At 44.7% G+C, this 115,343-nt stretch carries 98 protein-coding genes (2 of these 98 running past the window's edge); 43 read left to right on the top strand and 55 right to left on the bottom strand.

Translation table 11 applies throughout. The features are described from left to right. Window positions 1-100, bottom strand: the beginning of a protein-coding gene (locus tag ELZ11_RS05645) for a DUF4344 domain-containing metallopeptidase (protein ID WP_244291613.1). 689 nt of this gene lie to the left of the window's left edge; only the first 100 of its 789 coding nucleotides appear in the window; it begins with the start codon at window positions 98-100; its stop codon lies off the left edge, out of view. Window positions 101-322: 222 nt separating this feature from the next. Here ELZ11_RS05645 and ELZ11_RS05640 point away from each other — a divergent pair, with 222 nt between their 5' ends. From ELZ11_RS05640 to ELZ11_RS05625, 4 genes are all read left to right on the top strand, one after another. Then, window positions 323-961 (top strand): CatB-related O-acetyltransferase, encoded by a 639-nt coding sequence (locus ELZ11_RS05640; RefSeq protein ID WP_137356408.1) that lies wholly within the window; start codon window positions 323-325, stop codon window positions 959-961. 100 nt (window positions 962-1,061) lie between these two features. Then, a complete protein-coding gene (locus tag ELZ11_RS05635) occupies window positions 1,062-1,418 on the top strand; it encodes a YibL family ribosome-associated protein (protein WP_137356407.1) in 357 nt (118 codons plus the stop codon). A 312-nt stretch (window positions 1,419-1,730) separates the two neighbouring features. Further along, the gene (gltS, locus tag ELZ11_RS05630; protein WP_137356406.1) at window positions 1,731-2,957 is read left to right on the top strand and encodes a sodium/glutamate symporter; all 1,227 of its coding nucleotides are present in this window, start codon (window positions 1,731-1,733) and stop codon (window positions 2,955-2,957) included. 207 nt (window positions 2,958-3,164) lie between these two features. Beyond that, entirely contained in the window at window positions 3,165-3,584 is a 420-nt protein-coding gene (locus tag ELZ11_RS05625) for a hypothetical protein (RefSeq protein ID WP_244291612.1), read from the top strand. A gap of 102 nt (window positions 3,585-3,686) precedes the next feature. Here ELZ11_RS05625 and ELZ11_RS05620 read toward each other — a convergent pair whose 3' ends face one another. The 9 genes from ELZ11_RS05620 to nagB all read right to left on the bottom strand — a co-directional run bounded on the left by ELZ11_RS05620 (window position 3,687) and on the right by nagB (window position 15,083). Continuing rightward, window positions 3,687-4,553 carry a glycerol kinase gene (locus tag ELZ11_RS05620; RefSeq protein ID WP_137356405.1) on the bottom strand — a complete coding sequence of 289 codons (867 nt, stop codon included), beginning with the start codon at window positions 4,551-4,553 and terminating at the stop codon, window positions 3,687-3,689. A gap of 133 nt (window positions 4,554-4,686) precedes the next feature. Continuing rightward, entirely contained in the window at window positions 4,687-5,619 is a 933-nt protein-coding gene (locus ELZ11_RS05615) for a Gfo/Idh/MocA family protein (protein ID WP_137356404.1), read from the bottom strand. A 123-nt stretch (window positions 5,620-5,742) separates the two neighbouring features. Then, entirely contained in the window at window positions 5,743-6,273 is a 531-nt protein-coding gene (locus tag ELZ11_RS05610) for an MltR family transcriptional regulator (protein WP_137356403.1), read from the bottom strand. A 59-nt stretch (window positions 6,274-6,332) separates the two neighbouring features. Then, complete coding sequence (locus ELZ11_RS05605; RefSeq protein ID WP_137356402.1) at window positions 6,333-7,481, bottom strand: mannitol-1-phosphate 5-dehydrogenase; 1,149 nt, start codon at window positions 7,479-7,481, stop codon at window positions 6,333-6,335. A 144-nt stretch (window positions 7,482-7,625) separates the two neighbouring features. Further along, entirely contained in the window at window positions 7,626-9,578 is a 1,953-nt protein-coding gene (locus tag ELZ11_RS05600) for a PTS mannitol transporter subunit IICBA (protein WP_137356401.1), read from the bottom strand. A gap of 520 nt (window positions 9,579-10,098) precedes the next feature. Next, window positions 10,099-11,232, bottom strand: coding sequence for a glycerate kinase (locus ELZ11_RS05595; protein WP_137356400.1), 1,134 nt, complete (start codon window positions 11,230-11,232; stop codon window positions 10,099-10,101). A 191-nt stretch (window positions 11,233-11,423) separates the two neighbouring features. Beyond that, entirely contained in the window at window positions 11,424-12,776 is a 1,353-nt protein-coding gene (locus tag ELZ11_RS05590; protein ID WP_137356399.1) for a GntP family permease, read from the bottom strand. A gap of 162 nt (window positions 12,777-12,938) precedes the next feature. Continuing rightward, window positions 12,939-14,078, bottom strand: a complete 1,140-nt coding sequence (locus ELZ11_RS05585; RefSeq protein ID WP_137356398.1) for a PucR family transcriptional regulator — start codon at window positions 14,076-14,078, stop codon at window positions 12,939-12,941. A 204-nt stretch (window positions 14,079-14,282) separates the two neighbouring features. After that, window positions 14,283-15,083: a glucosamine-6-phosphate deaminase gene (gene nagB, locus ELZ11_RS05580; RefSeq protein WP_137356397.1), complete on the bottom strand. Its 801-nt coding sequence runs from the start codon at window positions 15,081-15,083 to the stop codon at window positions 14,283-14,285. Window positions 15,084-15,356: 273 nt separating this feature from the next. Between nagB and ELZ11_RS05575 the strand changes: the two genes are divergently transcribed. After that, window positions 15,357-15,608: a DUF3081 family protein gene (locus ELZ11_RS05575; protein WP_137356396.1), complete on the top strand. Its 252-nt coding sequence runs from the start codon at window positions 15,357-15,359 to the stop codon at window positions 15,606-15,608. A 64-nt stretch (window positions 15,609-15,672) separates the two neighbouring features. Here ELZ11_RS05575 and ELZ11_RS05570 read toward each other — a convergent pair whose 3' ends face one another. Continuing rightward, window positions 15,673-16,029, bottom strand: a complete 357-nt coding sequence (locus tag ELZ11_RS05570) for a MaoP family protein (RefSeq protein ID WP_137356395.1) — start codon at window positions 16,027-16,029, stop codon at window positions 15,673-15,675. Between the two features lie 156 nt (window positions 16,030-16,185). Here ELZ11_RS05570 and ELZ11_RS05565 point away from each other — a divergent pair, with 156 nt between their 5' ends. After that, window positions 16,186-17,076 carry a LysR family transcriptional regulator gene (locus tag ELZ11_RS05565; protein WP_137356394.1) on the top strand — a complete coding sequence of 297 codons (891 nt, stop codon included), beginning with the start codon at window positions 16,186-16,188 and terminating at the stop codon, window positions 17,074-17,076. A gap of 74 nt (window positions 17,077-17,150) precedes the next feature. On the opposite strand, the gene fecE is transcribed toward ELZ11_RS05565, so the two are convergent. From fecE to ELZ11_RS05535, 6 genes are all read right to left on the bottom strand, one after another. After that, window positions 17,151-17,915 (bottom strand): Fe(3+) dicitrate ABC transporter ATP-binding protein FecE, encoded by a 765-nt coding sequence (gene fecE, locus ELZ11_RS05560; RefSeq protein ID WP_137356393.1) that lies wholly within the window; start codon window positions 17,913-17,915, stop codon window positions 17,151-17,153. Beyond that, window positions 17,915-18,886 carry an iron chelate uptake ABC transporter family permease subunit gene (locus ELZ11_RS05555; RefSeq protein WP_167494652.1) on the bottom strand — a complete coding sequence of 324 codons (972 nt, stop codon included), beginning with the start codon at window positions 18,884-18,886 and terminating at the stop codon, window positions 17,915-17,917. The genes fecE and ELZ11_RS05555 overlap by 1 nt, the downstream gene beginning before the upstream one ends. Beyond that, on the bottom strand, window positions 18,883-19,881 hold the full coding sequence (locus tag ELZ11_RS05550; RefSeq protein WP_137356391.1) for a FecCD family ABC transporter permease: 999 nt from the start codon (window positions 19,879-19,881) through the stop codon (window positions 18,883-18,885). Before ELZ11_RS05550 ends, ELZ11_RS05555 begins: the two co-directional genes overlap by 4 nt. 103 nt (window positions 19,882-19,984) lie before the next feature. Beyond that, a complete protein-coding gene (locus tag ELZ11_RS05545; protein ID WP_137356390.1) occupies window positions 19,985-20,884 on the bottom strand; it encodes a Fe(3+) dicitrate ABC transporter substrate-binding protein in 900 nt (299 codons plus the stop codon). Window positions 20,885-21,090: 206 nt separating this feature from the next. Further along, window positions 21,091-24,099: an efflux RND transporter permease subunit gene (locus ELZ11_RS05540; RefSeq protein WP_137356389.1), complete on the bottom strand. Its 3,009-nt coding sequence runs from the start codon at window positions 24,097-24,099 to the stop codon at window positions 21,091-21,093. 12 nt (window positions 24,100-24,111) lie between these two features. Next, a complete protein-coding gene (locus ELZ11_RS05535) occupies window positions 24,112-24,921 on the bottom strand; it encodes an efflux RND transporter periplasmic adaptor subunit (RefSeq protein ID WP_137356388.1) in 810 nt (269 codons plus the stop codon). Window positions 24,922-25,142: 221 nt separating this feature from the next. On the opposite strand from ELZ11_RS05535, the gene ELZ11_RS05530 reads away from it, so the two are divergent. Continuing rightward, a complete protein-coding gene (locus tag ELZ11_RS05530) occupies window positions 25,143-25,826 on the top strand; it encodes a response regulator transcription factor (RefSeq protein ID WP_137356387.1) in 684 nt (227 codons plus the stop codon). Then, a complete protein-coding gene (locus tag ELZ11_RS05525; protein WP_244291611.1) occupies window positions 25,823-27,091 on the top strand; it encodes an ATP-binding protein in 1,269 nt (422 codons plus the stop codon). The genes ELZ11_RS05530 and ELZ11_RS05525 overlap by 4 nt, the downstream gene beginning before the upstream one ends. Before the next feature lie 67 nt (window positions 27,092-27,158). Here ELZ11_RS05525 and ELZ11_RS05520 read toward each other — a convergent pair whose 3' ends face one another. After that, complete coding sequence (locus tag ELZ11_RS05520) at window positions 27,159-27,362, bottom strand: hypothetical protein (protein ID WP_137356386.1); 204 nt, start codon at window positions 27,360-27,362, stop codon at window positions 27,159-27,161. 227 nt (window positions 27,363-27,589) lie between these two features. Here ELZ11_RS05520 and ELZ11_RS05515 point away from each other — a divergent pair, with 227 nt between their 5' ends. From ELZ11_RS05515 to ELZ11_RS05505, 3 genes are all read left to right on the top strand, one after another. After that, complete coding sequence (locus ELZ11_RS05515; protein ID WP_137356385.1) at window positions 27,590-28,957, top strand: DNA-3-methyladenine glycosylase 2 family protein; 1,368 nt, start codon at window positions 27,590-27,592, stop codon at window positions 28,955-28,957. Beyond that, complete coding sequence (locus ELZ11_RS05510; RefSeq protein WP_137356384.1) at window positions 28,954-29,427, top strand: methylated-DNA--[protein]-cysteine S-methyltransferase; 474 nt, start codon at window positions 28,954-28,956, stop codon at window positions 29,425-29,427. The genes ELZ11_RS05515 and ELZ11_RS05510 overlap by 4 nt, the downstream gene beginning before the upstream one ends. A gap of 101 nt (window positions 29,428-29,528) precedes the next feature. Continuing rightward, on the top strand, window positions 29,529-29,900 hold the full coding sequence (locus ELZ11_RS05505) for a hypothetical protein (protein WP_137356383.1): 372 nt from the start codon (window positions 29,529-29,531) through the stop codon (window positions 29,898-29,900). Window positions 29,901-29,922: 22 nt separating this feature from the next. On the opposite strand, the gene nhaD is transcribed toward ELZ11_RS05505, so the two are convergent. Next, window positions 29,923-31,335: a sodium:proton antiporter NhaD gene (gene nhaD / locus ELZ11_RS05500; protein ID WP_374939806.1), complete on the bottom strand. Its 1,413-nt coding sequence runs from the start codon at window positions 31,333-31,335 to the stop codon at window positions 29,923-29,925. A 196-nt stretch (window positions 31,336-31,531) separates the two neighbouring features. Then, window positions 31,532-31,702, bottom strand: coding sequence for a hypothetical protein (locus tag ELZ11_RS23750; protein WP_167494634.1), 171 nt, complete (start codon window positions 31,700-31,702; stop codon window positions 31,532-31,534). A 529-nt stretch (window positions 31,703-32,231) separates the two neighbouring features. Between ELZ11_RS23750 and ELZ11_RS05495 the strand changes: the two genes are divergently transcribed. The 5 genes from ELZ11_RS05495 (at window position 32,232) to ELZ11_RS05475 (ending at window position 36,280) form a co-directional block, all read left to right on the top strand. Next, window positions 32,232-32,969: a nucleoside recognition domain-containing protein gene (locus tag ELZ11_RS05495; RefSeq protein WP_137356381.1), complete on the top strand. Its 738-nt coding sequence runs from the start codon at window positions 32,232-32,234 to the stop codon at window positions 32,967-32,969. After that, window positions 32,969-33,436: a YjiG family protein gene (locus ELZ11_RS05490; protein WP_137356380.1), complete on the top strand. Its 468-nt coding sequence runs from the start codon at window positions 32,969-32,971 to the stop codon at window positions 33,434-33,436. Before ELZ11_RS05495 ends, ELZ11_RS05490 begins: the two co-directional genes overlap by 1 nt. A 639-nt stretch (window positions 33,437-34,075) precedes the next feature. Continuing rightward, window positions 34,076-35,251 carry a lytic polysaccharide monooxygenase gene (locus ELZ11_RS05485; RefSeq protein ID WP_244291628.1) on the top strand — a complete coding sequence of 392 codons (1,176 nt, stop codon included), beginning with the start codon at window positions 34,076-34,078 and terminating at the stop codon, window positions 35,249-35,251. A 117-nt stretch (window positions 35,252-35,368) separates the two neighbouring features. After that, window positions 35,369-35,755 carry an MAPEG family protein gene (locus ELZ11_RS05480; protein ID WP_137356378.1) on the top strand — a complete coding sequence of 129 codons (387 nt, stop codon included), beginning with the start codon at window positions 35,369-35,371 and terminating at the stop codon, window positions 35,753-35,755. A gap of 9 nt (window positions 35,756-35,764) precedes the next feature. Further along, window positions 35,765-36,280 carry a DNA mismatch repair protein gene (locus ELZ11_RS05475; RefSeq protein WP_137356377.1) on the top strand — a complete coding sequence of 172 codons (516 nt, stop codon included), beginning with the start codon at window positions 35,765-35,767 and terminating at the stop codon, window positions 36,278-36,280. Between the two features lie 46 nt (window positions 36,281-36,326). Here ELZ11_RS05475 and ELZ11_RS05470 read toward each other — a convergent pair whose 3' ends face one another. From ELZ11_RS05470 to ELZ11_RS05460, 3 genes are all read right to left on the bottom strand, one after another. Continuing rightward, the gene (locus ELZ11_RS05470; protein WP_137356376.1) at window positions 36,327-36,962 is read right to left on the bottom strand and encodes an START domain-containing protein; all 636 of its coding nucleotides are present in this window, start codon (window positions 36,960-36,962) and stop codon (window positions 36,327-36,329) included. 98 nt (window positions 36,963-37,060) lie between these two features. Further along, on the bottom strand, window positions 37,061-38,107 hold the full coding sequence (locus tag ELZ11_RS05465; protein ID WP_137356375.1) for an acyltransferase: 1,047 nt from the start codon (window positions 38,105-38,107) through the stop codon (window positions 37,061-37,063). Between the two features lie 125 nt (window positions 38,108-38,232). After that, window positions 38,233-39,189, bottom strand: a complete 957-nt coding sequence (locus ELZ11_RS05460; RefSeq protein WP_137356374.1) for an AEC family transporter — start codon at window positions 39,187-39,189, stop codon at window positions 38,233-38,235. A 163-nt stretch (window positions 39,190-39,352) separates the two neighbouring features. Between ELZ11_RS05460 and ELZ11_RS05455 the strand changes: the two genes are divergently transcribed. Next, entirely contained in the window at window positions 39,353-39,937 is a 585-nt protein-coding gene (locus tag ELZ11_RS05455; RefSeq protein ID WP_137356373.1) for a TetR/AcrR family transcriptional regulator, read from the top strand. 90 nt (window positions 39,938-40,027) lie between these two features. Next, window positions 40,028-40,879, top strand: coding sequence for an alpha/beta hydrolase (locus tag ELZ11_RS05450; protein ID WP_137356372.1), 852 nt, complete (start codon window positions 40,028-40,030; stop codon window positions 40,877-40,879). A 114-nt stretch (window positions 40,880-40,993) separates the two neighbouring features. Here ELZ11_RS05450 and ELZ11_RS05445 read toward each other — a convergent pair whose 3' ends face one another. The 3 genes from ELZ11_RS05445 to ELZ11_RS05435 form a co-directional block, all read right to left on the bottom strand. After that, window positions 40,994-43,534 (bottom strand): glycosyl hydrolase family 18 protein, encoded by a 2,541-nt coding sequence (locus ELZ11_RS05445; RefSeq protein WP_137356371.1) that lies wholly within the window; start codon window positions 43,532-43,534, stop codon window positions 40,994-40,996. Window positions 43,535-43,824: 290 nt separating this feature from the next. Further along, the gene (locus ELZ11_RS05440) at window positions 43,825-44,304 is read right to left on the bottom strand and encodes a DUF2850 domain-containing protein (RefSeq protein WP_167494633.1); all 480 of its coding nucleotides are present in this window, start codon (window positions 44,302-44,304) and stop codon (window positions 43,825-43,827) included. A 67-nt stretch (window positions 44,305-44,371) separates the two neighbouring features. Beyond that, entirely contained in the window at window positions 44,372-44,887 is a 516-nt protein-coding gene (locus ELZ11_RS05435) for a DUF2850 domain-containing protein (protein WP_244291610.1), read from the bottom strand. A 332-nt stretch (window positions 44,888-45,219) separates the two neighbouring features. Between ELZ11_RS05435 and ppnP the strand changes: the two genes are divergently transcribed. Beyond that, window positions 45,220-45,501 (top strand): pyrimidine/purine nucleoside phosphorylase, encoded by a 282-nt coding sequence (gene ppnP / locus ELZ11_RS05430; protein ID WP_167494632.1) that lies wholly within the window; start codon window positions 45,220-45,222, stop codon window positions 45,499-45,501. A gap of 132 nt (window positions 45,502-45,633) precedes the next feature. On the opposite strand, the gene ELZ11_RS05425 is transcribed toward ppnP, so the two are convergent. Then, window positions 45,634-46,482: a pirin family protein gene (locus ELZ11_RS05425; protein WP_137356368.1), complete on the bottom strand. Its 849-nt coding sequence runs from the start codon at window positions 46,480-46,482 to the stop codon at window positions 45,634-45,636. A gap of 156 nt (window positions 46,483-46,638) precedes the next feature. Between ELZ11_RS05425 and ELZ11_RS05420 the strand changes: the two genes are divergently transcribed. Further along, a complete protein-coding gene (locus tag ELZ11_RS05420; protein ID WP_137356367.1) occupies window positions 46,639-46,920 on the top strand; it encodes a hypothetical protein in 282 nt (93 codons plus the stop codon). Here the strand turns inward: ELZ11_RS05420 and ELZ11_RS05415 are convergent. After that, the gene (locus ELZ11_RS05415) at window positions 46,917-48,095 is read right to left on the bottom strand and encodes a GGDEF domain-containing protein (RefSeq protein ID WP_137356366.1); all 1,179 of its coding nucleotides are present in this window, start codon (window positions 48,093-48,095) and stop codon (window positions 46,917-46,919) included. The two genes, ELZ11_RS05420 and ELZ11_RS05415, sit on opposite strands and share 4 nt — an antisense overlap. A gap of 273 nt (window positions 48,096-48,368) precedes the next feature. Between ELZ11_RS05415 and ELZ11_RS05410 the strand changes: the two genes are divergently transcribed. Further along, window positions 48,369-51,287, top strand: coding sequence for an alkaline phosphatase family protein (locus ELZ11_RS05410; protein ID WP_137356365.1), 2,919 nt, complete (start codon window positions 48,369-48,371; stop codon window positions 51,285-51,287). A gap of 244 nt (window positions 51,288-51,531) precedes the next feature. Here ELZ11_RS05410 and ELZ11_RS05405 read toward each other — a convergent pair whose 3' ends face one another. The 3 genes from ELZ11_RS05405 to trhO all read right to left on the bottom strand — a co-directional run bounded on the left by ELZ11_RS05405 (window position 51,532) and on the right by trhO (window position 53,912). Continuing rightward, window positions 51,532-52,302 carry a hypothetical protein gene (locus ELZ11_RS05405; protein ID WP_137356364.1) on the bottom strand — a complete coding sequence of 257 codons (771 nt, stop codon included), beginning with the start codon at window positions 52,300-52,302 and terminating at the stop codon, window positions 51,532-51,534. 232 nt (window positions 52,303-52,534) lie between these two features. Beyond that, on the bottom strand, window positions 52,535-52,792 hold the full coding sequence (locus ELZ11_RS05400; RefSeq protein WP_137356363.1) for an HP1242/YdcH family protein: 258 nt from the start codon (window positions 52,790-52,792) through the stop codon (window positions 52,535-52,537). 130 nt (window positions 52,793-52,922) lie between these two features. Further along, window positions 52,923-53,912, bottom strand: a complete 990-nt coding sequence (gene trhO / locus ELZ11_RS05395; RefSeq protein ID WP_137356362.1) for an oxygen-dependent tRNA uridine(34) hydroxylase TrhO — start codon at window positions 53,910-53,912, stop codon at window positions 52,923-52,925. A gap of 313 nt (window positions 53,913-54,225) precedes the next feature. On the opposite strand from trhO, the gene ELZ11_RS05390 reads away from it, so the two are divergent. Then, on the top strand, window positions 54,226-54,471 hold the full coding sequence (locus ELZ11_RS05390) for a hypothetical protein (protein WP_137356361.1): 246 nt from the start codon (window positions 54,226-54,228) through the stop codon (window positions 54,469-54,471). 101 nt (window positions 54,472-54,572) lie between these two features. Here the strand turns inward: ELZ11_RS05390 and ELZ11_RS05385 are convergent, their stop codons facing one another. The 3 genes from ELZ11_RS05385 to ELZ11_RS05375 form a co-directional block, all read right to left on the bottom strand. Next, on the bottom strand, window positions 54,573-57,425 hold the full coding sequence (locus tag ELZ11_RS05385; protein WP_137357014.1) for an FAD-binding and (Fe-S)-binding domain-containing protein: 2,853 nt from the start codon (window positions 57,423-57,425) through the stop codon (window positions 54,573-54,575). 167 nt (window positions 57,426-57,592) lie between these two features. After that, a complete protein-coding gene (lldD, locus tag ELZ11_RS05380) occupies window positions 57,593-58,732 on the bottom strand; it encodes an FMN-dependent L-lactate dehydrogenase LldD (protein WP_137356360.1) in 1,140 nt (379 codons plus the stop codon). 189 nt (window positions 58,733-58,921) lie between these two features. Beyond that, window positions 58,922-60,625, bottom strand: a complete 1,704-nt coding sequence (locus tag ELZ11_RS05375) for an L-lactate permease (protein ID WP_137356359.1) — start codon at window positions 60,623-60,625, stop codon at window positions 58,922-58,924. 192 nt (window positions 60,626-60,817) lie between these two features. Here ELZ11_RS05375 and ELZ11_RS05370 point away from each other — a divergent pair, with 192 nt between their 5' ends. Both ELZ11_RS05370 and ELZ11_RS05365 read left to right on the top strand, forming a co-directional pair. Further along, window positions 60,818-61,726, top strand: a complete 909-nt coding sequence (locus ELZ11_RS05370; protein WP_137356358.1) for a LysR family transcriptional regulator — start codon at window positions 60,818-60,820, stop codon at window positions 61,724-61,726. Window positions 61,727-61,878: 152 nt separating this feature from the next. Beyond that, window positions 61,879-63,930, top strand: coding sequence for a prolyl oligopeptidase family serine peptidase (locus ELZ11_RS05365; RefSeq protein ID WP_137356357.1), 2,052 nt, complete (start codon window positions 61,879-61,881; stop codon window positions 63,928-63,930). Between the two features lie 70 nt (window positions 63,931-64,000). On the opposite strand, the gene ELZ11_RS05360 is transcribed toward ELZ11_RS05365, so the two are convergent. The 3 genes from ELZ11_RS05360 to ELZ11_RS05350 form a co-directional block, all read right to left on the bottom strand. After that, window positions 64,001-64,696, bottom strand: a complete 696-nt coding sequence (locus ELZ11_RS05360; protein ID WP_137356356.1) for a VC0807 family protein — start codon at window positions 64,694-64,696, stop codon at window positions 64,001-64,003. A 369-nt stretch (window positions 64,697-65,065) separates the two neighbouring features. Continuing rightward, entirely contained in the window at window positions 65,066-66,694 is a 1,629-nt protein-coding gene (locus tag ELZ11_RS05355; protein ID WP_137356355.1) for an ABC transporter ATP-binding protein, read from the bottom strand. 12 nt (window positions 66,695-66,706) lie between these two features. Beyond that, window positions 66,707-67,201, bottom strand: coding sequence for a hypothetical protein (locus tag ELZ11_RS05350; RefSeq protein ID WP_137356354.1), 495 nt, complete (start codon window positions 67,199-67,201; stop codon window positions 66,707-66,709). 226 nt (window positions 67,202-67,427) lie between these two features. Between ELZ11_RS05350 and ELZ11_RS05345 the strand changes: the two genes are divergently transcribed. From ELZ11_RS05345 to ELZ11_RS05335, 3 genes are all read left to right on the top strand, one after another. Continuing rightward, window positions 67,428-69,788, top strand: coding sequence for a Lon protease family protein (locus ELZ11_RS05345; protein ID WP_137356353.1), 2,361 nt, complete (start codon window positions 67,428-67,430; stop codon window positions 69,786-69,788). Between the two features lie 248 nt (window positions 69,789-70,036). Next, entirely contained in the window at window positions 70,037-70,684 is a 648-nt protein-coding gene (locus tag ELZ11_RS05340) for a TetR/AcrR family transcriptional regulator (protein ID WP_137356352.1), read from the top strand. 67 nt (window positions 70,685-70,751) lie between these two features. After that, complete coding sequence (locus tag ELZ11_RS05335; RefSeq protein WP_137356351.1) at window positions 70,752-71,258, top strand: SRPBCC family protein; 507 nt, start codon at window positions 70,752-70,754, stop codon at window positions 71,256-71,258. Between the two features lie 111 nt (window positions 71,259-71,369). On the opposite strand, the gene ELZ11_RS05330 is transcribed toward ELZ11_RS05335, so the two are convergent. The 4 genes from ELZ11_RS05330 to ELZ11_RS05315 form a co-directional block, all read right to left on the bottom strand. Then, the gene (locus ELZ11_RS05330; protein WP_137356350.1) at window positions 71,370-71,531 is read right to left on the bottom strand and encodes a hypothetical protein; all 162 of its coding nucleotides are present in this window, start codon (window positions 71,529-71,531) and stop codon (window positions 71,370-71,372) included. Window positions 71,532-71,698: 167 nt separating this feature from the next. Further along, the gene (locus tag ELZ11_RS05325) at window positions 71,699-71,947 is read right to left on the bottom strand and encodes a DUF3297 family protein (protein ID WP_137356349.1); all 249 of its coding nucleotides are present in this window, start codon (window positions 71,945-71,947) and stop codon (window positions 71,699-71,701) included. Window positions 71,948-72,040: 93 nt separating this feature from the next. Next, the gene (locus tag ELZ11_RS05320; protein WP_167494631.1) at window positions 72,041-72,799 is read right to left on the bottom strand and encodes a PilZ domain-containing protein; all 759 of its coding nucleotides are present in this window, start codon (window positions 72,797-72,799) and stop codon (window positions 72,041-72,043) included. Window positions 72,800-72,986: 187 nt separating this feature from the next. Then, on the bottom strand, window positions 72,987-73,730 hold the full coding sequence (locus ELZ11_RS05315) for a flagellar brake protein (RefSeq protein WP_137356347.1): 744 nt from the start codon (window positions 73,728-73,730) through the stop codon (window positions 72,987-72,989). 162 nt (window positions 73,731-73,892) lie between these two features. Here ELZ11_RS05315 and ELZ11_RS05310 point away from each other — a divergent pair, with 162 nt between their 5' ends. Together ELZ11_RS05310 and ELZ11_RS05305 are read left to right on the top strand one after the other, a co-directional pair. After that, window positions 73,893-74,180, top strand: a complete 288-nt coding sequence (locus ELZ11_RS05310) for a GNAT family N-acetyltransferase (protein ID WP_137356346.1) — start codon at window positions 73,893-73,895, stop codon at window positions 74,178-74,180. Beyond that, on the top strand, window positions 74,181-75,146 hold the full coding sequence (locus ELZ11_RS05305; RefSeq protein ID WP_137356345.1) for a phosphotransferase: 966 nt from the start codon (window positions 74,181-74,183) through the stop codon (window positions 75,144-75,146). Window positions 75,147-75,199: 53 nt separating this feature from the next. Here the strand turns inward: ELZ11_RS05305 and ELZ11_RS05300 are convergent, their stop codons facing one another. Beyond that, a complete protein-coding gene (locus tag ELZ11_RS05300; protein WP_137356344.1) occupies window positions 75,200-75,700 on the bottom strand; it encodes a GNAT family N-acetyltransferase in 501 nt (166 codons plus the stop codon). 155 nt (window positions 75,701-75,855) lie between these two features. Between ELZ11_RS05300 and ELZ11_RS05295 the strand changes: the two genes are divergently transcribed. The 4 genes from ELZ11_RS05295 (at window position 75,856) to ELZ11_RS05280 (ending at window position 85,256) form a co-directional block, all read left to right on the top strand. After that, entirely contained in the window at window positions 75,856-77,037 is a 1,182-nt protein-coding gene (locus ELZ11_RS05295) for an MFS transporter (RefSeq protein WP_137356343.1), read from the top strand. A gap of 429 nt (window positions 77,038-77,466) precedes the next feature. Beyond that, window positions 77,467-77,694, top strand: a complete 228-nt coding sequence (locus ELZ11_RS05290; protein ID WP_137356342.1) for a hypothetical protein — start codon at window positions 77,467-77,469, stop codon at window positions 77,692-77,694. A gap of 59 nt (window positions 77,695-77,753) precedes the next feature. Further along, the gene (locus tag ELZ11_RS05285; RefSeq protein WP_137356341.1) at window positions 77,754-84,635 is read left to right on the top strand and encodes an RHS repeat-associated core domain-containing protein; all 6,882 of its coding nucleotides are present in this window, start codon (window positions 77,754-77,756) and stop codon (window positions 84,633-84,635) included. A gap of 12 nt (window positions 84,636-84,647) precedes the next feature. Further along, window positions 84,648-85,256: a DUF4272 domain-containing protein gene (locus ELZ11_RS05280; protein ID WP_137356340.1), complete on the top strand. Its 609-nt coding sequence runs from the start codon at window positions 84,648-84,650 to the stop codon at window positions 85,254-85,256. 144 nt (window positions 85,257-85,400) lie between these two features. Here ELZ11_RS05280 and ELZ11_RS05275 read toward each other — a convergent pair whose 3' ends face one another. The 3 genes from ELZ11_RS05275 to ELZ11_RS05265 all read right to left on the bottom strand — a co-directional run bounded on the left by ELZ11_RS05275 (window position 85,401) and on the right by ELZ11_RS05265 (window position 88,299). Next, window positions 85,401-85,622, bottom strand: coding sequence for a hypothetical protein (locus ELZ11_RS05275; RefSeq protein ID WP_137356339.1), 222 nt, complete (start codon window positions 85,620-85,622; stop codon window positions 85,401-85,403). Between the two features lie 258 nt (window positions 85,623-85,880). Continuing rightward, window positions 85,881-86,243 (bottom strand): hypothetical protein, encoded by a 363-nt coding sequence (locus tag ELZ11_RS05270; protein WP_137356338.1) that lies wholly within the window; start codon window positions 86,241-86,243, stop codon window positions 85,881-85,883. Between the two features lie 319 nt (window positions 86,244-86,562). After that, window positions 86,563-88,299 (bottom strand): SgrR family transcriptional regulator, encoded by a 1,737-nt coding sequence (locus ELZ11_RS05265; RefSeq protein WP_137356337.1) that lies wholly within the window; start codon window positions 88,297-88,299, stop codon window positions 86,563-86,565. Window positions 88,300-88,390: 91 nt separating this feature from the next. On the opposite strand from ELZ11_RS05265, the gene ELZ11_RS05260 reads away from it, so the two are divergent. The 3 genes from ELZ11_RS05260 (at window position 88,391) to ELZ11_RS05250 (ending at window position 94,837) form a co-directional block, all read left to right on the top strand. Next, window positions 88,391-89,608, top strand: coding sequence for an MFS transporter (locus ELZ11_RS05260; RefSeq protein ID WP_137356336.1), 1,218 nt, complete (start codon window positions 88,391-88,393; stop codon window positions 89,606-89,608). A 214-nt stretch (window positions 89,609-89,822) separates the two neighbouring features. After that, window positions 89,823-93,698 (top strand): ImpA family metalloprotease, encoded by a 3,876-nt coding sequence (locus ELZ11_RS05255; RefSeq protein ID WP_137356335.1) that lies wholly within the window; start codon window positions 89,823-89,825, stop codon window positions 93,696-93,698. A 227-nt stretch (window positions 93,699-93,925) separates the two neighbouring features. After that, entirely contained in the window at window positions 93,926-94,837 is a 912-nt protein-coding gene (locus ELZ11_RS05250) for a LysR family transcriptional regulator (protein WP_137356334.1), read from the top strand. 174 nt (window positions 94,838-95,011) lie between these two features. Here ELZ11_RS05250 and ELZ11_RS05245 read toward each other — a convergent pair whose 3' ends face one another. From ELZ11_RS05245 to ELZ11_RS05230, 4 genes are all read right to left on the bottom strand, one after another. Beyond that, window positions 95,012-96,529: a DUF1254 domain-containing protein gene (locus ELZ11_RS05245; protein ID WP_137356333.1), complete on the bottom strand. Its 1,518-nt coding sequence runs from the start codon at window positions 96,527-96,529 to the stop codon at window positions 95,012-95,014. A 157-nt stretch (window positions 96,530-96,686) separates the two neighbouring features. Next, window positions 96,687-97,202: a hypothetical protein gene (locus ELZ11_RS05240; RefSeq protein ID WP_137356332.1), complete on the bottom strand. Its 516-nt coding sequence runs from the start codon at window positions 97,200-97,202 to the stop codon at window positions 96,687-96,689. Window positions 97,203-97,398: 196 nt separating this feature from the next. Beyond that, complete coding sequence (locus ELZ11_RS05235; protein WP_137356331.1) at window positions 97,399-98,793, bottom strand: MATE family efflux transporter; 1,395 nt, start codon at window positions 98,791-98,793, stop codon at window positions 97,399-97,401. A 77-nt stretch (window positions 98,794-98,870) separates the two neighbouring features. Next, window positions 98,871-99,281 (bottom strand): VOC family protein, encoded by a 411-nt coding sequence (locus ELZ11_RS05230; protein WP_137356330.1) that lies wholly within the window; start codon window positions 99,279-99,281, stop codon window positions 98,871-98,873. Window positions 99,282-99,445: 164 nt separating this feature from the next. Between ELZ11_RS05230 and ELZ11_RS05225 the strand changes: the two genes are divergently transcribed. Then, window positions 99,446-99,826 carry an MmcQ/YjbR family DNA-binding protein gene (locus ELZ11_RS05225; RefSeq protein WP_137357013.1) on the top strand — a complete coding sequence of 127 codons (381 nt, stop codon included), beginning with the start codon at window positions 99,446-99,448 and terminating at the stop codon, window positions 99,824-99,826. Window positions 99,827-99,847: 21 nt separating this feature from the next. Here ELZ11_RS05225 and ELZ11_RS05220 read toward each other — a convergent pair whose 3' ends face one another. Next, window positions 99,848-100,534 carry a DNA-3-methyladenine glycosylase I gene (locus ELZ11_RS05220; protein WP_137356329.1) on the bottom strand — a complete coding sequence of 229 codons (687 nt, stop codon included), beginning with the start codon at window positions 100,532-100,534 and terminating at the stop codon, window positions 99,848-99,850. A gap of 156 nt (window positions 100,535-100,690) precedes the next feature. Here ELZ11_RS05220 and ELZ11_RS05215 point away from each other — a divergent pair, with 156 nt between their 5' ends. Further along, on the top strand, window positions 100,691-101,317 hold the full coding sequence (locus ELZ11_RS05215) for a YgjV family protein (RefSeq protein WP_137356328.1): 627 nt from the start codon (window positions 100,691-100,693) through the stop codon (window positions 101,315-101,317). A 68-nt stretch (window positions 101,318-101,385) separates the two neighbouring features. Here ELZ11_RS05215 and ELZ11_RS05210 read toward each other — a convergent pair whose 3' ends face one another. Continuing rightward, window positions 101,386-102,579 (bottom strand): EAL domain-containing response regulator, encoded by a 1,194-nt coding sequence (locus tag ELZ11_RS05210; RefSeq protein WP_137356327.1) that lies wholly within the window; start codon window positions 102,577-102,579, stop codon window positions 101,386-101,388. A gap of 197 nt (window positions 102,580-102,776) precedes the next feature. Then, window positions 102,777-103,547: an AraC family transcriptional regulator gene (locus ELZ11_RS05205; RefSeq protein WP_137356326.1), complete on the bottom strand. Its 771-nt coding sequence runs from the start codon at window positions 103,545-103,547 to the stop codon at window positions 102,777-102,779. Window positions 103,548-103,642: 95 nt separating this feature from the next. Here ELZ11_RS05205 and ELZ11_RS05200 point away from each other — a divergent pair, with 95 nt between their 5' ends. After that, window positions 103,643-104,809 (top strand): multidrug effflux MFS transporter, encoded by a 1,167-nt coding sequence (locus ELZ11_RS05200; protein WP_137356325.1) that lies wholly within the window; start codon window positions 103,643-103,645, stop codon window positions 104,807-104,809. 102 nt (window positions 104,810-104,911) lie between these two features. Here ELZ11_RS05200 and ELZ11_RS05195 read toward each other — a convergent pair whose 3' ends face one another. Then, window positions 104,912-105,811 (bottom strand): LysR family transcriptional regulator, encoded by a 900-nt coding sequence (locus ELZ11_RS05195; protein WP_137356324.1) that lies wholly within the window; start codon window positions 105,809-105,811, stop codon window positions 104,912-104,914. 107 nt (window positions 105,812-105,918) lie between these two features. Here ELZ11_RS05195 and ELZ11_RS05190 point away from each other — a divergent pair, with 107 nt between their 5' ends. After that, window positions 105,919-107,349 carry a YfcC family protein gene (locus ELZ11_RS05190; RefSeq protein ID WP_244291609.1) on the top strand — a complete coding sequence of 477 codons (1,431 nt, stop codon included), beginning with the start codon at window positions 105,919-105,921 and terminating at the stop codon, window positions 107,347-107,349. Between the two features lie 9 nt (window positions 107,350-107,358). Continuing rightward, entirely contained in the window at window positions 107,359-109,257 is a 1,899-nt protein-coding gene (locus ELZ11_RS05185) for a CocE/NonD family hydrolase (RefSeq protein ID WP_137356323.1), read from the top strand. Window positions 109,258-109,366: 109 nt separating this feature from the next. On the opposite strand, the gene ELZ11_RS05180 is transcribed toward ELZ11_RS05185, so the two are convergent. Beyond that, window positions 109,367-111,646: a bifunctional diguanylate cyclase/phosphodiesterase gene (locus tag ELZ11_RS05180; RefSeq protein ID WP_137356322.1), complete on the bottom strand. Its 2,280-nt coding sequence runs from the start codon at window positions 111,644-111,646 to the stop codon at window positions 109,367-109,369. Next, a complete protein-coding gene (locus ELZ11_RS05175; RefSeq protein ID WP_137356321.1) occupies window positions 111,630-114,359 on the bottom strand; it encodes an ATP-binding protein in 2,730 nt (909 codons plus the stop codon). Before ELZ11_RS05175 ends, ELZ11_RS05180 begins: the two co-directional genes overlap by 17 nt. Window positions 114,360-114,729: 370 nt before the next feature. Between ELZ11_RS05175 and ELZ11_RS05170 the strand changes: the two genes are divergently transcribed. Together ELZ11_RS05170 and ELZ11_RS05165 are read left to right on the top strand one after the other, a co-directional pair. Then, complete coding sequence (locus ELZ11_RS05170; protein ID WP_137356320.1) at window positions 114,730-115,068, top strand: hypothetical protein; 339 nt, start codon at window positions 114,730-114,732, stop codon at window positions 115,066-115,068. A 26-nt stretch (window positions 115,069-115,094) separates the two neighbouring features. Then, on the top strand, window positions 115,095-115,343 hold the 5' portion of the coding sequence (locus ELZ11_RS05165; RefSeq protein WP_137356319.1) for a hypothetical protein. Its footprint extends 129 nt past the window's final position; only the first 249 of its 378 coding nucleotides appear in the window; it begins with the start codon at window positions 115,095-115,097; the stop codon falls past the right edge of the window.

The following is a 115,343-nucleotide window of genomic DNA, read 5'->3' as shown; positions in this document are numbered from 1 at the left end:
GAAACTTAAAGGTGATGTTCTGTTCCGCAAGGTTTTTGGCCGCGATACTCGGCAGAGTAATGAGCAGGCTACTGAGCCCCATAATGAGCAATGGTTTCATTGAGATCCTCTTATTATATTTATTGGTACACTTTATAACTTTACTGGATATTGACATGTGAGCAATACACATTAGTTATAGTTGAGAAAACCGAGGGATTTCAATGTTACTTATCGCATATCTACTTCAACCATGGATTCATTAGGCGCTGTTTTTACACATAAAACAGTGCTGCGGATTTCTCTGTAGCGCATTCTTTATAGCTATCTAAGAGAACAGAAAATGACTCAAAAACACTGGTCTAAATATCAACTGCTGCATCAAGTGGTGCAAAACAAAAACATCCATATTAAAGGCACTTATAGTTATTACAGCGATTGTTGGGATAATGGGTTTGAAGATTCCGTCGTTCGTTATTTACATGGAGATGCGGTTAGCAAAGTCTGGGAGTCTCGCTGGCCTGTCGATCAACTGTATATCGGTAACTATGTGTGCATTGGCGCTGAGGCCGTGATTCTGATGGGCGGGAATCATACTCACCGCGCGGATTGGTTTACTTTATATCCTTTTATGGATTTCATCGATGAAGCGTACCAAAGTAAAGGTGATACTCAGATTCATGATGGGGCTTGGATTGGAATGCGAGCGATGATAATGCCGGGTGTCACGCTCGGTGAAGGAGCGATTGTTGCGGCAAACAGTGTGGTAACGCGAGATGTTCCGCCATACGCTGTTGTAGGTGGTTCTCCAGCAACCATTATTAAGTATCGATTTGATGAAGAGACAATCGAAACGCTTTTAGCATTAGAGATTTATGAATGGCCTGAAGCCAAATTTAATGCATTGAAAAGGCATTTGTGTAGCTCGGATCTTGATGGGTTAAAACAGGCGCTCAGAGATTATGAATTGGGCGAACAATAATGGGAAAACACCGCCAATAAGATAAATTTCGGTCAAGGCTAACCCTGTGCTATACTCCGCGCCCCAATCCGCATTGGCTTGCTTAATTTAGGAAATTATTATGAGTGGTAAAAACGAACTTCAACAAATTAACAATCGTCTAGATAAGTGTCGCCATAAGCTTGCGGCTGCGAAATCTCGTAACGACGGTCCTGTTATTCGTCAATTCGAAGACGAAATTAAAAAGTTGAATAAGAAAATTGCTCAGCTTAAACATAAGCAAAGCTACGACATCAACCAAGAACGCAAATCACTTATTGATATGCCATTTAGTCGTGCGATTACCAAAGCAGAACAAGCGGATATGGGCAAACTGAAGAAGTCAGTTAAGGGCTTAATTGTTGTTCACCCAATGACAAAAATTGGCAAAGAACTTCGTTTGGAAGTGATGACAGGGTACGCCCCGAAAAAATTCTAATTACCTGAAAGGTAATAAAAAAGGAGCTAGTAATAGCTCCTTTTTGCATTTCTTAGGGGTAGAAAAAGTGAACTGTGATTGAAAATGACTATCGTTATTTGTTAATAGCAAATTTGATAGTAATCACAAAAGCTTGGCTTATTTATAAAACTTAACTTGCCGCTAACATAACCCCCCTTTAGTTCGGTAAGTTGGGGCGCTTTTTCAACCATGTACTAACATGAGTAAACAAATGAATAGGACGACATAAGCAGTTATTGACCAGTAATCAATCTCATTAGGGAAGATGAGAGACAAATAATTAGAGGTTATATGAATCATTTAATTTCAGTAGGGCCACTAGAATCTTTCCTAATCGCGATTAGTGTGTTGTTTCTAGGCCATTTTGTTAACACTAAGCTACCTGTACTAAAGAAATACAATATCCCCGAGCCAATCGTCGGTGGTCTTATTGTTGCCTGTGCCATCACAGCACTGCATTTTAACGGTGTGGATCTAGAGTTCTCTCTGCCATTACAAAACACCTTCATGCTGATGTTCTTTGCGACCGTAGGTCTTGCCGCGAACTATACTCAGTTGATGAAAGGCGGCGCCAAGGTATTCCTATTCTTAGGGGTGGCTTCTGTCTATATCATCATTCAAAACGGTGTGGGTGTAACGCTTGCCACTGCTTTAGGCTTAGAGCCTTTAATGGGCCTAATTGCTGGCTCAATCACGCTGTCGGGCGGTCATGGTACCGGTGCGGCTTGGTCACAAACCTTCTCTGAAAACTACGGCATTGCTAATACGTTAGAGATCGCGATGGCCTCGGCAACGTTTGGCTTAATCATTGGTGGCATCATCGGTAGCCCTGTGGCGCAGAAGCTTATCGATAAGAATCAGATTGAATCGGACTATGGCACAGGCACCACAACCCATGAACGCTTCCCTGAGTTGGTTACATACAACGAGTACGAAGAAGACAAAGTGACGGCCAAGAAAGTTATCGAAGTCCTGTTTATTCTGTTGATTTGTGTAACCGGTGCTCAATACTTAGAAGCTTGGGTAAGTACCTTTGAAATCAAATGGTTAATGATTCCTGACTTCGTTTATGCGCTGTTTATCGGTGTGTTCATCACGAACGTAATGGAAGTGACTAAAGTACATAAGATTGATACCGAAACGGTCGATATTCTAGGTACGGTGTCATTGTCATTGTTCCTAGCCATGGCGTTAATGAGCTTAAAACTGTGGAATATCTTCGATCTAGCGATTCCATTCTTAGTGATATTGGCAGTTCAAGCGGTGGTGTTAGGTATCTTTGCTTACTTTGTGACGTTCAAAGTCATGGGGTCTAACTATGACGCAGCCGTGATGGCTGGTGGCCACTGCGGCTTTGGTTTAGGGGCAACGCCTACCGCGGTTATGAACATGGGTTCTTTGGTCAACCGATTTGGCCCGTCCCCACAAGCCTTTATGGTCGTACCGATCGTTGGAGCCTTTTTCATCGATATCGTGAACCTGATTATCCTTCAAGGCTATATTTCTTTTATCGGATAATTTGGGTTGTTCTACGCTTAAAAAGCTCTGCCATATGGCGGAGCTTTTTTGTATCCATCGCATGAGATTCGGCTCTAATAGCTTCACAGTTCGTGTTTTAAAGTATGACAGCCTTACCCCTTACAAATCTTACTTACAGGCGCTTACAACGGTGTACAGTGGCTCGTGATACCTTGTGCGTCATCATCAGGACCTGAGGGGGACGTTATGTTGCGAGCTTTTCTATTATGCAGTGCGCTGGTTACTGGCACCGGCTACGCACAGTCAAATGTGTATTTGGGGGCCGACTATTTATCAAATGACGCTAACTACGCGCTTCAGTATGGTTTCTATTTTGATGCGAACCCAGAACTCGATTTTGGCTATGAGCTTGAGTACGCTAAATACAGCCAACAAGTCCACTCATTTGGTATCAATATCAAGCCTGCTTTTAGGCAGCAGAACTTCTATTTAGCCCCCATTGGTGGTGCGCACTATTTCAGTGATGATGTGGATTTTGGCTTTATCTATGGAGTGGAAGTCGGATACATCACAGGGCCGATCACAGTGCGTGCTGGCTATAAGGAATCTTCTGAAGCATTTAAGTACAACGATAATCTGTACCTAGGTGCAGCCTTAGTTTTTTAACTTGTCGTAAGCCCCAAGTTAATTTTTGGCTGTACTCGCTAGGCTCTTGACTATTCGGCGGGTACAGCCTTCTTTTTAAAAAGGGGCGAACGGTTAAGTGTTTTAGTAGGCCTTGATGCCAAATGGGCGAAGTAGGGCGGGTAATACCGAGTCTAGCTGCGCAATGTCTTCAGGGTGTATTTCGATAAGTGGGAAGCCATGCTTTTTGTATACCGCCAGCTTGGCTCGCTTCACTTTCTCATCTGTTGCGCCATTATCCGATCCCCAATACTGCAAATACACCTTGCCACTTGGTAAGTAGAAGTCACTAATGACATCTTCTTCAATTGGCAATTGCCTTTCGTAGGCATGAACCACACCCGCCATGTAAAGCCAGTTATCTATGATCAGTTCTCCTTTGGAGCGAACATAGTGACCATCAAGAGTGCGGTGCTTTGCTTCAAACTTTTGGCGAAAGCTCGAAATGGAAACGTCGGTGGAGTGGGTTTCAGCATCTTGCCCTAAGAACTCAACAACGGATTGTCTAAGGCGTTTGTTTTTCGTAAGGGTGTCATGCCATACCACGAACTGATTCTGGGAGGTTTTGTCTTCTCGCTGCTCACCACCAGCTCGTAAACCTGACTCAGTGATCAGCCAGCTTTGATCGTCGCGGTGAATCCATCCTAATTCACTCAAGAGTAGGTTTATCTTTTTAGCACTGAGGTTGAAGCTTTCGCCAAGCTGGGTCGCGGTGAGCGTTTTGCCTGCCGTTGCAGCAAGATCGATCAATAAGTTTTCAGGCCAGACGATGAAAGTCCCAAACTTAGGGTGATTGACGTATTCCCCGCCAAAACGTTCCCCAATTTCAGTGAGTATCCATTTGTTTTCTGAACGCACGATGTAGCCCGCTGTTTTGAGTTCGCTAAACAGCTGTTTGGCATCTTGTTCGCGGAGCTTTGCGAGTGCGGAAGTGGATAGTTTGTCTGACATAACCGGCCTGCATGATTTGTTGTCAACGGTGAGTGTGAGTGTACCTCAACTCGCGGCGCTTGCTAAACCGCTAAGGCCGCGGTGAGCAAGCGCTCTAAGTGTGTTTCTTTGCCTGGTGAAGCGAGTGCTATGTTTACGGCTGTACTTGCTGTTTAATGCGCTCGAATAAGGCTTCTGCTAATTGGTGAGAGGCAAGGTTTCGCTCGACCACCTTATCGCTTATCGCCCCTTTTGATACCACGGAAACCCAATCATCCAGCATCGCTTCGAAGCCTTTACTCGCGAGCATAGGCGTCCAATCTTTTAGCGTGAGTTTAGTATGCTGATTGTTTTTCCAACCGTTGCCTTCAACAAAGGATCCAAACTCGTACGCTTCATTCACAAAACTGGCTGATACCGTTTCAGAAGTAATACCGAATTGACGATTCATCGAAGCGTGCAGCAAAGTATCGTTATGCTGCCACTGAATATCGACACGCGCTAGCTGAGAGCCTGCCATTTGGTGTGTGATATACGCATCTTTAATATCGGCTTTGGCATATAAGTTGACACTGTCTAGTGGGTGGATGAAGTCGTCGAAGATGAAGGTGCGTAGGTCACCAGGTAAATCATGACGGTTCTTTTCCCAGCGGAGTGAACGGAGATCGGTACGTTCTCCAGTTTGGACGCCAGTTAGGTGTTGGTTATACAGCGGAATATGGCGGCGATTGAAGCCGACATAAAGCGGCGTGTTGTGCTTGCTAGCCAGTTCGTAGAGTTTTTCGCACTCCGCCGCGGTATCAGCGAGTGGCTTATCAACGAACGTGGGAATGCCACGAGTGAGAAAATGGGAAGCGACTTTGAAGTGCGCTGACGTCGCGGCGTGAATCATCACAGCATCGACGTGTTTAGAAGGAAGCTCGCGATAATCTTGGCAATATTCAGCGACGCGATGCGTGTCCGCTAATTGCTTTAACAATTCGTAGTTTCGGGTGCAAAAAATAGGCTCTACTTCAGGGAGTTGGGTAATGATAGGGAGGTACGCTTTGCAGGCGATATCACCCAAGCCAATGATGCCGATTCTCATAGTTAATGTCCGTAACAGGTTGTTTTATTGACATTAACATAGTCTAGCGTGAAGTGGTGTTAGTTGCGCGGCAAGTTATGAGAAAGCTAAAGCCTAGAGTGACTTTAGCTTAGGAGTGAAGCATTAGAATGGGCTGTCTTTTGCGAGTTCGTTGCAGATTTCGACAATCGCAAGAGACAAGCCAGAACGAATGATTTGTTGCTGACGCATCAGCTGAAGTTCATAGAATTCGATATCAATGTCGTCGTCAGGCTCGCTGACTTCCAGTTGCACCATTCCCATGCTTTTGACCAAGTTTAATTCTTTAATTGGTATTAAGATTTGTGGGGCCGTGAATTCGTACTCTGCACCATCGCTGTTGAGTTTATTGCGCAGCTTAATAATCGCTTCGATATCGTGGTAAATGTTGTTAGGTAATACGCCAAGTCCAAATAACAATTTGAGCCTGACGGAAAGATCGCCGAGTGGGCCAGTGTCTTGTAGCAAGGGGCCGACAACGGACTGCACCGCAAAATCATCTTTAAGAAAAATGCGCTGAATTAATGCATCAATCGAGCTTTCAAACACTTCGACGGACGCGATAAAGAACCCTCGTACAGAAGAGGTCGCATTCAGTTTTTCGATGATATCGGTTTCGTTAATCGTGTTTGCCATATACTGATCTAATAATTATTGAGGGAGAAGTACTCTCCCTCTTTTAATGTGTGCTTTGGTTATATTTGGTTAAACAGCACTTCAATCTTTTCGACTTCGGTACTCTGCTCGTCTAAGCCTGTGTACTTCGCGAGAGTTTTCTTTATTCCGTTGTCTGCAATGGATTGTTGTAGCTCTATTGCTTGCGGATCGGATTCATTGGTGTACTTCAGTGCAGCGGCGATGCCTTTCAATAGAGTATCGTTTTTCACGCCGTACTCTATTGTACCGAGTAATGGCTTGATTAATCTATCGTTTACGCCAAGTTTGCGAATTGGCTGGCGGCCTACACGGTCGACTTCATCGACCAAGTAAGGGTTTGCAAATCGGCCCAAAATTTTTTCGATGTACGCGTTGTGTAGCTCTCGATCAAAACCGTAGCGTTGAATTAAGACTTCACCGCTTTCTTGCATGGCTTGTTTTACTTGATCGTGGATGTCTTTATCTTCAATGGCTTCACGAATGGTGCGATGGCCTTTTAAACAACCTAAGTAAGCCGTAATGCAGTGGCCTGTGTTGAGTGTGAACAGTTTACGCTCGACAAATGCCATTAGATTGTCGGTTTTTTCCATGCCTTCAATCGACGGAATGTCACCTTTGAATTGCTGTTCATCGACAATCCATTCACTAAAACTTTCAACAGTGACTTCCAGTGGGTCGTCATTGGCAGCTTCTGCTGGTGGGACAATACGGTCAACTGCTGAATCGACAAAGCCGACAAGTTCGTCGGTTTTACCGTGTAAAGAAGAATCTAAGTGTTTGTATACTTCACCTTTAAGGTGAGTGGTGCCGCGAACCATGTTCTCGCACGCGATGATATTTAAAGCTTGTTCATTGCCTGATTCGAATCGCTTAGTGATACCCGTTGCGATGGTTTTGGCAATGATGTCTAGAACGTTGGGACCTACCGCTGTCGTGACCAAATCAGTATGGATAATGCGATCAATCACATCTTCGCTGGCTGAGTTGACTGCGGTGACGTGGGTGACGGTATCGATTTGGCATTGAGAGCCTACGACTTTTACTTTGTATTGCTGGTCATGGCTTAACTGGTCGATTAGTGGGGCATCCACGTCTGCAAAGGTTACTGCGACGTCCGCGTCCGCGAGCAACTTACCGATGAAACCACGACCAATGTTACCTGCGCCAAAATGAACTGCTTTTTTCATAACTATTACCTACTCAAAAATAAAACCAAAAAATTTGCTTAAAAAGTGCCGAGAAAATCAAAGTTACTTAAGGGTGAGGCCTGCCGCATAGGGGGTGACAGCAAGACCTCATATTGCTCAGGAGCAATAAACCTCAGGTATGAACTAAGCGGCTTGGCTACCAGATAGAATGTTTAAAATTTCATTCACATCTGTCGTCGACGTTAAGCGCTCGATTGCGTTTGGCTCATCTAGAGCATTGGTAATAGAAGTAATAACTTGAATGTGTTCATCGTTTTTCGCTGCGATGCCGATAACCAGTTTTGCTTGGTCTTCTTCATCTTCACCGAACTGGATACCCGATGGGTATTGGCAAATAACAATACCGGTTTTGAGTACGCGGTCTTTGGCTTCTACAGTGCCATGTGGAACGGCGATAGATTCGCCAAGGTATGTTGAAACCAGCTTTTCACGTTCAAACATGGCATCAACGTATTCAGGTTCTGCATAGCCCAATTCAACCAGTTGGTTTCCAGCAAAACGGATAGCTTCATCTTTGTTGGCTGCTTGCAGGCCAATATGAATGTTCTTTTGTTCAATCTGGAAAACTGAGTTTGGTTGAGGCTCGTAAAAATCATCGTTGGCCGCGACCGCTGATACTTTTACTGCTTGGCTGTCGTTAGCTGCTGGCGCATTCTTTGCTGCCATTAAGCGTAGAACAAGCTGGCTGTACATTTCGCTGTCTAGGAAGTTAGTTAGCGAGATGTGTTCTGCGTGCGCTGCGTGTTTGCGTGCACGGTCAGTTAAGTCTTTGTGAGTGATTACAATGTCTACCGATTCAGGCAGGCTGTTAATTGCACAGTTTTCAACGCTGATGTTAAGACCTGATTCTTGTACTTTTTTGCGAAGTAGACTTGCACCCATCGCACTTGAGCCCATGCCTGCATCACACGCAACAATAATGCTCTGCACATTTGCTAGGTCGATGTCGCCTTTCGCTTGAGTCGTAGTGCCAGCTTGGCCTTTAGAAGACGCTTTCATGCCTTTCATTTGTGACGTTGCTTTTTCTAGTGATGCACCATCACCATCTTCTTCAGTGGTTTTCTGTGTTTTTAGCAATAGTGATGCAACAGCGAAAGATACTGCAGTTGCCGACACGATTGACGCTACAACACCGATGATTGACGCTTTTTGCGTTAGAAGCAAGATAGCGAAGATAGAACCAGGTGATGCTGGAGATACGATACCCGCATCAAATACAGTAAGAACGAAGACACCAGTCATGCCACCTGCGATAGCCGCTAGGATCAAACGTGGGTTCATCAAAATGTATGGGAAGTAAATTTCGTGGATACCACCGAAGAAGTGGATGATCGACGCGCCGCCAGCCGTTTGTTTTGCAGTACCTTTACCAAACACCATGTAAGCTAAAAGAATACCTAGGCCAGGACCTGGGTTCGCTTCGATAAGGAAGAAGATTGATTTGCCAGCGTCTGCTGCTTGTTGAATACCAAGTGGTGAGAAAATTCCGTGGTTGATTGCGTTGTTCAGGAATAGAATCTTCGCAGGTTCAACAAAAATGGAAGTAAGAGGTAATAGACCTGCTTCGACTAAGAAGTTTACGCCACCTGCTAATCCGCCAGACAATACCTTCACAAAAGGGCCAATCAGAAGGAAAGCGATGATCGCACAGATCATACCGATGATGCCTGCAGAGAAGTTGTTAACCAACATCTCAAAGCCGCTTTTCACTTTGCCTTGAACTTTGGCATCAAAGGTCTTAATCGCCCAGCCACCCATAGGGCCAACAATCATTGCACCCATGAACATTGGAATATCAGTACCAACGATAACACCCATAGTCGTAATAGCACCAACGACTGCACCGCGCTCGCCACCTACAATTTTACCACCAGTGTAGCCAATCAGTAATGGCAGTAGGTAAGTGATCATTGGGCCTACCATTGACGCCAATGTTTCATTTGGTAGCCAACCAGTAGGGATAAAGAGTGCGGTTATAAAGCCCCACGCGATAAACGCGCCAATGTTAGGCATAACCATGTTAGATAAAAATCGACCAAAATTTTGTACCTTGATCTTTGCATCTGGTGATATCATGAGGATTCCCCGTTTGATGTTCTTTTGAATATTGTGGATAACGGTTCGCCAAAACCGTTGATTGCTTAGTACCCAATCAATTTACCACATGATTTCAGTTTAGAACTGACAACGGGTTTTTTGTGACCCAAGCCTCGCTATTGATTCCTTCCTACTCTTTTTATCGTGATCTAATTCTCGTATTGACAGTGTAATTTCATTACAAATACCTATATATCGAATAGTCAATAATTATTTATCGATCAAGATCTCATTTTTGCGTTGATCGATAACTAAACATATAGTGATCATTGTCACGTTATTTGTATATCCTGACATTGCTCTAAATTACAGAGTGATCAAGATCACTAGTGCTTAATTATTTTGCGTGTTGAAATAAATTGTTGCTCGCATTTATCGCGGAATTGTAATTGAGTAACATGTTAATAGTGTGTGAAGGTGAGAGGCGCTGGTTGGGTGTGGTGGTATAAAAAAGCCCTCTAGCGAAGAACTAAAGGGCTATTTGGGAATCGGTTGTTGCTTATCGATTAATATTCCAAAGGCGCGCAACATTTTCCGCTAAGTCAGCAACATTAAAGTCGGCTTCTTTTATAGCGATGTCTAACTCCATAGCGCGTGGTACGGCGGAAAAAACCGCATCAATGCCATGTTCATAGACGGCTTGATAGCCTTCTCCGGTACAACCTGCCAATGCTATCACGGGGAGATCGAAACGTTTGGCGACTTTAGCTACGCCTACTGGAGTTTTACCGTGGATGGTTTGGCTATCGATACGCCCTTCACCTGTGATGACGATATCCGCTTTAGCGACTGTTTCACTGAGTCGAACAGTCTCTAGCACAATTTCAATACCAGGCTTTAGTGTGGCGTTGGTGTAAGCCAATAATGCAGCTCCCATGCCCCCAGCGGCACCTGCACCCGCGATATTCAATACCGACACACCAGTCACTTGCTCAGTGAGCTGACCAAATTGGTGTAATGCATTGTCGAGCAAAAGGATATCTTGTTTTGTCGCGCCTTTTTGAGGGCCGAATATTGCGGTGGAGCCTTTGTCACCACACAAAGGGTTGTCTACATCGCAGGCCACTAGTAGCTCGCAGCTCGCCAGTCTAGGATCGAGATCGCTGGTATCAATGGCATTGAGTGAAATTAAGCTGCCACCTGTGCCGTCAATTAGCTCGCCATTTTCGTTGGTGCACTTTGCCCCTAACGCCATCAACATTCCAATGCCAGCGTCGTTAGTCGCACTACCGCCTAAGCCAATAATTAGACGCTTCATGCCTTGATTTAAAGCGTGCTGAATCAGCTGGCCGGTTCCGTAGCTGCTAGTCGTTTTTGGATCGCGTTGATTCGCAGGGACATGATGTAATCCACTTGCGGCAGCCATTTCGATGACCGCAGTTTGGTTATCTCCCAAGATGCCGTAAAAGGCTTCAACCGGTTTGCCTTGTGGGCCTTGAACTTGTAAGTGAACTAAGCGTCCCTTTGTAGCATCAACCAGGGATTGTACTGTGCCTTCACCACCATCTGCGACTGGCACAGAAATGAATTCCGCATCGTGCCACACTCGTTGTAAGCCAGCTTGTATGGCGTCGCTGACCTGCTTTGCACTTAGGCTTTCTTTAAATGAATCTGGGGCGATAACCACTTTCATATCACTATCCTGTTATTGGTTTTTGTGTCCGCTTTTATCCAGTTGGAATGAAGTGGACTTTCTTTTTATTCAAAGAAGATTTTCAAAATCGAGACTAAGTAAAAACGAGTGTTCAGTAATTTAGTTAGGCCTCTGTTTTTAACTTAACCATTTTTGCTAGTTGGCAGAGGCCTATTCACTCGTATAGCTAACTAAAGAAGCACTAAGCTTAGGATGTAAACTAATGCCATGGCGGTAACACCTTGTACCAAAGTCGCCATAGTTTGCGCTCGGTACGCTAGGCCAACCGACATACGGCTGAATTGAGATACCACCCAGAAGAAGCTGTCATTGGCATGGGAAACGGTCATTGCACCAGCACCAATCGCCATTACCGTCAGTACACGACCCATTTCAGAATCTAAACCTAATTGGCTTAGCATAGGTGCCACTAATGCGGAGGTCGTAACCAAAGCAACCGTCGATGAGCCTTGAGCTGATTTAAGTGCGGCCGCGACGATGAATGGCATAAAGATACCCACGCCAAGTGCCGATAATGTCATTCCAAGGTAATCACCCAGTGGCGTGGCTTTCAGTACCGCACCGAATGCACCACCCGCACCTGTAATCAGTAGGATTGGCGCAGCAGAGGTAATGCCTTGGCTAATGCGCTCGCCAAATTCTTCCACTTTATTGTCTGATTTCAGTAAACGGGTAGACAAGAATAGGCCGATAATAAGGGCAGTAAGTGGCTGACCTAAGAAAGACAACACATCAAATAGAGCGCCATCGCCTAGCGGTAAGCTTGGGAACTTAGCAATGGAGCCAAAACAGATAAGTAGAATAGGGACGAAAATAGGCGCGAATGCTTGGCTAGCGGTTGGTAGTTCACCGTAAGAGGCTTTTAGTGCTTTCCAATCTTGTTGGATTTCTTCTTGTTGCGCTTCACCATCTGGCTCAACATTTTTAAAGCGATTTGCCCAAAGCATACCTGCCATAGCTGCAGTTGCGGCAATAAAGACACCGATACCGATAACGAGACCCAAGTTAGACTCTAATCCTAAGTTACCAGCGGCAGCAATTGGGCCTGGTGTTGGTGGTACGAAAGTATGAGTCGCGTACAAACCAGTGGCTAATGCAACGCTCATTGCAACGCTTGAAGTGCGTAGGCGTTTCGATAACGATTCTTTAAGAGAGTTCAGAATTACAAACCCTGAGTCACAGAATACCGGCACAGACACAATGTAACCGATGATGCTCATGGTTAGAGTTGGGAAGCGTTCGCCCAGTACTTTGATCACCGTGTCGGCCATGGTGATGGCAGCGCCACTTTTCTCTAGAATTACACCAATGATGGTACCTAGAACAATGACCAGACCTATGTAGCCAAGGATGCCGCCAAAGCCAGATGCGATGGTTTTCGCGATGCTGTCTGCTGGTAAACCGTAAGCGAATGCCGCTAAAAAGGCCGCTACGATCAATGCCAAAAATGGGTGCAGTTTAAATTTGGTGGTGGCGAGGACGATAAAGGCTATCACCCCCAAAAGAATAAAGATAAGACTCATGATAACTCCGTTTATTATAGTGTTCTCTTCAGTAAACGATGGGTGGTTTACGAGAGGTCTGTAGGGACGAGGTTATTATCCAACCAATCAACAATGCTTCCTTTAGGCAACTCACCAAATAACTCGCGCATATTGGGTAGATAATTGTGCATATGCACAAAATTAGCGAAGTTTTGAGATCTGATACGCAATGTATAATTCTGCGAGGCCAATAAAATCTGATGTTGATAATCCAGTGATTTCGCTGATCTTGTCTAACCGATACCTAAGTGTATTTCTATGAATATACAGATGCTTAGCGCATTCATTGGCATTTCCGTTACATAAGAATAAGGCCTCCAAAGTTTTAAGCAGTTGCCCCGATTTGTCCTTAGTCTTGAGAGTAACAATCGGTTCACAAAGTTGTTCACCTTGCCAATAATCATTGAGTGGAGAAAGCAACACTGGCAGTCGCAAATCTTCGTACAGAAACTTATGTTGCTGTGGGCGGTGCTGTTTGCCTATATGAAGTACTTGTTTGGCGCTTTGGTAGGACAGGTGCACGTTCAAAGAGTCGGGGAATGGTTGCCCTAGTGCGATGTTGAATCCAGAGATATGGTGCTCGTCTAACCGTTTTAATAGCGTGTCAATACGTTGGCTTTCATGTTCACTGTCCCATTGGCTGATGGAGGTACAGGGTTTTAGTACCACGATCTCGTTCATTGAGATCACCGCCACTAAGTTGTCTCGTTCTGGGTATTCCAGTAAATCGACCACTTTTCTAATGCTTTGTAAGCTTTTCGGAGTATTTTGCTGCTTGAATTCGATAATGACCGCGACTCTAGGCTTTGAAAGGTCTATTGATAAGCGAGCAGCCCAGTCGGCTAGCTCCTCTTGAGTCAGATTATTGCCGATCCACGCGGAAATAAACTCTTCGCGATGACGCCTATCCCACTGCAGCTGTTCGACTAATGCAGCTTGGTCGATGATCATCTCAGCGGTCATTTTTACCAAGTTGGCAAAATCTCGGATTTCTTCTGGGTTTCCAGTGATCCCCACAATTCCCACGACTTGCAGGTTGCTGCGTAGAATCATGTTGATTCCGGGTTTAACCCCTTTTAACGAAGCGCAACTTTGTTCGTTGAGCTCGATAGAGTCTCCATGCTTAAGCGCTAGGATCGCGCCATCATGAATTTGGCCAAGTCGACTGGGTTCGCCGCTTCCAATAATGATTCCAGCGTGGTTCATGACGTTAATGTTGTAGCCAATAATGGCCATGGTTCTATCGACAATCTGCTGGGCAAGTTGGTGGTCTAAAATCACTGGCGAACTCCTTTTGTGTATTGGCGTTTATAGGCGGGTGCACAAATGAAGTCGAACTGGAGTGGGCTAATTTAAGAATCGAATCACACAAATAGGGCTGGGCTTGGTCAATTGCACAATAAGACGGTACAGAGAAGTGGATGTGACCGACACAAAAAAGCCACCTATAAAAGGTGGCTTTGTAATGATTAGCTAAAAGGCAACTTAGAAGCCTTTGATGTTCTCAGCTTCTAACTCAGAGAAGTACTTAACTGTTTTCACTTTAAGTTCTTGAGTTGCTGGCTCGTCACAAACGATCACTGATTTCGGGTGAAGTTGTAGAGCAGACACAGTCCATAGGTGGTTAACAGAACCTTCTACAGCAGCTTCTAGTGCTAGCGCTTTGTTGTGGCCAGTAACTAGGATCATGATTTCTTCTGAATCTAAAAGTGTACCCACACCGATAGTGAGTGCGTATTTTGGCACTTGGCTGATGTCGCCATCGAAGAAACGAGAGTTCGCGATACGAGTATCTTCAGTCAATGTCTTGATACGAGTACGTGAAGACAGAGAAGAGGCTGGCTCGTTGAATGCGATGTGACCGTCGTTGCCTACGCCACCCATGAACAGGTTGATTTTACCGTAAGACTTGATTTTGTCTTCGTAACGTTTGCACTCAACTTCGTTGCTTTCAGCGTTACCGTCAAGAAGGTTGATGTTTTCTTCTTGGATATCGATGTGGTTGAAGAAGTTTGTGTACATGAACGTACGGTATGATTCTGGGTGATCAGCTGGGATACCGATGTACTCATCCATGTTAAATGTAACTACGTGCTTGAAGCTTACTTCACCAGCTTTGTGTAGCTCGATAAGTGCTTTGTAAGTAGTTAGCGGAGTACCACCAGTTGGTAGACCAAGTACAAAAGGACGTTCTGCAGTTGGGTTGAAATCGTTAATACGTTTAACGATGTGTGCTGCTGCCCATTTGCCTACTTGCGCTGCTTGATTTAACGGGATAAGTCTCATTAATTTGCCCCTAGATATTAGAATTTATAGTGTGCTGAAACATTAATTCGCATTATAAAATAAGTTTTTGCGATCTGCTATTGTTTTAGGTCAATTTTTCGCTTTTTCTTTAACCAAATCCGTATTGTGGAGAGTAAGTCTTTGATTGTTCGATACTAGAGATTAAAAAATAATCAGCGCAAAATTGGAATGCTGTTTTTTTCATCAAAATGTTGTTTGGCGGAGATAAAAATCTATACTTAAACTAAAGTACCAAGGATGGTAGGGACAGGTATGAGTTATAAAATTGACCCAAGTGATATCATGCATGCATATGATTTGGTCATGGAGCGTGGTACACCTACTGAAAGCGGCAAAGTCTATGATGGGGTTGAAGCCCGACTCGACTGCGGCGACTATGAAGTCTACCTAAGGGGATATGGCGCGCAGGTGAAAATGCGCGGGCACCATTCCTATCATGTCGACTTTTCGGAGCAAGCGTTACGTGACGAGTTTTTGCGAAAGGTCGCTTGTATAGCGAAATGAAAGAAACGTTAATCCAAATTTTAAGGAACAAGCCCAGTAATCGTTGGTTACTGGGCTTGTTTTGTTAATCGTCTTCTAACACTAACTCGGCATCGAATTCTTCTTTAGTTGAGTCGCCACGTTTACCGCCATTTAATGTATGGAAACGTCTGCGCCCTCTCGATAACTGGACGTACTTTAGCCACACGCGCTCAAGCTTAGTTTTGGCTTTATGTGGGTGACTGAGTACTTTAATAAAGTGTTTTTCTTCCGAGTTTTCAGGCAACAGTTCTCCAGTTTCGAGACCTAGCATAGTGTCTCCAAACAAGGTTAGGATTTCTTCATCGGCGAGAGTAAAATCACCAGACTTAGCAAACCCTCGTGGGAATTTTCTAGCGTCATAAAAACGTTTTTTTCCATGGCGGAATTCGGTCTCAGACATGTTAACCTCGGTATGTGGTTAGATTAATTGTGGCGTTGTTTGTCTACGCGAAAAATATTGTTAAAAGACTAAAATGAAAAACAAAACCTTTTTGTCTTTACGATAAACCAATCCTAAATCGGCTTTTTGGCGGATTTATTACAGAGATGTATTTAGATGGATGTGAAAGTATTCAGAACCTTTCTAGAGGTTGCACGGGTTCGTCACTTTGGACGAGCAGCGGAGAACTTGTATCTAACGCAGGCGGCAGTGAGTGCTCGTATTAAGCAGCTGGAAAGCTATTTTGATACTCAGCTTTTCATTCGTGATCGCAACAACATCAAGCTGACTTCTTCTGGTGAGCGGCTGATTGGTTACGCGGAAGTCATGGTTAGCACTTTGCAGCAAGCTAAATTCGAATTGTCTTTGGAGAGCGGTAAAGCGTTGCAACTCACGTTAGGCGGAACGCCGAATATCTGGGATGCCTACCTACAAAACTGTTTAAGTGTGGTGACCGATTCCTTTGGTGGCTATGGCTTTATGGCGGAAGTCATGGGGCGCGAACAGTTAAATCGTAACTTGCTAGAGCGCACGCTAGACATGGCATTTGCCTTTGACCAAATTAAAGCAGAAGAACTGAATTGTAAGAAAGTGGCGGATTTAGTCTTGGTACTTGTGTCTACTGAGCCGAGTGGTCTTAGTGAAGCTTTCGAACAAAAATATGTCTACGTCGATTGGGGAACTCGCTTTGGTTCAGAACACGCCGAGCGTCACCCGAAAGTGCCCGCACCATATTTAAGAACATCGACTGCGCGAATCGCTTTAGACTTCATCTTAGAGAAAGGTGGCAGCGCATATTTGCCGGCTTCTTTGGTTGAGCCTTTCATTAGTGCTGGTCAGTTACATAAAGTGCAAGGGGTAGAAGATTGGTATCGCCCTATCTATTTAAGTTACCGAAAAAGCAGTACTTCAGTGGATGCCATTATGCAGGTGGAGGAGTTGGTTAAAGAGATTGACCCTTCCACGGCGTACACCTTGCAACAAGCGGCAGACGCCCCAAATGAATAAAACAACGCCTTCCATATGGAAGGCGTTTTTTGATGCTTAGGTCTGTTGGCGTTTAGCGTGATAAATACGTATATCTACAGAGCAATACACATAGGTGTGTTGGCGATTGGATCGTCTATCACTTTCGCTTCAAGGTTAAACACATCTTGTAAAAGCGATTCTGTGAATACCGACTTCGGCTCCCCTTGAGTAACCAAGGCGCCATCTTTGAGTACCACCAAATGATCGCAGTAACGACATGCTTGATTTAAATCGTGGAGAACGACAATGACGGTTTTACCTTTGTCGTTCATCGCTCGCATCAGTTTCATTAACTCGATTTGGTGTGACAAATCCAGATAAGTGGTCGGCTCATCCAGCATCACTATATCGGCGTCTTGAGCAATGATCATCGCAATCCAGACGCGCTGACGTTGCCCTCCAGATAATGACTCCACTGGCTTGTCTGCAAACTCTAAAACACCGGTTTCAGACATCGCATTCTGCACGTGTTCTTTATCCGTTTCGCTCAGTTTTCCCCAGTGTGACATGTAAGGTGAGCGGCCATACTCCACCAATTTTTGTACCGTAATGCCTTCTGGGCTAACGAGTACTTGGGGAAGCAATGAAATCCGCTGTGCGAGCAATTTGTCTTTCCATTGCTTTAACGGTTTGTTGTCTAGCAGGACATTCCCTGATTTGATCGCATTGATACGTGAAAGGGTTTTAAGCAAAGTGGATTTACCGCAGCCGTTTGGGCCAATCAGCGCGGTAATCTTTCCCTCAGGTAAAGTGAGAGAAAGATCTTCGATAATGGTGTTATCGCCATAAGCGACAGATAAGTTCTCGGTGATTAGCATTACCAGCCCTTATAGCGTTGAAGTAAGAAAATAAAATAGGGTGCGCCGATGAGTGACGTTAGAACGCCAGCAGGCAGCTCGACAGGCGGTTGTAAGCCACGAGCCAATATATCGGAGATCAGCACTAACAACGCGCCAATAATAGCGGTCGCAGGCAACAGCCATTTATGATTGTGTCCAAATAAGAGCCTCGCTAAATGCGGAGCCAATAATCCGACAAAACTGATGGTGCCGCAAATCGATACGCTGATGCTGGCCAGAACCACGGCACTGATTAACGCTAGCAGTTGCACTTTTTGTGGGTTGATGCCGAGTGACGTCGCTGATTCTTCACCCAGCCCCATCACGTCTAATCGCCATGCTAGCCAGAACGAAAACGGCACCAGTAGCGCTAAGGTCGCCCAAATAAATGGCACCTGATCCCAGTTTCTCCCCCATAAACTGCCCGTAAGCCAAACCATCGCGGTGTTAATTTCAATTGGGTTGACGATCATTAAGAAGTCGATACCGCTAGAAAGAAACGCGCTTATCGCGATACCGATTAACGCTAAACGAGCAGGTGTTGGTTGGGTAAAGTACGCCATGATGAAAATGATGGCAGCGGCACTGATACCGCCGACTATCGCAGCCACAGGCAACAAATATAATGGCGCTTGCGGGTAAAAGATCAGTAGTGAAGTAGCCGCAAGCCCGGCTCCAGCGCTGATTCCCATTAAATCTGGAGAAGCAAGTGGATTACGAATCACCCCTTGTACTAGCGCGCCCGATAAGCCTAAGCCCGCTCCGACGCCAATCGCGAGGATCAGGCGTGGTAAACGATATTGGTTGACGATGAAATCAAACTCACCACCAGTTCTGAGCGTGGTCACAACTTGGCTTATGGTGAGATCTGCCGCGCCGATGAACATGCTAATCACGGCGGTGATCAGCACAATGACACTGAGCGAAAGAATCTTTAATTGATTCATTATAATTTGCTCCTTAGTGCGATGAAGATGAAGCAAGGTGTGCCCAATAAAGCGGTAATCACCCCGACTGGTGTTTCAGCTGGGAATGCAATGGCACGTGACAAGCCGTCAGACCAAGTGATTAGACTCGCTCCTAGCAGCGCAGAAGCTGGCAACACTAAAAAGAAGTTAGTGCCGACCAATTTTTTCGCGATGTGTGGGATCAATAAGCCAACAAAGCCAATTGGTCCTGCGATGGCGACACTAGAAGAAGTCAGTAAAACAATCGCAACGCAAGAAAGTACGCGGGTGGTTTTGACGTTAAGCCCTAATCCTGTCGCGACATCATCACCTAACGCCAGCAAGTTCATGTTGCGAGCGATAAGCAAAGATAAAACGAGTCCTGAGACACTGAATGGCCATAAGGTATGCCATTGATCCCAGTCGATAGTAGAAATCGAACCTGCTAACCAGTTAATTACGCTGTATGCCATGTCATCGGCAAGGATGACTGATGCTCGGGTTAGCCCAATCAAAAGTGCGTTAACGGCAATTCCGGCCAAAACTAACTTTAGAGGGTGAGGTCGGTTTGAGAAAAAGCCCCCTAATATCATGACGAGCGCACCACTTAAGGTGCCTCCTAGTGCAGCAACCGCAATGCTTGGCATGGTACTTAGCCCGACAACACCTATGCTGCTTAGGGCCATGAAACATGCGGCTCCAGCGTTGATTCCTAATATAGATGGCGACGCTAGCGGGTTGCGAGTTAAGCCTTGCATCAAGGCGCCCGCGACAGCCAGGTTTGCCCCTATAAGTAGGCCGCTGTATACCCGAGGAGCACGTAAGGTCGCAATGATTTGCTGCTCCATACTTTGCTCATCAAAGTGAGTGAGGTAACCAAATAAATGAGATAGGGATAATTCGAAGCTTGACCACGAGATCATAGAAAACGAAAAACCGGCCAATAGAAGGCCGGTAAGTGAAATCCATGTGAAACAAAATTTTAGATTGTTGGACATGAGAATCCGATAGTTATAGGTCTATTCGTAGTTCTAAATACATGAACACTGAATTCCGGCTACGGTATCGCAGGCGAGAGACGCAGCATTCATGTGAGTTAGGCTAGTTGATTAGCAGTGATTCTAGATCTTTTGCGATACCTTCCGCTGCCATCATGCCACGATTTAGTGACCAAAGAGCTGGAGATACTTCAACGGCTTGTTCTTGCTTAGCAACAGTTAGCATTTTAAATAGCGGGTTTTTCTTCCAGTCATCAACAACAGTGTGATCTTTATAAGGACCAAGTAGCAACCAGTCTGGATTGACTTTCAATAATTGTTCAAAGCTTGTCTCTATGTAAGCTTGCTCTGTGATGTCTGGGATAGGGCTGCTTAAACCTAGCTCGTTAATCACGCCGCCAGCGTAAGACGCAGGGCCGTGCATCCACATGCCTTTATCTGTCACAACTGCAAATTGTATTGTCTCTTGGTTCGAGAATTTGTCTTTGTAAGTCGACATAATCGCTTTGTGGTCGTTGATACGAGCCTGCATTAGTTTTTCTTTATTCAATGCAGTGCCGATCTTCTGTGCTGCTTCTAAGTTCTCTTGGTAAGTTTCACCGCGGCTTTTTAGCAGTAATGTTGGCGCAATGCGCGACAAGTCTTGGTAAACGGCGCTGTGACGCTGTGCATCTGCGATGATCAGATCTGGCTTAAGTTCGGCAATCGCTTCTAGGCTTGGTTGAGAACGCATGCCAACCGATGTCCAAGGCTTGATGGTTGCTCTAACCGCTGGGATCACACGCTCGATATTTTTGTCGTCGGCGATACCAACAGGTGAAACTTGCACTGAAGCGAGCGCATCAACAAATGAAAACTCCAATACCACGACACGCTGAGGTGTGCCGTCGATGGTGAAGGTACCTTGTTCATCTTGAATGCTTCGTTCTGCAAGAGCTTGATTTGAAAGTAGCAATGACAGGCCAATCGTCATTGCGGAAAGGAATTTCTTAAGCATATCCATATCCAATTTTAATTAGTTGACAGTATGGTAATTAATGCTCAAATGACAATCAATATCATTATTGTTTATTTTTCATTAAGTGGTCAGTTGTTTTGAATAAAGGTCTCTAATGTGCTGTTTAAAACGCAAGCAAAGCAGGAAAAGCGCCCCGCCAACCGGCACTAAAAGTGAGCCGATTGGCGAGGCATGAACGCTGGGATCAGCCGTTATGAAGACTTCACTCGGCTAAAGCAGCAGTGATAGAGACAAGGGATAACAATTAACACAACAGGTAAGGAAAACAGCAATCCATAACCCAAAGTCAATGACATCGGGCCCATGTACACATCCGTGCCACCAATACCGTAAGCCAGTGGCAACAAGCCAACGACAGTCGTGATCGATGTGAGTAGAATCGGGCGTAATCGACTGGCAGCGGCAGCAATCACGGCATTGTGCGCATCGACGCCTTCACGCCTTAATTCGTTGATACGATTGATCAGAACCAGAGAGTTGTTGACGACAACGCCTGTCATTCCTAACACGCCAATGAGCGCAAATAACGATAATGGCTGGAAGTGAACAAACAGCGCCATTAGTGCTGCGACGACGGCAAATGGAATCACAGCCATGATGAGCAGAGGCTGAACTAACGAACCAAACATGATGGCGAGCACAAAGTAGATGCCAACCATTGCCGCAGGAAAGGCCACAAGGAATCCTGCCATGGTTTCGTTGGTGTTCTCGGCTTCTCCACCTATGTCTAGTCGCACGTTACTGCCTACTTTATGAGATAAAGCGTCTGTCAGTTGTTGGCTCAAAGCACTCGAACTCAGATTCTCATCGGTGATTTGCGCACTCACTAACACTTGACGATCGCCGTTGTAGTGCAGAATTTCTCGCGGCGCTTGCACTTCTTGCACTTTGGCTAAGCGGCTTAAAGGCACTTGTGCTCCATTAGGTGTCGCAATTTTGGTGGTTTTTAGTTTGTCGATGTTGCGGTAGTTTTCATCAAGCAACACACGTAAGTTCACCTCTTGATCGCCAATCCAAGTCGAAGTCACACTCTCACCATCAAACGCAATGCGTAGTGTCGTCGCCAAATCTTGTACGGTGAGTCCATAGCGTGCTAGCCATTCATATTGTGGAAGGATCTGTAGCTGCGGGTCGGTCAGAGCTTCATTATGAGTCACTTTATCCAATCCACTTTGCTGATTCATCCAGTCCATAACCAAAGCTAAGGCTTGATTGCGTTCGGCTTCATTATTACTGATGACTCGTATTTCAACGGGCTCTCCCGGTGGTGGGCCTCCAGCATCCACGGTGAATTTGACGAAATCAATGCCGCTTGCGGATTTTAGTGTGGCGTTTAGGCTGTCGGCAATTTCATTGGCATTGCGCTCGCGTTGCTCAGAATTGGTCAGTGTCATCAATCCATTACTTGCGGGGCTACCATAGGTCATCTGATAAGCGACCAATTCATTGTCAGGCAATTGTGCGATGGCTTGTTCGAGCTCTGCATGCGCCTGGCGGATTTTGTCGAGCGGAGTGCCAGGTGCGACTTCAGTGTATACCTGTACGTATTTCGCGGTTTCACTCGGGAAGATGTCCAATTTGAGTGTTGTTAATAGTGCAGTGCTTCCCAGTAACGTTACCACAGCGAGTGCTAGCACGCTTTTTCTCCATGCTAGGCATCGCTCTAGTAAGGATTGGTATTGATTTATTAACCCAGCAAAACGATCGTCATTTTGCTGCTTTTTCGATTCCTTCGCCAGCGAGTTGGCTAAGTGGGCAGGTAAGGTGAATGTGCATTCTGCAAGAGAGAACAACAGTGCTGCGATCACTGTAATAGGGATCACGATAACTGCTTTGCCCATCGTTCCTGGAATAAAGAACATTGGGATAAACACCAGCGCTGTGGTCGTTAAGCTAGCAATGATAGGGCGGATGACATTTTGTACTCCGGATGTCGCTGCCTCTAGTGCCGTTTTTCCTTTCTCTTTTTCTTGGTAAATACTCTCTGCCACGATGACTGAGTCGTCCACTATGATGCCAATCACCAGTAGTAGCGCAGCGAGTGTAATGCTGTCTAAATTCATGCCAAGGGCTGGCAGTACCGCCATCACGCCAAGTACGCAAAATGGGATGGATACGGATACCCAGAACGCCACCTGACGCTTTAAGATCATACTCAATACAATCAATACTAAGATGAGGCCAACACCGCCATTTGTCGTGACAATCGAGAATTTGTCGCTCATGTCATCGGCTAGGTTCAGTGAAATTGGGAATGAAAACTGGCCATCAAGTCGAACGTTTTCCTTCTCAAGCAAAGCTTTGATGCGATCTATGGTGGAAATGATGTCGGCATTCGCACTTTTCGCGACCGAAAATACGATGGCATTTTGCCCATCGACCACGCCTAACGCGGTAGCCTTTTCAAAGGTATCGACAACTTGCGCTACATCGCCTAAACGCACGGTTTCACCTGTTGCGAGTACCTTAACTATGGTGTTTTCGAGTTCTTGCGTTGAATGAATTTGGGTTAAGGTCACGATGCGTTGTTCGCTATTCCATGACTCCACCATGCCTCCAGAAAGAGACAAGTTGCGCGTGTTGATCGCGGAAGTCACATCGTCAAACGTCAGCTGATACCGTGACACTTTGCTTGGGTCGACTTCTATCCAAAACTCTCGCTCGGTAAAGCCTGATATAGTGACCGTGCCGACTCCCACGACGCCGCGAAGTTGCTTTTCTAGATCTCGGGCGTAGTTTTGTAGCGCGGTGTTATCCAAAGTGGTGGTAATACCAAAGGTGAGCACTTCAAACGATGAAGTACTTTTCTGTTCAACCAGCGGCGGGTTAGAAATATCTTTAGGTAGCCCCTGAACGCGATCGACCGCTTGCTGGATGTCGCGCACGGTTTTATCGATATCGTTGCTTTCGTCGAGTTCGATGTTGATATAAGACTGGCCGTCGACCGATTGCGAATCGTACTTAGTGATACCTTGTACTGATTTCAATTCCTTTTCGATTTTGTTGGTGATGTTGAGTTCAATATCTTGCGCTGACGCTCCTGGGTATTGAGTGGTCACGGATACTTCCGCAAAGGCAACATCCGGTAGTTCTTGAAGCTTCAAGATGCTCATGGCACCTGCGCCAATCAGCAATACCATGATGGTCATGATTCTAGCTAAGAAGCTACGCTGGGCAAAGTATGCGAGAAAATGGTTCATAGTGGAGCCTTGTTAATTAGCATTGCTGATAAGTGAAACGCGAGCTGGCGTAGCGCTTGAGTCGAATTCGGTGGTTGCGTGAATCGACATACCTGGTTTCAAGGTGTGCTCGGCATTGTTGATTTCAATTTCAACTGGGTAGGCGTAGCTGGTTGGACCAAGCTCGACACCGATTCGATTAATGGTGGCCGTTAACTTTTGGTTTGGTGCGGCTTCAGACCAAACTTGAATCGGCTGACCGATGCTCAAATCTTTCAAATCAAACTCACTGGCTAGCAAGCGAATGTTGAGCTGGTCGATGTTGACGATTTGATACAGCAAATCCCCTTGGTTAACCCAAGCGCCATCTTCGACATTACGAGAGACTACATAGCCATCGATATCTGATTGGATCTGAGTATTGGCTAAATCGAGTTGGGCAGTTTCAAGTTCTATTTTGGCTAGAGTTAAACTCGCTTTAGCGGCTGAATAGTTCGCTTTGGCAACATCTAGCTCATGCTGGGAGAGGCTGTTTTTCTGTCGAAGTTCTTGATAACGCTGATAAATAGAGTGTTTTATGTCTAAATCCGCGGTCACTAGTGCAACATTGGCTTGTTGTTTACTAACCGCTAATTGGAAATCTTGATTTTTTAGGGTGGCTAACGAAGCACCTTGATAAACCACATCGCCCGTTTGCCAGTTGGCTTGGCTAATCACCCCGCTGATCTCAGACACGACATTGACAGGGCTCTTTGCGGTTGTCTTGCCGATCAAATCGATAGCTAAGGCGTTAGACGCTACGATCGGTAGGCATAGGGCTGAGGCTAGTACTAATTTTTTCATGGTGGGCTCCCAATTTTGAATTGGGCTTAGTGTGAATTCTGTGATGTCGAGTTTTTGTCAAATTGAAATCGACACGAAGGAATGAAGTGGCTGGCGAGCGTTTAACCTCCCGCAATCAAACGACTAAATTATTGAATATACTTTGTGAATGAGTGACCACTTCGACATTAATTCGACAGCGTCGCCATACAATAAACCGATCCCCATTTTAAGGAACGAGCATGTTAGCTGGCAGACAAATTTTAGTTGTTGAAGACAATGAAGAGCTTCAAGGTATTCTCGCTGACTTTCTGGAAGTGAAAGGAGCGGAAGTCGACTTTGCTGACAATGGCTTACTTGGGCTGCAACTTGCTTTGGATAATGAATTTGATGCCATTATTCTTGATGTGATGATGCCAAAGAAAGATGGCATGCAAGTCGCGCGTGAGCTTCGGGAAAGCGGCTGTACCACGCCCATACTCATGCTAACCGCATTAAATGGCCAAGACGATTTAGTAACAGGCTTTGAGCATGGTGTGGATGATTTTGTTAGTAAGCCCTTTCAATTTCCTGAATTGGAAGCAAGATTGTCGGCTTTGATAAAACGTTATCGAGGCAGTGTTGCTCAAGCGGCTTTGGCGTTTGGTGGGTTAAGTATTGATCAAAAAACGCATCGAGTGGCTAGAGATGGGCATACTCTAGAAGTTACGCCTGCGATGTATCAGATTCTACTGATGTTAGTGAAAGCACAAGGAGAGGTAGTGTCTCGTGATGCGCTTATTCATCAACTTTGGGGCGATGATTTGCCAGATAAAGATGTGCTGCGCAGTCACATCTATTTATTAAGGAACGTGTTAGACAAGCCTTTCTCATTTCCCATGTTAGTCACTGTACCTAAATTTGGTTTTAAACTGGTGGCGGCGTGAACCTTATTCAACGAATCAAGCAGCAACGCGCGGGGAACTCTATCGAACAGGTGAAAAATCGCCTGCTAAAAACCTATGCGATCATCGCTCTTGCTTCATCGTTTCTTGTGTTTTTGTCTTTCTCTATTTATTTGGTACTCAATGAAGATGCGCAGATTCAGCGGCATCTAAAGTCATTTGAAAATGTGGCTATTCAATATTATCAGTTGGATAAAAGCGGTGCCGCTCAGCTTAGTCCTTACGTATCGGCTTTCTATAGTGAAGAAGCGTTAACGGACAAATTAAAGGCACAGCTGCCTTATGAGAAGGGCGTGGTCACTCGTTTTCGCTCCTTTGAGCAAAAAGGCTTCATGGTGTATCACATTCAATTTAAAGATGAATTGGGCGAAGAGCGTCCGCTGTATTTGAGCGTTGATGCCAGAGCGATGGAATTTGGTGATGACAGCTGGGACGCATTAATGCTGATTTCAATGGGATTGATGCTGTTTCTGATTGGCTTCTTACGTTATGCACTTAAGCGAGTGTTTGATGGGTTAATGTCGCCAATTTCAGAATTGAGTCAGCAGTTGAAGTCGGAAGAAGATAGTGAATTTTCGGTCAATGAGCGTTCAATCGACGAGGTGCAGCAACTTACGCGTCATTTGAATCGTTATAAGCACATGAAAGAGCGAGTATCAAAGCAGGAGTTGATGTTTGCTAAATACGCCAGCCATGAGCTGAAAACGCCGATTTCAATTGTGCTGGGCGCTGCAAATTTACAGGGAATGAAAGACGATCCAAGCTTTCAAAATCGTCAACGCGAACGGATTTTAACGGCTGCGACGAATATGCAAAATACCGTTGAAGTCTTGTTGAGTATCGTGAAGCAAGAGAACGTCAGTGATAGCAGTCAGCCATGGACAATCACAGAATCTGACTTACAGTTAGACGATTACCGCAAAAAAGTTGCAGAGGGTGTGGTGATAACCAGCCGCATTGAAACGGACTGCGCGATTAACTTTCCTCAGCCTGTCATTCGCATGATTGTCAAAAATCTAGTGGAGAATGCGATTCGCTTTACTCAGGTCGGTGAGATTCAAGTTGTCATACAAGCTGACCAAATACAGGTGATTGATTCTGGAGTTGGGTTAACGGATTCGGCAGAAACAGAGCATGGATTGGGTTTATTGATCGTTAAGCGTTTATGCCAATCTTACGGGTGGAAGTTTGAGCTCAAGAATCGTGAATCTGGAATGGGTTGTGTGGCAGAATTACGTAAGCAATAACTAAAAAAGCAGCCGTTGAGCTGCTTTTTTATTACCGAATGAAGCTGGTGGTTACCAGTAAATGAACTTACAGATTCATTAGGTTTTCGATGGATTCCTCCAAACTACTACATTGGTATGAGTGGATTTTTCGTCCATCGGTGGCATCAATCTGGATCATCGAAATCCCCCCTTCATTTTGTGATTCTAGGTAGCCGAGGGATTGTTCAACAGATTGGCAAGTAAGTACTTGGTGGTTTTTCAAAACAATACGACAGGTGTGCAAATCCATAGCCATCTTCCTTGTATTTGGTGGTTCAAGCTTTATAGATTGCCCGATACCAACCAGTTTGACGTTGTTGTATTCGAATTTGTATCTAATAACTTTAGGTGAGATTTTAGAAAATGCGAGCAATTGTTTTTATAGAATTCATCATTCACTTCCGAAAATGGCTAGTCTTCCATTCGAGCCGAGGTACACTTGTTTTATAAATCGAGTGTATTTAGGGATAGCCTCAAATGAACGCTTTGGAACCACAACTCACTGCCGAGCAATGCCAGCAAGCTCGCTTAGCTCGTGATAGCCGATTCGATGGGCAGTTTTATACGGCAGTAAAAACGACAGGGATTTTTTGCCGGCCGATTTGTCCGGCATCACCGCCAAAAGAAGAAAATGTTGAATACTTTGCTAACCAAGCATTAGCCTTGCAAGCAGGATATCGCCCATGTTTACGTTGTCGCCCAGACAGCGCGCCGAGCTCTTGGGCATGGAAAGGAGTTGAAACGACGTTTATCCGAGCGGTGACTTTAATTGAGCAAGGTGAGCTTCATCAAAGTTCACTCTCCGAGTTGGCAAATCGGCTAGGCGTGTCGGACCGATATTTACGGATGCTGTTTGACAAGTATGTTGGGGTATCACCTAAGCAATACGCTCAATACCACCAATTGATGTTTGCCAAACAATTACTGCATACCAGTAAAATGAGTATCGGTGACATAGGCTTCGCGTGTGGGTTTAATAGCACACGCCGGTTTAATGATGCGTTTCAAAAGGTATTACAGTTAACTCCTACTCAAATTCGTAAATCTAAGCCGACCCAAACGGTGAGTAATACGATTCAACTGCCTTTCACTGGTGCTTTCGATTGGCAGCACACGCTGGATTTTTATCGCCTAAGAGCGATTGAAGGGCTAGAAGTGATCACTGAAACGAGCTATCAAAGAAATGTCTGCATTAATGGCAGTCGAGGCTGGTTTAAGGCGAGCTTGAATAGTAACCAAAGCTTAGAAATAGAGTTTGAATTGGATGACTTTCATCAGCTTAGAAAGCTGGTGGCTGAGGTAAGGCGTGTATTTGATTTGGACGTTAACTTACACCAAGTGGAACAGCACTTGGAGTCGGTAGCGTCCGGTTTAGTTAAGAAGTCGGGCATTCGTATCCCTGGGGTATGGAGTGCTTGGGAGGCAGGGGTTCGTGCCATATTAGGCCAGCAAGTGTCGGTGAAGGCAGCGATAGGTCAACTTAACTTACTGGCTTCTCGGACTAGCGACGAGGGAGAGTTAAAGCTCTTCCCAACGCCTGAACAAGTGGCCGATCTTGACTTGAGTTTTTTGCGAATGCCACAAAGCCGTAAAGATACGCTTAAGCGGTTTGCAGAATATATGGTGACGAGCTCTGATGCACACCCGTCAGAGTGGATTACCTTGAAAGGGATCGGGCCGTGGACGATCCAATATGCGTTGCTCCGTGGAGTAAGCGAGCCGAATTGTTTTTTAAGTGGCGATCTCGTTGTGAAGAAAGCGCTCTCTGAATTTCCGGAGTTAGATGCCGAGAGTGCTTCACCATGGGGGAGCTATGCCACTTTTCATTGTTGGAGTTCTCTATGAATCGATTTAGTTATTTTCAAAGCCCACTAGGTGCGGTGACCTTACAAGCAAATGAGCACGGCTTGCTCGGGGCGTGGTTTGAAATTCACACCACTCAGCCTGAACAGCTTGGTACTCAAGATGATGGGTATCCCATTCTTGTGGAGGCAAAAAAGCAGCTGAGCGATTATTTCAATGGACGCATTGCTACTTTTTCTTTGCCTTTAGCCGCTCAAGGGACGCCTTTTCAAATGTCAGTTTGGCAAGCGCTGACTACGATCCCATATGGTGAAACTTGGAGCTATCAGCAGCTGGCCAATGCAATTGGTAATCCAAAGGCTGTGAGAGCTGTCGGGTTGGCGAACGGTAAAAATCCTATTTCGATTATTGTGCCGTGTCACCGAGTGATAGGAAAGAGTGGAAAATTAACAGGTTACGCAGGGGGTGTAGAACGCAAGCAAAAATTGTTAGAATTGGAAGGAGTGTTGTAGGTCACTAAAGTAAAGTGAGACAGGTGTTAATGTTACATTTCGCATTGCATTCTGTAAGTTTTCTGTTAGATTGAGGATACCCAGAAAGGAGGATAGAACGGATGATTCGACAATTTTTAATCGCTAGTGCGTCTATGCTGCTATCTGGTTGTTTTGCAGAAACAGAGACTCCGTTTGAAGTGCCGACTATCGTTTTGTTTTCGGGTGTGTATGAAAACACTCAAAACGATAGTGCCCTTATTTTCCAAAAAGGTTTAGTTGAATACCGAACGATTGAAGGTAGCGTTACGCGTTCTTATCGTGTTGAAGACGATCTGATCAATATTGAGTTGGCAGCAAGTAGCCGAGAGACTCGTGATGATCTTGTGATGCGAATTCAGCAAGATGGCGAATTTCTTACCTGTAATATGTGTCCTGCCTACCTGATGAGCAACATTTGGAAAAAGGCACCAGACCAGTCAGCGATGAACTAGCCTGATACCCTACAATTCTCATTTAACTAAATAAACTCGCATTGAGATACAGATGTACTGCGATACTTGCTGCGTACCCTAGCGAGATAACGGGCATCCACTTTAAATGACCAAAGAAGGTGTATTTTCCGTGCGCCGCTCCCATTAAAGCGACTCCAGCTGCGCTCCCTATTGATAGTAAGCTTCCGCCGACTCCCGCTGTGAGCGTGATCAGTAACCAGTTACCCATCGACATGCTCGGTTCCATCGATAACACTGCAAACATGACTGGAATATTATCGACAATGGCTGATAGTACGCCCACCATAATATTCGCCCAAACTGGGTTCCATTGGCTGTACATGATCTCAGACGCCATCCCTAAATAGCCAAGTAAGCTTAATCCACCGACACACATTACGACACCGTAGAAAAACAATAATGTATCCCACTCGGCATGCGAAACACGTCTGAATACATCGAATGGCACGACAGAACCTAAGCGCTTGAGCGCGTGCTCATCATTATTAGCGATCGCAATAGCAGTCTTTTTCGCGAGAGAATTAGGCAGTGTTTTACGCAGGAAATAACCGAAGAACTGTAAGTAGGCGAGCCCCATCATCATCCCCATTACGGGAGGGAAATGTAAGACGGCGTGAAATGCCACGGCAGTCGCGATGGTCAGAATAAATAACCCGACAATGCGTCGTGCGCCGCGCTTTAATTCAACTTCTTGATGCACGGTGTCGGGCATTTCCTTTGGAAGAAAGAATGACATGATCAGTGCGGGTACTAAGTAGTTAACGACAGACGGGACAAAGAGCGGAAGAAATTGAGCGAAATTGACGTGGCCAGCTTGCCAAACCATTAATGTGGTGATGTCCCCAAATGGGCTAAACGCGCCGCCAGCGTTGGCTGCTACGACAATATTCACGCAGGCAATATTCACAAAACGTATGTTGCTCCCCGCGACTTTAAGTACGACAGCACACATTAGAAGTGCTGTCGTGAGGTTGTCTGCGATAGGGGAGATAAAAAAAGCCAGGAAGCCGGTGAGCCAGAATAAGGTTTTGAAATTGAAACCTTTGCTCACCATCCAAGCTTGCAGCGCATCAAACAGTCGACGCTCTTCCATTGCGCTAATATAGGTCATTGCGACGAGCAAGAATAAGAGCAATTCTGCGTATTCTAATAGATTATGTTCAAGTGCCTGTTTGGCGATATCAACCATATTATGCTGCTGGTAGATAATTCCAATGATGATCCAAATAAGCCCAGCGGCGAGCAATACAGGTTTCGATTTTCGTAGTTGTAGATACTCCTCCATCATCACTATTACATACGCAAAGCAGAAAATGGCTAGCGCTGCATAACCGGGAAAGGAGTTGGTTAGATTTAAGGGCTCTAAGGCAGAGTTTTCAGATGCCAAACTCAGGGAAGGTATGGTCGTTACCAGTATAAAAATTAGTAGCCCTGTCCAGTTCATTCGTCACGTCCTTGATCGAGATTAAATTGAATCGCGTAAAAATAGTAGACGTAAATCAAAGAGCTAAGTGTGAGTCATATCGAATTCCCTAAGAGACAATACAACTTATAAGGATATAAAATTAAAAAAGCTCTATTGACCCCCCGTCAATAGAGCTTTAAGCCGGTTAAGATACTTTGCGATTAAATTGAGCCTTATCTTCAATCGAATGTATTTCTACTGGCCAGCCATAAGATTTATATTCGGCAGCAAGTTGTGTTGCGACAATTTTAGATACTGTTGCAGTAATCCACGTGCCATTCCCCATCACTTGATACTTAAGCGTTTTCAATTCCATGTTAATCACCACTCTCCTCATCTGTTGGCTTGTGCATATGGTATAGAATGCGGGGTGGGTTAACATTTCGTTTAAGGCTCATATCCTTTATGTATAAGCTCACTGAATGAAGTGTAGGCTAATATGCCATTTACCGTATATCTATTTCACTGTAATAAAAGTGTAATAAAACTCTAACTCATTGTTTGGTATTGATAAAAATAACACCATATTTTATAAGCTTTATATTTTTGTAAGAGATGTCGCACAAGGATTTAGGAAAGCTCTTACATTATGGGATATTGTAAATTTAAAATGGATTATTTTAGGATGAAAATTAGTCAAACTGAGATTGGTTTTTAATCTGGTATTTTTGTAAGTAATTATTTATTAGTGCTGGGTTGTGCGTAGTTTCACAGTTATTTGTCCCGTTATATACATGTTCTGCGATTCGGAATTTTGATTGATTTTGGTCATGAACTCAGCGGCGAAATTTTTGCACTATCTATACGTGTTCTGTTCCACACAAACTATATGTATAGAGGCAAGTATGACTAATCCTGCAAAGACTGATCGTAAAGTAACGATTGGCTGCTACATCGCATTAGCATTCGCTATTGTGTTTTTTTCTGGGTTGATGCAATCCAATGAATGGTATGGCGTATTCGATTTCACGACGTTAAATGGCTCATTTGGGCAAGTGGCTGCTGGCGTAACTGAAACCGCGGATGGAGTTCAAGCGACGACAACTACTTTACGTGGTCAAGGTGGCAGTGGAGCTCGAGATGGCTTTATCTTCGCTGTGACTCTCATTCCTACGGTCATGTTCGCATTGGGCATGATCAATGTTCTGGAGCATTACGGAGCGTTAGAAGCTGCGCGTAAGTTGTTAACACCACTACTTCGCCCTTTGATGGGTATCCCTGGAAACTCTGGCTTGGCGTTAATCGCGTCGCTGCAAAGTACCGATGCTGGTGCAGCTATGACGCGCCAACTTAAAGACGAAGGCCATTTGACTAAGCGTGAAACTGATGTTTTCACTATGTTCCAATTCACTGCGGGTGCGACCATTGTTAACTTTTTCTCGTCTGGCGCCGTGTTATTTACCCTAACTATGGCTGATGGCTCGCTTGCGGTGAGCTCATCAATTGGATTGGCGGTCGCGATTATGTTTGTTTTCAAATTTGTTGGCGCCAACTTATTTAGGATCTACCTCAACCTGACTGAAGGCAAAGAAGATAAAGACAACGACAACAAACCGGCACAGTTAAAAGAGGAGACGGCATAATGTCTGATGTAAAAGCGAAAAAGCCAATGGTCACCGATATTTTTGTTGAAGGCGCTAAAAAGGGCTGGGTGATTGCGACTACTTCGACGTTGCCAAATGTTCTTATGGCCTTTGTGATCATTAAAGCTCTGCAAATTACCGGCGCGTTGGAAATGATGGGCAGTGTGTTTTCTCCATTGATGGCGATATTTGGCCTACCTGGTGAGGCTGCAGCTGTGTTGATTGGTGCGTGGATGTCGATGGGAGGAGCTGTGGGGGTTGTAATTACTTTGTTTGACCAAGGTATCCTAAATGGCACTCACATTGCGATTTTGGCACCCGCGATTTATCTAATGGGTTCTCAAGTTCAGTACATGGGCCGCATCATGGGGCCGATAGGGACGGAAGGACGCTACATTCCCGTGATGATTGCTATTTCGGTGCTGAACGCATTTGGCGCGATGTTTGTGATGAATCTACTTCTGTAGTTACCTATAGAATTGAAAAGCCCGCTCAGTGTTTGCTGAGCGGGCTTTTTATTTTTGATGAATGATGAGCCAATAATTTTTGTCACCCTTTTAAAACCGAGACGGTCGCTAAACAGCAAAACCCAATGGTGAGATAAAAAAAGTTGCGCATCCAAGTTCCGAATTCAACAAACGGAATGAGTTCTTCAACTGCCCACATAACTCCTCCAGATTCGTTGACTATGTTTTGAATGATTACTCTATATTTGTTTGGCGATGGATTTTGTGAGTGACAGCGAAGTTATCAATTTGTTGAAGGTATGAATCAATTGGGCTGTGAGTGGCTTCTCATTTTAACTTTACAAGCAAACGTTTGTATAAAATTCATTAAGTTAGTGAGGAGTATTAGCGTGACTTGAAAGGTGAGCATGAATTTTATTTGAAGTGACTCGAATGGAAGTAGAAACATTGCAGAGGTTACTTATGGCAGTGGAATGCACATTGCAGAACGTTCTTGTTGTTTGAATTTAGGTGTGCGAATGCACTGCAACTCTCAGATTTCTTGCTAGCTTGATAGGTGAAATTTTGTGCGATAAGCCAACGTGGTGGAAGTAGGAGTGGCGTAAGCAAATCATCAACTTGTAAGGGAAAATCATGAAGATGAGAGTGATTCCAGCTTCAATAGCGGTGGGGCTATTGTCAATTGGGAATATCAGCCAAGTAAATGCACATGGGTGGGTCGAATACCCTAGTGCTAGGCAAAACACGTGTTATTTGGACGGCGGTTTTTGGGACAATAATATTCCTAACCAAGCTTGCCAAGCTGCATTCGACATTTCAGGTGCCTATCCATTTGTGCAACGTAATGAAGTTGCCGCGAACGTTCCAAACCATCAAGACATGGCGCATGTACAAGCGATTGTTCCTGATGGCACCTTATGTGCCGCCGGCTCAAATGCAAAAGCGGGTTTAGACGTTGGTTCTAGTCACTGGCAGCGCACCGCGATTACGTTAGATGCGAATAACCAGATTGACTTAGTGTTTAATGCTACAGCCCCTCACAATCCTTCCTACTGGCAGTTTTACTTGTCTAAACCTAGTTATGATGTCAGTGCTCCATTAACGTGGGGAGATCTTGATTTGGTTGATACATCGGGCAATGTCGCGGTAGGAGAGGACAAAAAATATCGAATTAAAGTGACTTTGCCTGCCGATCGTAGTGGTGATGCAGTTCTCTATACGCGCTGGCAACGAGAAGATCCTGTTGGGGAAGGTTTCTACAATTGTAGTGATATTACATTCTCAGGCTCGGGTACCACGCCGCCACCTGATCCTATTGAACCGCCTCCTCCAGCTGATAATTTAACGGACCTTGGTTATTTTGTTTCGCCTGAATTTGGCGCAGTAGAACCGGGCGATACTGTGAGGTTTAGAACCTTTGATGCCAATGGTAGTGAAACCACTGATATTCAGTTGAGCATCTCGGCCAATAATACTGAGACATGGGCTGCCGAATTAGCTGGCCAGTTTAATGACCAGAAGAAAGGGGAGTGGTTCATTGGCATTTGGCATGAAGCGATGAATCACTATATGTTCGATACCACTAACATCTATGCAAATCGAGTGTTTGCTCCGGATGCAGTACCTAGCTACCAACTTTCGTTGATTAAAGCGGTTGATCCTATTCCGCCTATCCCACCGAGCAATGGTTGGATCTCTGAACAAGTTTATTTGACCGGAGATGTAGTGAATCACAATGGGCGAGACTGGACGGCCCAATGGTGGACCAAAGGTGATGAACCGGGTACGACTGGTGAGTGGGGAGTATGGCGTTAATCACTTTATAAAGTGACCAAGTCGACACTGTTGAGATAACGAGAAGCATGAAGTTTGCTGATATTATTCTAGGGTGGTTAGATGCATCAATAGCTTTTGATGTTGGGATAACCACTTATGATTACTGCACTTTATGCTTCTTTGCTCACTATTTTGATGATTGGGTTGTCGATCCAAGTCATCAAACAGAGGCGAAAGAACCGCGTCGCGTACGCCGATGGGGATGTTGAGCCTTTAAAGATTGCTCGTTCTGCACAAAGTAACGCTGTCGAATACATTCCAATCACATTGATGTTAATGGGCTTCGCTGAGTTCAATGGTTTGCCTATGTGGCTTGTCCATGTGATTGGCGTGAGTTTTGTTATCGGCCGCCTTATCCATGCCAAAGGCATATTAGGTGGTTGGTTTAGAGGGCGAATACTAGGGATGCAAATCACCTTACTCTGCATGTTAAGCCTTATCGTTCTAAACTTAGTCTATCTTCCTTTCGATAAAATTTTCTAAGGGGTATCAATGCCGATTCGCTTACCGCCTGCTTGGGTGATTGTTTTTTCGGGGTTGGTGCTCAATATACTGGCGATCGTGGTTTCTAGCTTTGTGATAGATAAACTATCGGCTGAGCAGAGTGAGTATTATGAACAGAAAAGTGCAAATCTGTACTCCATTCAGTTAGCGTGGAACAGCGTAGAAACTTTGGAACGCAAGAGAGAGGCGCTCTTACTGCATTTAAACCGCCAGCAGCCCGCCCCAGCGTTAGATGATGTACTGCGTGGTCAATTGTCTGTGTGGGTGGGGGAGCCGATACCTGTTATCAACATCGAATCCATGCCTGCAATCATGATGTTGATTAATTCTGCTCAACAAGTTCAGCGTGACAGAATTGATGACCATTACCTTGAAAACATTTCACTATCAGAATCGATGCAAGTACTCGAAGAGCAAATGGCTTTCTATAAAAATATTGCCCTGTTTTTGCAAATATTTGGTTTAGCATTAATTCTTGCGCGAGATCTAGCGAGAAAACCATAAGGTGTGGTGGCGAGTTTAGCTGCTGGTGATTTAATGTAATAGGCGACTAATGCTCTGCTGGCAAATCAGGGTGTTGGCGGTTTTGGTATTTAGGCAGCTGTGCTCTCAGCCCCTGAAAAGTGGAAAGAGCACCAGAGACCGACAGTTTGTTGGATAACCAATCTGGAAGAATCCCTCCTGGGTCAGCAAAGGCAGTGTAAGTAATGTGCGTTTTTCCCGAATCTAATGGCTGCAAGACCCAGAGAGCGTCAACTTTAGTTATTCGTAGGTAGTTGTCATTTTCAGCTAGGTAAGTTGAAGCATCTTTAATGGTCAACTCGAATTGCCCGTTGCCCACTTCATATTTCGAATACGTCACCATATCTCTATCTCGTGCTGGCCAAGGCGCAGAAAACTGGGTGTAGACAATATTCTCGTTACTCGAAATTTGAGTCAGTACCTGGCTCATCGATACGTTATCAATCCAGTTTGGGACGTTGGCACTGTCTTCTAGCAGCAACAAAAAGCCTGAGTAGCTAGTACTTACTTGCATTTGAGCTTTGATTTCTACAAGGCCATCACTGTGGGGACGCTTATGGACAATAATACCATCGTCATTTTGTACAAACAGCCAAGGAGAAGATGGCGCGGCAAACAGTAAGTGACTCGACAGCAGGCCAAGCAATGCGAAAATCCTATTCATGTATCTTCCCGTACCAGTAAAAGAAAAGGTCATAACCATTGTTAATAGTTATAACCTTTACCTAGAGTAATGCGAGTTTTTTGTCGTTCGCTAGAAGGCTAACGCAATAGCCACGCTTTCATCGGTGTACGCTCAATCCCTATGACTAAAGCGAAAGTGAGCACGAGCGTAGCAGGGTACACCAACATATCTTTTGCTAAGCCATCTAGGCCAAGTATACCCGTGGTATTGAACATGATGATCACCACCAATAAATGGCTCACGTAAATGCCGAGCATTCGTTTCGAGATCATCGACACCCACTTCATGTTCCCCAATTTAGGTTTCGCAAGTAACAGCATGAATACGCCAAGTGCCCACAGCGCAGTCCCAAATAAGAAGTCGTGTAGATTAAAGGCCATTTCATGATTGGTAAGCCAGTAAGCTTCGGCAAAATGAATCGCCATGCCTAGGAGCATTAATTTGAGCGCTTTTGCCGCTGACAGTTGCCATTGGTTATGGCGTATTAAAAAACCGACTGCGACCATTAAAGTGCTAAAAAATGGGCCGTTACGCGTAAAAAACGGTGATTCTAATTCAGTAAGGTTGGCATAGCTGCCCGCTAAAACGCCATACAGATATAAGCCAAGAGCGATAGGTAGTATGTATTTTTCTAAACTCATATCGATAAGTGTGGCGAGAATAAAGACCGCACAGATCAATGCAGGGATAAACCATAAATGGACAAGCCCCCCTTCCAAAAAGGAGTTGAGAGGGTTAGACATTAAATATCCCCAGTACCCTTCTCGTTCTGCTAAGTAACCATTTTCCATGAGTTTGCCGATGTTGAAAGGCATTGCCAAACTGATGACACTCCAAGCCAACCAGACTTTCAATAAAGGTTTCGAGTAGTTGGTTAAGGTTTCCCATGGTGTTTGAATGAGTTTAGGGTGAATCAAATAGCCTGAAATCAAAAAGAATAGGGGGACGGCGAAGCGAGCACTTTGATTTAGCAGGTAACCTACCCAAGGGGTTTCATCGATCTGCCAATAAGTCAGTGCCATCTGGCAGTGTAGACCAATGATGGCGAGTATGGCGATGACACGACCAAACTCAAGGCTAGCAATATGTGGATTGGCTCTAGGCGAGCGCTGTGTTGATGTCATTTTCGAAATCTCAGAGAAGCAATATCTGAAATTTATCAGCCTTTATGCATATTCAGTTAGTTCTAAATCAAAGATCACAGCGTAAAAAAAACAGTCTAACTCTGATTATTTGAAGCGGGTCGCAGCTATATCAAACCTGATGCTTTGAGGATGAAAATACCTAAAGTACAAGTGATAAGCGAAAGTACAGTGGTCAGTGCAATGATATTGGCGGCCAAAGTTGAATTACTTCCCATTGCTCTTGCCATTACATAACTGGCTGCCGCGGTAGGCGCGGCGCTCATCAGAAAGATCAAGCCTAAGTCTAAGCCTCGGAATCCTAGTCCGAAACCCGCTAAGGTGATCATTAGAGGGGCAACAATTAACTTATAACTGGAAGAGAACCATGTCGACAGTCTCTCTTGTTTGAGCGAGCTGATATCTAACGACCCACCAGTACACAACAGTGCCAAGGGAAGCGTCATGTTGGCAAAATATTGGCCGGCATCAGTGACCATTTTAGGAATCGGAATCGACAGTGCATAAAAGAAAACCGCTAAGAAAATAGCGATGATTAATGGGTTTTTGGTGAGTGACTTGGCGATGACTGTGACTGCCTTAGAACCAGTATCTTCACCTTTTGGAGTCAGTGCTATCACCGCCTGTATGTTATAGAGCACAGTCATGGAGGCGACATAAATAGCCGCTAAAGCAACACCTTCGTTGCCATAAATATTAGCCACATACGCTAAGCCGATGATCGCAGTATTGGCTCGGAATCCGCCTTGAATGATGACGCCCTGATCTTTGGGGTCTTTGAACATCCATTTGGTAGAAAGCACAGTGAATAAGAAGAAAGCGAAATTGGCAGTAAGGCCAAAAGCGACCAAGGCGCTACTCGCGGAGAAATTATGATTCGACTGAACAATACTCAAGAACAGCATCGCAGGCAGAGTGATTTGAAAGACCACTTTAGAAGCGACATCAATAAAATTATCGTTAATTAACCCGATACGCTTGAGAAATACACCAAGAAACAACATCAAACAAATCGGCCCAGTAACCGAAGCCGAAAACGTAAACTGTTCCCAAAGTGTGTTCATTTTGTCCCCTCAATAATTGATTCAATATCCTTTTGAATACAGTCGCATTTTTTCATACTTTACTTGTAATCTAAAATGGTTATTTGCTGAGCAATGAAAAATATATTGCAAAAAAGAACGAACGTGCTAAAAATAACAAGGTTAAAGATTGAATTGGTAAATGATGAGCAAAGGAAGAATAACCAAAGAGCATATTTTGAGTTGTGCGTTCGAGCTAGCGAGCGAAAATGGTTTGGAAAGCTTGACCATTGGTGCATTGGCTAAAGAGTGCGGAATGTCTAAAAGTGGACTGTTTGCCCACTTTAACTCGAAAGAAAACCTGCAAGTATCTGTCTTGGAATATGCGAATGCGACCTTTGTTCAACGAGTGATAGCGCCAGCGCGAGAGCTCGGTGATTCCAATATCGAAGCTAAGCTCAAACAGCTTTTTACGAATTGGCTAGGGTGGAACCATTCGTTTCAAGGCAGTTGTATGTTTATTGATGCTTGGAAAGATACCGCAACCACAAGTCCACTTCAGAAGGCGCTGAAAGATTCGATTGCTGTTTGGATTAATTATTTAACGATTCAGATCCAAAAAGCGGTGGAATCTCAGCAATTCAGATCAGACTTGGACCCAAAGCAAGCCACTTTTGAGCTTTATGGGTTGTACTTAAGTGCCAACTTGTTTTATTCAATACATGGCCAAGAAGCAAGTCATACCCATTTTTGGCACGGGGTAGAGCGTTTAATCGCGAGCTGGAAATAAGATTTAAGAGAAAGAGGAATTGCCCTCTTTTTTTAACAGTATAAAAAGCACGGTCGTTCGATTTTATAATGGCTGGCATGAGGACAAATCATGAGTGAGAAAATTTACTTCAATACATCGACTAAGTTCAGCTTAAAGCGCAGCTTGATCGGCGCGACAACGAACTTGCATTACATTTTGGCCCCAAGCCATGCCAAAAAGACGGCACGTAAGCTGTTGCTGACTCCAGTGAGGACTGAGCCTAAAAATGCAGAGCCTACAGGGTTAGTAAAAAGTGAAGTGGTTGGCCGTGATGGTGTATTAAAAACCTATTCTTTAGGTTCTGGCCCAGTATGGATATTAACTCACGGCTGGTCTGGAACCGCGAGTCAGTATTACCCGTTAATGGAACACATTGCCTCTCAAGGCTTTACTGCACTGGCTTATGATCATCCTGCTCATGGTGGAAGTGAAGGCGTTTATGGCCACATTCCCGCTTTTGTAAATGGCTTGGAAGCGGTTTTGGACTCGGTCGGTGAAGTAGCAGGCCTAATTGGGCACAGTATGGGTACAGCATCGGCACTGGAGTGTAAGCACGCTAAGCTCGAAGGTATTCCACTTCTGCTGATAGCGCCTGTGCTGGATTACTTAGATAACTTGTTTGGAAGCGTGGCTCGTTCGGGTTACTCAATGAAGCTTTTTGAAGCGGTTGTCGGTGAAGTCGAAGAACAATTTAATTACCCGATTCAGTCGGTTGATCCGTATGGGAAACTATCTCGTCGTGAATCCAATACGATCATTGTGCATGATGAACAAGATAAGTTTACTAAATTCGATGTTTCACAGCGTGCAGCTGCTGAAATGGAGCGAGTCGAGCTGGTATCCACGCAAGGCCAAGGGCATGGCCGCGTGATGAAATGTCAGGAAGTGTTCTCAAGTTTTGACCGCTTAGTACAGCGTTAATCAACGGAATAAGAAGCCATAGTGAGTGCTGATTTCGATAAACAACATTGAGATAGCTACAAAAAAGGCCAAGCTGAATATCAGCTTGGCCTTATTGTTGTGGGTTAATTAAAATTAGCTCGCGCAGCTCGCTGGGCCAATTTCTTTCCAAACACCCCATTCACCAGTTGTGCCTGGTTCATCACCTTTGGTCCACCATTTCGCTTCCCATACCTTACCGCCATGAGTTACTTGGTCGCCACCGTTGTAGATAGAACCTGTATCCCAAAGGTTGGTACAAGTGTCGCCACCTGATACTTTCTTAAGCACGGTGACAGATGTTGAAGCCGCAGATGTCTCTGTGCCATCGCTTACTGTAACGGTAAAGTTCAGTGCCGTATCTTGCGTGTACTCCGCAGCAACAAAGCTAACAGTCGAACCTTGAACGGTTGCATTTAGGCCAGCAGGAACATCCCAAGTGAATGTTAGCGTGTCTTGGTCTGCGTCAGATGAAGCATTTGCATCTACAGTAACCGTTTCCCCCGCGTTAACTTGAGATGGAGCTGTTACATTAGCCACTGGAGCAGTATTCACAGGGCCCGTATTTTTCGCTGTGACTGTTACTGCCACAGTGTCAGTTGCGCTTGCACCATCGTTATCGGTTACTGTTAAGCTAAAGGTTAGCGTTTCAGTTTGTGCAACTTCAGCAACATCAAAACTTGCAACTGCTGAATTTGCATTTGTTAAAGATACCGAAGTACCACTAACTTGAGCCCAAGCATAGCTTGCAATAGTGCCGTCGCTATCTTTAGAAGCGCTGCCATCTAAAGACACAGACGCTGGGCCTTCAATTGAAATGTCAGCGCCTGCAGCAGCCGTAGGTTTACGGTTTACTGGTTCAGTTGTGCCGCCAGCTAGGCCTTCATGCATAGCGTTTAGAATGTCGCCGTTATCTGCGTCGATTTCCCACGAGAATAGACCCGCTAAGCCTAGGCTACGAACGTATGCGCCTTTAGCTTTGACAGAGCGATCATCATCAAACGTGATCAGCTGACCAGAAGTGCGGTTCCAAACGTATGGCGCTTCAGCCATTTCGTCATAGCCGTATTCAAAGCCGTTGATGCCCTGGTGATTCGCACCAAGCATGTTGGCTTTAATACCTTTGTAATCGATAACGCCGTCTTCCCATACACCTTGTGCAGAGCTACCTTTCAGCTTGCCGTTACCAACACCTGTCATTGGATCTGTTGGATCAGTCAATGATGAAGGCATTACTCCTTCCCAGCCACGGCCGTACATTGCTGTACCTACTACTAGCTTGTTCGCTGGAACACCTTGTGCAAGAAGAAGTTGGATACCGTTATCTGTTGTATACGCAGGGCCTTTGTATGCTTCGCCATTTTCGTCAACGCCAGAACCATCACATTGACCTGGGCGCATGAAGTTACCGCAGTTCAGAGCTGTTTGGTGACCAAGTACGTTGTTCCAACCACCGTAGAAGTCGTAAGTCATCGCGAAGATGTAATCCATGTGCTGGATCGCCTCTCCGTAGTTTACGTCTTCAATTTTGTCGTGGCCGACACCGATTGCTGAGGTTAGCTCGTAAGTGCGGCCTGTTTCAGCTTGCAGTTCGTCTAACATAGCACGTAGTTCTTGCATTAAAGCAATGTATGCAGGGCCGTCATTTACAGGGTCACCTAGGTTCGCGTTTTCACCACCACCACCAGGGAATTCCCAGTCAATATCAACACCGTCGTAGAACTTCCACGTGTTTAGGAATTTTTTAACTGAAGCGACGAAAGTGTCACGGTTAGCTTTGGTAGTGAAATCGAAGAACGGGTCAGAAAGCGTCCAACCACCGATGGAAGGGATGATTTTAAGATCTGGATTACGCTGTTTAAGCGCCATCATCATCGCGTAGTTACCTTTGATCGGTGAACTGTATTCGTGACCAGCTTGTGGGAAGCTTTTTTGGAAAGCAGCCCAAGGGTCGTGGATCACGACTTCGTAATCATTAACACCATTACAGGCCGTCATTAAGGCATTGTAGCTGTTACCGCCAACCGATTTTACTGATTCATTTGGACCACAAATTGGGATGAAGCCATAAAGAATATGGGTCAAGTTATCAGCAGGGATGTTATCAACCGTATAGTCACGGCCGTAGATTCCCCATTCAACAAAGTAAGTACCGACGACTGTATTTGGATCGGTATTATAAGTCTTGTTGTTTGGGTCGATATTCATTGCTAGAGGAGCAAGGTGGGAACCATCGGTGTCGGCAATAGTGATTTTAGCCGGTGCGCTTTTGCTACATCCTGTTGCGTCACACGCCTCTATTTCCATATCAAATAAGCCACCTTGGCCATATTCGAAAGAAGCGGTGGTTTGGCTACCAGAAATTGGGCCGGTTGCGACTTTAACCCCATCAAAATAGATGTTGTATGTGTCACCAGTCGTGCCACTCCATTGATTGAATTTTACTGCTACCTGAGCCTTGTCATGGTACTTCACCATCTGGTTGTAGCCAGATGTGGTTTCCATAGCTAATTCAATTTTAGAAAATTGAAGGTTGTTTGAACCATACATGTCAATGCTAGGCGTGCTTGGTGCTGCTAGCGCGGCTCCTGATAGAGCCAGTGCGATACTTGCCGCACACATGTTAAAACGAATCATAGTATTTCTCTCATTCCTTGAATATTATCCACCCAAAAGGTAGGTGCATAAGCTGCTCGTTTAAAAAAGTTGAGCATCGCATTCAGTATTCGAGAGGGTTTTTATTTTATAAATGAAATTAAATCTCTTTCCGATGGGTGATTGAAAAATACCCAAATGATAACAACTTGTTACATTGTCGATGTGCTGTTGAGTCCATATTTTATAAAATTGAAGCGCGAGCGATAAATATCAGCTATCGATCTGATTATAAAATTATCTATTGGTGAATGTATCTAATTAGAGACATCTTACTTATAGATGTCTGACAGCGACTTTTTATTCTTTATCGATTGATGTGCTGAACTGCTGATACTTTGGCCTTTTTCTCGCTTTATAAAGTGTTGTGTTGGGTTTTTAGGTAACACTTTCTTTAGTTTGGAAGGGAAAGAACCAATTTGTTTCTTGTACAAAAACTCTCCTTTTCCTGTCGAAAAACGAATGTTGGTACCGTCGAACTCGTATCGAGTGCTGACAATACGTTGGTTAATGCTTACCCCATATTCTGAAAAGGTGATGATGTCGGTTTTGTATTGTGGAGAGCCGACTTCTATCCAATCACCATGAATATTTTTTGGGTCGATATAAGCTAAGTACAAGAAGTAAGAACCGACGCTAGCACCAATGATGATAATGAGCATACTGGCTAATTTTAGGTAAACCTTAAACCTGCTCGGTGCTGGCGGAGTGTTGGTTGGTTTCGTTTTGATACGGCGAGCGATAGCTGTCATGGAAATCCTTTTCATATACAGGTTGTCATTCTGTATTGTTGTGGATTTCTCTTAAAAGGTAAAGCGATTAACGCTGAAAATGCTCAGCGAGTGATGCTCTTCTCTTCTGGCCAAGCCCGCCGCTGGTAGCGGTGACGGTATGTTCGTAGCCTTTTTTCACAAAGCTTTGTGCGGGTAAGTCTGGCCAAATTCTGCGGATTTGAGGGGATCGTACATTACCGGCGAGCTTGTAGACTGTGGTGCCTGTACCTGTAGTAAAAGTGATCTCTTTACCATCAAATTCATATTGGGTGCTGATTAGGCGACGGTTTCGGCTAACGCCTTGTTCTGAAAAAGTCAGAATATCAGTGTGATAAGGAGGCGCACCAATTTCAATCCAGTCTCCATAGACTTTACTGGGGTCGACGTAATCTTGGTGGCTTTGGTAAGAAAAATAACCCACTCCCGCCATAGCGGCGATGGCTAACAGAGCGAAGATGAGCCGAATTATTTTAGTGTAGGTATCGACGCCTTTGGGCTTTTGTTTCGTGGCAGAAGTCTCGGCTTGTTTTGCCGTCTGCTTCGGAGTTTTTCCTACTGCCATCAGTTGCCCTTAAAGTGTCGCTCATAAGTGAGAACTTAGTATGCTATTGATCTTCATCTTTATTTGTAAAGACATTCCCGACGATGAACGGTGAAAAGCCTACTTGCATTCCAAGTTCTTCTATTGATTGTAGTGGAAGGTGGCTGATTGCTATAGCGGGGGCGAGGAAATACTCATGGGAAGTGGGTATAACGAACAAGTAAAGCGTTTACCTGGTTGAGTTTATCGCTAGCAAACTTTGTGTAACAAGAATTAAATGCTTGTGTGATGGCGTGGAATTCGTTAAAAACATTCATCGGATTTAATAATTAGATAGCTAACAAGGAAGTATTATGATCAAAGAAAACACCTATTTTGACGGCGGCGTTAAATCATTGGCATTTAATCAATCAGGCGCCGATGTGAGTGTAGGCGTGATGGCGGCTGGTGAATATACGTTTGGTACAGCAGCACCGGAAAAGATGACAGTGGTGAAAGGCGCATTGATCGTGAAGCGTGTCGGTGACGCGGATTGGACAACCTATCAAGCAGGCGAGTCATTCGATGTTGACGGTGATTCTTCATTTGACTTGCAAGTTAAAGAAGCAACGGCTTACCTATGTGAGTATCTTTAAGTCGCTTTGCATATAAAGAAAAAAACCACGCTCTGAGAGCGTGGTAATACAAGCGAATATCAATCAAGGCAGTGATAAATACCGGTTACTTGTCTTATTCTGATTCTCAATTTGAGAATCAAAGAAATTTTCTTAGTACGTCTCGAACACGCCACTGTTGTAATCTTGAATAGTTTGCTCGATCTCTTGCAGGCTGTTCATCACAAATGGACCGTAGTGAACGACTGGCTCATCAATTGGTTCTCCTACAAATATCAGCACCCCGGAATCTTGTTGGCTAGACAAGGCGATGACCTCCGCTCGACTTAATAATGCAATTTGCCCTTGAGTAATAACGTCTTCATTGATGGCTATAGATCCACGGTACACGTATACCATTGCATTATGGGTTGCTGGCGTTGTGACGTTGATAGCTTGACCTTGTTTGGCACGCCAATCAGAAACACTCAACGGAACACCGGTTCTGTCTAATGGACCTTGTAGTGTGAGACCATCAATGCCCACAGAGCCTGCCAACACACGTAGTAACCCACTTTGCTCACCAATTTGCTCAGTAATGGTTTCACTTTGAAAGTCATGATAATCCGCAGGTTGCATTTTATTTTTAGCGGGTTGGTTTATCCAAATCTGGAATCCGTGAAGCGAGCCTTCTTCCATCTTTGGCATTTCGCTGTGTATCACACCTCTTCCTGCTGCCATCCACTGTGCGCCGCCGCTGCGTAGCTCACCGACATTTCCCATATGATCTTTATGCTGAAAATGCCCTTGAAGCATATAGGTTAGAGTTTCAATTCCGCGATGAGGATGAGGAGGAAAACCACCTACATAGTCTTTGCTTTCATCAGACTTTAATTCGTCAATCATAAGAAATGGCGAGAAATTTGCATTGTTGAAACCAGCGACTCGTTTAATCTTTACGCCGTCACCATCGGAAGTTGCGTGGGAAGATAGAATGTGTTGAACGGTTCTCATGTTAGTCATAATTCTTTACCTCTTATGGAATAGGAGCAGTGTAGCTAAGAGGTCGTAGGAAGAAGACTGCAATAGTTTGAGTGACATATTCAAGAATTTCGAATGATCATGAAGCACAAATAATTGACTATAATTAATTCATGTTCTATTCGTGAGGAGGCAGCTTTGGCAGTACAACCTAAACACCAAGATAGACATGGGCAAATCGGATTTGAAACTGACTTCACTACCGAGCAAAGGCATCGCTTTACAGAAGTAGCGAATGAAGCGGTGGAGCGTAGAAAAGAACGTGAAGAACTCGGCTACAACTTTATTAAGTCTGCGAAAGACACAGCGTTGAAGCCTGTAGTTAAGCCTAAAAAGTCCAAACCAAACCGCGCTCGCCAAGTAATTTGGCTGATCGTGATAGGCTTCTTTAGCTTGTGGGTGATGTATATGACCAGCTAATGGTGCTTTGTTATAGGCGTGACATTAGTATGGTTCGAATGTGGCTCACAAGACTCTGGAAAGTGCTCAACAGAGACAGAAATAGGATTGTCATGGTAGTAAGCAAAACGGTTTTTACCGGAGTGCTTAGCTTGGTACATCGCTTTGTCAGCGCAGCGGGTGAGCTCTGGTAGTTCAGTTGCGTCCTGAGGATACAGGGCGACGCCTACACTCAGCGTCAGATCATTGATTCGGTCCTGGTTCTGATAACCATTTTCAAATAAACGACAGATACGCTCTAGAATATTATTCAAATCATCCTTAGAGCGTACGTCGTAAAGCATCAATACAAATTCATCCCCCGCAAAACGAGCGATAGAATAGTCGTGCTCTTCCGTTTTTCTATCTTTAGTTCTGACGTTGTTTTTTAGTCGTTTGGCAAAATGCTGCAGTACTCTGTCGCCTACATCATGGCCATAGTTATCGTTAATCGTTTTGAAGTTATCGATATCGAGGAACACCAAAGCGGTCACGGATTTGTCGGTGTTGACGGTATGAAGCTTTTCCGACGCCCAGTTTTCAAAGCTCCAGCGATTGGCAAGCCCCGTCAATTGATCCATATAAGCTAAATCTTCGATTCCTTCTTGATACAAACTTTGAATGTAGTTAACCACTTTGGTGTAGTAATACGCCGAGGTATGACAAACCACAGCCATCAAGAACAAGCTGACAATGAAGCGATTGGTTGACTCGATAGGCAGCGCAAAATCTACCCCAGTTATCACCAACAGCCCGCTTAAGAACAAGCAAAATGCGGAGCTGAAAATCAAGCCAATTTTGAACTCATTAATGAAAATAACCGTGGCGAGAATTGGATAGAGCCATAAAATGCGATCGGGTATTGAAGCACTATAAAGAAACAATATGACCCCTTGCACTAGCAAAACAGCACTGAGCAGCAGGTCGGAATACATAGGTTGTTTGTCTTTCTTTATATAGAGGCAAATCGCGAGAGCGACGAGGGCAAAGAGCAAATCTATAACGGCGAGCCCCATTTCATCGGATAAGAAATAAGAAGAAGCGTAGAAAAGAAATAACCCGCTCGCTGCCAACGAGCATAGATACACGACCTTCTGCTTACGCGTTGATCGGATGTCTGCCATCTCTTCTAAATGTCTACCTACCAGATTTGTCATGCGCTTCCTTGGCCCGTTCAGATACTAGTTGTGCAAGTTAAGTCTAGGATATAAGTAGATATTTGAAGGGACATCACATTGATTTTGTTGTGAATGTGCTCACAGTTACATATGTATACGGTAGGGTAAAACATCAATAGTTGCATATCAGAGCACGAATTTTGACACTATGAAATTGTCTTTGTTGTTTAGAGCTTACTGATAGGTTGGCATTTTATTGACTAATCTAAGCAACCTGAAACAATAACCAAAATTTATAAATAGAGTTTGAGTATGAATATATATTCTAAGAGTCTTTCACGGAAAACTGGCCGTTTTTTGCTCGCTAGTCTAGTTGTGACTTCGAGTTTGAGCTTTACTGCGTCGGCGCAAATTTCTTCCACTCCTGTTGTTGGGGGCGTGTTCAGTTCAGGTCAAATCCTGAAAAATCAGGTGCTATCGACTCTTACTTATTCAACGGCTCTTACTCGTGACGCCGCGCTATTTACCATTGCGGGCGTCACTTTAGATGCGTATATCTTGTCATTGCCCTTGGACGTTAAAACCAAGGCACGAGTGATCGCCCAGCTTTCGAATCCAACTTACTCGATCCCTCTGGGGTATTTTCTCTATAGCTACTATGACCGTTATACCGGGTTAGGCAGTGAGGATGTTTTTAAAGAGTATCTCGCAACGGTATACGATGAAGCGGTATTAAAAGGGTTCGAACATAGTTTGTATCATTATGGTGATGCGGCGCCGAAAGAAGTGCCTGGTGAATCGATGGAAGGGACAGGGCACCATGAAGGGATCCAAGTGGACGATAAGTTTATCGCTAACATGGTGGTGATTTACGACGCATTGTTTGAAATTGGTGTCTGGCAAGATATGGAGACCTTACCCGAAAGTTATACCTACTTAACTGATAGTCCCGAAGATTTGGCGATCATTAATCAGATTCAGCCCATCATTGTTGGCTTAATTAATAAAGCCCTTAATGGGATGGAAGAAGGGGACATGAAATCGGCATTAATGGCTATCGCTCAGGATGGTTTACCGGAAAATGCAGATAAGCCTAACAATAAAGCCCAAGCTTTAACCATTACTCTCATTGACTTCGTTCGTCTGAATCTATTGAAAGCATATCGCCAGTTTGTGTTTAAAGACGAGCGCACAGAGGCTTTGAATGAGTGGATGCAGCAAGCGTTTGATGACAACCCTCAGCAATTGATTGATTTCCTAAATTCGCAGCAAAACAAGCGCTTTGCCGTTCAAGTGACTGTAGATGGCTTGCAGCAAGGGCTGATTGAAGGGCTTGTTGATCAGTCTTCTCCTTTTATTCCGTTGGCCAATCAGCACCATAAACAGAGGGCGCAACATAAGCCTAAGTGGGAACAGGTAATAGAGCCAGAACATGAACAGCAAGTGCAATTTATGGAAATGCTTGCCGAGCAAACTTACAACGATCCGTATTATTTACCTTTCTTAAAGCGTTTATATGGTGAGCATAAAGCAAGCATTAGTCGTGTCGGTATTTCTTCGACCCCGACGATTAGCGTACGTAACTTACCTATTATTAAAACTGGTGCGAAAGTGTCTGGTGAAGGCGGTACCGGAATTCCTAACTTCCACTTTGTTGATCGTGACATCGACCGGGCTTATTACTTCTTCGGTAACGATGCATTACAGCTGGATGTGCTGATGGCAGACAACCAAGTACAAACTATGTTTGATCGCTTGGACTATTTGAAAACACTAAATTGTAATGCGCAATATGATTGGAACGCCCATACCACCTATGATGGATTGGTGAATCTGGGGCTAGGGGAGTCGTTGCGTGATTATGGCGAAAAGCGTTGTGTGAAAGAGTTGCAACAGCGCGCCATTGTGGAGGTAGAGCTTAAGAGCAAACGAGCAAACCTTATCGAAGATATTGAAGCGTACGTGTCTATCTCGAGCTTCGATTTGTTTACCAAATTGGCAAAGAAAGTTCAGGTCGAGCAGGCAATCAAACTTTACGCGGAGCAAGATGGGTTTGGGATGCCAGACTACACCTTAGTGTATAACCCTTGGCCCGATCATTTTGCACATTTCACTGGCCCATTTAGTGACGAGATCTTAATGCCAACCGGAGAGCTTAACCGCTTGGATTATTGGCTAACTCAAATCGAAAAGACTTATCGCGATGCTGGTGTATACGATAAAACTTTATGGGGAATGGCTGGCGATCACGGTCTGACACCAGTGTTTTATGCGCTGAATCCTGAGAAACAGGTCTTGGCGGAGCTACAACAAGAGTTGGGCTATCCGATAGTGGTGAAAAAAATCTCATCGGATGAAGGGGAAGGGCCAAAAATTACCAATGCATTGAGCTATCCAAGCTTGAAAGCAGTCGATGTGGTCGTAGCTTCCACTGCGGGTGGTAACTTCATGATGGACTTTTTTAATTCGGAAAGCGGGTGGAGCGTTCAACCTATTTATCAAGAACTGACGAAATGGAGCCCTATTGCGGCGCCTGCTGGTGAAAGCATTGATATCATCCAGCAGATCACGACAAGGTTGCCGGAAACGCTAGATTACTTGGTCGTGCGAGAAAACACCTGTAACTCTGAAATCTGCACGGTGCGTGTTGTGGGTAACCGTGAAAGCAAAAGAGTCGATGAACTTATTACTCGTCGAGGCGACCACTTGTTTTACGAGTCGGTAACTCCAGGTGTTCACCCTGTGCTTCTCGATGTTCAGCAGCTCAACCCTTACTTACCTGCGCCAAGTGATAGAGCATTTACTGAGTACTCCAAGTTGGTGGATAAATGTATCAATCGAGCGACTAAATCTAACGTAGATTCTTGGTGCTCTTCGAATGAGTGGCAACAGTTAACTCAATTGACCCCAAGGCCTGACTCGGTTAATCAGTTAGCGAATATCTACCTTGAAGATCGGGCAGGAACGGTCAATTTGTTTCCTAAAGCGGGTATCGGCTACAACACCAAAGTTCCAGGGCGTCACGCTGGTGAAGATTACTTAGAAAAGGATGCCTTTATCGGATTTTGGGGGGCGCCAATTGGAGAAAACCCTGAGCCTCTTACTATAGAAGCTAACGGCTCACTGGCTCCGACTCTTTTTGAATACCTTACGGGCGAGCCTGTGGTCGCGGGGGAGAATGGCTGGGGTTACCCGTCATTGCTGAATAAGCTCGATATTCGCCAGCAATAAGTATTACGAGATTGAAAATAGAAAAGAAAAGGCACGGGAAGTGCCTTGCCCAATGAGAGCCAAAACTTGCTTACGAGGGAGTCGTAATAGAGTCATTGAATAGGTGGATCCAATTCAACTGATCCCAGTGCTTGTGGGAAATGACATAGTAGCGAGTAGAGGCAGATAAGCCAGTTGTTGATTTTTTCGTCTCAGATAATGGGACCGACGATATCATCAACTGGCTTTTTAGATTATTGAGCGGTTAGCTAGCTTTGTTGAAGCGAATGGATTGAAGCTTTTGCTCACTGCCATCGATGAACGCATAGCTTTCTAGAATCCACAGTTTGTCATTGATCATACCTAGTTCAATCCGGATGTCGGCACTGTTGACCCCTGTGTAAATAACGTCTTGGATGTTAGTTGGATAGAAGTTGTAGCGGTTTGCTTGAGGTTGATGTTCACCTGCGAAGTTTACATTCGCATCAGTGGCTTTGTTGGTGATATCGAGTTGGTAGCCCTGCTCAGATGTATAGGAGAACGCAGCAGTAAGGTCTATCCCTTGTTCGTTTGCCACTTGAACCTCTGCTTGGCTAATACTGCTAAGCTGGCCTTTCGCTTCTAGGCTACCGACATCGCTAGCGATTTCAACGTGGTTGCGGATCGTAACGTTCCACTCACCAACGAAGTTATTCAGTTCTTGCCAATTTTGTGGAGTAGTATCGACTACGTTGTTTGACCCACCTCCTGATTGAGCAATCGCTTCATTACGGCTGTCGTGGCGAATGTTCTCTCGGTTATTTTGAATGTCATGGCTCGCGCCAGCCACGCCACCCGCGACACCACCTGCGATAGCCCCTTTCATCGCTAGGTCTGCATCACCAGTGAGTGCGCCAAGCGTTAGACCTAATAAAGCGCCGCCGACAGCGCCTTGTTTTGTCGTAGCATTCGCATCGTCTTCTCCAGGGGTCACACAACCTGCTAAAAGTGGAAGGCTAATGGCTGCAGTCAAAGACGCTTTAGTAAATGAATTCATGAAATAGACCTTAAAATGTGTTTTCAAAAAGTGGAAAAACTTTATCAAGGTAATGTCAGGGAAGAATTATGAACGGTGTTTTATTTGTTGCGAATTGTTTCGGAATTGACGCTTCAAAAGGTTATCTGCAGAGCGAGTGAAGGTGAGTACTTGGGGAGAAGTGGTGGGTGAGAATGCAATAAGAGCTGCAAGTCAGCAGCTCTAAACTCAGGAAAGTTAACTAAACAGTAGCCTAATTAGTATTTAAAGAATGGTGCTTAGTTAATTGTTGGTAGAGCGAGTCTTTTAGCTCCATGCGTTCGACCTTGAGGTTATGCATGCTGTCGTCGTCTATCGGGCTACCGGAAATTTCGAGTTGGCGGATATCGTAATCAAGCTGGTGGTATTTCTGCATATCTTGCTTGAATTGTGGGTCGTCGTGGTTGAGCTGAACAATATCTAATTTTAAGTCTGGGAAATCTAACACAAAAGCATGGTTTTCATTGAGCATTGGCACTTCCTCTTCAGTCAATTTACTCCAGTATAAAGGCTATTAACGACAAGAAATGTGGGGTTAAACCCAAACTAGAAAGAAGAAAAAAAGGCACTTGAAAGTGCCTTTATAGAGTGAGGAGCTGTGCTTATTTTGCTTTAGTTTTTGAACGCTGCTGTTCTTTCAACGCCAGCTTTTCTTTTTTGCGCTGTTCGATAAGGTGAGCAGCTTCACCACCGACGTGAGTTTCACCACGAGCATTAGAAAGTTGCACTTGCTTTTCACGTTCACGGAAACGTGCTTTTTGCTCGTCACTGTGTTTGTCGATACATTTCGGGCAGCTTACACCTTTCTCAAAGCTTTCAGATTGTTTGTCTTCTTCAGTGATTGGCAAGCGACAAGCGTTACATACATCGTAGCCGCTCTTTTCTAGCTGGTGGTTAACAGCCACACGACCATCAAATACGTAGCAATCGCCTTCCCACATACTTTCTTCTTCAGGCACATCTTCCAAGTATTTCAGAATACCGCCTTCAAGGTGATATACCTCTTCGAAGCCTTGCTCTTTCATGTAGGCTGTCGATTTTTCACAACGGATACCGCCAGTACAGAACATCGCGACCTTTTTATGCTTCTTAGGGTCAAGGTTATCTTCAACGTATTGCGGGAATTCACGGAACGTTTCTGTGTTTGGGTTGACTGCGTTCTTGAAAGTACCGATATCCACTTCGTAGTCGTTACGAGTATCAACCAATAGTACTTCTGGATCAGAGATCAGAGCGTTCCATTCGTTAGGTTTTACATAAGTACCAACGACGTGACGTGGGTCGATGCCTTCAACACCCATAGTGACGATTTCTTTTTTCAGCTTCACTTTGGTGCGATTGAACGGCTGCTCTTCATTGAACGATTCTTTGTAAACCACATCGGCTAGGCGAGAGTCTTGTTTGAACCATTGCAGTAAAGCATCGATAGATTCGCGCTTTCCTGCAACAGTACCGTTGATACCTTCGCTAGCCAGTAGCAAAGTACCGCGGATATTGTGGGCTTCTAAAAGCTCAGTAAGTGGCTGGCGAATTTCTTGGTAATCATCCAACGCAACGAATTTATAGAGTGCGCATACAACGTATTGAGACATGGTTTTTCCTTCTGCGAGCTGGAACGTAAATCCAGAGCGGTGTCTTAGAGACGGTTAAAATCAGGCGCAGTATAACCAAGCCAGTGTGGGACAAAAACCAACCAAAAATAGGGCTATATAACACTTTAAAAACTAAGGTTTACTGTCTGTCTCAGGTTAGCTAACGAAATATCGATACGAATAGCTGTGATGTTGGAGCTAAGTGGTTCATTAGCCATAGAAACCATTATTAGTTCTGTTTAAGATAAGTGCAGATTCGCCAACATCTGAGCGAGATGAGATGTAAACGCCCACTTGAACTGAAGGAACCAAGATGTATCTTGTTTTGTATTGCCACAATATTGGTATGACCGATTTTTCATTTCTTGAAACTGAAGATTTCGATATCGAAGAAGGCTATGTTGTAAGAGGCAAGTGGCCTAACGAACAAGCTTTTAGGGACTATTTAAAAGCGGAGTTTGGAGACATGCAGGAGTTTCAGGTTGTGGACCTTATCGCCAAGGGTGCAGAAGCAGAAAGTTATACTCAATCAGACTTAGCGTCGCTAGCTCAACAGTAGGTGAATGACTTAATTTAAGAGTTCTAGAGCGTTAACAGTAAAGAAAAACAGCTGCCTAATGAGCAGCTGTTTTCGTTTTAGCAATAATTGGTGATTTTGAGTTATTGGGAAACTTCGTCCACCAAATACAAGATAGATTGGTAAGGGATGCCGCTATGGTGCGATAAACCAATCTCACAAGTACGGCTATTACTAAAGCCTCGGCTACAGTTATTCGGCACCTGCTCTTTGAGTGGGTGAACCGCTGCTTCATTGAGCTCTGGAGTGGTAAAGCCTTTGTCACCAGCCCACCCGCAACACTGAATATGTTCGGGAATGATCACATCAGAAGCACAAGCTTTGGCGAGGCTAAGCATGTCATTTTCTAATCCCATTCGACGAGAACTACAAGTGACATGCAGCATGACGGTTTCTTGTTTTGGCGTGAGTTCCAGGTGTTGCAGCAAGTATTGATTCACGAAACCTGTCGGATCTAATACTTTCAATGGCTTGGTAAACTGTTCAATACTGCGTTTAGCGCATGGGCTAGTATCCATTAACACTGGGTACTCCCCCTGACGGCTTGCCTGCCATAGTACCTGTTCAAGCTGCTCGGCTTTCGATTGAGCGAGCTTTGTCATTCCTTTGCTGTCATAAGGCATACCGCAGCATTGGTCATCCAGCTTCTTAGGTAAAATGACCTCGTAGCCCGCTTTTTCTAGTAGCGACAAAGTGACTTCGGTCAGTGGCCTTTGATCTTGAGCATCGACTTGCTGGCCCATCGTTCGGCTTGCACATGATGGTAGGTATACCACTTTCTTTTCATTAGTTGAGGAATGGGCACCAGAACTTTCTTGCAGCTGGTAGGCATTTGATTGTGGCATTTCTGGTAGCCAGACCGGAGTGCTGCCTTTAGTTATGGAGCGTAGCCCGTTGGTAAGCTTGCTAACGGTATTCGCTCCAAGTGTTTTAGACGCTAACTGATTCGTTTTTAAACCAGCCTTAGTTAGCTTAGTGGTGGTGGCAAAGTGATCCGCAGTCCACTTCGCAATTGGTGTGAACTTCTCATACTTAGCGATACGTAGCTTTTTGACTAAGTCGCCAGTGTTGATTCCTACAGGGCATCGCTCGGCGCACAGACCTGTTGCTGCGCAGGTATCGATTCCTTGATACTCGAAGATTTTTTCTAGCTCAGAGGCTTCAATTGTTTCACCTACGGCACGGCGGCGTTGCAACTCTCGATAAAGCACAATGCGCTGCCTAGGCGATAAGGTTAACGTTCTGGAAGGGCACACTGGTTCACAGAATCCACACTCAATACAGCGGTCGACAAGATCGTCTGCCGCTGGCATTGGCTTAAGGTGAGTGATATGTGAGTTTGGGTTGTCATTGATGATCACACCAGGGTTAAGCAAGCCTTGTGGATCAAACAGAGCTTTAATCTTCTGCATGAGCGCATAGCCATCTTTGCCCCATTCGAGCTCGACGTATGGTGCCATGTTACGGCCTGTACCGTGTTCTGCTTTCAACGAACCTTGGTATTTAACGGCGACGAGCTCGGCAACGTCGTCCATAAATCCGCCGTAACGATCGATTTCGGCTTGGCTATCAAACCCTTGAGTAAACACGAAGTGCAAGTTGCCTTCTAAGGCATGACCAAAGATGATCGCCTCGCTGTAGTCGTATTTATCAAATAGCGCTTGTAAGTCGCGAATACCGTTAGCTAAGTTTTCGACTGGGAACGCGACATCTTCAATGATGACGGTCGTGCCAACCTCTCTCACCGCACCCACGGCTGGGAACATGCCTTTACGAATTCCCCATAACGTCGCGACGGTTTGTGCATCCGAAGTGAAAGGGACAGACTCCAAAATATTGTAATCAGCAACAGCGTCCATTATAGATTTACATTGTAAATCTAAGTCTGGCTGGGAGCTGGCGTGAGATTCAACTAAGATTGCAGCCGCTTCTAAATCCAAGCTTTGCATGAAATCTGGCATACCGGGTTTATCTGCTACTGAGCGTAATGCGCGCCCATCCATCAATTCAACCGCGGCGACGGGAGTTTTTGATAGCGTGGTCACGGCTTGGCTAGCTTGTTCGATATCAGAGAAAACTAATAATGTTGAAGCTTTATGTGCGTGTTCAACCACCGTGTTGTAGGTGATTTCTGCGATAAATCCTAATGTGCCCTCAGAACCGATCATTAAGTGTTTAATAATTTCGATAGGCTCGTGATAGTCGACTAACGCGTTTAAAGCGTAGCCTGTGGTGTTCTTGAGGCGGTATTTATGGCGAATACGTTCGGTGAGCTCAGTATTGCTTGCGGTTTGTTGATGCAGTTCGCTAATGCCGTCGAAAAGAGCAGGGTGTGATTGTTTCACCGCTTCAACGCTTGATGGTTCAGCTGTGTCTAACAGAGTGCCGTCACTCAGGACAATTTTCATGCTCTCGACAGTGCGGTAAGAGTTTTGCGCCGTACCGCAGCACATGCCGCTTGCATTGTTTGCTGCAATCCCACCTATCTTACAAGTGTTGATGGATGCTGGATCAGGGCCAATTTTTCTTTGAAACGGGGCAAGGTATTTGTTGGCATCAGCGCCGATGACACCGGGTTGGAGTATGATTTGATTGCCGTTGTCGACGATTTCATGACCGCGCCAGTCATCGGTTAAGGTAATAAGGACGGAGTCTGAGACCGCTTGGCCTGAAAGGCTGGTGCCAGCTGCACGAAAGGTAAAATGAATACCGAGCTCGCGACAGCTTTTAATCGTAAAGATCACTTCGTCTAAATTCTTGAGCCTTAGAACCATTTTCGGCACCAAGCGATAAAAACTCGCGTCGGTGCCGTAGGCTAGTCGTTTGGCTTCTTGAGTGACAATGCGTTCAGTTTCAATTTTCTGAGCAAGTATGGTTTCAAGTTCTTGGTATGCGGTTGCATTTATCACTTGCTCGTGTGATGTGGTTCTCTCCATCATTGCTTCCTTGTGCTTCTTATTTGGCACTGATTTGTTTTTTTGTTTTATTTTCAGTGCTTAAACGGTGTCACAACGCCCATTGAATTGCTGTGACACCAATTGTATTTAACTGATATCGACGAATAGTAACTCCTGCTATTCGCGAGGAGTTTCTTATTTCTTAGTTAGCTGAAGTCGACCAATGATTCGCGAGATAAATCTTTGATGCTTTTGGCTCCGGTTAATGTCATCGCTACGCGCATCTCTTTGTCGTATAAATCGAGCAAGTTCTCTACGCCAGCCTGGCCTTGGGCAGCAAGTGCGTAGACAAATGAACGACCAAGCAGTGTGCAATCTGCACCGAGAGCCATCATGCGAGCGACATCAAGCCCAGTACGAATGCCAGAATCGACTAAGATTTTGAGATCGCCTTTCACTGCATCAGCAATAGATGGTAGCGCTTTAGCGCTGGACAACACGCCGTCTAATTGACGACCGCCATGGTTGGAAACCACGATACCGTCAGCACCGAATCGAACAGCATCTTTCGCATCTTCGGTATCGAGAATGCCTTTGATTACCATAGGGCCATCCCAGAAATCACGGATCCACTCCAAGTCTTTCCATGAGATCGATGGGTCGAAGTTATCACCCAACCAGCCAATGTAATCTTCAAGCTTTGTTGGTGAACCACGGTAAGTAGAGATGTTACCTAAATCGTGAGGTTTACCTAGTAGACCTACGTCGACCGCCCAGCTCGGATGACGCATAGATTGGAATACGCGACGAGCGGCAGCATTTGGACCGCTCATACCGGAATGCATGTCGCGGTAGCGTGCGCCAGGAACGGGCATATCAACGGTGAAGACAAGCGTGGTGACGCCCGCAGCCTTTGCGCGCTCTAAAACATTCTTCATGAAGCCGCGATCTTTCAGTACGTAAAGCTGAAACCACATCGGACGTTCAATTGCAGGCGCGACTTCTTCGATTGGGCAAACTGATACTGTCGACATCGTGAAAGGAATGCCTTTATTCGCGGCTGCCTTTGCTGCTTGAACTTCACCGCGGCGGGCGTACATGCCTGTTAATCCGACAGGGGCAAGGGCTATCGGCATCGCAAGCTTTTCGCCGAACAATTCTGTTTCTAAGCTTAAGTCAGACATGTTGTTGAGAACGCGCTGTTTGAGTGCGATTTCCGCTAAGTCTTCCGTATTGCGTCGCAAGGTGTGCTCACCATAAGAGCCGCCGTCGATATAGTGGAAAAGGAACGGAGGGAGTTTAGATTTTGCTGCTGCTCGGTAATCGGTCGATGCGGAAATGATCATAATTTCAGTCCTAATAGGTAATGAGTGACCTTTCTTAGAAGGCTTAATCGAGTGCGCTAAAGGTAGCGTCGTAAAATAAAATGGCGTTAACACCCAGCGTATTGTTATAGCGTCGTTGTAGTGCAAGAACGTCATAACCGCTTTGTCGGGGAACAGGCATTAACGCCAAGTTTGGTTAAGCCAAATGGGTTACCCCATTAAGGCGTCAGTAATTTGTAGGCCGTAGATAACGACTAGGCCAATAATCCCTGTCATAACTAGGTAGTAGAACGTTGGGATAACCGTTTTACGTAGCGTAGCGCCTTCGCGACCAAGCAAGCCTACGGTTGCAGACGCAGCTACCACGTTATGAATAGCAATCATGTTACCGGCTGCAGCGCCTACCGCTTGTAGAGCCACCACGACAGCACTTGAGATCGTTAGGGTTTGCGCAACTTCAAACTGGAATTGGCTGAACATCATGTTTGACACAGTATTAGAGCCAGCAATGAATGCCCCTAGCGCACCAACAGTTGCACTTAACGCTGGGAATGCAGAGCCAACAAGGTCGGCAGCGAAGTTTGCTGTTGTCACAGGCATGCTCGCAAGGTCGGCAGCGTTAACGCCTGAGTTGATAAAGATACGAACCATAGGGATGGTGAACACCAGTACGAAGCCTGCACCAATCAGAGTTTTGCTCGATTCGCCAAAGGCTTTGGCTAGTGGCGCAGCGCTGCGAGATTGAAGCAGTACCGCAACTAGAGCGACGAACACTAAAATTCCGCCAGGTAGGTATAAAGGTTGAATCGCAGTGCTGACGCCCGTTTCACCTAGGATGTTACTAAACGATAGGCTCACACTCTTCAAGAAGCCTTTAAACTCAGGGCTAACACGGCTTGCCACTAACGTAACCGCAAGCAGAACATAAGGTGCCCATGCCATTGCCATACTCATTGGCTTCTTAGGCGCATTGCCTTTGTTGTCATCAAGGTCGATTTTCAGTGAGCCTAACCATTCAGCAGGCCATTTATCTTCACTCTCAAAATCCCATTTAGATTTCGGTACCAAGAAGCCTTTCTTAGCTGCTGTAACCACAATGGCTAAACCGACAAGGCCGCCAATCAATGAAGGGAATTCAGCGCCCAAGAACACGCCTGTTAATGCGTAAGGAACCGTGAAAGCGATACCCGCAAATAGAGCGAATGGCAGAATATCTAAGCCTTCAGTCCAGCTCTTGTTCTTACCAAAGAAGCGAGTCAGCATCATTGCCATTAACACAGGCATTAAAGTACCGACGCAAGCGTGAATCAGCGCGACACTTGACGTAATCTGTTGCAGGTATGCATCCCACGTTGAACCATTCGCAATCAGTGCTTCGCCAATGTTGTGCGTATCTAAACCTTTATTCACACCAACGATAATAGGGGTACCCACGGCACCAAATGACACAGGCGTTGATTGAATCATCATGCCCATAAGTACCGCTGCTAATGCTGGGAAACCAATGGCTACCAATAATGGAGCGGCAATCGCTGCTGGCGTACCAAAGCCTGAGGCGCCTTCAATGAATGATCCAAAGCACCACGCAATAATGATGGCTTGAACACGGCGGTCTGTGGAAATGTCGGTAAAACCATTTCGGATGGTAGAGATCGCTCCGGTGTGTTTTAAAGTGTTTAATAAGAAGATGGCGCCAAACACAATCCAGAGAACTGATACCGTAATGCCTAACCCCTGGAAGATGGAGGCAATCACGCGGGTGGCAGACATGTCCCATGCGACAAGCGCAATGGCTACCGTTAAAGCGAAGGCCACTGGCATGGCTTTCTTGGCTGGCCAATTTAATCCAACCAGTAGTATGGCGGCGATAACTATCGGCGAAAACGCCAATAATGCTAATAATGTTTCACTCATGGGTACTTCCTCGTACATAGGTTCAAACATTCTTGTTTGAAGTGTTCTACACGTTATTGGTTTTGTAGTAATTGCTGAGCTTAAAAGCTGTAGTTGTAATGGGTTTGTTAATTTGGCGTGAATTTACCCCTTTATTTTTTATTGATATAGGGAAATAATGAAAATAATTAATTCCAAAATTGACATAATAAGATGCGTGCAGACGATTTGATCCTGTTTTCACAGGTAGTAGAACTGGGTAGTTTTAGTAAGGTGGCAGAACAAAATAACCTTACAAATTCAGTAGTTAGCAAAAGAATTGCGCGGCTGGAAGAAGAAATAGGCGTGCAGCTATTATATCGAACTACGCGCAAATTGACGTTAACCGAGGCAGGCAAGGCTTTGTTACACGGAGCCAAAAATGTGAAGCTCGCGGCTCAAGAGGCTATGGATGCAGTTTCAGGCTTTGGTGAGAATGTGAGTGGTCATATCAAAATGTCAGTGCCTTCAATCTCGGGTGATCTCATCCTCGCTGATGCTGTTGCTGAGTTCTGTAATATGCACCCTGGGCTTTCCGTGGACATGTCGCTCGATAATCGTTTTGTTGACCTAGTTGAAGACGGTTTTGACCTGGTTATACGAACTGGTTACCTCGAAGATTCAAGTTTAATTGCACGTCATATACTCGACTCACAATGGGTCGTGTGCGCGTCGCCTTCTTATATCGCCAAAAACAGTAAGCCTTTGCATCCCAAAGATTTAGTCGAACATAATTGCCTGCAGTACGCGTACCAAACCACTGGGGCGAGTGAGTGGGAGTTTAAAGGGGGCAAAGAGGGGCAAGGCAACTACATAGTGCGAGTTGCGGGTTCGTTTTCAACAGATAACGCGACAGCCTTAAGAAAGGCAGCGTTAGGTGGGCATGGTGTGGCTTATGTACCACGATGCTTGGTATATCACGATATACGTAATGGTCAGCTGGTGGACATCTTCCCCGAGTTAGTAGGTAAAAAATTAGGGATCTACGCTGTGTATCCATTTACTCGCCAGCCACCGAATAAAATTAAGCTGCTCATTGAACATATACGAACTCGGTACTTAACGATTTCCCATTATTTCTAATCAAGCGCTCGAATGTAGTGCCTGTAAATCGTCGATAGAGTATTTATTGATAGATCGCATAGTTACGATTTGTAGTATTTCTTTGCTTGATTGCGTAACGTTAACTCGTAAGCTGAAGTTGAGAATTACAATCATTTAAATTAAGGATGATGATGCAAGATTTAAACAAAAGCGGATACCCTGAGACTAAAAAGCAGGCAGTAAGCGATAACTATTTTGGTCAGACAATTGAAGACCCTTATCGCTGGTTAGAAGACGATCGCAGCCAAGAAACGGCGCAGTGGGTCGATAGCCAAAATCAGGTGACGTTCGATTATCTAGAACAGATCCCCTTTAGAGCTGAATTGCGTGAACGCATCGCTAAGGCGCAAGATTATAAGAAGAGTTCACAGCCATTTGTACGCGGTGAATATACCTATTTTTACAAGAATGATGGCCTGCAAGATCATAGTGTGTTGTATCGCCAGAAAGGCGAGCAAGAGCCGGAAGTTTTTTTAGATCCCAATACCTTCTCTGAAGATGGAACGACTTCTTTAGATTCGGTTTCCTTTTCTAAAGATTACCGCTTAGTCGCATATTCGATTTCTGAAGGTGGAAGTGACTGGCGTAAGATCTTCGTGATTGATGTGGAGACCAAAGCTCAAATTGAGCCTGTTATCGAAGACGCCAAGTTCACGGGTGTCTCTTGGCTAGGTAGCCGAGGCTTTTACTATTCGAGCTACGATAAGCCTGATGGCAGTGAGTTATCGGCAAGAACCGAACAGCACAAGCTGTATTACCACCAGTTAGGCACAGCGCAGGAAAATGATGTCGTCGTCTTTGGCGAAGAAGAATCGCAGAAGCACCGTTATGTATCGGGATACACTACCGACGACGATGCGTACTTATTCATTCATGGTCAGGAGTCGACATCAGGTAACCGCCTTTTCTACATCGATTTGAACAGTGAAGAACAAGCCTTGGTGACACTGCGTGATAACGTTGATAGCGATACTTACCCAGTGGACAACATTGGCGGTCGTTTTCTTCTTTACACCAACCTAGATGCGCCTAACGGTAAGATTGTCAGTTACTGTTCAGAGTCTAAGCAGTGGGACACCTTGATCCCTGAGCAGCCTCAGCCGTTGAGCATTAGCTCCGGGGGCGGCTACATGTTCGCTCATTACATGGTGGACGTTGTCTCAAAAATCCAGCAGTTTGACTATCAAGGTACTTTTGTTCGAGAGATCGATTTGCCAAGCCAAGGCACCGCTGGTGGGTTAGGAGGCAAGAAAGAGCACACCCAACTTTATTATACGTTTACTAACTACGTGACTCCGCCAATGGTTTTATCCTTGGATGTCGAAACAGGTGAATCTAAGGTTTATCAAGAGTCTGAAGCGCCGTTTGTAGCGGGTGATTACGAATCTAAGCAAGTCTTCTATACCTCAACAGATGGTACTAAAGTTCCTATGCTGATCTCTTATCGCAAAGGGCTCGAGCTGGACGGGAACAACCCTACTATCTTGTACGGCTATGGCGGTTTTAACGTGAGTCTCACTCCTAGTTTTTCGGGTACCGTGGCCAGTTGGCTAGAATTGGGCGGCGTGTTTGCGGTGGCCAACTTACGGGGTGGTGGTGAATATGGAAAGGCATGGCATAAAGCAGGCACACAGCAGCAGAAGCAGAATGTGTTCGATGATTTTATTGCGGCGGCGGAGTATTTGATCGGAGAGCGTTACACCAGCAGTGAAAAATTAGCCATCCGTGGTGGTTCAAATGGCGGTTTATTAGTTGGCGCTTGTATGACGCAAAGGCCAGAGCTATTTAGGGTTGCCTTACCTGCTGTCGGCGTACTAGATATGCTGCGCTACCATACTTTCACTTCAGGGGAAGGTTGGGCATACGACTACGGCACGTCGGAGCAAAGTCAGGATATGTTTGAATACTTGTTAGGGTATTCGCCAGTTCATAATGTGCAAGAAGGTGTAAGCTATCCAGCGACCTTAGTGACCACTGCTGACCATGATGATCGTGTGGTACCTGCACATTCTTATAAGTTCATTTCTGAGCTGCAAGCCAAGCATAATGGTGATTCACCGGTGATGATTAGAATCGACGTGAATGCGGGACATGGTGCCGGTATGCCGCTTAATAAGTCGATTGATTTAACCGCCGATATCTATGCGTTTACCTTGTTCAACATGGGAACCACATCTTTATAGCGCGTTCTAGACCTAGACGCTTAAAACAAAAAGCCCAGCAATTCGCTGGGCTTTTTGTTTTAGTCATTTGCTACTTTAGGCGGAATATTTGTTCCGTCTCTAGTGACGTTAGTGCGCGAACTTGGCGCCAAACGTAATAGAAGATACCTAGCATCATCAGCATGCTCGGAATCGCAATGATTGGGTAGCTATAAAGCGTCATTTTACCGAGTTCCTCATTGAAAGCTGCGGTACCTGCTGGGCTCGTTACAATCCACGTAGCTAGGAAATAGTTCATTGCTGATGAGAAAGCGAATGTGCTAGCAAATAGGTAGTTCGAAGTCATTAAGCAACGTTCAAAGCGCTCTGGGTTACCAGACTGCTTTAGGCGCTCTTCGATCAGCGGCATGTTCATTAGCGTTGGAGTGAAGATAACCTTTTGCATGAAAGGGTAGCGAGTAAATGTTGAACCTAAAACGCCTAGGCCGATTAAGCCTGGAATCAGTGCTTCTTTTAGTGCAAGCCAGCGAGTATCTAGCTCTAATAAGCCAATTCCGCCGGTTAATAATACGCTCACGAAACCTAAAGCGGCGATAAAGTTAAACTTCTTATTGCGGATAAGTTCCATACCGCCGTAGATAATGGGGAACGCTAACGCGACAACCAGAGCTAAGCCTGTCCCTAAATGTTCGTCTCCGCTGAACTTCATTAAAATAAACGAAGGAAGAAAGACGTTAACAATAATTTCGAAAAAAGGATTCGACTTTGTATTTTGCATGGTACTCATAGTTTCTCTGTTGATTGCGCTATGCGGTATTGATTCACGGGGGATTGTTCCCTGCTCGGACAAATATGTAAAGCCCTAACCATTCATCTTGTGTAACGACTTGTGAGGTACGCGAGATATTGTAGAGGTTTGCAGCGTTGAGGTTACCCTACCTTAATTATAATAGAAATGGGCGCTTTTTCGGATGAACAAAAGGTAGAAATAAAGCTGGAGGATAAGGCTTACATTGCTTAGTGAGTGGTGCCAAAGACTTACAATAAAAAATGCCGCATCCATGCGGCATTTTTTGGTCGGCGGCCAAACCGAATTTGCTATATCAACTTCTAGGTCGATAGTTAGTCTGACGATGTTTTTGTGAATTAGTTCAACTTATGCAGCGTTTTCTTTTGGCTCTTCATCCAAATCGAACGATGCATTGATGAGTTTTTTCGTATAGTCATTTTGAGGATTACGGAAAATTTCTTCAGCGCTGCCTTCTTCCATTACCACGCCTTTCTGCATAACAAGTACACGATCCGAAAGTGCTTTCACAACAGAAAGGTCATGGCTGATAAACAGGAAGCCAATGTTGTGTTTAGTTTGAATGTCTTTCAATAAGTCGATCACCGTCAGCTGAACTGAGCGGTCGAGCGCTGAAGTCGGCTCGTCCAATAAGATGAACGAAGGTTCAAGAATTAACGCGCGAGCAATCGCAATTCGTTGTCTCTGACCGCCAGAAAACTCATGTGGGTATCGGTTGATTGAATTTGGCTCTAAGCGCACTTCTTCTAGTGCCACTTTCGCTCGTTGTAGACGCTCTTTTTTGGTTAAGTGCGGTTGGTGAACGGTTAGACCTTCAGTAATGATTTCGCCGACTGTCATACGCGGTGAAAGTGAACCGTACGGGTCTTGGAATACCATCTGTACGTCTTTTTTCAGTTCAAAACGTTCAGTATCCGTCAGTAGGCTGATGTCTCGGCCTTTATATGCAATGCGACCCGTTGATGGCAGCAGGCCAATCAAGGCGCGGCCAAGTGTCGACTTACCCGAACCTGATTCGCCAACAATTCCTAGAGTCTCACCTTGCTTAAGTGTGAGCGAAATGCCTTTTACGGCTTCAAAGTACTCGCATCGGCTTGGAATAAAGTGGCTCTTAGTTAGGAACTTAACGCGAATATCTTCAGCTTGAAGAAGCTCAGGCGCATTCGCTTCAATTGGTTGTTTAGCACCCTTTGGAATAGAGTTAATCAGCATTCGCGTGTAGTCGTGCTGTGGCGCGTGGAAAAGCGCTTGCGTCTGACCTTCTTCAACGAGTTCACCTTTACACATCACTAGCACGCGATCAGCGAAGTGTTTTACCACCCCAAGATCATGGGTGATGAACAAAATCGCCATGCCCATCTTGTTTTGGATTTCTTTGATAAGGTCCAATACTTCTGCTTGAACCGTTACATCTAATGCTGTGGTGGGTTCGTCAGCAATCAGTATATCGGGCTCATTGATCAGCGCCATTGCAATCATGATGCGCTGCAATTGGCCACCAGAAAACTCATGAGGGTATTTGCTATATGCCTGTTGCGGGTTTGGTAAGTGAACCAACTCGAATAGCTCTAAAACACGCGCCTTAGCTTGAGCTTTGCTTACTTTTCGGTGGCACATAATGGCTTCTGCCACTTGAATACCAACGCGTAAATATGGGTTAAGTGAAGTCATTGGTTCTTGAAAGATCATTCCAATGCGATCACCACGAATCGCTTGCATTTCACGCTCAGTCTTTTCAAGAATCGCTTCGCCTTCGAAGTTGATGCTTGACTGCGAATAAATGATGGCGTTGTCTGGTAGTAGACGCATCAACGCGTTTGAAGAAACGGATTTACCTGAACCTGATTCACCAACAATCGCCAAGGTTTCGCCGGCGTTTAGGTCGAAGTTTATATTTTTCACAGCATCGACGATGCCATCGTTAGTAGTAAAACTAACGGATAGATGACGAACTTGTAGAATAGCTTGGTCTGACATTGTACTTCCTTATCAATTTAAGACGTGAGGTGAATGAGGTGCTTCTGGAGTCACTTTCAATTGTGCAAAATGGTGGTGCGCTTTCTGCAATTGTTCTAATTCAATCATCCATTGCGCGCTGCGCTGAGCACTGCAAAATGCAATCAGATGATTCATTAAGTCTTCGCTTTGTTTTTCAAGGAGAGAGTGGGTGCGGTTAATCAAGTCTGTGCTTTCTAACGAGATAAACTGGAGCAACGCATAGGATTGATTAAGCGTATTGAATGCCAGCTGCTGTTGCCCTAGTCGATTGAGAATTTCAGATTGGGCAACGGTTGCGTCGCGCAAACCTGCGAGCAGGCAGGCGAACTGGCAAGGCTTAATGTCATCATTGAACGAGGCTTCTTGGATGTGGTGTGGTAAGTGAATAAGCACATCTTGGTAGAGACGCTGCGCCTCAGGCCAATGACCTTGTTCCATCAACTGTTCCGCTTTTAGGTAGTGCATCCAGCAACGTTCAAGTTCCATTTTCCCATCTCCTATTTATAAGATGGATGGATGTTAATGATATTTATTATCAAATGCAAGTTAATATCATTAGCATTGAGGCAACAAAAGCGGCTGAAAATGTTACAAATCGTATGATATTTGTTCGGTTAGACAGTGGTAAGGCGTAAGTCACTAAAATATAAATGAATTGCATCTACACTTAGTCTAACTATACCCAAAATAATAAAGGATTGAGGAGGCGGCTATGGCGATTCAAAGACTCAATACAAATCAGCTGTATCAAGTAGCAGATCTCGAAAAGCTACCATGCAAGTCGACCAAGGAACTGGCTCCTATTGATGAAATTGTTGGGCAAGAACGCGCACAAAAAGCGGTCGAGTTTGCAATGTCGATTAAGGAAAAGGGGTATAACATTTACGCGATAGGGCGCAATGGTTTGGGGAAACGAACCATGATCTTGCGTTACTTAAATCGTCATCCACATGAAGTCGACCAGTTATTTGACTGGTGTTACGTGGCCAATTTTGAAGACATTCGTACGCCAAAGGTACTTAAGTTGCCTTGTGGTGTGGGGGCTCGCTTAAAGCAAGATATCGATAAGCTCGTGACTAAGCTACTGAAAGCGATGCCACTGGCTTTTGATAACGAAATGTATTTCAGCCGTGCAGACAAATTAAAGAATCAGTTGGCGAGCAAGCAGCAAGTCGCGCTAGAAGGGATTAGCCAAGAAGCGAAGCAAAACGGCGTGAACTTAACACTGACTGCACAAGGCGACTATCAGTTTGTGGCGATGAACGGTGAAGAGCTGCACACCGAAGAAAGCTTCGATGAGCTTACCCCTGAAGAGCAAGATAACTTTGATAAAACCATCGATGCTCTGGAGATCAGTTTACGTTCAATGTCGCGAGAGCTTACTGAACTTGAAGAAACCTATACCGAGAAAATTCAAAAGCTAAATGATGAAGTGACGCTCGATGTGATCACTCATTTCATTAAGCAGTTGAAGAAAGATTACAGCCAATATACTGAAATTAAAAAGTATCTGACTGAGCTGCAAAAAGACATCGTAGAAAACGCTGAGATTTTCTTAGAAGAAAGTAATGAACAAGCGGAGATTGCGACGGCTTCTCTCGATAAAAAGCTGCCACGTCGTTACAAAGTTAACGTACTTGTGAGTCAGAAAACGGAAGAGTTTCCAATCGTTGTCGAGGAAAATCCAAATTATCACTCATTGTTTGGCTACACCGAAACGGCGACTTTCAAAGGTACGGTATTTACTGATTTCTCACTGATCCGTGCTGGTAGCTTACACCGTGCTAATGGCGGCGTGCTGCTTATGGACGCGGTGAAAGTGCTAGAGCAGCCATATGTGTGGGATGGCCTGAAACGAGCGTTACGTTCGCGCCAATTAAGCCTCACTTCACTTGAAAAAGAAGTGACGTTAACTGGTGCAGTTTCACTGGATCCTGAACCAATTCCTCTTGATGTGAAAATCATCCTATTTGGCGATTACCGAACTTATCAATTACTGCAGCATTACGATGCCGAGTTTGCTGAACTCTTCCGTGTCACAGCGGATTTTGAAGATGAAATGAAGCGCTCACCTGACTCTGAAATGCACTATGCGCGGTTCATCTCGAGTATTGTTCATGAGAGCGGGTTATTACACTGTGATCGCAAAGCGATTGGCCGAATTATCGAGCACAGTTCTCGACAGGCGGGTGATCAAAGCAAGCTTTCGCTTCACTCGGCGCATATCGCTAATCTGCTGCGCGAATCGAACTATGTGGCGAAGAGCGCCAAGTCTAATTTGATCCGTTCAAGTCACGTTGAACAAGCGTTGGCTAATCAGCAAATGCGGGTTGGTCGCCTTCAAGATAGCGTGATGGAAACCTTCATCAACGGAACCACTTTGATTCACACTCAAGGTGAAGCGGTTGGTCAAGTTAATGCCTTGTCGGTATTAAGTACCAGTGACCACATGTTTGGAGCGCCAAACCGAATTACCGCAACGACCGCTTATGGTGATGGTGAAGTCATTGATATTGAGCGTAATGTGGACCTAGGTGGCAGCATTCACTCGAAAGGCGTGATGATTCTATCGGCTTATTTGTCATCAGTATTTGGCAAAACAGCGAAAGTCCCCCTCACGACGAACATCACTTTTGAGCAGTCATACGGCGGGGTTGATGGAGACAGCGCCAGTATGGCGGAGTTCTGTGCTGTGGTGTCTGCATTCTCTAAGCAGCCAAACCGACAAGATATTGCAATCACAGGCTCGATGAATCAGTTCGGTGAATCGCAACCAATTGGTGGCGTGAACGAAAAAATTGAAGGCTTCTTTGATGTCTGTGAAATTAAAGGGCGTACTGAAGAGCAAGGCGTGATCATTCCTCGTTCTAATGTACACAACCTGATGCTAAGGCCAGATATCGTTAAAGCGGTGGAAAAAGGTGAGTTCCACATTTGGGCTATCGACCACGTAACTGAAGCAATCGAATTGTTTACTGGCAAAGCGGCTGGTGAGGCCAGCGATGAAGGGAGCTATCCAATAGATACGATCTTCGGTATTGCTCAAGCTAAGTTAAACGCCTTACGTAAGTAACGCTTCCAGAAATTACCCCCTCTAATCAACCGTCATGAGCGCGAGCCCATGGCGGTTTTTGTTTATGAGCATCGTGTTTGTATGGCTTGTGCTCTAAAAACACAGCTACCTGATCAATCAGGTTGTTATCTAAATGATTGATTATCCTGATAAATCAATATTTCCAATATATTTATAAATCTAATTGCTTGACAAAAGACCAGTGGTCTCTTAATTTATAAATAAGAGACCACTGGACACTTATTGTTATGAATTGGAAAAGAGCAACAACTGACGAAAAAAAGATCGAAAGAAAAGAAGCCATTTGTCAGGCAGCATTTCTTCTTTTTAAGCAGAATGGTTACGACAAAGTGAGCTTCAACAATATTGCTGCCGAGGCAGGGTTCACTAAGTCGAACATGTACCGCTACTTCAGTTCTCGTGAAGAGATATTCCTGAACATTTTCTCTGAGCTTTTCGAACGTTGGCTTGATGACTGCTGCAAACGACTTCGGGCATTAGAGCAGGGCGCCGAGCCAAGCCAATATGCCGATACTTATGTTCAGTCTCTGCTAGCACATCGTCAGTTTTTGGACTTAACGCCAATCCTATTTACTTCGCTAGAAAGCAATAGCTCTTATGAACAACTCGTAGAGTTCAAACGATTGGCAAAAGGCTTGCTGTTTAAACTAGCAATGGAAATAGGGCGAATTTATCCAGAAATGGACATGGAAAAGGCATTCAAGTTACTGAACTTGAGCCATGCTGCAACATCGAGTGGATGGGCTGCAGCTTCCGACAATGCGGCGCTCAACAAGCTATATGAGCAAGAAGAATTTCAAGAATTAAAGCCGGGCTTTGAGCGAGATTTGTCATCGGCGATCGAAATATTTATTCGTGGAATACAAGCAAGTTAACGCGAATGGAAGTGGCTGCTAACTAAGTAGGGTGGCTGTAATATCAAATGAACATAAGGTAAATATCATGGCTCATCATACTGAAAAGGCTATTATTGTGAACGTTTCTGCTGAGAAGGTTTGGCAGGTAATGGAAGATTTTAGCAGCGTAGAGAAATTCGCCACGACCATAAAAAGCTCACCGATTGTCAGTGACATTCAATCTGGGGTTGGTGCTAAGCGACGATGCACATTCCAAGATGGCTCAAGCTTGGTAGAAGAGATCACCGAGTATCAGCCAGGGCAAGGTTTCACTATGGAACTGTCGGAGCACTCGTTGCCACTAAAAAGTATGGTGGCTGAAATGCGAGTAACAGCGATTGATGAACATCGTAGTGAAATATACATGTCGTCGGATTTTGTAGTGAAAAGTGGTCCGTTAGGTTGGGTGGTGGGGCACTTTATCATGCGAAACGTCATGAAGGGAGTGTTCAAAAAAGTGATGAGCGGATTAGCGTACTACAGTGCAACAGGTAAAGTGGTCGGCGAAAAACTTCCTACGAATCAAGAACTAGAACCAATTCTATCTCATTAATGGACGTAGTCTAAGTGAGGTTAGGGCATCAAACGAGTAGCCATACGTACTGAATCTAGGTCTATGGCTCTTGTTTCTTTTGTCATACCAACGAGTGATTTTCGTCGCTGACTAATCGTCGGCACCACATTTAGCACATTTGTCGTAGGTTCGTTCGCCTTCACTGATGACGATATAATCACCAACGCATTGTTCACATAGTGCCAGTTTTGGGTATGCGTCTTTTTGCTTTTTTGAAGTGGTGACGGCTTCGGTAATGTAATGTTTTCTCATGATGCTCTTCGGCGGTTCAAATATAGAGTCGAAATATCGGTGTGAAATCAACGGATACAAACTGCTGGAATGTGGGGGAAATTCGGTTAGCGGTGTCGCTAGGGAATAAGCACATAACGTCAGAAAATTCTCACGCTATGTGCATGTCTTAAAAGGTGTGAAGCGGCTTAAACGTAGTAAGCTTCCACTGTGCCTTTAAGAGTAATTAGGATTGGTTGACCGCGACGATCCAGTGCTTTAGGAGATGGGATTTTTACCCAACCTTCGCTGATGCAGTACTCTTCAACATCAGTACGCTCTTTGCCGTTTAGGCGAATACCGATTTGGTGCTCGAAGCACTCAGCCACGTGGTGTGGGCTGCGAGGGTTGCCTGCAAGACGGTCTGGTAAAGCTGGTTGTGATTTGTTATCAGTCATGTCGATGTCTGTCTATAGTAAAAAAAGTGCGCCATTGTAGACAATATAAGGGTAGTGCTCAAGATGAGACGCTTTAAATACTCCAAATCTTCACTATAAAACAAACCTATGTTCACTGAGGTCAAAGCTTAATTTTTCGGTGATCTCTTTTGACTGATCTAAACATTTCTCATCAAATTGGACACCGTATTTCCAGTACTGGCTCGACAGCTTTTTATTCTTGATCACACCTGTGAGTATCGGGCTCTCTTCTGATTCATCGCTGTCTAAAATCTTCAGTTCAATGACATTGCCAACATTGTATTCATTGACCGCGCGGTCGGTGACCACTTGGCAACCTGACTCGGAAATATCTCTTACTTCACACAGGTATTTTTGTTTATCAGGTGCCAAAATACCGGACAAAGTAATCTCTAATCGAGCTTCGGAGCGTAGCCCTTGCTTCACTTGCGTAGCTGTAGGCAGAGAGATGAAGACAATGCAGTGTGGCCCCGCTTGAACCACGTATTCAATCTTACTTTTGAAGTAGATTCTGGCGCCTTCGCCTTTTTGGGAAATGGCACAAGCTTTAATGGGATAGCCTCGCTGAAAGAACAAAGCAAAGTCTTGTGGGCTGACGTCTGGCTTTTCTAGTACCAGTAAGTTTTTGGAGTGAATGCCCATGAACTTAGAGCGGCAGCGTAATGTGTTTCCCGTAGGCGTCGCGACATTAAAGGCAAACTCACTTAATGGCGACACATGAAGAAAAGCATCTTCACCGTAGATGATACTACCTACGTCTGGAGAGGTTGCTTCGTGATTGCTATCCAATTGGATGGATGGATTCGATTGAGGGTTAGGGGCGCTGTTCATAAAAGTCACTTCCACTAATTCTATATAAGACTTGAGTTGCATAAAGTATTTATAGAATAAGTTGCATAAATGGCAAGCGAAAATTCTTGCTGAAGTGATCTCTTCTAAAGTTTAAAAATAAAAAAGTCAGTAGCGATTGGTATTTAAACGATATTGAGATCAATAGCCTAATGGAAAGCCATGAAGATTAATGACGAAATCTCAGCTTCGTACCATCAAATTTTAATTTGCCGAGTAAGCTCTTAGCGCTGGCTTTACCAAGCTGATCAAACTCTACACCGTATCGAGCGTAATGAGTCGATTTTTGTAGGTTACACACAATACCGTGTAGTGGTGCAATTAACGGGGTTCGTTGGCTTTCTGGCACAATTTCAATGGTGATTTGATCGCCGACTTGAATCGGGCGAGTGGTAGGGGAAGTGACAAAACGACAGCCGCTCTTTGAGATATCTCTGACTTCACATTCTGTTCTTCGACTGTTTACTAACACTTTTCCGCCTAGGTTTACTTCGTAGCGGATTTCTTTGCGTAATTGGGTGACCTGCATAGTGCTTGGAATGCTGATGACCAACAACGGAAAAGGTTCTGAGAGTTTATGTTGAATCTGGCTTCGAAAGTGAATTAGTGCGCCTTCACCGCGATGAGATAAGGCACGCACCGTCATGATGAAGCCTTCTTGGAAAAAATAGGCAAGATCATCAACAGACACTTGTGGGACTTCAACTAAAATACAGTTATTACTATGGCTACCAATAAAGCGTGTTGTGGCTAAAAATTTAGTACCTACTGGCGTGGTGACGTTTAACGTGAGTTCACTACCATGCTCCACCATAGCCAATGCATCGGTACTGTTAAGTGTCGAGACAGTTTGGTTGCGGGATTCTTGAAGAGCTGTATTATTTTTGACGAGCTTCTTCATCGGTAGGTTCATTGCGGCATGTCTCCATGATGGCGTTGAACGCCACTAATGCGGTTTATGTATTGTTGAATGTCGGTGATGCAAGACAGATATGCATCTGAATAGATTTTATGGGCACGCTGCCCATACTGCAAACCTTTGTTATTCAATCAGGGCAAAATAGAGCGCAAAGTCATGAATTTAGTGAACTGGAACAAAGAATTAGACCAATTTTCGGTCCATTTAGAAGGCGAACACTACGCGATCGTCAAATATAAGCGCCAAGATAAGGTATTACACATCACTTCGACTCGTGTGCCAGACCAGGTACAAGGTAAAGGTTATGGCAAAGTAATGATGGAAGCTGTTCTCCCTATTATCGAGAAAGAAGGCTTCACAATCGTTCCTGTTTGCAGTTATGTCGTGCATTTCTTGAACCGCTCGACACAGTGGTCGCATTTATTGGCTGATAAGGGTGAATGAGTGAAACCTATCTATTTGGATATCGCTGCTCGCTTAGGAAGAACTGAGCCACATACAGCCGAAGTGATTCAGCCACTTTGGGGAAAATACGGTGAGCTGGTTCGGCTTCATTTTAGTAATCAAACGAGTTTGATTGTTAAGCATGTGTGTTTACCGGAACGCTCTCAGCACCCTAAAGGCTGGAATACTAAGCTTTCGCATCAACGCAAGGTGCACTCGTATCAGGTCGAGACTGCTTGGTATCACGACTACACGCAAATCATTGACGAGCAATGCAGAACGCCACAGGGAATCTTGTGTGAGCAATCGTCGGGTGAGTGGCTCATCGTGATGGAAGATTTAGCTCAAGCGGGGTATTCGCAAGTAGTGGAAAGTGCAGATCGCCTGCATCTCGATAGTTGCTTAAGTTGGTTAGCGAACTTTCATGCTAAGCATATTGGAAGTCATGGTGAGCGTTTGTGGGAATCTGGCACCTATTGGCATTTAGAAACTCGCCCTGACGAACTTGCGGCGATGTCTGATAAAACGCTGCAAGCTAAAGCCACAACAATTAATCAAATGTTGAACGCGACACCTTTTCAAACCTTAGTTCATGGGGATGCTAAGTTAGCTAACTTCTGTTTTTCCTTAGATGGAAAGCAAGCGGCAGCAGTCGATTTTCAATATGTTGGACGTGGCTGCGCGATGAAAGATGTGGCGTTATTTATGAGCAGTGCCGTGTTGCCTGAAGATTGTTTGGAGATGGAAGCATGGATACTGGATAGGTATTTTACTCACCTCGAAAAAGCGATCGCGCGTTACCAGCCTAATTTATCGTTTACTGAAATTGAGCAGGCGTGGCGTCCAATGTTCTATGTCGCTTGGGCTGACTTTCATCGCTTTGTAAAAGGCTGGAGCCCAGAACATTGGAAAATTAACGATTATACCGAGCAGTTGACTCGCTCTGTTGTGGCTGAATTGGAGTAACTCTTGGTAAAGAAGAAAGCTGATCGGTTCAGCTTTCTTTTCACTTTTTCTGTCTATGACTGGTTTGGATTAAGGCGAGCCATGTAGTAAGTGTTGGAATATTGACCATCACGGAATGAAGCGTCTTTGGCTTCACCTTCTATCTCAAACCCAAATTTTTTGTATAGCGCAATCGCGACTTCGTTATCGGTATTCACTTCAAGTTGAATTCTTCGAATATTCAGCCATTTGTCGGCTAATTCAATCACGGTTTCTATCAGCTTGTTTCCAATTCCTAGTCCGTGGTATTTATCGTGTACCCCTAACCCTAACGTAGCAGTGTGTTGAATACGCGGCCGCTGTGCATGTTGAAAACCTATATTCCCGACAACCTTTCCGTCGACTTCAGCGACGTAGCTGTACACGCCCGCAGGCATGTTAGTTAGGCGATCTTGCCACATGGTTTCAGGAGAATTTGGGAGTTGTAAGGTCTCACGCACGGCTTGAGGTTGTGTGTAAATCTCGCACAAGCTTTGTGTATCGGAGACTTTGGTTGGACGAATAATTATTTCCATATTTTTACTCCCAGATAGATGAATGGTTTGCTCATTTTTAAGCTAACCTTATGATTGATATAACCTTATTTTAATAATGAGTGCAAGGTTAATCAGTTGTTAATTGTTATGAAACAGGAGTATGATGGTCAATTAAGGCAAAGGACATACCGATCATGACTGCACCCTCCGCGAGCTGGAAAACCCCGCAAAACTTCTTATTACTGATCTCGATTATTGTGCCCATCGCTTTTTCAAGCTGGATGGCGCTACTGAACAATTTTGTGATTGAAAAGGCAAACTTTGATGGCGCTGACATCGGTCTGCTGCAAAGTGTACGTGAGATACCTGGTTTTCTCGCATTTACTGCCGTGTTTGTTCTGTTGTTTATCCGAGAGCAACGCTTCATGTTGCTCTCGCTTGCCATGCTTACTTTAGGCACTGCGATTACCGGCTTTTTCCCTTCGCTAACTGGGTTATTGCTGACCACGGTTTTGATGTCAGTCGGCTTTCACTATTTTGAAACGTTGAAGCAGTCGCTGTCTTTGCAATGGTTAAGCAAAGAAGAAGCGCCAGAAATGCTGGGTAAACTCATTTCAGTAGGGGCGCTGGCATCGTTAATTACTTACGGCGCATTATGGGTGATGTTAGAACAGTTCAAGCTTGATTTTGTTTGGGTATACAGTATTGCTGGTGGCATCGGTTTTATACTGGTTTTAGTCATGGCGTTTACCTTTCCTGAATTCAAAACAGAAACCCCACAAAATAAGCATCTTGTGGTGCGTAAACGCTATTGGCTGTACTACGCACTGACCTTTATGAGTGGGGCTAGAAGACAAATATTTACCGTGTTTGCGGGCTTCTTAATGGTCGAAAAATTTGGGTACTCGGCGGCCGATATTACGTTATTGTTCCTCGTTAATTACTTGTTTAACTTCTTGTTTGCCAAGCGAATTGGTAAGTTCATTGGAGTGGTTGGTGAGCGCAAAGCGCTAATGTTTGAGTACATAGGTTTGATTGGTGTGTTTGTCGGCTATGGGCTAGTTCAAAGCGCGGAATGGGCCGCAGCGCTCTATATTATCGATCACTTGTTCTTTGCATTGGCGCTAGCGATAAAAACTTATTTTCAAAAAATTGCCGATCCGGCAGATATGGCCTCAACGGCTGGGGTGTCTTTTACTATTAACCACATAGCAGCAGTTGTGATACCCGTGACGTTTGGTGTGATTTGGTTAAGTTCTCCAGCCACAGTATTTTATATTGGCGCGGCTATGGCTGCCGTCTCTTTGCTGCTGTCTCTGAATATTCCCAAAATTCCACAAGAAGGGAATGAAGTGCGCGTATTTAGCTGGCGATAAGCGATAGCTAAACTCAGTTACGATGATTTGCTTGAAAGGAAAGCCGCGACGTTAAGTCAGCGGCTTTTTTTGTGGAACTGTTTTGTTCGAGTGTATGAGCCTCGTGGCAAGATAGTCTTAATTTATATAAAACCACGCTCACTGTGACATGTATCAATTTGTTGTATTCATTATTTGAAGTTATATAAAATTTAAATAATATTCTGGATCTCTTATAAGTATCTCGAATTTTCTACCTTCCTTATGAATGGTTACATAGAATTCTGCTTTGTGTGAAGGCTAAAATTAGATATGTTCAAAAACTGCTACATCTTATCGCTATCACTACTTATATTTGTCATTGTGGCTATATATGTAGCATTTTCAAATACTCTATATCTCTCTCCCATTAGTAATGCAGCTCGAATAGAGGGTAATAGCCGCAATAGCGTGTCCAAAGTGATACTAAGTGAAGAGGCCAGTTTTCCTTCTCCCGCAATCCAACTTCAGCAATTGCTTGCCCATGGCTTAATTGAAGCACAGAAGGCTCAAGTCCCTTTAATTCGTGGAGATCTTGCCGACTTCTCTCAAAGTAACATCCAACAACAATTTGACGCTCCAGTAGAGCTAGAACACCTTCAACAAAGACTGAAAAAGCTGAAATCGTTGAATCAGTAACTATCTAAATCGTCAAAGTAATCGTTATCCAAATTATAAATATACCCACAGTGGCTTAAATGAAATCAAATCGTCTTATTCATACCTATTACGTCTACGTCGTTTCAATCTTGATAACCGTATTCTCCCATTCGGCTTCTTCTTTCACCTCGGAAGTTGGCAAAGTGATCGAATTATCGGGTAACTTTTCTGCATCGGGTGGCCAGGCGGTATATTCGTTACCCTTGGCTGTTCCTGCAGGTAGAGCAGGCTTACAGCCTAATCTAAGCTTGGAATATCGCAGTAATTCCGGAAACAGCACGCTTGGCATGGGCTGGGATTTAGGTGGATTGTCTTCGATTTCTCGTTGTGGAAAAAACCTAAATAAAGATGGTCGATGGGGGGGCGTTCGCTTTAATGAAGATGATCGCTATTGCTTAGATGGTCAGCGCTTGATAGCGGTCTCTGGACGTGATGGAGAACACTTAACTGAGTATCGTTCTGAAAAAAATGGCTATGCAAAAATAGTGTCATTTGGCCGTTCAGGCAATGGGCCTCAACATTTTAAAATTTGGTATAAAGATGGGTCTGTATATGAGTATGGCGTAACTGAGGATTCACGAGTAGAACTGCCAGGCCAAGAACATGCTTACAAGTGGTCACTCAATAAAATTACCGACACTAGCCAAAACAATCATGTTGAGTACAGTTACCTAGAAAATAACAGTGAGGGAACTCATCTAGTTGATAATATTAGCTATGTTGGCGGTAAAGTAGGTTTTGAATATGAAGAAAGAAATGACAGCGTTTCTCAGTATTTATTCGGTAGCTTATTAAAACGGAAGGTCCGCCTAAAGTCATTGACGGCTTATGATGCTAATCATGACCCTATTGGTCGTTATAACCTTACATATAGCTACTCTGACCTTTCATTTAGAAGTCTTTTAAATACCGTCGATTACTGCGTTAATGGAAAGTGTAGCACTGAAGTTAATTTTTCATGGAATAGTAGTCAGTTAGAGTCTAGGAAGTCTTCGGCTCTGGCTTTTCAGGATGTCAGTTTTTTCGACACTAACCGAGACGGACACCTAGAAGCTTACGGACTAACTCAAAATTCGCCAAGCCCCATTTGTGCTCGACCTACCCCAAAGAATCCAACTGGTATCGCTAGAGGGCTTAAAGGTGAGACTGTTAGAAATACCGCTGTTTATGCCCTAGCTGGGAGTTTGGACTCTCCGAGTTTGGTTGCTCGGAAGCATTATTATAGTAAAGGAGAATGGTGTGGAGAGTATGGTTCCCAAAATCGTGAGCGTTCAAAATATAATTACTACCTTAAAAACGACAAGCAGCTCAAAACATATTCTCCAAATAATAACGGTGTACTAGCAACTGATTTCTCTGAACGAGTAGCTGGTGATTTAAATGGTGATGGAAAAGATACTCTCTTTTCTTCCCCTAAAGGTAAATCTTTCCCTGTGTCAGGTGTCGTTGATATTGATGGTGATGGTAAAGATGATTACTACGTAAAGTATCGTTCAGATTTGCTTTTTTATCTATCAAGCCGTTCGTATAGAACTTATCTATTTCGTAGTGACGGTAGTAGGTGGCAACCTACACATTATTTCCTAGCCGATATAAATGGTGATGGTTATATGGATTTGGTTGGAGCTGGTGGTCATCAGCGCCAGGTTCGAGTTTACTTATTTAACGGGCTTAGCTTTATTCATCATTATACTTCTGGTCGGGTGAATAGTGAATTCAAAAGCATGAAGGCCATAGATATTAACTCCGATGGTTATCCTGAAATTTATGTAAATGGCCGCTTTTACAAAAACAACTCTGGCACGATTGATTTTAAGAAAACTGTAGGCTCAAATATTTCTAATGTTGAGAAATTAGTTGATCACAACTCGGATGGTGTTGTTGACATCGTGCGCAGACATAATAATAAGCTCTATTTGTTGACTTCAAGCGCATATCCGGCGGATAAGATTTCAAAGTTTAAAGAGTTTGCGGTTGAGTATCGAGTTAATTACAAAGTAGCAGCGGACACTAGTGTTCACACACAGAAGCGCTATTACAATTTTCCTTACGTCAATTCAACACCCACACTTTACCTTGTTTCTAGTGTAATCAAACAGCCTAAGGGTTACGACGAGACAACCTATTCCTATCATTATGAAGGAGCGAAATCTCACTACTTGGGAGGGGGGTTCCTTGGGTTTGAAAAAGTTATTGAAACTGAAAGCGCAGAAGTGGTCACTCGTACTGAAACCACGTTCGAGCAACTGGATGTGATTCAAGCTGGTGAACCAACACAGGTGTCAGTGTATAAGAATGATCGTTTGGTATCAGATACAACATATAGTTATGTGAAAAAAGTATCTGCTGCAGCCCAGAACAACTTGCCTAATCAAGAGCCTAGCGCAGCGTATTATCAATTATACGCGAATAAAATAGTGAAGAAAAAGTATGGGCTGAACGGCGATGCGGTTGAACGACAAGAAGTTATTACGCGCTCAATCGATCGCTTTGGCAACTTAGTCAGTGAAAAGTCCGAGCTATCTAGTGAGGTCGAAGGTGCTGGCCTGTTTACTAGCGAAACCAAGTACCAGTATTTGTTTGCACAGGCGAATCAAGAGCTTGTTACATCCGCGGAGAACTCAGAGCTGGATCAGCCAGTTGGAAGTCACTACTGGAAAGTGGCTGCCGTTTCTAGCTCAACCTCTACCTTGGTTGATCATACTACCACTCTCAAGCGAACCATCGCTAATCAATATGATTACGACAGCCGTGGATTTTTGCTCTCAGATAGAACGACTAGCTCTGATTACGAAACAAGCAGCGATATAGCATTCGATGGGAAGTTTACTGTGGCTCGTTATAGCTATGATGAGTGGGGTAACGTCATCAGCTACAGTATTGAAGGTTCTGACTTAACTAAGCGAACCACCAGGACGGAGTATGACGCACAGGGTTTATTTTCCACAGCGACGATTAATCCGCTTGGCCACCGGACATTGACCCGATTTGATGCTCAGGGCCAATTGCAAGAGGCTGTGAGCCAGCTAAAAGGGCGTACTACTCATTATAACTATGACAGTTTTGGACGAATCGCAACAGAAACTTGGCCTGGAACAGGTAATGTCAATCACACCAAATATGGTTTAGGTAGCGAGTGTGAAAACGCTGTAGTGCAAACAGTCAGTTGTGTGATGACGTCGCCGGCTTCTGGTGGAAAAATGGTCACACACTTTGATTATGCCGGACGAGAAATCCGTAAACTGCACACTGGCTTCAGTGGTCAGTTAGTAGTTGTCGACACTCGTTGGGACCGCAATGGTCGTAAAGTGAGTGTCACCAGGCCACAGTTCCTTTCGAAAAAAGCACTAGCCCCAATGGTCACGTTTACTTATGACGAGTTAAACCGTGAGTTAACTAAACAGGAACCTGCGAATAACGGTGGTAAGGCTACTTTTACCACTCGATATCAGGGGTATTTAACATCGGTCACTGATGCCCGAGGGTTTGAACACAGTACCTTAGTTAACCTTATGGGACATATTCTACGTAAAAATGAACCAGATAATGCTTACCAAATATACCAGTACTATCCAGATGGTAAGTTGCGTTCAAGCACCGATTCTTCTGGCAATACCACACAAATTCGTTATGACAACTTAGGGCACCGTAGTTCGCTTGATGATCCGGATATGGGCGAATGGCGCTATACCTACAACGCGGCTGGAGAATTGACTTACAAGCGTGATGCTAAAGGTACGGTCACAACGATTGAATACGATAAGCTTGGCCGTAAGGTGAAGCAAACAGAAGGAAGTAAGGTCTCCACTTGGCGTTACGATGAGCGGGGTGCATTAGGCACACTATCTGGTTTTTCAGGTAATGGTAGTGAAACTGATTATTATTACAACGGCGCAGGCTTAACCGAAGAAATGGTGGTTAAGGTCGGAGAGGAAAAGTTCAGCACCCACTATTTCTATGATCAGTTTGAAAGGGTTTCCAGAGAACTCAGGCCAAATGGTATGGATACGACGTTAGCTGGTGCGGCTAAGTTACTTAGTAACAGCAACGGCGGCGAGCGCTTGGCTGTCGAATATGTATATAACCCGCATGGTTATCTAGCGGGGGTTCGTAGCCCGAAAAGCTACGCAGATGAAGTATTCACCAGTGCCCGTTTCCGCGACGACATTAGACAGCTTCTGAACGAAGCAATCACTCAGGCAAGCATCTATCTCACTAAAGCAGAACGTTATGCTACTCAGGAAAGTTTCTTCACTACGACTGCTGAGGAATACAGCAGAAAAACTGTAAACATTCACACTCTGGATGCGTCTTCACAAGCAATGTTAGGAGACGGCTATCGCTATCAGCAGTGGTGTAATGCGCAAGGTGAATGTTACTTACGCCCGTCGACTTGGATGATACTGCCTAGCGCAGTGTCGATCCCGATCAAAGTTACTTTAAAAGGGGCGATCTATCGTCTAACAACGAGTTTGGCTAGCTCTCAGCCAGGTATTCGTCACTTTGATGCTAGTGTATACACTGTACCAATTTCTGAGTTTGACTCTCAGGAGCTGATAGAGTCGCATGATTTTTTATTGGCAGATTACGACAGTAATGGCCAAAAAGACTTGATGAGTAATGATGATATCTATGTTGCACAGGCCGATAGTGGGACACGGGAAGAGTTACTATTTACGGCTGGCGATTTGTCAGATGCGGCCACGATCGCGAACACTCGCTACAAGTTCTATTCGGACTTAGCGGGGCAACTGATCAGTTTGTCTGAGAAAGTCGCAGAGCTGAGCGGACTGTATTGTGAATACGCCAACCAGTTAGGGGGGCGCCAGTTAGATGTATCCTTACGCAGTGACTGCGAGAACACCCAGCAAACTAGCCAAGCCGATCATCTTAACCTGATTTTGACCCAGTCTGAGATGGAAGCGTCGCTGGATAACCCGGCTTACACTTATTATTGGCAGCGCCGTGAAACGGATGCCTATGACCATACATTGTCAGAAACGCTAGGTAATGGCCTAGTGAACACCTATAGCCATGATGTCAATACAGGTAGACCGAATTATATTACTACCCATAAAGCGAATGTGCTCTTTGACCTGCGGCTCCCAGCGAGCACTAGCCAAGGGCGCAATATCCGCTTTGTTCAGTATCGCTATGATAATCACAATAACGTGACTTATCGATACGATGAGCAACTTGGGATTAGCGATACGTGGACGTACGACGGTTTAGACCGCGTTACCAACAATACCATCAGTTTAGTGAATAAAGCCCAGCATGGTGTGGATAACCCAGACTTAGCTGGGCCGTTTAATTACCGTTATGACAGCTTAGGCAATATAATTCATAAGTCTGATATTGGGGACTACCATTACAGTGGCCAGCAGGCAGGGCCACATGCTGTGACAAAATCCAATGGGCTGAATTACCAGTATGACGAAAACGGTAACATGTTACGTGCATGGGCTGATGGCAAGTCGACCAATGAGCGAGAGCTGGAATGGACGGAGTTCAATAAGCCGAACAAGATTACCCGTAACGGTAAAGCGGTCGAATTTTTCTATGACGCTAACCACAACCGTTATTTGAAGAAAAACAGCGATGGTATTGAAACCTTTTATTTCGGTAAACGCTATGAGCGAGTTAAGGACACTAATACTGGTATCGTTCAACATAAGCACTTTATCTATGCTGATGGAAAGTTGATCGCGCTGAATACTCAAACTAAAGATTCACAAGATGAGTTGCAGGACAAACAAGTTCGCTATCTTCACTACGATGCGCTGAACTCAGTTGACATGATCACGGATGGTTATGGTTTAGTGGTTGAACGTCGTAGTTACGATACTTGGGGTAAACAGCGTAAGGTTTCCTGGGCGGATAAAGGGCCACTGGACGTGGTGCAAAATGCCATTACCAATCGCGGCTACACAGGTCATGAACAAATCACTGAAGTTGGTTTAGTACATATGAATGGCCGGGTTTATGATCAAGAACTGAGTCGATTTATTAGCCCGGACCCTATAGTACAAGCTCCTTATATAACGGACAGCTTTAGCCGGTATACCTATGTGTGGAATAACCCTTTAAAATATGCCGATCCTACCGGGTTTCGACTCATTGAAAATGACCCTAATGGGCGCTATCGAGATCCAAACGGAGGTCTTCATGACCCTCGTGATAGAAGGTCAGATAATGGCCATGATCCTGGCATAAGTGGTGGCAATTCAAATGCAAACTCTGCTGACTATACAGTAACGGTTATCGGAGTAAGGCCTCCAGTAGCTCCAGACTTTGGTAGTGATCATGGTCCGTCGGTGGAGAGCCCTGGTTTTTCTTTCATAGGATATAGAAATAATATACCGACCTATCGGAAAATAGCTGTTGACTATACTGATATATTAAGGTCTCATTTCGATGATACGGCTACGGTATATGGGCTAGCTGGACTGGCTTACCATGGTGCAAGTGCTGCTGATATCGAATCTGCCGCAAATAGTTTAAACGCTAATGCGATACAGGTTTCCGCAGCAATGAAAACTGCAATGGTTATGTCTGCAATTGGCAAGAAAGGGACACGAGTTACAAAGAGGGGAGGCTTCCACGAAGTCTTAACCGACGCTCCAATCAGCGGAACCACACGAAGTGCTCACCGTAATTCTGCTAATAAAGCGCTCGCTAATGCGTTAGAAAACGATTCTAGCTTTGCTAAAGGAATGAACAACCTTCTTGATAAGGATATTCTCCAGCACATGAAGTCTGGTAAAAGTGGGCTGAAAAATCCTCCAGGTACTGAATGGCATCACCCAAAAGGTAATCCGGGATCGATGCAATTATTGCGTAAAGAAGTACACCGAGATAAGAGCCTTCAAAATGTATTACATAAAGATGGTACTGGCGGTTTTGCTGACCATTTCTAATTGAATGATATTATGGATCTACAAAATATACGTAAAAAATCATTGATCAGTGCAGAAAAGCTGGGTTATGAGATAAACACAGCTTTGCCACTGTTTGATGATGACATTAAGTTGCGACCACAAGAAGAAATTGTAGGGCGTAGTTTAGCCCTTTTTGCTGTTGTTGCTTGTTCTTATGGTTTTGATAAGCCTTCAGCCATCCAATGGATGGCGCGGGAAGGTGTTATAGATTATCTGAGTGATTCAGAAAGGAGCTTTCTTAATAATGATGAAGGAGATATTTCATTCTTTCAATCACAGGTAGAGGGATTAAATGCTTTTGCTTGGGCATTGGGTTTTGTTAAATCTATGCCTTTTGATTCTATCTGCGACAATACTTTGATTAAGCGTTTCCCAGATATTAAAAACGATAAAAGTTCTTCTGAATACAAAGCGCAATCCGCAGCTCGTTCTATCGCTCAAATCCTATCAGCTTGTGATTTGGCCTATTGCCTTCATTGGGCGATAGTTAATCAAGATTTACACGGTGGCGTAGGTCGCCATGTAATTATCGAAAGGCGTAGGGCTTTAGAGTGGATGTTATATACTGATGACTGGGATGAAATAAGCCTAGATACCTAAGCTGAAGCCCATATCATGCGGGCATTTTTGTGGTTCACTGTATCTAATATCTCCATCATAAACTGCTGCTTTGCTCTTGGTCGCTACCTTACCTGCTCGATCTGCTGTCGCAGCTTCGACGCAGGTCCGTGTTTATTACTTCCCTTAGCCGCCAATGCCGACAGTCAAATTGCCCTGTGCCAGGTCATTGATTCCTATAATGGAGCCTTCAAGTAATCGAAGGAAGTTCAGGAATACCTGCACTCGCGAGGGTTCGAGCATCTTGAACTGATTGAGTGTTTTAAACTGGACTATTGCCTGCCGGAAAACAACTGTAAAGTCGGTGCCGAGTTGCGCGGCAAACTTTGGGATATCGGTATTTTGCATTTCTTTGACCATGAGCACTTTAACTGCTCTTTAGCGGTGCTGGTAATGGATGAAAATGGCATTATTAGAGAAAGTTATTGGGGGAACGGGGGAATGTAACGTAAAGCCTACGATCGAGGCTTTTTTTAGTTATATGTATTTAAATTCAGGTAATAGAAGGTGTAGCAACAACTGATAATGAAAAAATCTTTGGTACAGTTTTGAAAATCGGGCCTTCCTAAATGAACTTTGCTAGAAAGGCCTATCTTAGAGTTTGTACTAATCACTCAGGATAGTAATCCCCCATAGATTTAGTCCGAATGTTGAATGGCAGCTTCCTCCTAGCATTATATTGACTTTCTTGTTCTGGGCTTGTGCAGCTAGAGCTAAAGACAGCATTGAGTCGACAAGAGTGTAATTATTCCCAGTATTTGTTGCCCAGCCCATTGTATTGTTTAGATTGCAGGTGGTGTCTAAATCTTCATTGAATTCAATCGCAACGCGATGAATACCATCAATATTTCGTGTCACGCTCTTTACTGTATACGGGCCAGACCAAGAGTATCCTTTTGGAGCATGGACCTCAGCTGAGGCGCCAAAAGATAATAATAGCCCTAAGGTACAACCGAATAATTTTCTCATTTGAAACTCGTATTAAAATAATTTTAGTTACTTCTCGGCAAGCTAATCAACGGCAGAATGGATTAATAAAAAAGGTCTATTAAGCCTGAGTTAGGTTTTTGATAGCAAGCCTAGGAAAAGCGTGAAAGTACCATAACTCATGCTTCTATAAAATGAGTGGCATTTGTTTTTGTGAGTTATTTTTATTGTTTGATTTATTTTTGTTGTGAATGCTTTGGTTGGGTGTCTAAGATCCCCCACCTCTTCTTCTCTCTGTCGCTGCGAATGGGGCTTTGTGTGTTTAGAACTTAGTAGTTTTATAACGCTAAAAGTGTTTGTCTTACCTACGCATGGTCACTTGATTAAAATCGATCCAGCCGTTGGCGAGCAACTCCATAGGGTTGACGGTTTCTGCTTGATTAAGCTGCTGCTTAACATGAAAAATGGGTCGGTAGATCCCTGCGTTAATTAATTGCTGTTCGATCTCAAGAAAAGCGGTTTGTCTTTGTTGGTGATTGCTGAGTGTCCACACATGTTCAATTTGTTGATGTAGCCAAGTTTGCTTGTCATCGGTTAGGCAGGTTGTCAGAGCTGAAGTCCCGAGTAGCCACCCCATCCAGCTCCTATCTAGATTGTCTGAAAATACTTCCCCAGAGATGATGATATCTGCCTGTTCTAAGTTCTCTGATAAGCAGAACTTGGGAAATTCTAGTACTTCAAATTCGCATGAGAACCCAAGCTGGTTCAGTTGTTTGCAGTAGTATTCAGCCACTTCAATGTGGTGATATAGCTGGTACGTAAGAATTTTTAGAGCCTGTTTCGGCTTACTCATGTTCTTGGCTAAATTTGATGGGCAATCACTCGTAATTAGGTTGGCTTTCGATTGAGCGTTAGTTTCCAAGGTGTTTAAGCTCGGAGTGGATAGCATGCCTTTCGCTGGTTTAATATCGCCGACAATTAATGATTGGGGAATACAGAGTAAAAGCAGCAGCTCACTGAGTTGCTGGCAGTTGCTAGGTTCGGAAAGCCATGTATTACCTTTTGGGTTAATTAAGGCGTACTCGCATCCTCGCTCCCATTGTTCACTTTCTTGAAACTCAAGTGTATCCGTTGATTGGTAGTGCTGGTGAGCGTTGATGATGTCGCAGTGTAATTCGAAGTCTTTGGCTTGGTCGCCAATGTTCCACATTTCTACGCCATCTACCCATGGGCGTAACCCGTGATAGTGTCTAAAAGCGGTGAGTCTTGTCAGCCATTGAGTTTGTTCTGTTAGCTCAAAACTACCACTGCCGATCACGCGCTCTTCGTGCACTTTGGTGATTCCGGCGGCGCTGCTACTGACTAGTCCCTCTAAGTATCCGGAATAAGCATTGGTTTCGAACGCTATATGTAATGGAGAAATAACAATGATGTTCGAAATGCAGTGAAATTGCTGACTATTTTGATGATTGGCGTTGATTAGGCGTAGAAAGTGATTCTTTATATCTTGAGCGAAAATGGTGGAACCATCATGAAAAACTAGCCCTTTCCTTAGGATGAAATGCCAAGTGTTCTCTTCTCTATACCAGTGAATCGCTAAGTCACCAACAAAGGTTTGTTGCTTGGCATCAAACCTCAATAAATTGCTGAATAGGTAGCTGGTGATATGGCTTTCGGTGCGGCGTGACACGTAAATGGGATCCAGACAGTGAGTGCCGCGATAAAAGGGGATTTGCAAGATGTCGAGTTTGTCTGGTGAAGCTTGGTAGCGGTCGATGTAACCGCGCAGGAACAAGTCGCGCTTATGTTCATCAACCAGTTCTAAAGCCTGTTCAACTTTGTTGTCAGCCAGCAAAGCATCCGCTCTATGCTGGAGTGTTTCATTGAGACATTTAAGCAGAGTGATTCTAGGAAGGTTTCCTCGTCCTATGCCCGATTGCCATTCTATCCACTTTTCATTGACCAGCTTTTTTACGATCAATTGTGCGTTGCGACGAGTGCAGCCTAGCGCTTCGGTGAATTCATCCAACGATAAATCGGTGATCTGATTGACTTCAAGCCGCGTGCGAAGAAATGCCAATGCCTTCCAATAATGCATAAAGGTGAAATCCTTAATTTATATTTCTATTTTTATTCATCTTTTAATTTCGATAATAGAACCCCTCGCTGATTTTTAAAAGGAAAGAAAAATGGAAACGGTAGAACAGGGACATAAACAACCTTCCATCTGGCAAGTTCCAAGTTTTATGGTGTTATTTTCAAGTGCGTTTTTCGTAGCGTTTGGCGCGAAAATTTATGACTTAGCGTTGCCATTATTGGTGTATGAATTGACTCAGTCGTCGCAGATGATGGGGTGGATGCGTGCTGTCGAGTTTTTGCCGAACTTATTGCTCGCGGTGTTCATCGGAGTTTGGGTCGATAAATTTAATAAAAAGCGCTGGTCGCAGTGTATGTTGCTCGGGCAAATGCTGATGTTGGTGATGTCTTACTTGGCTGTTCGCTGGTTGCCCAATCCTTTAATTGCCTTATTTCCGTGCGCGTTTTTGATGATGGCGTTTAATTACGGTTATCACAACGCGCGAATGGGCATGATGAAAAACGTGTTGCCACAAGCGCAGCAGAACACCGCTACTGCCCGTATGAGTTCGTTGTATAGCTTTTTAGAAACGGTTGGTCCTGTGCTATCCGGTGGCTTGCTACTGATGTCTGCGATTCACAATGTGTTCTTGTTGGTGGCGGTTTTATATTTGCTCGCATTTTGGCAGCTAAACAAGTTGGAGCTAAAACCGAGCAGCTACGTGCCATCTCAACCTGTATTCAAGGCGCTGGCTGAAGGTTGGACGATCCTCTACGCCAATAAAAACATGTGGCACATTACTTTGGCAGTGATGGTGATTAACACCACTGGGGCAATTTTTTGGATTCAAGCCATTTACTTTGCAAAATCTGAGTTAGCACTTACCCACATGGAAGTCGGCTATTTAATTGCCGCTTCGGGTATTGGTGGGCTACTAGGCTCGTTCACTGCCGATAGAATTCGCCAGCGAATGGGGCTGGGATCTCTGCTTATCTTATCTATTGCCTTGGAGTCGGTGGGCTTTATTTTGCCTGTTGTTTTTGATGGTTCGTGGGCGCTGACTTTGTCCTTTTTATGGGTAAGTGCAATTGGGCTATACAGTAGCATTTGCATTTGGAGTTACCGCCAAGAGGCGTTTGATGAGCAGTATTTAGGACGTGTGACAGGCATTACTGGCTCGCTATTTAAGTTGCTCATGCCCTTTGGATTGGCCGCGTCAGGTTATTTGGTGGACTTAGTCAGCATTCAGAGCGTATTCATTGGCTGTTTTGTTATTCAGCTTCTTACCGCTATCGGTTTAATGATGACTAAGGTTAGAAAACAGGTTTGAGTGCCCGAACTTAACTGATCTTGATTGTTATCGCCCTCTTTACTCTACGAGTGAAGGGGGCTTTTTACTACGTAGCTCTGTGTATTAACTCAGAGCCCACTGATTTTAAGTAGATCATTTCGTTATCGGCAGGGCATCACAAACTTACCCATTGAAGAAATGGTATATCATGCTATAAATGTATTCTAGTCGTGATATTACAAGGAAGTAATGTATGAAAAGGATAGTTCAGACCCCAATAGCACTTGCGGTTTCTGGGTTGCTACTAGGGTGCCAGTCTGAATCTGATGGTCAGACCGCGACCTCGGCTACGCAATCCAGTATCGAATTTACCGTGATCGACGGTTACCTAAACGATGCATTCGTCTTTTTGGATTTGAATGAAAACGGTGTGTTTGATGAAGACAACGAGCCATATGGGATCTCCGGAACCAATGGTGTAGTGACTATAGACGTATCTGGTGTGGCTAACCCTAGCCGATACCCCGCTTATGCCCACGCTATTGCTGGCGTAACCAAAGACCAAGATTTAGGGAGCAGTGGTGGCTTTGTGACAGAAGACACCGAATTCTCTAGTCCTGCGGGGGAACGGGTTATTTCGCCGTTTACTTCTCTAGTGCATAGAAAAATGCGAGACGACCAAGTGTCGTTAGAAGAAGCTCAAAGTTTAATTTCAACTGAGCTCAATCTGCAGCAAGAGATCTTAATGGGGGACTTCTTCGCGTCGACCGATGATGCAGACCGTAGGCAGCGCAATAAGCAAGCTCGTAAGCTCGCCAAATCGATAGTGAAAACTCAGGTTTTGATGGCGCAAGAGAACCAACCTGAACCTGTATTTAATGATGTTCTTCAGCAAGTCAAAGCCTTCCAGTCTGACCTTGAATCTTTGCCTGATAACGCCTACTTGAGCTTAGATGACAACAACCAAGTTATAGTGGTGAATGGAAACGATTCCGATAACGATGGCTTTCTCGATTCCGACGATGCTTTTCCAAACGATCCAACTGAATGGCGCGATTTTGATGGCGACAATATTGGCGACAATCAAGACAGCGATGATGACGGAGATGGCGTATTAGATGTAAGTGACCCTTTCCCGTTAGATAACGAGCGAGGTGAGGCGAATATTCCCAATACCCACCCGACGTTTAGAGACAATGACGGCGATGGTTATCGTAATAACCTTGATGCTTTTCCTAACGACAAAAACGAGTGGCAAGACACCGATGGCGACGGTATAGGTAATAATCGCGACACTGACGATGACGGTGATGGCTATTCGGATACGATTGAAGCTGAACATGGCACCGATCCTCTTGATGCGAGATCGATACCCGATTTAGGAGCGGATCGAGATGGCGATGGGGTGAGTGACAATAAAGAAATTGAGCAAGGAACTAACCCAGATGTGTATGACGTTCCCTTATCTGAAGGATTAAAGAAGGCGCTTGAAACCGGTGATGTATCGACGGTAGAAACGGAACAAGAAGTGATCGATGCAGCGATTGGCTACATTCGCTCATACATAGACAACAATAATGTCATTAAACAGAAGCTGTTTGGCCTAGATGCGAACGGTACCAATGGCATTGGTGCATTAACTTGGAAGGTTAGCCATGACGCGGCGATCTTCGCTCCTAATTTTGGCCGCAGCGATACTGTGTTGGTTGCCAATGCGGTGTCTAACCCAAATAAGAATATAGAACCGCATGTACTTGGGATCGTCGGTCAAGCTGGTAGTCAAGTCACTTCGTTTATGGCATTGGCTGCCAACCCTATGGCGACCTATGCGAAGGGCAGTGAACTGATAAATGATGCAATGCATCAGTTCTTAAAAAACAGCGTCACATTGTTAGCGAATCGAGAGGACTTTAGTGATAAGCCGCTTAATGTCGTAATGGCGCAGTTGGATGACTCCTATTACTTCAGGCATCAATCTGCTACGCGAGCTTGGTTTGAGGAGTTTTTTCCGCAGCAGGTACAAGTGAACGTGCCACAAACGTGTAACGGCAGTGCGTTATCGGCTTGTACTACCGCTGATACCGATTTGCTCGTGATATCCAATTGGATGGCAGAATACGAACAAAATGAAATTGATTCGATTGTGGTAAGCGTTAAGTCTGCAATCGAGCAAGGCATCCCCGTGCTTTACATGCACCGCGACGGTGGCATGGACCCATTAAGCAATGAGTTGATCGCGCTACTTGGGCTGTCTTATGTTGGCGACAATTATTGGCGTAAGGCGCAAATCGTTGATTGGAACCCTACCAGCCTTTATGATGCTGCACCTGCAGATGTTACCGAGCAAGTTAAGTTACTAGAACGGATCAAATCGAACAGCTTTAATGTTGATTTATCACAATGTGCAGATGCGAAATGCCCCGATGAATCTCGAATTAAGACAGAGTTCACTGACGCCGCTACGACCATTTACCAGACGTTAAAAGCGCGTGATGAAGCGGGTAAAACACCTTTGTTTGATTCTGAAAACGAAGAGTACTTGAAGCTATTGGTACTGCTTGGAGATAAGCTGCGTCAGAGCATTGCTTTCCCGATGGATAAGGTGACCACTCCAACGGAGCAGTTCTTCCGCTCCTATTATGCGGACCATTCTCAGTATCACCAGCGCCCAGTTAACCCAGTACAAGCTGATATGGGGAATTTTAGCCGCAGTGATTTCAGCCATATTACCCCAACTGAGACGACGGTGAATTTGGTCTCAAAAATAGCGTTTCGAGCGGCAGGGGTTTATGCGCTACCAGGAGAAACACTAACGGTCACGAGAAAAGACAATAATGCGGTTGGTACTAAAATCCAAATCAATACTCAGCGCTCTGGCTCGACTCAAGAGTTTGACCCGAATGGCTATAAACGACCAAAGTATTTGAAATCTCGCACTTATGATCTTCAATCTGGAGAAACCCTTTCTTTAACTCACCCTTATGGTGGCCCTGTACAAGTCATCTTTGATGAGAATGATCAAGCGGTTGAGCTCGATTTTTCTGGAGTTGGTTTACACCCTGTTTGGCGCAGTAGCGCTGATAATAGTGGATTCTTAGCAGCGCTCGCACAGCATGATTTTGATTGGGCGGAGTTAATTTCTCCACATTTTGAGTTGCACTCGACTCACGAGAAAATGGTGAAAACCTTGGCTCGTGAGGGATGGGAAAACCCTCAAGATGTGGCTGAAGCGGCACAAACGTATACTTTTGGTCACGTTTACGCGTTAGCTGGTTACCAAGGGCCTTCCATTCCAAACTTACCGCAAGTAGAAAGTTACGCCGCACAGCGAGGCTGGACCCTAGCGACTTGGGATCGCAACCACCACTTTAATGCTGATATGGCGACATGTGGTGCGGGCTGTTCCGGTAACCCTTATGATGCGAATTGGGCATTTGATCCGTTAGGTCACGGTGACATGCACGAAATCGGTCATACCCTGGAGCGTTCACGTTTCAGATTTGAAGGGTGGGATCCGCACGCCAGCACTAACTTTTATTCCTACTACAGTAAGTCGCAGTATTTCAAAGAGACGGGGCTAAGCTCTGCTTGTCAGAAAATCAATTTCAGCGACAGCTATGCATTAATTCAAGCCAGCCAAACTCAGGCGGATCCGGTTCAGTACATGAAGGAGAACTACGATGTGGCTAACTGGAAAGGCGGTGCGCGGCTTTATATTCAGCTTGCTGCGGCGGCTCAAAAAGCGGGAATACTGGATGATGGTTGGCACGTAATAGGGCGTTTGCATGTTTACGAACGTGAATTCAATTTAGCGATTAAGTCAGATGAGGCATGGCAAGCGGCAAAACAAAAGCTGGGATACTCGAATTACACCAGAGACCAAGCTAAATCGATTGCTAAAGATGAATGGGCGTCGATAGCGATTTCTCAAGTGTTAGAACGCAATATGATCAGTTACCTCAACATGTGGGGGATTGAGTTAGATACCCAAGCTATGACGCAAATTGCATCGTATGGATACAGTTCGATGGCCGCGACTTACATTGCGATTCCTGAAGCCAAGCATTGTGATTCATTGAATTACTCTACGTTGCCAATCGATGGCAGTTCGAGTTGGCCGACTGAATAGCATTAAGTAACGAAACGCTAATTGTAATGAATGAAACCCGTGAGCGAATTTGCCTGCGGGTTTTTGTTTGAATAGCAAAAACATTGCCGAACGCTAACATTAGGGTTGGAACCATAAGGTAAAAGTTCGGACTTACTACCAGATTCACAGAATACAAGTTGTCGGTATTTAGGCTTCCTTTCATACTGAATACGTACATCAGAAAAGCGCGAGCATAGGAGCAGTATTTGAAAAATACGATTGATTTAAATTTGTACCGATTTTTGGATCTGCTATACGAACAAAAGTCTCAGGCTAAGGTGTGCCATATATTGGACATCAGCCGGGCGACGTTTAATCGCCACCTTGCAGATTGCCGAGATTTGTTTGCCAATGAATTGTTTATTGCCACCAAGGGAAGTTACGCACCTACATTGTTCACCACTCAGTTGATGTCGGTGGTTAAAGAGCCGCTTGAGCAATTAGAGCAAGTGCAGCAAATCTCTCAGTCATTTGAAGGTACCGATTCGAACATTGAATACGTGTTCCATTCTGCCAATCCCTTGAGCACCTTACTGACGGTGCCGTTACTGAAAGGTCTCACTCATCAAGGCCATACACCTAAGATTTCGATGATGGATTGGTCGCTCGAAGCAGTAGAGTTTCCAAAAGCAGGTACGCTTTCGGTTGGGATAGCTGGTTACCCTAATGATCTGAATGAGCGTATTGTTGAAAAAAGAGTCGGCTCGCTAGAATTGTATGTTTATGTGGCGGATTCCCATCCACTCGCAGAATTCGATGAGGTTGAGCTGGTTCAGCTAGAGCGTTACGACACGGTGCGAGTGTCGATGGGGACATTGGATTCTAGTTCATATTATGAAAGGTTACGTAAGCGCACTGGGGTTACGTTGGACCAAAAGCTTACCGTGGCATCGGTCTTTTCAGCGCTCGAGTGTGTCGAAGTGAGCCAATATATCTTTGTCTGCTTTAATATGGCGGAAGATGCGTTGCCGTCTGGTGTGAAGAAAATCCCCGTTGCTTTTGAAAATGAGAAAGTGATTTTTGATGTCGGCATTCAATATCACCGAGCGTGCTATCAGCATCCAGTCATTAAGCGTATAGAAGCCATTTTGTCCGATTGCCTAGACTCGAGCGCTTAAATTGGTCGTTGGCTAGAAGGAAGTGGGCTCAGCTAGAGCTGAGTGCGGCAACGAGAATTGACGTCTTCTAACATATGAAAACGCCCTCTTTATGAGGGCGTTTTTGTTGGTGTTAATGTTCGCGTTCTTGAGAACAACCACTAATGTGCGGTGAACGTTGGATTCAAATTGAGCTTACTTAATGAGTTCAATGTCGCCTGGTTTCCAAGTTTTGTCGTACCAAGCTTCTTGCGGTCCGTACAAGCGCAGAATAGTGAACCAGCCTTTGCCTGGAACGGTTTGTACCCAGTTCGCTTCTTTGCCTTTTGGCGGTGTTGGGCCGAAATACAAATCAACAGAGCCATCCTTGTTTTCAATCAGCTTATCGCGCTGGTTGTTCTTACTAGGCAGCGGTTGATCCGTTTGTAGCTCTGATCGTGTTTGTGGGTCATACGCTACCACCGACCAGAAGTTTTTCGCTGGTACATTGGCAGGAATATTCAGCTTGTAGTGTTTGCTACCGTCTAGGTAATCACCGCCCTTCGATTTGTCGACTATCGCGTACTGTGAACCTTTATCGATGAGTTTCAATGCCATCGCAGGCGTGTTCACAGTTGCCATGTAGAAGAAGTACGTTCGGGCATCCAGATTGCGTCCACCTTCACCTTGGTCGACTAGCCATTGGTAATCCTTGCCAATGAAAGCGGTTTTCCAAAGGCGATCATCGTAAATGTAGGCTTTTTCATCTCTTGGTTGGAAAATCAAAGCACGAGCCGTTGCATTACCAATCGCCACGCCATCTTTAAGCAGTTTCTGCATACGCTTATCAGGGGCGAATGGCTTGTTTTTCTGGATGCCTATGCTCGACATCAAACCACGTAACTCAGGGTCAATGAACGAGATTGGCTCTTTATCCAACACGGTTTTTAGCTCGTCAAAGAAGTGCTCATCGTTCGCATGAATAGTATTAAAGTCTTTACCGCTACCAGAAATGAATTCCATCTTCGGTTGGTCGTTTTTCTTCGCTAGTGGGTAGATCTTAAGCTTTTCTTTGTAAGCTTTAACAGCGGCATCGGTTTTGCCATCTTTCAAGAAACCACGTGCAATAAACCAGTTGGTGTAACTTGTAGAGCGTGACACAAAGTAACCTTCTGGTACGTCGCCTTTGTAATCAGGTGGAAGAATTAAGTATTTACCGCCTTTACCTTTATCTGGCCCCACAATACCTAGGTCGGTGACGAATCGGAAAAAGGCATCGTTTACGGTCGTTGGCCCCATGCCCTCAGGTACTTCAATAACCGTTGGCCCATCTTTTTCTAAATCTAAAAATGCCGATGCGTAAACCGTGTCTGTGTTGCCGGTTAAGAACAGTGGGTTAGAGTCCATCAATTTATCGAACACCACGACTTGATTCGATGATGTGACCCCAATGTCTTCGTGACCCATTCTAAGCGCCTCAATAGAAGCCATAGGGATCGCATTAAGGAAAACCTCTGTGGCGCGAATGGTATCTAAGTTGTCATACAGCTTTTGTGTTGTGTCGAGAGTTGGTGCCCCATCTTTAAAGTTGAGCTGGCCAATACTGGTGTCAACTTGATCTGCCGTCATGATGCTTTCTGGAATATCAGTGTTGTAGTTTTCAGTAGCAAGTACTTGATTAGAAATAATGATGCTAGTTGCGATAGCCAGAGCTTTCAATTTAGATTTGAGCATGAATTCACCTTACAGGTTGGTTTCGATGGGTTAACTATATGCTAGCTCATAAAACATATCTGATAGCTGGTGGGCTCAAAAATGAGCGCTTGCTCGAAATAAAAAAGCCACTTTGCGAAGTGGCTTTTAATTTGGACAAGGAATAGGATTTTGATTTTTAGAAATTGAAGCTCGCGGTGAGGCGTACAACGTCTTCTTCAAACTGCTTGCCATTGACCATGGCTGAATCGTTAATCTTGCCGTAATCGACAGTCAAACCTAGCATGCGCCAGTTGACAGTGGTTCCAATAGAGCCATAAACGTTGTCGATGTTGATATCGCTAGAGGCTGGATCGTCAAATCTCACATCCGCATTTAGGTAGTTGATGCCGACTTTAGGGATGATATCGAACTCAGCGATTTCAAATTTGTAACCAATGTTGGAGTAAAGGCCCCATGCATCTTGTGAGCTAGGCTCGCCAACATCCACGGCTTCTGTTCCCAGTGAAAAACCACCACCAACAACAATATTGTTTGGCAACTCACGGCTGTAGCCGAAGGTTACCAATTCTTGGTTTCCGATGAAGGTCGCACCAGCTTCAATAGAGTTGCTGCGATCGTTTGCAAGTGTAGGCAGTGACATACAAACCGTTGAAGCGACGATAGCTGGCAAAATGAAGGTGTTCTTTTTCATGATTTTCTTTCTCATTTGGGGTCAATGAGAAGAAGCTTACAAAATGGTGAAGATGAAATATGAGTCTCTGCACGCTCAAAAATGAGCTGAACATAAGCTGACATAAAGCCAATAAAGTTAACCTAAACATGAAGATATGAGTCAGTTTTTGACACTTGGCTCACGACAGCTATTTCATAAAGTGCTTCATTGGCTGTTATTTAGCGGAGTGGGTGAATAGCCCTTTTATGTCGTTGGCGTAATCTTGAATCAGCGAGCGCCCTACAAGCTGAGAGCGATTAGTATGAAGCCAATTATCTAGCAGTCTCTTCGCATATATCGCACCAAGAATATTCGCCGCCGCTAAACCTAACCAAATGAAGTGGCTATCGACCACCGAACCAATAACTGCAAATGGAATGGTTAGCATCAGAGACTTAACCAGCGTGAGTTTGAGTGACAATTTGGCTTGTTGGACCCCATTGAAAAATGACGTAGTGATTAAAGTTAACCCGAAGGCCGGGAAAGTGATGCCAATGATCAGGAAGTAACGGCTACCGTGTGCAATGATTTCTGAGTCTTGAGTGAAGATACTTAGAATCGGTTCGGCAAAGGCGGCGACAACGGCAAAGAAGGCGAGCCCCCAATACACAGTCATTCGGCCAGAGTAAGCGATTATTTGGTCTAAACGCTGAAAGGCTTTGGCTCCATAATTTTGCGCGACTAAAGGTGTGATGATAACGCTTAACGATAAGATACCAGTCAAAATCAGTGACTCAATACGCGTGACTATTCCATAGGCGGCAATGGCGCTGTCCCCATATTGAGAGACCATTCGTGTGATGACTGCGATTGCAATCGGGTTAAGCACTTGTGCGGCGATCGCGGGTGTGGAGATCGTTAGCACTTCCCTAATCTGCTCAGCAACGTGAGACACAGAGCTTAATGAAAGTAACTTCTCTTTACGTAGCAAGACAAGCATCAAAGTTAAGATGGTTAGCCACGATAATACTGTAGCGTAAGCTGCGCCTTTTAATGCCAACTCAGGGAAAGGCCCAATCCCGAAAATGAGCAGGTAATCAAATACAACGTTGATGATTCCGCCGATGGCCATTATTAAGGTGGTTCTCAACATGACGCCTTTCGACATCAATGCAGCATTGGCAATCAAGCCGCCGACTAAGGCGAACATACCTAAATAAAGTGGAGCCATGTAATCCGTAATCAGGTTTATCGCGTGTGGTGATGCGCCTAATGCAGAAAATACATTAGGGATGGTGGCGTAGCCGACTAGCCCAAGAACCAGTGTGATTAAAGCGAACAGAATGAGGGAGATGGTGGTCAGTGATTGCGCTTTTACTATGTTTTGTTCCCCTAATGCGCGTCCTACGGTTGCTGAAACACCAGCGGCGGTCCCCATAAAAAAACTCACGATAAGAATGTAAATCGGGTACGCGAAGCTCATGGCTGCCAGTTGCGGTGTACCGAGCTGGCCGACGAAATAGCTATCAACTAATTGGAACAAAAAAGTCATGAGCATGCCAAATGCGGCAGGTGCAGCCATGGAAAGCAGTGCGGTTTTAACTGGCTTGTTTAGTAAAGCATTTTCCATGATGTGTTCCTTTTTGGGCTATCAGTTAAGTGCGTGAAATTGAGGGAAAGAAGCGCCAAAAAAGCGGATGTTCAGCGTTATTGGAACGCGCCTAACCCAATGTATTCAATGAACTCAATAACGTTATCATCGGGGTCACGAATGAAAATGGACACACCGGTTGGGTGTTTCATTGGTGCACCACTAAGTGGGATATTCTTGCGTTCAAGCTCTGAAAGGACAGAATTCATATCGGTGACTTCAATCGCGATATGGGTGTAACCGGTGTGTTTAGTCTCTTCGTCCATTAAAACGTTTTGCTTGCTGCTTTGTGTGGTATTCAAAATGAAGTTGATGTTAATTCCGCTTGGGTGTTCAACTATCGCGACGGGCTCAGGGCCAGAGGGGCCAGTAATGTATTCAAACCCTAACTGAGTATAAAACGCTTTGGATGTTTCAAAATCACTGACTCGTAATCCGATGTGGTTGATTCTGGTTATCTGTTTCATGGCGATCTCCTCTATCCGTTATTACAGTGTAGTGACTTCTCAGCTTTGGATTAATAGGCTAAATGTGGATGGATTGTTTCCATATGGCTCTTAATGGATTAATTTTCTTCTTTTGGATGCGATTGAGATATAGTGAACATGTTGCATTTAATAAGGAAACCATGATGCATGAAAAGCAGCTGATTGAATTTATAGAGCAGTTACCAGAAGCGGAAGGCAGCTTTCCATTTGGGCCTGAGGCTTTGGTGTACAAAGTGAAGGGAAAAATGTTTGCCCTGATTTCACAAGGAGAGGATCCGCCTTATGTGAATTTAAAGGGGAAACCGGAAGATAATGCTTTTCTGGTGGATGAGTTTAAGTCGGTGCGTCCGGGTTATCACATGAATAAAAAACACTGGGTATCGGTGGATTTTAACGGGGATGTAGAAGATTCAATGATCGAAGATCTAACTTTAGCTTCTTATCATTTGATCGTGAGTAAACTAACCAAACGTGACCAGCAAGCTTTAGCGGCGCATGGGTATGTTGCGCCAACAGCGAGCTAGTCCGTTTGAAAACTGTTCGATTTAAACTCGATTGTCGCCACAGCTGTATGCGACGATTTGGCTTATTTCACTTAGGCTACGGCCAGACTCTTGTTGCCATTGATTAAACGCCTTGCTTGCGGCTAAGTGCGCTCGCTTGGTGTCTCGGCCACTATCAATGATTCCGGTGTTGCGCAGGTGTGATTCGACATCGGAAGACAGAATAAAGGTGTCTTTGCCCATTTGTCTTAAGGTGTAAGCGCCAGTATTACCGCCCAGTCGCTTGCCATGCTTTTTCAAATACGCCCACAACTCAGTGATATTTTCCGCTGGCCAATTCGCGACCATTTCTGAAAACGATCCCGCTTCTCGTTTGGCCATATTGATCATAGTGGCATTGGCTGGAATGGTCATTACTTTGGTTAAATGGCGAATGATGCGAGGATCTTGCGCTTTCTGTTCCCACGCTTCATTAGGCAGCATCAACAATGATTCCACTCGAAAATTGAAGAACACCTCTTCGAAATTGGGCCATTTCTTACGTACGACTTCCCACGATATACCGCACTGGAAAACCTTCTCGGTAAGCGCAGCCAACCAGCGGTCGTCTGAAATTTGCAGGAGTTCTTCTGTCGAAAGTGGCTTTCTAACGATCTGCTCTAGATGGGCTTCTCCCCCTTTACGGTGAGCGGCGCGTTGGTAGATATGTTCGAACTTTTCTTGTGGCATGGCGGATGGTCTTCGAAAAATGTTGGTTTCCAATAGTAGCGCTATCTCAAAAAAAGAAAAGTTACTGGTCGTGAAGTGTCGAATATTTGAACTGTGAACTAAGCAGAAATTTGTATGTGCTATGGTTAATGCATAACAAAAACAGAGGGATAGAAAATGGAATTTGACTGGGTTGAATGGTTTGGATACTTAGCTTCATTGGTGGTGTTGGTCTCTCTCACCATGACTTCCATTGTAAAATTAAGAGTCATCAACTTTATTGGTTGCTTACTCTTTGCGGCGTTCGCTTATTTCATTGATTCTTGGCCAACCATGCTGATGAACTTAGGCATTGCTGGCATCAACGTTTATTACCTTTACCAGTTACACAATACTAAAGAGCGTTTTAAGCTTATCTCCGCTTCAGTCGATTCTGAATACTTTGATCATTTCGTTAGCACTAACCGCCAAGACATCGAACAACAAGTGTCTGCCAGTGAGTTACAAACTGCCGATACCGCTTTCTATATGCTGAGGAACAACAGTATTGCTGGAGTGCTTGTAGGCAATAAAGATCTGGATGGCACAATGAAAATCGTTTTAGATTATGTCACGCCTGAGTTTAGAGACTTTAAACTGGGGCATTATTATTATGAAGCGCACCCTGAAGTGATGCGAGCACGTGGGATTCTTTCATTACAAGCAGTGGCCAACAATGATGATCACCGACGTTACTTAGAAACGGTTGGCTTCCACTACCAAATGGGTGTGGATGGTGAAGAGTTGTATACCAAACAGTTGTAGCGTTTTATCTCTGATGTTTGACTGCTCCCCACATAACTTGTGGCTTTAGGCATAGGCATAGGCATAGGCTATGCGCGAATTTTAACCCAGCTTTTATACCAATGAACCAAGCTTTCCAACGGCTTAGGTGGGCAGATTAAAAAGCCTTGAACCAGCATATGTTGATAATGCTGCTCAAGATAATTCAACTCTTCTATCGACTCCATGCCTTCTGCAATCAATAGAAAATCTAAGTTGTCGGCGATCTTCACAAGTGAGTCGACAACGACCTGATTAAAGGTGTCATTCTGAATGCCTAATATCAGGCTTCGGTCGATTTTAAGCTCGGTAAATGGCAAGTGCTTTAGCTGCTGTAGATTGGTAAATCCGACCCCGAAGTCGTCCAAAGATAAGCCAAATCCACGTAGCCTAAATCGGTTCAAGGATTCTAGTTGCTCGGTGGTTTTAACGGCGTACTCTTCAGTAATCTCTATTACTAGTTGGTGATGAGGAATGTTTCGTTCGGTGACTAATTGGTGCAGGTATTCCGAGTGTTTGCTATCCATCAATTGGCTTGGCGAAAGGTTTAGACCCACGTGAATGTCTTTGCCGAAGATGGTGGTTAAGGTCGGCATGTCTTCCATTACTTGATGAATGATCTGATTGGTGATCTCGTCTAGCACTAAGTGCTGGTGGGCCATATCGATGAATCTACCCGGAAGAATGGCATTGGTTTCCCCTGGCCTACAAATTCTTGCGAGGACTTCGACACCTTTGATTTCTTGAGTTTGTAGATCGACTTTCGGTTGGTAATAAGGGGTGATGTAGTGATTGTTGATGCAGCAAAGCAGCTCGTCATAGGTGAGGGTGGCATCGTCAGGGCTGCGACGTAAATTGAGTTGGTGCAGCTTCGACAGTGATTTTTCCAGCCCCTTTAAATCGATCGGTTTTGCAAGGTTACCAATTAAATGCACGCGATGCTGTCGGGCTATGTTGGCAGCGAGCCCAATGACGCGATGGTCCATGTCCGAGATGATACACACGCCACCTGGGTAATTCATTTCGCCCAACTGTTTGATGACCTCCATACCATCTATTTCAGGCATATTGAGATCGGTAAAAACGGCACTGTATTTCTCGGGGTGCTGTTTAATGTGAGAAAGTGCCTGACTGGGATTGGAGGAGGTGACAATGTTGGTGTAACCCAACTCTTGGAGCATCGACTGCATAACCATCAAGATGGCGGGCGAGTCGTCAATGACAACGATTTGCTTCTGTTTCATAAGCCGGGAACCTTCTGACATAGGTAACTAACACTAATTTTTAATTATTATGTTTGTCGGCATCTTTTCTGAATCATCGCGTTTTAGTTTGTATTTGTTGCGATTTTTCTAAATAACCATACAAATAGTAATTTAAATTTAGCCCACCCCGACTAGAGATCAAGAATATTGACTATAAACTCTGTTTCATATTTATTTTACGTATTCATAAATTGAAAGGGAGTTTGCCCAGTCTGCTGTTTGAAGAAGGAAATGAATGCACTATCGCTTGAGAACTCAAGCTGATAAGCGACATCATTCACCTGACAATTTGAGGAAAGCAGCTCGATGGCCTTAAGCAGGCGCCACTGTTGCCGCCATGCCTGATAGGTCATTCCCGTTTCTTTACTGAAAATACGGCTAACGGTCTTGCTGCTGGCACCCACTTGCTCACTCATGCTTTGCAGGCTAGGGGCGTTGATGAGGTGCTGGTTGAGCTGAGTGATCACCGGAGCCAAGCGCCTGTCAGTAGGGAATGGCAACGCCAAATGATATTCCTCGGCTAAATTAAACTCCTCGAAGAACAACTGAGTGGTATTGATCATCTCATCTTCATTCTTGTCCCATGCCCAAAATGCCATGCGCTCAATGAGTGCTTGTAGTAGTGGATTCACTTCTACAATTTTGACCTTATCTGTCATTGAGGTCGTGAGCGAAGGATCAAAGTGCAACGAACGATATTCGACAACATTAGTCATGGTGATGCAGTGATTGGTATACGCCGGAATCCACATTGAACGTGTCGGCGGAAGCACAAACTTTACTTCATCGAGCATGACTGTCATACAGCCTTGCGGTGCGTACAACAGTTGCGCTTTGGTGTGTTGATGCATTCCTGAATCGTGCTTACCGACGCGAGCGGCAATGCCTATGACGGAAGCGTCGAGATCATCAACAATAAACTGGGCGTTTTCATCAATTAGTGCCATTGTCCGAATCTTGATGTTTTTTGTCTTAGTTGTGTTATTTGATGGTATCAGAACTCTCTACACTGCGCTCATCTAATGTGAATTGAGAGATAACTATGAAAACAAAACCTTCAATCTGGTTGATGATTTCCTTGATCATGTTTCCGCAGATTGTCGAGACGATTTATAGCCCAGCGTTACCACATATCGCGCGAGGCTTTGATGTGTCAGCGGTGTTGGCGAGCCAAACCTTATCGGTTTACTTTTCAGCGTTCGCGGTTGGAGTCTTGGTATGGGGCATTGTCTCGGACTATTTAGGTCGGCGAACTACCATGTTACTCGGATTAGCGGTGTACGGTGTTGCAGCTATTGGTGCCATGTTTGCGAACAGTTTTGAACATCTAATGATCATGCGGGCACTCAGTGCTTTTGGCGCAGCGGTGGGTTCTGTGGTGACACAAACTATGCTTCGTGACAGCTATGACGGCGTATCACTCGGCAAAGTGTTCACCTATATGGGCATTGGCATTTCGTTAAGCCCTGTGATTGGCATGATGTCGGGCGGGATCATTGCAGAACAAAGCGGTTATCAAGGTGTGTTTTTGGCGCTAAGCATTTTGGCTTTGCTACTTTTTGCGGTTTGTCTTCGCACGTTACCTGAAACCAAACCGAACTCGGTTGAGCGTCAGTCGATAATCCAACTGGCAGTCACAATCAGTAAAGACGCGGCTTTATGGCGCAGCGCAATCTTAGTCGCGTGCTTCAATATCATGCTGTTTTCTTATTACTTACAGGGCCCGTTTATATTCGATAATCTTGGCTATTCTTCTGATGAATTTGGTCAAAGCGGTTTGGTACTGGCACTGGGCACTTTACTAGGCAGTTTAGTCAGTAAGAAGCTTCTTGGAGCGGTGCGGTTTGGAATCCATATCGATAGTGATGCCTTAGTTAAGCTTGCTGCCCTGTTGGCTATCGTTGGCAGTACTGGCGTGTATTGGATGCAAGGTTCACTTTGGTTCCTAGTGCCAATGCTCCTCATCGTGATGGCGTTTGGAATTGGCATGCCGAATGTTCTTAGTCACGCTTTGGTTCGCTATAAAGACCAAGTTGGTAGCGCTGGGGCACTGTTTGGCATGATGTATTACGTGTTAATTGGATCTGGGTTAGCGGTTGTCGGTGTGGTTCAGAACTTAGGAATGACGTTATTGGCGGTATCGATTGTGGCTGTCGTTTTGGTAACGACGTTATCGTTCGACAAGGCGTATTCACTCAGCACTAAATAGTGGGATTACACTGGTAGCGGCTGGTTGAAACATAACGAAGTAACAAAAAAGAGTCTCTGGCTAATGATGGTGAGAGACTCTTTTTGCATGTGAAAATCGCAGTTATTGATTGGCTAAATGTTCACACATCAAATCACAAATTTGTTTATAGAGCTCTTGATTGAAGGAGGTCAGGGAATGCTCCACTGTGGTGATCAAACCGTATTGGTATCTAGGCAAATCAATGATAGGTCGAGCAATAACATTCGGGTACTGACCGCCTCTTAGAAGCACGCTATTGACAATAGAAATGCCTAGCCCCGAAGAAACAAGCGAGCAGGCGACATCAACGGAATGCGCTTCCACAATAATGTTTGGCGTAACATGGTGGCGTTGAAAAAACTCGTCAATATCCTTTCTTGAACCACTCTTCTTACCCAGTAAAATCAGCGGCTCGTTGTGCAGCAATTCGGCACTTATTGTATGATGTTCTGCCAGTGAATGAGACTGAGGCATGATGCAAGTAGAGGTGCCAGACGCGACAGGGATGTAGTTGAATCTAGGGTTGTTGTAGATCCGAGTAAAACCGATGTCCGCTTTGCCTGACTCCACACACTCTTCAATAAACGAATAGCTGCCCGTGATGAGCTCCACGAGCAAATAAGGGTGGTCTTGATAGAGCTTGAGTAATATCTGCGGGATCAAGGAAGACGCAAATGTATAAGGAACCGCGATTTTTATCGTTTCTTTAGTTAAACCGCCTTTTTTGATCTCTTGTGCTTCTTCATACAAGTGCTCCAATTGATCCAGTGATTTAAGCGCGTTTGTTAACAGATTTTTATTCTCAGGCTTAATTTTTAGCCGGCCTTTTTCTCTATCAAATAACTCTAGATCAAGTTCTTGCTCCAGTTGAGAGAGTAATCGGCTGATACCAGATTGCGATAAACCGAGCTGTAAAGCCGCTGCACTAGTGGATCCTGTGGTCATGATCGCTTTAAGAGCAGCAAGTTGTTTAATATTCATAATGCCTTGTGCGCATAAGGGTATGATGTTTTGTCATACGCTTGTTGGGGTACAAAATTGATTGTTATGTTAATAAACTGTAACTGTTAGAAACGAGAATTTTAAACATGACAATAAAAGAATCGACGATGCCAAGTCAATTGTCCCCCGATACTCAGGTAGAAAATAAACCTAAGAAATCGATGAACCCTGTGATCATTTTACTGTTTGTTGTCCTTGCTGCGGTGATGATGACCTACTTTTTGGATTCAGGCAGTTTTGAACGAAATGGTAAGCTAATTGTACCGGGAACCTATCAAGTTCTAGAAAAAGATGTCTCCCCATTGAATCTATTCGGTATTTATTCTGAGGGTAGCGAAGCCAAAGCGGTGAGTTTACTGGATGCACTGGTCAGCATTCCTGAAGCGATTAATAAGCGTTCAGGCATGATTTTCATGGTGCTTTTCATTGGTGGTATGTTTGGCGTTTTAAACAAAGTGGGCGCCATTGAAACTGGCCTAGAACGCATGTTGTCGGTCACCAAAGGCAATGTGTACGTGCTTGTCCCTGCGATGATGATTGTGTTCTCGATGGGCAGTACTTTTATGGGAATGGCCAAAGAATACTTGTTGGTGATCCCGATGGTGGTAGCAATGGCCCACCGAATGGGGTTATCCAGTCTTATTGGCTTAGCGATTGTCGCCATCCCCGTGAAGGTAGGTTACCTGGCCTCTATCACTAACCCATATGCGCTTTCTATCGCACAACCATTGGTAGACGTTCCGGTATTTAGTGGTATGGGCATGCGTGTACTGGTGTATGTGGTGCTGATGATCGTTGGTATTTTGTATGTATTGCGCAGTATTCGCAAAGAAGTCACCAATGTCACGATGGAATCTGGTTGGGATGGATCTCCGCTACCGACACGTCATGCACTTGTGCTGTTGATTTTAGGTTTAGGTATTGGTTTCTTAGTCTACGCATCACAAACGTGGCACTGGAAGTACAATGAACTGTCGGCGTATTACCTTGCTCTCGGCGTTATCTTTGCCGTAGTTGGCGGCTTGAACAGCAATGAAACGGTAGAAGCGTTTGTTTCGGGAATGAAGAAGGTGCTGATTGCTGGTGTGTTAATTGGATTAGCAACGTCGGTAGCGATCGTTCTTGCTGAAGGTCAGGTGCTTGATAGCATTATTTTCTCCTTGTCTTCGGTTGTTGGTGAAAACAATCCAACATTTGCGGCATTCGGTATGTTCTTTGCCCAGCTGGTCATTGATGTTGCTATCCCTTCCACTTCTGGTCAAGCGGCGGTGACGATGCCAATTCTTGGTCCATTGGGGCAATTGGCGGGGGTTGATCCACACACCACAGTTCTTGCGTTCCTAATGGGTAACGGTGCGACTAACATCATCACTCCAACATCGAGCGGATTATTGATTTTCCTTGCGACCGCTCAAGTCGGCTGGGGTCAATGGGCGCGATACATTTTCCCATTCTTTATGATCATCATCTTGTTTGCTCTGCTTTTCCTATCAATCAGTTTGTCGGTATACGGTTAGGAAAAGTCCATGCAAGTATTAAAAGATATTATCGTAGAAACACGTGATGGCGTGTTTCTGGCCACGGACGTGTATTTGCCGTGCGCAAAGCGCAAAGCGAAATCAAACCGTTTACCAAGAGCAGCTACTGCATCACGTAGTGTTAGCTTGCTTAAAGAGCAAAGTGAAGAAAACATGGAATCATGGCCTGTGGTCATTGAGCGCACACCTTACAACAAAGCCGCTCCATCTCGATCTGAGATTGATGTGTCTGGGCATTTGGTGACTCGCGAAGAAATGGCTAAGGCCTTTACGGATGCGGGTTTTGCTTGTGTATTCCAAGATTGCCGTGGGCGTTACCAGTCGACGGGCACTTTCACCAAATACATCAATGAAGCGGAAGATGGCTTTGACACCTGCCAGTGGATTATTCAGCAGCCTTGGTGTAATGGTTCAATCGGTAGCATGGGGTTGTCTTATGCGGCGCACACTCAAATGGCGATGGCATGTTTGAACCCTCCTGGGTTAGCGTGCATGGCGATGGATTCAGGTGGTTTTTCAAGCGCCTATGAGTGCGGCATTCGCCAAGGGGGCGCATTTGAGCTTAAGCAAGCGACCTGGGCATATCGGCAAGCTCTGGTGAGCCCAGAAGCGAAAGCTGACCCTGTGCTCAAGCTCGCGTTAGAAAGTGAAGACATCATTGAATGGTTCAAACATATGCCTTGGAAGCGCGGCCATTCTCCTTTACGCCATATTCCAGACTATGAAGATTATCTATTGGAACAATGGGAAGCCGGGGAGTTTGGTGAATTCTGGAAGAAGTCGGGTATATATTCCCTCGACAGCTACCAGAACATTCCAGATGTGCCGATCTTATTGATGTCGAGTTGGTACGACGTTTACGTGAAAAGCACGCTAGACAACTTCAAAGTGTTGTCTGAACAAAACAGTGCGCCGATTTCTTTGATTATGGGGCCTTGGCTACACGGTGATCGCAACGTCACATTCAATGGTGATGTTGAATATGGCGAGCAAGCGGCCTTTGATGGCAATGTGGCCGTGAACTGGCTTCAGCATCGTATTAACTGGTTTAGCCGTTGGTTACTCGATAGCGATTTACCTGATGAGCCTGCGGTGAAAATTTTCCAAATGGGAGGCGGTGACGGAAGTGAAACCGAGCGAGGTAAGTTGAATCATGGTGGCCGCTGGATTGAGTCTAATCAATGGCCGTTACCTAATACGCATGAGCAGCAATGGTATTTACGTACGGGTGGTCATCTAGCGGATACGCCAGAAACTAGCCATGCAGCATTGAGCTATTTGTTTGATCCTAAGAACCCGGTGCCAACGATTGGCGGAGCACTGACTTCAGGGAAGCCGGTATTTGTCGGCGGAGCCTTTGATCAAATTGAAGATCCGCGATTTGTTGGAACGCAAGCGAACGATCTGCCTTTGTCGGCTCGCAAAGATATCTTGGTCTTTCAAACCCAGCCGCTTGAAGAAGACCTTGCGGTTTCAGGGAAAGTGTCGGTGAAACTCTTTATTGAGAGCGATGCGCTAGATACAGACTTTACGGCAAAACTGGTCGATGTGTATCCACCGAGTATGGACTTTCCCAAAGGTTATGCGATGAATATTTCCGATGGGATTTTCCGTTGTCGCTACCATAAATCGTTCGAGCAGGCCGAGCAATTAAAGCAAGGGCAAGTGTACGAAATTGAAATCGAAGCTTTTGCTACCTGTAATGTGTTTAAGAAAGGGCACAGGCTCAGATTAGATATTTCGAGCAGTAACTTTCCTAAGTACGATGTGAATCCAAATAGCGGAGAAGCGGAAGGCTCTGCTCAGTTAATGACGGTAGCGAAGAACACCATCCATATTTCGCCTACTTACCCATCATCGCTAACGCTAGAAGCGCTCTCTTCATAGTGGATTAAGCGGGCAGTTAAAAAGGGAACAAGTGTCGTGCTTGTTCCCTTTTTTGGTTTATTTAGCGAGAGGGAAGCTACGGTATTTACTCCAACGGGCATTAAAGGAATTAATGAGGTTGTGTCATCAACAACAGTGGAGGCGTAGCGTCTGGTTCTACCGAGGCATCACGTAATGATCTGAATAGTGGGGAAAGCTCAGCTGCTGGCAGTGGTTTAGCGTATAAGTAGCCCTGTGCTTCGTCGCACCCTAAATCATTCAAGATCTGTTGATGCGCAGCAGTCTCGATACATTCTGCAATTACATACAGGTTCAACTCGTGCCCCATATTTATGATCATAGCGGCAATGGAAGCATCTTCTTTTTTGGTATCGATGTCGCGGACAAATGCGCCATCAATTTTGAGCCTGTCAATCGGGAGCTTCTGTAAATAGCTTAAAGACGAGTAGCCCGTACCAAAATCATCGACGGCGATCTTAATCCCTGCATTTCTGAGCTGAACTAACTTTTGAATGTGGTGTTCAGGATCCGTCATGGCCATGGTTTCAGTGATTTCCAGCTCAAGATCCGATGGTTCGATGCCAGACTGAGTGACAATATGGATGACCTTGTCGACAAAGTCTGCTTCACACAGCTGTCTTGGTGAAACGTTAACTGCCATTCTGATTTGTCCAAGGCCTGCTTGTTTCCATTCGAGGTGCTGATCGATAGCGGTTTGCAATACCCAATAACCGATGGGAACAATAAGCCCTGAAGTCTCAGCCGCTGGAATGAATTGGATCGGGCTAACCATAGTACCATCGGATCGTTGCCAGCGAATTAATGCTTCGACGCCAACAACATGCCCTGATTTCATGCACACTTGCGGTTGGTAATATAGGCAAAACTCTTGATTATTAACCGCGTGATGAATGTCTTTGATAGTTTGCAAGCGTGTTTGCAACGATGTGTCCATACTTGATTCAAAGATACAGAACTGCCCATTGTCATGCAGCTTAGCGTGATTTAAAGCGATGCCCGCGTTCCTCAGGAGAGTTTCACTGCTCACTTCCTCGTTGTCACAAAAGCGGCAACCAATCGAAATCGACACTGGGATAAGGTTGTCTTCCAGCATAATAGGTGCGCTAAACTGGTTGCGCAGCTCAACTAATAACCGAGGGACTTCTTCTCTGCGAGTTATGGGCAGTGTTAAAGCAAAGGTATCTGTGCCTAGGTGAGCAACAAATGGATCGGATGCGTGGAACGTTTCGAGTATATGAGCGATTTGCATAATAAGCTTATCGCCAATCGCAGAGCCCAAGCCATCGTTGACGTCTTCGAAGTTATCGACGTCGGTTAAGATCAAAATGAATGGCTGGTGTGCTTGCTGTGTCAGTTTCCCTAAATGCTGCAATAGCACGAGTTTATTGGGTAAGTGGGTCAGCTGATCTTGATAGGCTAATGATTCAATCTTTTCAAACATTTTGGCGTTTTCAAAGCCTGCTGCAATATTGATACTGAAGATTTCTAACAGCTGTTGATCTAAGTTGCTGATAGGAAGTTGGCTATTTACAAAGACCACAATTTCGCCCATTGAAGAGAGCGGTATGTACACAAAGTTGTGGTGCTCTTGGTACAGGCTGTGTCTTTGGCTTAACACATCGGCCACCGATGAACTGATGTCAGGCTTGTTTAAGTTCACTAAAGGTTGGCCAATATAGTCGGTGTATGTTCCTGCGGCCGCTAGTACATTCAAGGTATTGTTATCGGATAAATCATTATGAATGCATACTACGCCTTCTGGTTTGATATGCAGTAGCCCACAAATTTGCGTCAGAATACCTATCGAAAATTGGGTTACCGCTTTGACGCCAAGTAATGTTGAAGATGCCTCTATTATCATCGAGAGCCCTTTACGGCTCGACTCGATCGTCTGGATTTGTTGATAGCTACGTAAGGCGGTCGTGAGGCAGGTAAATAGGGCGTCTCTAGTGAGCTCAGACTTTTCTTTGTAATCGTTAATGTCGTATTGCTGGATCACTTCCACTTCAGGGGCGTACCCTGCTTGACCGGTTCTTAAGATGATACGTACATCATTATTGTTCAGTTCTTCTCGGATAAAGCTGACTAACTTTAAGCCCGCGTCTTCCGTTTCCATTACGACATCTAAGAAGATGCACGCAATATTGCTGTGATTGCGCAGTACTTCTTTCGCTTCTTCACCACTGTAAGCATTGAGAAAGGTAATCGGACGAGCGGCATAGACGAAGTTTTTGAACGCAAAACGTGTCGCGCGGTGAATTTCCTGCTCGTCGTCGACGATCAGAACTATCCATGGATCTTGCTGTATTGTGGGTGTCGGTTCATTGGTTTCTTGTGCGAACACAAAGGGCTCATTGTCCGTTTTCATTCCCTGCTCCCATAAAACTGGCGGTAGTTGGTGCAACGAGCGGGATTATGATCGTGAAAGTGCACCCCTCATCACTTTGGACGGAAATCGTTCCACCGAGGACGTTGTTGACTATATTATAGACAATATTCAGACCTAGCCCGGTTCCGCCGTCGCCCATCTTAGTGGTAAAGAAAGGGTCGAAAATACGGTGGATGTACTCCTCTGAAATCCCTTTGCCGTCGTCTTGATAGGTAAGAACCACATTTTCTTTGGCTTCGTCTAACCGTCCATCTACCGAGATGACGCCATTTTCTTTGTCTTCAAATCCGTGCTTGATCGAGTTGGTTACGAGGTTAGTGAGCACCTGTCCTAACGGGCCTGGAAAGCTGTCGAGCTTAATATTGGACTCGCAGTTGAAGTGAATCTTATGAGTGCTGTGTTTGAATTGGGGTTGTAAGGTGGAATCCAGCTCCTCAGTAAATTCAATGAGATCAAAATTACGCCTTAGCGAACTTGTTTGGTCTGCAGCTACTTGTTTAAAGCTTCGAATCAGGTGAGTCGCTTTGTTCAAGCTTACACCGAGCATCTCGCTTACTTCGTCGACCTCGGCAACAAAGGTGTCTAAATCTGATTTAGTGAGTTGACCGCCTTCTAAGCTCGCTTTAAAGCTGCGTTTGGCATCGTCTAATGAGCTAGTGATGGTGACGCAGATTCCTAGTGGGGTGTTAATTTCGTGGGCAATGCCCGCCACTAAACGCCCTAAAGATGAAAGCTTCTCACTTTGGACTAACTCATTTTTGGTGATTTCTAAGTAGTTGAGTGACTGCAGCAATTCACGCTCGGCCATTTCTCGATTCTCATGAGACAGCACTATCCACCATGCACTGATGGCGATGAGCACTAATACCACGAAAAATATATTGAGGATGACATCGAATAAGTGTTGGTTCTGGGCCATATCTCCCATGTGGCTAAAGTGGAATGCCAATAAGAAAAATGCACCGGAAATTAATGCCATCGTTGAGAATATCACTAGGAAGCGAATGATCCTTCGCCCCATGTTGACGTCGATTTTTTGCATTAACAATGAATACACCACCTCTTTATCGGCTGTTTGGTTGGGTGTATTAATGACTTTACATTGGTCGTGACAGTGGTTTTCTAAGCTGCAACATAGGGAGCATATGTTTCCTTGGTGGAAAGGGCAGTGAGCGATGTCTTCTTGTTCGTATTCTTGCTCACACACAGAACAGGTTACCACTTGAGAGGGGCTAGTCACGGGAATGACTGAAGGAGTTCTGGCGAGGTAATAGCGACCTTTGGTGATATAGCCGATTAATATGGCGAGCAAAAATGAGCTAATTAAGGCGATGAATGCGCAGTAGGCTTGTGCCAGCTCCCCAAAAATTCCGGCATAAGAGACCACTGACAAAATCGACGCAATCAGCATCGACAGGCAACCGACGGGGTTAAAGTTGTGCAAATGAGCGCGTTTAAACTCAATGTAACTTGGGCTGATTTTTAACGGTTTTAACACTAATAAGTCAGCAACAATTGCCCCTATCCACGCGATGGCTAGGTTGGCATAAACGCTTAAAACTGCTTCTAAAGTGTCGAATATTCCGAGCAGCATTAGTAGTAAGGCAATCAAAATATTAAAGATGAGCCATACAACGCGGCCTGGATGGTAGTGGGTCATTCGAGAGAAAAAGTTTGACCACGCTAGTGAGCCAGCATAAGCATTAGTCACGTTGATTTTGATCTGAGAGACAATTACGAAGAATGTTGCGACCGCAAGCACCGTTTCTGGTGAGTCGAACATGTAGCCATATCCTTGAATGTACATTTGTATTGGCTCGACCGCTTTGTCGTAGTCTCCTCCGTTATGAATAAATAGGAAAGCGAGTAAGCTACCGCCTAGTAATTTTAAGCAGCCGACAATAATCCAACCAGGGCCAGCGAAGATGATCGCTGAATACCACCGCACTCTGTTTTCTTTGGTCTTGTTGGGGATAAATCGCAAATAATCTACTTGTTCACCAATCTGCACTACCAATGAAAACAGCACAACACATGCTTGGCCGAACAAGATAATGTCGAATTGATTGCCAACTGGACTGTGCCCAGCAAACCCACTCCAGTTGGAAATGATGTCCGGTTCTTTGTAAATGACAAAAATAAACGGCAAGACCATTAATACCACCCAGATTATTTGGGTGTAGTTCTGCAGTTTATTGATGGCGGTAACGCCAAAGAAGGTGATGGGTATGATTACCAAGGAGCAAATCACGTAGCCTATTGGTAAAGGGATCTGAAAATACAGCTCCAATGCCTGTGCCATGATCGCCGCTTCCAATGCAAAAAAGATAAAGGTGAAAGAAGCGTAAATAAGCGATGTGATAGTCGACCCAATGTAGCCAAAACCTGCTCCTCGGGTCAGCAAATCCATGTCTATATTGTATTTCCCAGAGTAGTGCGCAATGGGTAAGTTAGTGATAAAAATAAGCAAAGATACAAGGAGAATGGCAGGTACAGCATTGGCAAAACCGACGCTCACAGTGACCGCCCCACCGATGGCTTCTAGAGCCAGAAATGAGATGCCTCCAATGGCGGTGTTCGCCAGAGTTGAGGGGGAAAATCGTCGGAAGCTTTTAGCGGCGTATCGTAACGAATAGTCTTCTAATGTTTCGTTCGCCACCCAGGCTTGGTACTGCCTTTTAAAACGAATCATGACATGTTGACTCGCTACATTATTTTAACAATTAGCGTTGAGTATAAGTCGACATTGTGGCTTTCACCACTGAATGCGGTAACAGAAATAACGTATTGTTCACGCAAAAATTAGCAAGCTAATGCTTGCTGTTTCATAGTTTACTAGAGTCTGTGTGGGATTCGAATTTGTTATGTTGGCAAGTGATACATTGTGTACTTGATTGATTTTGGTGAGTTTTAATTTTTAGGTCGATAGATGACTGACTGTGTGCCCTTCCAGTTAACTGGGACTAGGATCTCGTTACCTGATTGCCTGTTAGAAAACTGACAAACCTTAGTGTTCCTCATGCTAATAATCGCCCATCCTGCGATAGTTAACTTCAGACAACATGAAAAAAACCTTAGCTCTCTTACTCTTCTTAAGCCTTACGGGCTGTACTCACAATCAATCAAAGTCACTGAGTGCGAATACTTCGTCTGTTAACGTTTATCCTCAGTCGATGTCGAATATGCAGCTTTGTGACACCTTGTATTATGGGCGACCAAGCAATCAAACCTTAGCGGCGATTGGCAGTGAGTTTAACCGAAGAGGGTTAACTAAAAGTTGGTGCGATACCGAAGCGAATAAGCTCTATTTCACTCAAACGGTTGAATGGCTTCGCGATCAAGTGGTTACTGATGAGTCAGAATCAGACGAAGAGTCTGCAGTAATTCTGCCTGCGCTTTAGTTATGGAAATATAGACAAGGTACAACATGAGACAGCAATATCATTTTCGAAACTCTGAACATGGGTTATTGGCTTGGGATGTGTTTCGGCTCATTGAACTGACGAAAAATCTGCCTGTTATCGATGTTTCACTTACCGATATTGCAGAGCTGGACCAAGCGTTTTGGTATGAACTTGGAGGCGCGAAACCAACGTGTCGAAATATAGTCGAGCATACTAAGTTGATTCAAAATGCAGATCTCTCCTATCCGATCATTTTATGCCATGAAGGCAAG

This window comes from Vibrio profundi, assembly GCF_005281835.1.
Lineage (GTDB): Bacteria > Pseudomonadota > Gammaproteobacteria > Enterobacterales > Vibrionaceae > Vibrio > Vibrio profundi.
The sequence above is the reverse complement of the archived record's forward strand: the minus strand, read 5'-3'. Positions and strand labels throughout refer to the sequence as shown.

Excerpts from the sequence above, each read along its gene's own strand:
- ELZ11_RS05530 (WP_137356387.1), top strand. The coding sequence starts at position 25,143 with ATGTTAGCTGGCAGACAAATTTTAGTTGTTGAAGACAATGAAGAGCTT.
- ELZ11_RS05635 (WP_137356407.1), top strand. The coding sequence starts at position 1,062 with ATGAGTGGTAAAAACGAACTTCAACAAATTAACAATCGTCTAGATAAG.
- ELZ11_RS05540 (WP_137356389.1), bottom strand. The coding sequence starts at position 24,099 with ATGAACCATTTTCTCGCATACTTTGCCCAGCGTAGCTTCTTAGCTAGA.
- ELZ11_RS05385 (WP_137357014.1), bottom strand. The coding sequence starts at position 57,425 with ATGGAGAGAACCACATCACACGAGCAAGTGATAAATGCAACCGCATAC.
- ELZ11_RS05245 (WP_137356333.1), bottom strand. The coding sequence starts at position 96,529 with ATGCTCAAATCTAAATTGAAAGCTCTGGCTATCGCAACTAGCATCATT.
- nagB (WP_137356397.1), bottom strand. The coding sequence starts at position 15,083 with ATGAGACTTATCCCGTTAAATCAAGCAGCGCAAGTAGGCAAATGGGCA.
- ELZ11_RS05225 (WP_137357013.1), top strand. The coding sequence starts at position 99,446 with ATGCATGAAAAGCAGCTGATTGAATTTATAGAGCAGTTACCAGAAGCG.
- ELZ11_RS05435 (WP_244291610.1), bottom strand. The coding sequence starts at position 44,887 with ATGGCAGTAGGAAAAACTCCGAAGCAGACGGCAAAACAAGCCGAGACT.
- ELZ11_RS05355 (WP_137356355.1), bottom strand. The coding sequence starts at position 66,694 with ATGTCAGACCAAGCTATTCTACAAGTTCGTCATCTATCCGTTAGTTTT.
- ELZ11_RS05350 (WP_137356354.1), bottom strand. The coding sequence starts at position 67,201 with ATGGAACTTGAACGTTGCTGGATGCACTACCTAAAAGCGGAACAGTTG.
- ELZ11_RS05415 (WP_137356366.1), bottom strand. The coding sequence starts at position 48,095 with ATGACAAATCTGGTAGGTAGACATTTAGAAGAGATGGCAGACATCCGA.
- ELZ11_RS05625 (WP_244291612.1), top strand. The coding sequence starts at position 3,165 with ATGTTGCGAGCTTTTCTATTATGCAGTGCGCTGGTTACTGGCACCGGC.
- ELZ11_RS05390 (WP_137356361.1), top strand. The coding sequence starts at position 54,226 with ATGTATCTTGTTTTGTATTGCCACAATATTGGTATGACCGATTTTTCA.
- ELZ11_RS05605 (WP_137356402.1), bottom strand. The coding sequence starts at position 7,481 with ATGAAAAAAGCAGTTCATTTTGGCGCAGGTAACATTGGTCGTGGTTTC.
- ELZ11_RS05185 (WP_137356323.1), top strand. The coding sequence starts at position 107,359 with ATGCAAGTATTAAAAGATATTATCGTAGAAACACGTGATGGCGTGTTT.
- ELZ11_RS05275 (WP_137356339.1), bottom strand. The coding sequence starts at position 85,622 with ATGCAAAATACCGATATCCCAAAGTTTGCCGCGCAACTCGGCACCGAC.
- ELZ11_RS05640 (WP_137356408.1), top strand. The coding sequence starts at position 323 with ATGACTCAAAAACACTGGTCTAAATATCAACTGCTGCATCAAGTGGTG.
- ELZ11_RS05600 (WP_137356401.1), bottom strand. The coding sequence starts at position 9,578 with ATGATATCACCAGATGCAAAGATCAAGGTACAAAATTTTGGTCGATTT.
- ELZ11_RS05495 (WP_137356381.1), top strand. The coding sequence starts at position 32,232 with ATGACTAATCCTGCAAAGACTGATCGTAAAGTAACGATTGGCTGCTAC.
- ELZ11_RS05520 (WP_137356386.1), bottom strand. The coding sequence starts at position 27,362 with ATGGATTTGCACACCTGTCGTATTGTTTTGAAAAACCACCAAGTACTT.
- ELZ11_RS05340 (WP_137356352.1), top strand. The coding sequence starts at position 70,037 with ATGAATTGGAAAAGAGCAACAACTGACGAAAAAAAGATCGAAAGAAAA.
- ELZ11_RS05515 (WP_137356385.1), top strand. The coding sequence starts at position 27,590 with ATGAACGCTTTGGAACCACAACTCACTGCCGAGCAATGCCAGCAAGCT.
- ELZ11_RS05490 (WP_137356380.1), top strand. The coding sequence starts at position 32,969 with ATGTCTGATGTAAAAGCGAAAAAGCCAATGGTCACCGATATTTTTGTT.
- ELZ11_RS05550 (WP_137356391.1), bottom strand. The coding sequence starts at position 19,881 with ATGTCCAACAATCTAAAATTTTGTTTCACATGGATTTCACTTACCGGC.
- ELZ11_RS05445 (WP_137356371.1), bottom strand. The coding sequence starts at position 43,534 with ATGATTCGTTTTAACATGTGTGCGGCAAGTATCGCACTGGCTCTATCA.
- ELZ11_RS05505 (WP_137356383.1), top strand. The coding sequence starts at position 29,529 with ATGATTCGACAATTTTTAATCGCTAGTGCGTCTATGCTGCTATCTGGT.
- ELZ11_RS05200 (WP_137356325.1), top strand. The coding sequence starts at position 103,643 with ATGAAAACAAAACCTTCAATCTGGTTGATGATTTCCTTGATCATGTTT.
- ELZ11_RS05210 (WP_137356327.1), bottom strand. The coding sequence starts at position 102,579 with ATGAAACAGAAGCAAATCGTTGTCATTGACGACTCGCCCGCCATCTTG.
- ELZ11_RS05360 (WP_137356356.1), bottom strand. The coding sequence starts at position 64,696 with ATGAGTACCATGCAAAATACAAAGTCGAATCCTTTTTTCGAAATTATT.
- ppnP (WP_167494632.1), top strand. The coding sequence starts at position 45,220 with ATGATCAAAGAAAACACCTATTTTGACGGCGGCGTTAAATCATTGGCA.
- ELZ11_RS05205 (WP_137356326.1), bottom strand. The coding sequence starts at position 103,547 with ATGGCACTAATTGATGAAAACGCCCAGTTTATTGTTGATGATCTCGAC.
- ELZ11_RS05230 (WP_137356330.1), bottom strand. The coding sequence starts at position 99,281 with ATGAAACAGATAACCAGAATCAACCACATCGGATTACGAGTCAGTGAT.
- ELZ11_RS05410 (WP_137356365.1), top strand. The coding sequence starts at position 48,369 with ATGAATATATATTCTAAGAGTCTTTCACGGAAAACTGGCCGTTTTTTG.
- ELZ11_RS05215 (WP_137356328.1), top strand. The coding sequence starts at position 100,691 with ATGGAATTTGACTGGGTTGAATGGTTTGGATACTTAGCTTCATTGGTG.
- ELZ11_RS05175 (WP_137356321.1), bottom strand. The coding sequence starts at position 114,359 with ATGATTCGTTTTAAAAGGCAGTACCAAGCCTGGGTGGCGAACGAAACA.
- ELZ11_RS05460 (WP_137356374.1), bottom strand. The coding sequence starts at position 39,189 with ATGAACACACTTTGGGAACAGTTTACGTTTTCGGCTTCGGTTACTGGG.
- ELZ11_RS05270 (WP_137356338.1), bottom strand. The coding sequence starts at position 86,243 with ATGAGAAAATTATTCGGTTGTACCTTAGGGCTATTATTATCTTTTGGC.
- ELZ11_RS05220 (WP_137356329.1), bottom strand. The coding sequence starts at position 100,534 with ATGCCACAAGAAAAGTTCGAACATATCTACCAACGCGCCGCTCACCGT.
- ELZ11_RS05440 (WP_167494633.1), bottom strand. The coding sequence starts at position 44,304 with ATGACAGCTATCGCTCGCCGTATCAAAACGAAACCAACCAACACTCCG.
- ELZ11_RS05330 (WP_137356350.1), bottom strand. The coding sequence starts at position 71,531 with ATGAGAAAACATTACATTACCGAAGCCGTCACCACTTCAAAAAAGCAA.
- ELZ11_RS05570 (WP_137356395.1), bottom strand. The coding sequence starts at position 16,029 with ATGTCTGAGACCGAATTCCGCCATGGAAAAAAACGTTTTTATGACGCT.
- ELZ11_RS05425 (WP_137356368.1), bottom strand. The coding sequence starts at position 46,482 with ATGACTAACATGAGAACCGTTCAACACATTCTATCTTCCCACGCAACT.
- ELZ11_RS05285 (WP_137356341.1), top strand. The coding sequence starts at position 77,754 with ATGAAATCAAATCGTCTTATTCATACCTATTACGTCTACGTCGTTTCA.
- ELZ11_RS05365 (WP_137356357.1), top strand. The coding sequence starts at position 61,879 with ATGCAAGATTTAAACAAAAGCGGATACCCTGAGACTAAAAAGCAGGCA.
- ELZ11_RS05610 (WP_137356403.1), bottom strand. The coding sequence starts at position 6,273 with ATGGCAAACACGATTAACGAAACCGATATCATCGAAAAACTGAATGCG.
- ELZ11_RS05295 (WP_137356343.1), top strand. The coding sequence starts at position 75,856 with ATGACTGCACCCTCCGCGAGCTGGAAAACCCCGCAAAACTTCTTATTA.
- fecE (WP_137356393.1), bottom strand. The coding sequence starts at position 17,915 with ATGCTAATCACCGAGAACTTATCTGTCGCTTATGGCGATAACACCATT.
- ELZ11_RS05370 (WP_137356358.1), top strand. The coding sequence starts at position 60,818 with ATGCGTGCAGACGATTTGATCCTGTTTTCACAGGTAGTAGAACTGGGT.
- ELZ11_RS05325 (WP_137356349.1), bottom strand. The coding sequence starts at position 71,947 with ATGACTGATAACAAATCACAACCAGCTTTACCAGACCGTCTTGCAGGC.
- ELZ11_RS05615 (WP_137356404.1), bottom strand. The coding sequence starts at position 5,619 with ATGAGAATCGGCATCATTGGCTTGGGTGATATCGCCTGCAAAGCGTAC.
- ELZ11_RS05300 (WP_137356344.1), bottom strand. The coding sequence starts at position 75,700 with ATGGAAATAATTATTCGTCCAACCAAAGTCTCCGATACACAAAGCTTG.
- ELZ11_RS05565 (WP_137356394.1), top strand. The coding sequence starts at position 16,186 with ATGGATGTGAAAGTATTCAGAACCTTTCTAGAGGTTGCACGGGTTCGT.
- ELZ11_RS05535 (WP_137356388.1), bottom strand. The coding sequence starts at position 24,921 with ATGAAAAAATTAGTACTAGCCTCAGCCCTATGCCTACCGATCGTAGCG.
- ELZ11_RS05620 (WP_137356405.1), bottom strand. The coding sequence starts at position 4,553 with ATGTCAGACAAACTATCCACTTCCGCACTCGCAAAGCTCCGCGAACAA.
- ELZ11_RS05465 (WP_137356375.1), bottom strand. The coding sequence starts at position 38,107 with ATGACATCAACACAGCGCTCGCCTAGAGCCAATCCACATATTGCTAGC.
- ELZ11_RS05595 (WP_137356400.1), bottom strand. The coding sequence starts at position 11,232 with ATGAAAGTGGTTATCGCCCCAGATTCATTTAAAGAAAGCCTAAGTGCA.
- ELZ11_RS05510 (WP_137356384.1), top strand. The coding sequence starts at position 28,954 with ATGAATCGATTTAGTTATTTTCAAAGCCCACTAGGTGCGGTGACCTTA.
- trhO (WP_137356362.1), bottom strand. The coding sequence starts at position 53,912 with ATGTCTCAATACGTTGTATGCGCACTCTATAAATTCGTTGCGTTGGAT.
- ELZ11_RS05405 (WP_137356364.1), bottom strand. The coding sequence starts at position 52,302 with ATGAATTCATTTACTAAAGCGTCTTTGACTGCAGCCATTAGCCTTCCA.
- ELZ11_RS05260 (WP_137356336.1), top strand. The coding sequence starts at position 88,391 with ATGGAAACGGTAGAACAGGGACATAAACAACCTTCCATCTGGCAAGTT.
- ELZ11_RS05180 (WP_137356322.1), bottom strand. The coding sequence starts at position 111,646 with ATGAAAACGGACAATGAGCCCTTTGTGTTCGCACAAGAAACCAATGAA.
- ELZ11_RS05280 (WP_137356340.1), top strand. The coding sequence starts at position 84,648 with ATGGATCTACAAAATATACGTAAAAAATCATTGATCAGTGCAGAAAAG.
- ELZ11_RS05475 (WP_137356377.1), top strand. The coding sequence starts at position 35,765 with ATGCCGATTCGCTTACCGCCTGCTTGGGTGATTGTTTTTTCGGGGTTG.
- ELZ11_RS05400 (WP_137356363.1), bottom strand. The coding sequence starts at position 52,792 with ATGCTCAATGAAAACCATGCTTTTGTGTTAGATTTCCCAGACTTAAAA.
- ELZ11_RS05470 (WP_137356376.1), bottom strand. The coding sequence starts at position 36,962 with ATGAATAGGATTTTCGCATTGCTTGGCCTGCTGTCGAGTCACTTACTG.
- ELZ11_RS05450 (WP_137356372.1), top strand. The coding sequence starts at position 40,028 with ATGAGTGAGAAAATTTACTTCAATACATCGACTAAGTTCAGCTTAAAG.
- ELZ11_RS05265 (WP_137356337.1), bottom strand. The coding sequence starts at position 88,299 with ATGCATTATTGGAAGGCATTGGCATTTCTTCGCACGCGGCTTGAAGTC.
- ELZ11_RS05480 (WP_137356378.1), top strand. The coding sequence starts at position 35,369 with ATGATTACTGCACTTTATGCTTCTTTGCTCACTATTTTGATGATTGGG.
- ELZ11_RS05315 (WP_137356347.1), bottom strand. The coding sequence starts at position 73,730 with ATGAACCTACCGATGAAGAAGCTCGTCAAAAATAATACAGCTCTTCAA.
- ELZ11_RS05240 (WP_137356332.1), bottom strand. The coding sequence starts at position 97,202 with ATGAAAAAGAACACCTTCATTTTGCCAGCTATCGTCGCTTCAACGGTT.
- ELZ11_RS05310 (WP_137356346.1), top strand. The coding sequence starts at position 73,893 with ATGAATTTAGTGAACTGGAACAAAGAATTAGACCAATTTTCGGTCCAT.
- ELZ11_RS05195 (WP_137356324.1), bottom strand. The coding sequence starts at position 105,811 with ATGAATATTAAACAACTTGCTGCTCTTAAAGCGATCATGACCACAGGA.
- ELZ11_RS05545 (WP_137356390.1), bottom strand. The coding sequence starts at position 20,884 with ATGGATATGCTTAAGAAATTCCTTTCCGCAATGACGATTGGCCTGTCA.
- ELZ11_RS05320 (WP_167494631.1), bottom strand. The coding sequence starts at position 72,799 with ATGAACAGCGCCCCTAACCCTCAATCGAATCCATCCATCCAATTGGAT.
- ELZ11_RS05455 (WP_137356373.1), top strand. The coding sequence starts at position 39,353 with ATGAGCAAAGGAAGAATAACCAAAGAGCATATTTTGAGTTGTGCGTTC.
- ELZ11_RS05485 (WP_244291628.1), top strand. The coding sequence starts at position 34,076 with ATGAGAGTGATTCCAGCTTCAATAGCGGTGGGGCTATTGTCAATTGGG.
- lldD (WP_137356360.1), bottom strand. The coding sequence starts at position 58,732 with ATGATCATTTCCGCATCGACCGATTACCGAGCAGCAGCAAAATCTAAA.
- ELZ11_RS05255 (WP_137356335.1), top strand. The coding sequence starts at position 89,823 with ATGAAAAGGATAGTTCAGACCCCAATAGCACTTGCGGTTTCTGGGTTG.
- ELZ11_RS05190 (WP_244291609.1), top strand. The coding sequence starts at position 105,919 with ATGACAATAAAAGAATCGACGATGCCAAGTCAATTGTCCCCCGATACT.
- ELZ11_RS05345 (WP_137356353.1), top strand. The coding sequence starts at position 67,428 with ATGGCGATTCAAAGACTCAATACAAATCAGCTGTATCAAGTAGCAGAT.
- ELZ11_RS05170 (WP_137356320.1), top strand. The coding sequence starts at position 114,730 with ATGAAAAAAACCTTAGCTCTCTTACTCTTCTTAAGCCTTACGGGCTGT.
- ELZ11_RS05235 (WP_137356331.1), bottom strand. The coding sequence starts at position 98,793 with ATGGAAAATGCTTTACTAAACAAGCCAGTTAAAACCGCACTGCTTTCC.
- ELZ11_RS05575 (WP_137356396.1), top strand. The coding sequence starts at position 15,357 with ATGAGTTATAAAATTGACCCAAGTGATATCATGCATGCATATGATTTG.
- ELZ11_RS23750 (WP_167494634.1), bottom strand. The coding sequence starts at position 31,702 with ATGGAATTGAAAACGCTTAAGTATCAAGTGATGGGGAATGGCACGTGG.
- ELZ11_RS05590 (WP_137356399.1), bottom strand. The coding sequence starts at position 12,776 with ATGAGTCTTATCTTTATTCTTTTGGGGGTGATAGCCTTTATCGTCCTC.
- ELZ11_RS05335 (WP_137356351.1), top strand. The coding sequence starts at position 70,752 with ATGGCTCATCATACTGAAAAGGCTATTATTGTGAACGTTTCTGCTGAG.
- gltS (WP_137356406.1), top strand. The coding sequence starts at position 1,731 with ATGAATCATTTAATTTCAGTAGGGCCACTAGAATCTTTCCTAATCGCG.
- ELZ11_RS05375 (WP_137356359.1), bottom strand. The coding sequence starts at position 60,625 with ATGAGTGAAACATTATTAGCATTATTGGCGTTTTCGCCGATAGTTATC.